This window comes from Ruegeria sp. AF5, assembly GCF_056541905.1.
This window is the reverse complement of the sequence record NZ_JBQFYZ010000009.1, coordinates 57,672-140,866: the sequence shown is the minus strand read 5'-3', so window position 1 is coordinate 140,866 and position 83,195 is coordinate 57,672. Positions and strand designations below refer to the sequence as shown.

The 83,195-nt window shown below is 57.7% G+C and carries 82 protein-coding genes and 1 riboswitch (1 of these 83 only partly in view); of the genes, 42 read left to right on the top strand and 40 right to left on the bottom strand.

Going from position 1 to position 83,195, the window contains the following annotated elements; genetic code table 11:
• Nucleotides 1–302: EF-Tu C-terminal domain-related protein (locus tag ACR0DS_RS14150; protein WP_480616767.1), on the top strand; the 302-nt coding region annotated here is incomplete at its 5' end.
• 247 nt (nucleotides 303–549) lie between these two features.
• On the opposite strand, the gene rpe is transcribed toward ACR0DS_RS14150, so the two are convergent.
• The gene (gene rpe / locus ACR0DS_RS14145; protein ID WP_209505288.1) at nucleotides 550–1,239 is read right to left on the bottom strand and encodes a ribulose-phosphate 3-epimerase; all 690 of its coding nucleotides are present in this window, start codon (nucleotides 1,237–1,239) and stop codon (nucleotides 550–552) included.
• Nucleotides 1,240–1,402: 163 nt separating this feature from the next.
• Here rpe and phnC point away from each other — a divergent pair, with 163 nt between their 5' ends.
• From phnC to phnE (ACR0DS_RS14125), 4 genes are all read left to right on the top strand, one after another.
• Nucleotides 1,403–2,224, top strand: a complete 822-nt coding sequence (gene phnC / locus ACR0DS_RS14140; protein WP_267365713.1) for a phosphonate ABC transporter ATP-binding protein — start codon at nucleotides 1,403–1,405, stop codon at nucleotides 2,222–2,224.
• Nucleotides 2,225–2,291: 67 nt separating this feature from the next.
• Nucleotides 2,292–3,194 carry a phosphonate ABC transporter substrate-binding protein gene (gene phnD, locus ACR0DS_RS14135; protein ID WP_480538665.1) on the top strand — a complete coding sequence of 301 codons (903 nt, stop codon included), beginning with the start codon at nucleotides 2,292–2,294 and terminating at the stop codon, nucleotides 3,192–3,194.
• A 65-nt stretch (nucleotides 3,195–3,259) separates the two neighbouring features.
• Nucleotides 3,260–4,141 carry a phosphonate ABC transporter, permease protein PhnE gene (phnE, locus tag ACR0DS_RS14130; protein WP_480559835.1) on the top strand — a complete coding sequence of 294 codons (882 nt, stop codon included), beginning with the start codon at nucleotides 3,260–3,262 and terminating at the stop codon, nucleotides 4,139–4,141.
• Entirely contained in the window at nucleotides 4,138–5,505 is a 1,368-nt protein-coding gene (gene phnE, locus ACR0DS_RS14125; protein ID WP_480559833.1) for a phosphonate ABC transporter, permease protein PhnE, read from the top strand. Before phnE (ACR0DS_RS14130) ends, phnE (ACR0DS_RS14125) begins: the two co-directional genes overlap by 4 nt.
• Before the next feature lie 200 nt (nucleotides 5,506–5,705).
• On the opposite strand, the gene phnF is transcribed toward phnE (ACR0DS_RS14125), so the two are convergent.
• Nucleotides 5,706–6,416, bottom strand: coding sequence for a phosphonate metabolism transcriptional regulator PhnF (phnF, locus tag ACR0DS_RS14120; RefSeq protein WP_209505298.1), 711 nt, complete (start codon nucleotides 6,414–6,416; stop codon nucleotides 5,706–5,708).
• Between the two features lie 103 nt (nucleotides 6,417–6,519).
• Between phnF and phnG the strand changes: the two genes are divergently transcribed.
• Genes phnG through phnN form a run of 8 tightly spaced genes read left to right on the top strand, consistent with a single transcriptional unit; the run spans nucleotide 6,520 to nucleotide 12,116 of the window.
• Nucleotides 6,520–6,978, top strand: coding sequence for a phosphonate C-P lyase system protein PhnG (gene phnG / locus ACR0DS_RS14115; RefSeq protein WP_480484066.1), 459 nt, complete (start codon nucleotides 6,520–6,522; stop codon nucleotides 6,976–6,978).
• Entirely contained in the window at nucleotides 6,978–7,553 is a 576-nt protein-coding gene (gene phnH / locus ACR0DS_RS14110) for a phosphonate C-P lyase system protein PhnH (protein WP_480559831.1), read from the top strand. The genes phnG and phnH overlap by 1 nt, the downstream gene beginning before the upstream one ends.
• Nucleotides 7,554–7,556: 3 nt before the next feature.
• Nucleotides 7,557–8,648 carry a carbon-phosphorus lyase complex subunit gene (locus ACR0DS_RS14105; protein ID WP_480538658.1) on the top strand — a complete coding sequence of 364 codons (1,092 nt, stop codon included), beginning with the start codon at nucleotides 7,557–7,559 and terminating at the stop codon, nucleotides 8,646–8,648.
• A complete protein-coding gene (locus ACR0DS_RS14100) occupies nucleotides 8,645–9,241 on the top strand; it encodes an HAD family hydrolase (RefSeq protein WP_480484063.1) in 597 nt (198 codons plus the stop codon). Before ACR0DS_RS14105 ends, ACR0DS_RS14100 begins: the two co-directional genes overlap by 4 nt.
• Nucleotides 9,238–10,098: an alpha-D-ribose 1-methylphosphonate 5-phosphate C-P-lyase PhnJ gene (locus ACR0DS_RS14095; protein ID WP_480546268.1), complete on the top strand. Its 861-nt coding sequence runs from the start codon at nucleotides 9,238–9,240 to the stop codon at nucleotides 10,096–10,098. Before ACR0DS_RS14100 ends, ACR0DS_RS14095 begins: the two co-directional genes overlap by 4 nt.
• On the top strand, nucleotides 10,095–10,865 hold the full coding sequence (gene phnK, locus ACR0DS_RS14090) for a phosphonate C-P lyase system protein PhnK (protein WP_480559829.1): 771 nt from the start codon (nucleotides 10,095–10,097) through the stop codon (nucleotides 10,863–10,865). The genes ACR0DS_RS14095 and phnK overlap by 4 nt, the downstream gene beginning before the upstream one ends.
• A 22-nt stretch (nucleotides 10,866–10,887) precedes the next feature.
• On the top strand, nucleotides 10,888–11,571 hold the full coding sequence (gene phnL / locus ACR0DS_RS14085) for a phosphonate C-P lyase system protein PhnL (protein WP_480559827.1): 684 nt from the start codon (nucleotides 10,888–10,890) through the stop codon (nucleotides 11,569–11,571).
• The gene (phnN, locus tag ACR0DS_RS14080; protein WP_480559825.1) at nucleotides 11,568–12,116 is read left to right on the top strand and encodes a phosphonate metabolism protein/1,5-bisphosphokinase (PRPP-forming) PhnN; all 549 of its coding nucleotides are present in this window, start codon (nucleotides 11,568–11,570) and stop codon (nucleotides 12,114–12,116) included. The genes phnL and phnN overlap by 4 nt, the downstream gene beginning before the upstream one ends.
• Here the strand turns inward: phnN and ACR0DS_RS14075 are convergent.
• Nucleotides 12,098–12,781, bottom strand: coding sequence for a DUF1045 domain-containing protein (locus ACR0DS_RS14075; RefSeq protein ID WP_480559823.1), 684 nt, complete (start codon nucleotides 12,779–12,781; stop codon nucleotides 12,098–12,100). The genes phnN and ACR0DS_RS14075 overlap by 19 nt on opposite strands.
• 52 nt (nucleotides 12,782–12,833) lie before the next feature.
• Between ACR0DS_RS14075 and ACR0DS_RS14070 the strand changes: the two genes are divergently transcribed.
• The gene (locus ACR0DS_RS14070; RefSeq protein WP_480559821.1) at nucleotides 12,834–13,976 is read left to right on the top strand and encodes an alpha-D-ribose 1-methylphosphonate 5-triphosphate diphosphatase; all 1,143 of its coding nucleotides are present in this window, start codon (nucleotides 12,834–12,836) and stop codon (nucleotides 13,974–13,976) included.
• On the opposite strand, the gene ACR0DS_RS14065 is transcribed toward ACR0DS_RS14070, so the two are convergent.
• Genes ACR0DS_RS14065 through ACR0DS_RS14035 form a run of 7 tightly spaced genes read right to left on the bottom strand, consistent with a single transcriptional unit; the run spans nucleotide 13,977 to nucleotide 20,470 of the window.
• Complete coding sequence (locus ACR0DS_RS14065; RefSeq protein WP_480559819.1) at nucleotides 13,977–14,453, bottom strand: class I SAM-dependent methyltransferase; 477 nt, start codon at nucleotides 14,451–14,453, stop codon at nucleotides 13,977–13,979.
• Nucleotides 14,454–14,463: 10 nt separating this feature from the next.
• Nucleotides 14,464–15,219, bottom strand: a complete 756-nt coding sequence (locus ACR0DS_RS14060) for a polysaccharide deacetylase family protein (RefSeq protein ID WP_480559817.1) — start codon at nucleotides 15,217–15,219, stop codon at nucleotides 14,464–14,466.
• On the bottom strand, nucleotides 15,216–16,358 hold the full coding sequence (locus ACR0DS_RS14055; protein ID WP_480559815.1) for a glycosyltransferase family protein: 1,143 nt from the start codon (nucleotides 16,356–16,358) through the stop codon (nucleotides 15,216–15,218). Before ACR0DS_RS14055 ends, ACR0DS_RS14060 begins: the two co-directional genes overlap by 4 nt.
• The gene (locus ACR0DS_RS14050) at nucleotides 16,355–16,939 is read right to left on the bottom strand and encodes a histidine phosphatase family protein (protein WP_480559813.1); all 585 of its coding nucleotides are present in this window, start codon (nucleotides 16,937–16,939) and stop codon (nucleotides 16,355–16,357) included. The genes ACR0DS_RS14055 and ACR0DS_RS14050 overlap by 4 nt, the downstream gene beginning before the upstream one ends.
• Complete coding sequence (locus ACR0DS_RS14045; protein ID WP_480559811.1) at nucleotides 16,936–18,012, bottom strand: glycosyltransferase family 4 protein; 1,077 nt, start codon at nucleotides 18,010–18,012, stop codon at nucleotides 16,936–16,938. The genes ACR0DS_RS14050 and ACR0DS_RS14045 overlap by 4 nt, the downstream gene beginning before the upstream one ends.
• Nucleotides 18,012–19,259, bottom strand: a complete 1,248-nt coding sequence (locus tag ACR0DS_RS14040) for a glycosyltransferase family 4 protein (RefSeq protein ID WP_480559809.1) — start codon at nucleotides 19,257–19,259, stop codon at nucleotides 18,012–18,014. The genes ACR0DS_RS14045 and ACR0DS_RS14040 overlap by 1 nt, the downstream gene beginning before the upstream one ends.
• A complete protein-coding gene (locus ACR0DS_RS14035) occupies nucleotides 19,256–20,470 on the bottom strand; it encodes a glycosyltransferase family protein (RefSeq protein ID WP_480559807.1) in 1,215 nt (404 codons plus the stop codon). Before ACR0DS_RS14035 ends, ACR0DS_RS14040 begins: the two co-directional genes overlap by 4 nt.
• Nucleotides 20,471–20,861: 391 nt before the next feature.
• On the opposite strand from ACR0DS_RS14035, the gene ACR0DS_RS14030 reads away from it, so the two are divergent.
• Nucleotides 20,862–23,243 carry a mechanosensitive ion channel domain-containing protein gene (locus ACR0DS_RS14030; RefSeq protein ID WP_480559840.1) on the top strand — a complete coding sequence of 794 codons (2,382 nt, stop codon included), beginning with the start codon at nucleotides 20,862–20,864 and terminating at the stop codon, nucleotides 23,241–23,243.
• Nucleotides 23,244–23,301: 58 nt separating this feature from the next.
• On the opposite strand, the gene ACR0DS_RS14025 is transcribed toward ACR0DS_RS14030, so the two are convergent.
• Genes ACR0DS_RS14025 through ACR0DS_RS14005 form a run of 5 tightly spaced genes read right to left on the bottom strand, consistent with a single transcriptional unit; the run spans nucleotide 23,302 to nucleotide 30,526 of the window.
• The gene (locus ACR0DS_RS14025; RefSeq protein WP_480559805.1) at nucleotides 23,302–24,657 is read right to left on the bottom strand and encodes a CoA transferase; all 1,356 of its coding nucleotides are present in this window, start codon (nucleotides 24,655–24,657) and stop codon (nucleotides 23,302–23,304) included.
• The gene (locus ACR0DS_RS14020) at nucleotides 24,654–25,808 is read right to left on the bottom strand and encodes an ABC transporter permease (RefSeq protein ID WP_480484049.1); all 1,155 of its coding nucleotides are present in this window, start codon (nucleotides 25,806–25,808) and stop codon (nucleotides 24,654–24,656) included. Before ACR0DS_RS14020 ends, ACR0DS_RS14025 begins: the two co-directional genes overlap by 4 nt.
• On the bottom strand, nucleotides 25,805–26,833 hold the full coding sequence (locus ACR0DS_RS14015) for an ABC transporter permease (RefSeq protein ID WP_480484048.1): 1,029 nt from the start codon (nucleotides 26,831–26,833) through the stop codon (nucleotides 25,805–25,807). The genes ACR0DS_RS14020 and ACR0DS_RS14015 overlap by 4 nt, the downstream gene beginning before the upstream one ends.
• 14 nt (nucleotides 26,834–26,847) lie before the next feature.
• Nucleotides 26,848–28,761, bottom strand: a complete 1,914-nt coding sequence (locus ACR0DS_RS14010) for an ABC transporter substrate-binding protein (RefSeq protein WP_267363794.1) — start codon at nucleotides 28,759–28,761, stop codon at nucleotides 26,848–26,850.
• Entirely contained in the window at nucleotides 28,754–30,526 is a 1,773-nt protein-coding gene (locus ACR0DS_RS14005) for an ABC transporter ATP-binding protein (protein ID WP_480488302.1), read from the bottom strand. The genes ACR0DS_RS14010 and ACR0DS_RS14005 overlap by 8 nt, the downstream gene beginning before the upstream one ends.
• A gap of 233 nt (nucleotides 30,527–30,759) precedes the next feature.
• Here ACR0DS_RS14005 and ACR0DS_RS14000 point away from each other — a divergent pair, with 233 nt between their 5' ends.
• The 6 genes from ACR0DS_RS14000 to ACR0DS_RS13975 all read left to right on the top strand — a co-directional run bounded on the left by ACR0DS_RS14000 (nucleotide 30,760) and on the right by ACR0DS_RS13975 (nucleotide 37,936).
• Nucleotides 30,760–31,257, top strand: coding sequence for a class I SAM-dependent methyltransferase (locus ACR0DS_RS14000; RefSeq protein WP_480484045.1), 498 nt, complete (start codon nucleotides 30,760–30,762; stop codon nucleotides 31,255–31,257).
• Between the two features lie 19 nt (nucleotides 31,258–31,276).
• Nucleotides 31,277–31,906, top strand: coding sequence for a glutathione S-transferase family protein (locus ACR0DS_RS13995; protein ID WP_480559803.1), 630 nt, complete (start codon nucleotides 31,277–31,279; stop codon nucleotides 31,904–31,906).
• Between the two features lie 110 nt (nucleotides 31,907–32,016).
• Nucleotides 32,017–34,419 (top strand): GcvT family protein, encoded by a 2,403-nt coding sequence (locus ACR0DS_RS13990; protein ID WP_480559801.1) that lies wholly within the window; start codon nucleotides 32,017–32,019, stop codon nucleotides 34,417–34,419.
• 2 nt (nucleotides 34,420–34,421) lie between these two features.
• Nucleotides 34,422–35,960, top strand: coding sequence for a trimethylamine methyltransferase family protein (locus ACR0DS_RS13985; RefSeq protein WP_480559799.1), 1,539 nt, complete (start codon nucleotides 34,422–34,424; stop codon nucleotides 35,958–35,960).
• Complete coding sequence (locus ACR0DS_RS13980; protein WP_480488296.1) at nucleotides 35,961–36,635, top strand: TetR/AcrR family transcriptional regulator; 675 nt, start codon at nucleotides 35,961–35,963, stop codon at nucleotides 36,633–36,635.
• Entirely contained in the window at nucleotides 36,632–37,936 is a 1,305-nt protein-coding gene (locus ACR0DS_RS13975) for an NAD(P)/FAD-dependent oxidoreductase (RefSeq protein WP_480559797.1), read from the top strand. Before ACR0DS_RS13980 ends, ACR0DS_RS13975 begins: the two co-directional genes overlap by 4 nt.
• A gap of 121 nt (nucleotides 37,937–38,057) precedes the next feature.
• On the opposite strand, the gene ACR0DS_RS13970 is transcribed toward ACR0DS_RS13975, so the two are convergent.
• Nucleotides 38,058–38,420: a DUF3307 domain-containing protein gene (locus ACR0DS_RS13970; RefSeq protein WP_480488349.1), complete on the bottom strand. Its 363-nt coding sequence runs from the start codon at nucleotides 38,418–38,420 to the stop codon at nucleotides 38,058–38,060.
• Nucleotides 38,421–38,607: 187 nt separating this feature from the next.
• On the opposite strand from ACR0DS_RS13970, the gene ACR0DS_RS13965 reads away from it, so the two are divergent.
• A complete protein-coding gene (locus ACR0DS_RS13965; protein ID WP_480559795.1) occupies nucleotides 38,608–41,661 on the top strand; it encodes a cyclic nucleotide-binding domain-containing protein in 3,054 nt (1,017 codons plus the stop codon).
• Between the two features lie 6 nt (nucleotides 41,662–41,667).
• Here ACR0DS_RS13965 and ACR0DS_RS13960 read toward each other — a convergent pair whose 3' ends face one another.
• The 9 genes from ACR0DS_RS13960 to ACR0DS_RS13920 form a co-directional block, all read right to left on the bottom strand.
• Nucleotides 41,668–41,955 (bottom strand): ArsR/SmtB family transcription factor, encoded by a 288-nt coding sequence (locus tag ACR0DS_RS13960; protein WP_480546283.1) that lies wholly within the window; start codon nucleotides 41,953–41,955, stop codon nucleotides 41,668–41,670.
• Nucleotides 41,956–42,066: 111 nt separating this feature from the next.
• Complete coding sequence (locus ACR0DS_RS13955) at nucleotides 42,067–43,299, bottom strand: mandelate racemase/muconate lactonizing enzyme family protein (protein WP_480559793.1); 1,233 nt, start codon at nucleotides 43,297–43,299, stop codon at nucleotides 42,067–42,069.
• 23 nt (nucleotides 43,300–43,322) lie between these two features.
• Nucleotides 43,323–44,417 (bottom strand): Zn-dependent alcohol dehydrogenase, encoded by a 1,095-nt coding sequence (locus ACR0DS_RS13950; RefSeq protein ID WP_480559791.1) that lies wholly within the window; start codon nucleotides 44,415–44,417, stop codon nucleotides 43,323–43,325.
• A gap of 82 nt (nucleotides 44,418–44,499) precedes the next feature.
• Nucleotides 44,500–45,699: a TCR/Tet family MFS transporter gene (locus tag ACR0DS_RS13945; protein ID WP_480559789.1), complete on the bottom strand. Its 1,200-nt coding sequence runs from the start codon at nucleotides 45,697–45,699 to the stop codon at nucleotides 44,500–44,502.
• Between the two features lie 86 nt (nucleotides 45,700–45,785).
• Nucleotides 45,786–46,502 (bottom strand): alpha/beta fold hydrolase, encoded by a 717-nt coding sequence (locus ACR0DS_RS13940; RefSeq protein ID WP_480559787.1) that lies wholly within the window; start codon nucleotides 46,500–46,502, stop codon nucleotides 45,786–45,788.
• Nucleotides 46,503–46,514: 12 nt separating this feature from the next.
• On the bottom strand, nucleotides 46,515–47,303 hold the full coding sequence (pcaD, locus tag ACR0DS_RS13935; RefSeq protein WP_480559785.1) for a 3-oxoadipate enol-lactonase: 789 nt from the start codon (nucleotides 47,301–47,303) through the stop codon (nucleotides 46,515–46,517).
• 60 nt (nucleotides 47,304–47,363) lie between these two features.
• On the bottom strand, nucleotides 47,364–48,338 hold the full coding sequence (locus ACR0DS_RS13930) for a threonine ammonia-lyase (protein ID WP_480559783.1): 975 nt from the start codon (nucleotides 48,336–48,338) through the stop codon (nucleotides 47,364–47,366).
• Nucleotides 48,335–49,165, bottom strand: coding sequence for an alpha/beta fold hydrolase (locus ACR0DS_RS13925; protein WP_480559781.1), 831 nt, complete (start codon nucleotides 49,163–49,165; stop codon nucleotides 48,335–48,337). Before ACR0DS_RS13925 ends, ACR0DS_RS13930 begins: the two co-directional genes overlap by 4 nt.
• Nucleotides 49,165–49,851, bottom strand: a complete 687-nt coding sequence (locus ACR0DS_RS13920) for a haloacid dehalogenase type II (RefSeq protein WP_480559779.1) — start codon at nucleotides 49,849–49,851, stop codon at nucleotides 49,165–49,167. Before ACR0DS_RS13920 ends, ACR0DS_RS13925 begins: the two co-directional genes overlap by 1 nt.
• 126 nt (nucleotides 49,852–49,977) lie before the next feature.
• Here ACR0DS_RS13920 and ACR0DS_RS13915 point away from each other — a divergent pair, with 126 nt between their 5' ends.
• Nucleotides 49,978–50,406 (top strand): FKBP-type peptidyl-prolyl cis-trans isomerase, encoded by a 429-nt coding sequence (locus ACR0DS_RS13915; RefSeq protein ID WP_480559777.1) that lies wholly within the window; start codon nucleotides 49,978–49,980, stop codon nucleotides 50,404–50,406.
• 33 nt (nucleotides 50,407–50,439) lie between these two features.
• On the opposite strand, the gene ACR0DS_RS13910 is transcribed toward ACR0DS_RS13915, so the two are convergent.
• Genes ACR0DS_RS13910 through fabA form a run of 4 tightly spaced genes read right to left on the bottom strand, consistent with a single transcriptional unit; the run spans nucleotide 50,440 to nucleotide 53,245 of the window.
• On the bottom strand, nucleotides 50,440–50,619 hold the full coding sequence (locus tag ACR0DS_RS13910) for a hypothetical protein (protein ID WP_267366102.1): 180 nt from the start codon (nucleotides 50,617–50,619) through the stop codon (nucleotides 50,440–50,442).
• Between the two features lie 58 nt (nucleotides 50,620–50,677).
• On the bottom strand, nucleotides 50,678–51,469 hold the full coding sequence (locus ACR0DS_RS13905; protein WP_267366101.1) for an enoyl-ACP reductase FabI: 792 nt from the start codon (nucleotides 51,467–51,469) through the stop codon (nucleotides 50,678–50,680).
• A 5-nt stretch (nucleotides 51,470–51,474) separates the two neighbouring features.
• Nucleotides 51,475–52,704, bottom strand: a complete 1,230-nt coding sequence (gene fabB / locus ACR0DS_RS13900) for a beta-ketoacyl-ACP synthase I (RefSeq protein WP_480488274.1) — start codon at nucleotides 52,702–52,704, stop codon at nucleotides 51,475–51,477.
• 31 nt (nucleotides 52,705–52,735) lie between these two features.
• Nucleotides 52,736–53,245: a bifunctional 3-hydroxydecanoyl-ACP dehydratase/trans-2-decenoyl-ACP isomerase gene (fabA, locus tag ACR0DS_RS13895; RefSeq protein WP_209505371.1), complete on the bottom strand. Its 510-nt coding sequence runs from the start codon at nucleotides 53,243–53,245 to the stop codon at nucleotides 52,736–52,738.
• 188 nt (nucleotides 53,246–53,433) lie between these two features.
• Between fabA and irrA the strand changes: the two genes are divergently transcribed.
• Entirely contained in the window at nucleotides 53,434–53,850 is a 417-nt protein-coding gene (gene irrA, locus ACR0DS_RS13890) for an iron response transcriptional regulator IrrA (protein ID WP_480484074.1), read from the top strand.
• Here irrA and ACR0DS_RS13885 read toward each other — a convergent pair.
• Complete coding sequence (locus tag ACR0DS_RS13885; protein WP_480538626.1) at nucleotides 53,828–54,751, bottom strand: LysR family transcriptional regulator; 924 nt, start codon at nucleotides 54,749–54,751, stop codon at nucleotides 53,828–53,830. The two genes, irrA and ACR0DS_RS13885, sit on opposite strands and share 23 nt — an antisense overlap.
• 83 nt (nucleotides 54,752–54,834) lie before the next feature.
• On the opposite strand from ACR0DS_RS13885, the gene ACR0DS_RS13880 reads away from it, so the two are divergent.
• Complete coding sequence (locus ACR0DS_RS13880; protein ID WP_480488270.1) at nucleotides 54,835–55,632, top strand: phytanoyl-CoA dioxygenase family protein; 798 nt, start codon at nucleotides 54,835–54,837, stop codon at nucleotides 55,630–55,632.
• Between the two features lie 6 nt (nucleotides 55,633–55,638).
• On the opposite strand, the gene ACR0DS_RS13875 is transcribed toward ACR0DS_RS13880, so the two are convergent.
• Nucleotides 55,639–56,502, bottom strand: a complete 864-nt coding sequence (locus tag ACR0DS_RS13875) for a hypothetical protein (RefSeq protein ID WP_480559776.1) — start codon at nucleotides 56,500–56,502, stop codon at nucleotides 55,639–55,641.
• A gap of 122 nt (nucleotides 56,503–56,624) precedes the next feature.
• On the opposite strand from ACR0DS_RS13875, the gene miaB reads away from it, so the two are divergent.
• From miaB to cmk, 10 genes are all read left to right on the top strand, one after another.
• Nucleotides 56,625–57,944, top strand: a complete 1,320-nt coding sequence (gene miaB, locus ACR0DS_RS13870) for a tRNA (N6-isopentenyl adenosine(37)-C2)-methylthiotransferase MiaB (protein ID WP_480559774.1) — start codon at nucleotides 56,625–56,627, stop codon at nucleotides 57,942–57,944.
• Nucleotides 57,945–57,981: 37 nt separating this feature from the next.
• On the top strand, nucleotides 57,982–58,881 hold the full coding sequence (locus ACR0DS_RS13865) for an outer membrane protein (protein ID WP_480559772.1): 900 nt from the start codon (nucleotides 57,982–57,984) through the stop codon (nucleotides 58,879–58,881).
• 136 nt (nucleotides 58,882–59,017) lie between these two features.
• Nucleotides 59,018–60,040 (top strand): PhoH family protein, encoded by a 1,023-nt coding sequence (locus tag ACR0DS_RS13860; protein ID WP_480507088.1) that lies wholly within the window; start codon nucleotides 59,018–59,020, stop codon nucleotides 60,038–60,040.
• Between the two features lie 36 nt (nucleotides 60,041–60,076).
• The gene (gene ybeY / locus ACR0DS_RS13855; protein WP_480559770.1) at nucleotides 60,077–60,571 is read left to right on the top strand and encodes an rRNA maturation RNase YbeY; all 495 of its coding nucleotides are present in this window, start codon (nucleotides 60,077–60,079) and stop codon (nucleotides 60,569–60,571) included.
• Nucleotides 60,572–60,606: 35 nt separating this feature from the next.
• The gene (locus tag ACR0DS_RS13850; protein ID WP_267366995.1) at nucleotides 60,607–61,494 is read left to right on the top strand and encodes a hemolysin family protein; all 888 of its coding nucleotides are present in this window, start codon (nucleotides 60,607–60,609) and stop codon (nucleotides 61,492–61,494) included.
• Nucleotides 61,491–63,005: an apolipoprotein N-acyltransferase gene (lnt, locus tag ACR0DS_RS13845; RefSeq protein WP_480559768.1), complete on the top strand. Its 1,515-nt coding sequence runs from the start codon at nucleotides 61,491–61,493 to the stop codon at nucleotides 63,003–63,005. Before ACR0DS_RS13850 ends, lnt begins: the two co-directional genes overlap by 4 nt.
• Nucleotides 63,006–63,035: 30 nt before the next feature.
• Nucleotides 63,036–63,084: riboswitch (SAM-SAH riboswitch) on the top strand.
• A 5-nt stretch (nucleotides 63,085–63,089) separates the two neighbouring features.
• The gene (gene metK / locus ACR0DS_RS13840; RefSeq protein ID WP_480484020.1) at nucleotides 63,090–64,271 is read left to right on the top strand and encodes a methionine adenosyltransferase; all 1,182 of its coding nucleotides are present in this window, start codon (nucleotides 63,090–63,092) and stop codon (nucleotides 64,269–64,271) included.
• A 96-nt stretch (nucleotides 64,272–64,367) separates the two neighbouring features.
• On the top strand, nucleotides 64,368–65,078 hold the full coding sequence (gene trmB, locus ACR0DS_RS13835; RefSeq protein ID WP_480559766.1) for a tRNA (guanosine(46)-N7)-methyltransferase TrmB: 711 nt from the start codon (nucleotides 64,368–64,370) through the stop codon (nucleotides 65,076–65,078).
• Nucleotides 65,079–65,146: 68 nt separating this feature from the next.
• Entirely contained in the window at nucleotides 65,147–66,493 is a 1,347-nt protein-coding gene (aroA, locus tag ACR0DS_RS13830; RefSeq protein ID WP_267365452.1) for a 3-phosphoshikimate 1-carboxyvinyltransferase, read from the top strand.
• The gene (gene cmk, locus ACR0DS_RS13825) at nucleotides 66,490–67,107 is read left to right on the top strand and encodes a (d)CMP kinase (protein WP_480559764.1); all 618 of its coding nucleotides are present in this window, start codon (nucleotides 66,490–66,492) and stop codon (nucleotides 67,105–67,107) included. The genes aroA and cmk overlap by 4 nt, the downstream gene beginning before the upstream one ends.
• A 24-nt stretch (nucleotides 67,108–67,131) precedes the next feature.
• On the opposite strand, the gene ACR0DS_RS13820 is transcribed toward cmk, so the two are convergent.
• Nucleotides 67,132–67,608: a YHS domain-containing (seleno)protein gene (locus ACR0DS_RS13820; RefSeq protein ID WP_480473785.1), complete on the bottom strand. Its 477-nt coding sequence runs from the start codon at nucleotides 67,606–67,608 to the stop codon at nucleotides 67,132–67,134.
• A 629-nt stretch (nucleotides 67,609–68,237) separates the two neighbouring features.
• On the opposite strand from ACR0DS_RS13820, the gene rpsA reads away from it, so the two are divergent.
• The 6 genes from rpsA (at nucleotide 68,238) to ACR0DS_RS13790 (ending at nucleotide 75,168) form a co-directional block, all read left to right on the top strand.
• On the top strand, nucleotides 68,238–69,914 hold the full coding sequence (gene rpsA / locus ACR0DS_RS13815) for a 30S ribosomal protein S1 (RefSeq protein WP_480473784.1): 1,677 nt from the start codon (nucleotides 68,238–68,240) through the stop codon (nucleotides 69,912–69,914).
• A gap of 270 nt (nucleotides 69,915–70,184) precedes the next feature.
• Nucleotides 70,185–70,469 carry an integration host factor subunit beta gene (gene ihfB / locus ACR0DS_RS13810; protein ID WP_050603110.1) on the top strand — a complete coding sequence of 95 codons (285 nt, stop codon included), beginning with the start codon at nucleotides 70,185–70,187 and terminating at the stop codon, nucleotides 70,467–70,469.
• Between the two features lie 7 nt (nucleotides 70,470–70,476).
• The gene (locus tag ACR0DS_RS13805; RefSeq protein WP_209505811.1) at nucleotides 70,477–70,827 is read left to right on the top strand and encodes a lipopolysaccharide assembly protein LapA domain-containing protein; all 351 of its coding nucleotides are present in this window, start codon (nucleotides 70,477–70,479) and stop codon (nucleotides 70,825–70,827) included.
• 5 nt (nucleotides 70,828–70,832) lie between these two features.
• Nucleotides 70,833–71,477 carry a phosphoribosylanthranilate isomerase gene (locus tag ACR0DS_RS13800; protein WP_480559762.1) on the top strand — a complete coding sequence of 215 codons (645 nt, stop codon included), beginning with the start codon at nucleotides 70,833–70,835 and terminating at the stop codon, nucleotides 71,475–71,477.
• Nucleotides 71,478–71,575: 98 nt separating this feature from the next.
• Nucleotides 71,576–72,823 (top strand): tryptophan synthase subunit beta, encoded by a 1,248-nt coding sequence (gene trpB, locus ACR0DS_RS13795; protein WP_480559760.1) that lies wholly within the window; start codon nucleotides 71,576–71,578, stop codon nucleotides 72,821–72,823.
• A gap of 689 nt (nucleotides 72,824–73,512) precedes the next feature.
• The gene (locus tag ACR0DS_RS13790; RefSeq protein ID WP_480616765.1) at nucleotides 73,513–75,168 is read left to right on the top strand and encodes an Ig-like domain-containing protein; all 1,656 of its coding nucleotides are present in this window, start codon (nucleotides 73,513–73,515) and stop codon (nucleotides 75,166–75,168) included.
• 27 nt (nucleotides 75,169–75,195) lie between these two features.
• Here ACR0DS_RS13790 and ACR0DS_RS13785 read toward each other — a convergent pair whose 3' ends face one another.
• The 7 genes from ACR0DS_RS13785 to ACR0DS_RS13755 form a co-directional block, all read right to left on the bottom strand.
• Nucleotides 75,196–75,570, bottom strand: a complete 375-nt coding sequence (locus tag ACR0DS_RS13785) for a DUF2237 family protein (protein WP_480488252.1) — start codon at nucleotides 75,568–75,570, stop codon at nucleotides 75,196–75,198.
• A gap of 9 nt (nucleotides 75,571–75,579) precedes the next feature.
• Nucleotides 75,580–76,743 (bottom strand): serine hydrolase domain-containing protein, encoded by a 1,164-nt coding sequence (locus ACR0DS_RS13780; RefSeq protein ID WP_480559756.1) that lies wholly within the window; start codon nucleotides 76,741–76,743, stop codon nucleotides 75,580–75,582.
• Between the two features lie 83 nt (nucleotides 76,744–76,826).
• A complete protein-coding gene (gene pth, locus ACR0DS_RS13775) occupies nucleotides 76,827–77,507 on the bottom strand; it encodes an aminoacyl-tRNA hydrolase (RefSeq protein WP_480559754.1) in 681 nt (226 codons plus the stop codon).
• A 143-nt stretch (nucleotides 77,508–77,650) separates the two neighbouring features.
• Nucleotides 77,651–78,298: a 50S ribosomal protein L25/general stress protein Ctc gene (locus ACR0DS_RS13770; RefSeq protein WP_267366092.1), complete on the bottom strand. Its 648-nt coding sequence runs from the start codon at nucleotides 78,296–78,298 to the stop codon at nucleotides 77,651–77,653.
• A gap of 247 nt (nucleotides 78,299–78,545) precedes the next feature.
• Nucleotides 78,546–79,712, bottom strand: a complete 1,167-nt coding sequence (locus ACR0DS_RS13765) for an alpha-hydroxy acid oxidase (protein WP_480473777.1) — start codon at nucleotides 79,710–79,712, stop codon at nucleotides 78,546–78,548.
• Nucleotides 79,713–79,857: 145 nt separating this feature from the next.
• On the bottom strand, nucleotides 79,858–80,649 hold the full coding sequence (trpA, locus tag ACR0DS_RS13760) for a tryptophan synthase subunit alpha (RefSeq protein ID WP_480559752.1): 792 nt from the start codon (nucleotides 80,647–80,649) through the stop codon (nucleotides 79,858–79,860).
• Nucleotides 80,650–80,750: 101 nt separating this feature from the next.
• The gene (locus ACR0DS_RS13755; protein WP_480559750.1) at nucleotides 80,751–81,239 is read right to left on the bottom strand and encodes an acyloxyacyl hydrolase; all 489 of its coding nucleotides are present in this window, start codon (nucleotides 81,237–81,239) and stop codon (nucleotides 80,751–80,753) included.
• 200 nt (nucleotides 81,240–81,439) lie between these two features.
• Between ACR0DS_RS13755 and ychF the strand changes: the two genes are divergently transcribed.
• Nucleotides 81,440–82,537 (top strand): redox-regulated ATPase YchF, encoded by a 1,098-nt coding sequence (gene ychF / locus ACR0DS_RS13750; RefSeq protein WP_480484005.1) that lies wholly within the window; start codon nucleotides 81,440–81,442, stop codon nucleotides 82,535–82,537.
• Between the two features lie 95 nt (nucleotides 82,538–82,632).
• Here the strand turns inward: ychF and ACR0DS_RS13745 are convergent, their stop codons facing one another.
• On the bottom strand, nucleotides 82,633–83,195 hold the 3' portion of the coding sequence (locus tag ACR0DS_RS13745) for a hypothetical protein (RefSeq protein ID WP_480559747.1). 28 nt of this gene lie beyond the right edge of the window; the window shows 563 of its 591 coding nt (coding positions 29–591); its start codon lies off the right edge, out of view — the gene reads right to left on this strand; the stop codon is at nucleotides 82,633–82,635.

Below are 83,195 nucleotides of genomic sequence, written 5' to 3'. Positions count from 1 at the left end.
AGCCGGGTTCGGTGACACCGCACACCAAGTTCGAAGCCGAAGCCTATATCCTGACCAAGGAAGAAGGCGGCCGTCACACCCCGTTCTTCGCGAACTACCGTCCGCAGTTCTACTTCCGGACCACTGACGTGACCGGCACCGTGACCCTGGCGGAAGGCACCGAGATGGTCATGCCCGGCGACAACGTGTCGTTCGGCGTTGAGCTGATTGCACCGATCGCGATGGAAAACGGCCTGCGCTTTGCGATCCGCGAAGGCGGCCGCACCGTCGGCGCCGGCGTCGTGTCGAAAATCATCGAGTAATCGGTAGGCCGGGCTTCAGCCCGGCACATCGGTGAACAAACAAAGGCCGCTCCATAAGGGGCGGCCTTTTTTAGGCTTTTCTATCGAAGACCGTCGACCTACCCGTAGGCCGGGCTTCAGCCCGGCGCGTCTATGACCCTAATGAAGGCCACGACCAGAACGTCAAGGCAGGGCGCATCCCGACCGACGAATTCAAAGAAGTCTAGCTTTGCGTGAAAAGTAAAATACTCTGTCGAGAGCGGGCGGCTCAGCCCAACCCGCCTTCAGCTGCGGCCCGTACGGCCCGAATATTCTCACCGTAAACCTCGGGCTGATCAACTGATCCGCCTTTGAACACGGCAGACCCGGCCACCAGCACATCAGCCCCCGCTGCGGCAACAAGGGGTGCTGTCTGGGGATCAACTCCGCCGTCGATCTCGATATGCACCGGGCGGTCACCGATCATCTGGCGCAATTTGCGGATCTTGCCGGTCATGTCGATGAACTTCTGGCCGCCAAAGCCGGGGTTCACGGTCATGACGCAGACCAGATCGGTGAGGTCCAGAAGATGCTCGACCGCTTCAGCCGGGGTGCCCGGGTTCAGGGCGACGCCTGCCTTCATGCCTGCGGCGCGGATCGCTTGCAGCGTGCGGTGGGTGTGGGCCCCCGCCTCGACATGCGCGGTCAAAATGTCTGCACCTGCATCAGCGTAGGCCTGGATGTATGGATCGACCGGCGTGATCATCAGGTGCACGTCCATGACCGTCTTTACATGCGGGCGGAAGGCTTTGACGGCTGGCGGGCCAAAGGTCAGGTTCGGGACGAAATGGCCGTCCATTACGTCAACATGGACCCAATCCGCGCCCTGCGCCTCGATGGCCTGAATTTCCTGCCCGAAATTGGCAAAGTCGGCGGACAGAATGGACGGCGCGATCTTGATGGTGCGGTCAAAGCTCATATTGGCCTCGTATCAGCTGAAGAGTCGCGGATGCGTATACCCGTGAGGCGGAGCGATGGATACCCCCCGCGCGTGTCGGGTCGTTACAAAACTTTCACTACGCTGACACATATCCGTTGAACGGCATCTGTAGCAGTCCGCCAACATGAATTGGGGGTGGCACGTGCTGCGTATCAAGAAACTGACCAAACGCTTTGGTGACAATGTTGCCGTGAATGCCGCGACGCTGGATGTGGACAAGCCATGCATGATCGGGATCATCGGACGGTCGGGCGCGGGTAAGTCCACCCTGCTGCGGATGATTAACCGCCTGACGGATGCCAGCGAAGGCGAAATCCTGTTTGAAGGCCGGGACATCACCCAACTGAAAGGCCGTGACAAACGCGCCTGGCAGGCTGATTGCGCGATGATTTTCCAACAGTTCAACCTGGTGCCGCGCATGGATGTGGTTTCGAACGTGCTGCATGGCACGCTCAACCGTCATTCCACGCTGGCCGCTATGTTCAACCTGTTCCCAATGGATGAAATTCACCGTGCCATCGACATTCTGGACCGGTTGGGAATTGCGGAGCACGCTCCGAAACGGGCCGAGGCCTTGTCGGGCGGCCAGCAACAGCGCGTGGCGATTGCGCGGGCGCTGATGCAGGACCCGAGGATTATTCTGGCAGATGAACCAATTGCCTCACTGGACCCGATGAATGCACAGGTTGTGATGCAGGCGCTGCGCCGCATCCACGAAGAAGATGGCCGTACCGTTATCGCCAACCTGCACACACTGGACACTGCACGTCGCTATTGCGACCGCGTGGTTGGGATGCGCGACGGGCGCATCGTGTTCGATGGGCTGCCCGAGCAACTGACCACTGGCGTCGCCCGCGAGATCTATGGTGCCGATGCCAGCTTTTCGGAAGAAGCGACATCAACGGAAATCGAAACGCTCGACGCCACGCGAAAGGCGCTGATGGAAGCAGAAGCAACCATTTGAGCCGTCCCAACCCCTTTCATCGCCCGGCCCGATGAGAGGCCGGGGTTATCAAACTGGAGAGAGACAGATGAAAAAACTGATTGCTGCCTTGGTCGCAACCACAACACTGGCCGCACCGGTCATGGCTGAAGAAATCAGCGAGTTTCGTATCGGCATTCTGGGTGGCGAGAACGCTCAGGACCGGATGAGCAAAAACGAGTGTCTGCGCGAATACACCGAAGAACTTTTGGGCGTTCCGACCAAATTGTTTGCCCCTGCCGACTATAACGGAGTGATACAGGGGCTGCTGGGCGGCACGATTGATGTCGCCTGGCTGGGTGCGTCGGGCTATGCCAAAACCTATCTGAGCGACCCCGAAGCGGTTGAGCCGGTACTGGTCAAGGTGAACACCGATGGCGGTTACGGCTATTACTCGGTTGGTTTTGCACGCAAGGACAGCGGCATCACCTCGCTTGAGGACATGAAGGGCAAGGTTTTTGGCTTTGGTGACCCGAATTCGACCTCGGGTTATCTGATCCCGTCGATCGAGATTCCCCAGGCCACCGGAGCAACCATGGAATCGGGTGACTATTTTGCTGAGGTGAAATTCACCGGCGGTCACGAGCAGACCATCGTTGCGGTGAACAACGGTGACGTTGATGGCGGTGTGACCTGGGCTGATGGTCTCGGCGAGTGGGAAGACGGCTATCAGTCGGGCGCGCTGCGCCGCGCTGTGGATGCTGGTCTGGTCGACATGAACGATCTGGTCGAGATCTGGAAATCGGCACCGATCCCGGAAGGCCCGGTTGTACTGCGCAAGGCTCTGCCCGAGGATGTCAAAGTTCAGGTTACCGAATTGTGGAACACGCTGGATGAAAAAGACCGCGAATGCTTCTATGGTGTGGCTGCGGGTGAAGCCAAGAGCTTTGATCCTATCACGCATGAGGCCTACGAGGTCATCATCGAAGCGCGCAAGCTGAAGTCCAACTAAAACTGAATATCCAATGATCGGGGTCTGGTGATGTACCGGACCCCGTTTTTCTTCAGGAGCATTCCATGACAGACCTTACCGCAGGGTCCTTATCCGTCGATCAGATCCGCAACGACTATACAGCGATGACACGACGCAAGCGGGTCTATGGCGGCATCCTCCTGATCCTGTTCCTGTCGTTGATGGCGGCAGGGTTTCGCACAGCTGACAACCGGAATGCCGGCAGCTTTGTCGATGGTTGGCACCGTATTCTTGATTACCCCACAGAGGTTCTGTCCGAGGCGTGGGAAAAGATTGCTGAAATGCCAGCCAATTTGGTCTCGTTCTTCCCGGCTCTGGTCGAGACAATCAACATCGCGGCGGCGGCGACGCTTGTTGGCACAATTGTCGGGACGTTTCTCGCCCTGATGTCGACACGCGGCATGGCGCTGTGGCCGTCATTTATCCCGCTGTTTCGCCGAATATCAGACATCTGCCGCGCCATTCCCGAGATCGTGATTGCGTTGGTTCTGATCTTCATTCTGGGCGGTGGCCCGGTTCCCGCGATGATCGCTATTGCGATTCACACAGCTGGCGCATTGGGCAAACTGTTTTCCGAAGTGAACGAGAATGCCTCGCTGAAACCGGTGGAAGGGCTGCATTCTGTCGGTGCCAACTGGTCACAGCGGATGTATCTGGGGGTGATCCCGCAGGTCGGGCCGAACTATGTCAGCTATGCGCTGCTGCGGTTCGAGATCAATATCCGTGCCTCGGCCATTCTTGGATTTGTCGGGGCGGGCGGTCTGGGTTACGAGCTGCGCAATGCCATGTCCTGGGGGCAAGGGCGTTATGACGAAGCCGCGGCCATCTTCATTCTTCTGTTCGTTACAATCGTGGTCGTCGACCAGCTGTCTGGCTACCTTCGCGACCGTCTGACCCACGGCTCGGAAAAAGGAGCTTTGGCATGAGCACTTTCGCAACCAATTTGACTGTTGATGACCTCAAAGCCGAAGCAGATCGCTTGTTCAACCGCAAAAGGTTGATGAATTTCGGGTTGCCTGCTCTGGTTTTCGTCTATCTGGTCTATGTCTTCTTTGCTTTTGACGTGTCGGGCCTTGTGGGGCGCGCAAACTGGGCAAATGGCAAGACGCTGGTGGCAGACAGCTATAGCTACAAAACGCATGTCGCGCGGGATAATCGCACCGGTGAAGTGTCTGTCGCCATCGAGGGTGAGCGCAAGGGCGCTTACCCTGAGGGTCAGGCGCCGGAGTGGGTGGCACTGGGCGAGACGACCGTGATCGACCTTGAAAAGGGCCATGTGGTGCGTTTCGGTGCGCAGACGGTGGAATATGACATTCCCGGCTATGGCACCATTCGCGCGACGCCCACGCGTTCGGCCGGTGTACAGGCCGAGTTGCCGGAGGGCGAGGTTCCGGAGTGGATCAATGTCTCTAAAAACCGGCTGTCTGTGACCACGGACGCAGGTCGTTTGACTGTCACCCGCAACCGGTCCGAGGTGTTCCGCTATTTCACGGGGTGGGAATTGTTCTGGTTCACGCTGGACAGTCCTTATTTCGGCAAGTCCTTCCCGGAACTGGCCGGACGCGCGACATCGGGCGAGGCGAGTGCGATCTTTAGTGATTTCTGGACCAACAAGATGTGGCGCCATCAGGATGTGGCCTGGGCCATCTTCGAGACGATGCTGATGGCATTTCTGGGCACGTTTGGCGCGGCGATTGTGGCCCTGCCATTGGCCTTCCTTGCGACGCGCAATTTCAACCGGATGACATCCATCCGCTTTGCGACACGACGTGTATTCGATTTTGTGCGCGGCGTAGACGCGTTGATCTGGACTGTGGTTCTGGCCCGCGCCTTTGGCCCCGGCCCGTTGACCGGTGCGCTTGCCATTCTGGTGACAGACACCGGGACATTCGGCAAGATATTCTCGGAAGCGTTGGAAAACGTGGATCAGAAGCAGATCGAAGGTGTGCAGTCCACGGGTGCGAACGCCCCGCAACGGTATCGGTTCGGCGTTATCCCTCAGGTCACGCCTGTTTTGCTGAGCCAGCTTTTGTACTTTCTCGAATCCAACACCCGCAGTGCGACGGTGATCGGTGCAATCACGGGGGGCGGTATTGGCTTGCTGCTGACGCAGGCAATCATCACGCAGAAAGACTGGGAAGAGGTCGCCTACTACATCATCCTGATCATTCTGATGGTGATGTTGATGGATTGGTTTTCGGGCTGGCTGCGCAGTCGTCTGATCCAGGGCGAGTCGGGTAAAAAGCGCAGACTGCGCACGCCCGACCCCAAACCGTTCCTGTTGCCCTGAACCGGGTTAGGAGTGGCAAGAAAACGGCACGGTTCAGTGCGGCGCAACCGTTTGAAAAAGCGTCACAGAGCTTTTGCACGACCGTTCATCCGATTGCCGGGACAACGCTGGCCCAAAGGCAGTTTATCCGGATTTCGCGCCACGCCCAACGGGATGAGACCCCCGGCAGGAGGTCGACGTCAGGCGGGAGAGGTTGTGGTTTACTCTTCGTTTAGCGTCAGCGTGACACGCTCACCAGCAAAGACGGTTCGACCATATTCGACGGGTGCGCCGTCCGGGTCCACGTTGACACCGATCGAAAACAGCACCGGGGCACCTTCGGACAGTTGCAGGTGAAGGGCTTGCGTTGCTGTCGCACCGCGCGCGGTCAATCGGGTCGAGATGCGGGTGTAGTCCGCGATACCGCTGCGTTGCAGGGCTTTTGTTACTGACTGGGTCTCGGTCAGCGCCTGCAACAGGTTTGGAAAGCGTTCTGCCGGGAAGACGCTTTGAAAAACGGCTATGGGCTGCCCATCCGCCAGCGATAACCCGTCATAGACATGCACCGGGTCCCCTTTGCACAGACCCAATGCTTCGGCTTCGGCTTCATCTGCCGCGCGTGTGGTCAGGGCCAGAATTTTCTTTCCCGGTATCTTGCCGCTGGCCGAGACATTCTTGTGATATCGAACCCTTTTGCCAATCGGATAGTCGGTTGGCCGCGCCGCCACAAAAACGCCCGCACCGCGCCGGGCATGAACCAGACCTTGTTCCGACATGTCAGCCAACGCGCGCCGCACCGTGTGGCGGTTGACACCGTATTTGGCGGCCAGCTGAGCTTCGGTCGGCAGGCGGTCACTGGTTTGATACCGCCCTTCGGCAATGTCCGAGGTCAGGCGCAGGGCGATGCTTTTCCAGATCGGCGTTTTGCTCATGTCACCAAATCTTCACACAGTTGGAGATTGCGTGTTGCGCACACGCGGGTTAATATTTGTCTAGTTGTATAGTTTAGATAGACAACCCGGCCAAGAGGCTTTGATGACAGATCAGACAGAATTCGCGATCGGGGCGCGCAGGGATTGGATGGGTTTGCTGGCCCGTGCACCTGACGACACCCTGATGACCTTGTGGGACGGGATTGAGACCCGCCCGAGCTTTGACTGGCTGCGCCGCCCCGAGGTCGGGAGCGTGATGGTGCGTGGTCGCACCGGCGGCACCGGAGCACCGTTCAATCTGGGCGAAATGACGGTCACGCGCTGTTCTGTGGTGTTGCAGGATGGAACGGTTGGTCACGGTTATGTTCAGGGTAGATCGAAACCCAAGGCCGAAGCCGCAGCATTGATTGATGCGATGATGCAGACCGGGGCAGCGGATGAGGTGCAGGCGCGGCTGCTCGACCCGCTTCAGCAGCAAATGCAGGCGGTCAAAAGCACTCGCGCGGCCAAGGCAGCGGCCACCAAGGTTGAGTTTTTCACGCTTGTTCGGGGGGAAGATTGATGGCCGCGCAAACACAGTTTTCCGGGGGCTTTGAAAACGCACCTGTCGATGCTGCACATGCGTTCCGCGCTGCGATGACCGTCATGGCATGCCCGGGCGACATACGTGTGCTATCGGGCGGCGAACCTCCAGCGCCCCTGTCCGTGGCGGCCGGTACACTGCTGCTGACGCTGTGCGACCCCGAGACCAGGGTTCACCTGGCCGGAGGCACCGATACCGCCGCAATCCGCAATTGGCTGACATTCCACACGGGCGCCCCGCTCGTATCCGCAGCAAAGGCTGATTTTGCCGTTGGCACGTGGGAGGCATTGGGACCGCTTAACGCCTATCGCATCGGAACGCCGGAATACCCGGATCGTTCGGCTACCCTGATTGTGGAATGCGACCGGCTAGAGCAGAGCGGTGCCATTCTGAGCGGCCCCGGCATCAAAAAGACCGCGCGCCTGTCTCTGCCGGGTATCCCGGCGCTTCAGGGGAATGCGATGCTCTATCCTCTGGGGTGCGATTTCTTTTTTACCTGCGGCAACAGGGTTGCGGCCCTGCCACGCAGCACGCAGATCACGTCGGAGGCGTAAGCGATGTATGTTGCTGTCAAAGGGGGTGAAAAAGCCATCGAGAACGCCCACGCCTGGCTGGCCGAAGAACGCCGGGGCGCGACCGATGTGGCAGAACTGAGCCTTGCACAGATCCGCGAACAGCTAAGCCTTGCAGTGAACCGGGTCATGGCGGAAGGCTCGCTATATGACCCCGACCTGGCTGCGCTGGCGATAAAGCAGGCGCGGGGCGATCTGATTGAGGCGATCTTTCTGATCCGCGCCTATCGCACCACGCTGCCGCGTTTTGGCCATTCCAATCCGGTCGAAACAGGTGAGATGGCCTGCGACCGTCGGATTTCGGCCACGTTCAAAGATGCACCCGGTGGGCAGGTTCTGGGGCCGACGTTCGACTATACCCATCGTTTGCTGGATTTCAAACTGGCCGCGGATGGTGATGTCCCGAAAGTTCCGGAAGGTTCAGCGCGGCAAGAACCGACGCCGCATATCACTGAATTCCTGAAAGACGAGGGCCTCATTCAGGACGAGCCGACAAGTGATGACAACCCCGGCGACCTGACGCGCGAACCGATGGAATTCCCCGCCAATCGCCCGTTGCGCCTGCAATCGCTGACACGCGGGGATGAGGGTTTCGTGCTGGGCATGGCTTATTCCACCCAGCGCGGTTACGCACGCAACCACGCGTTTGTGGGTGAATTGCGGATCGGCAAGGTTGCTGTTGAAATGGACATCCCCGAGTTGGGTTTTGCCATAGATATCGGCGAGGTCGAACTGACCGAGTGTGAGACGGTGAACCAGTTCAAGGGTTCAAAAACCGAGCCGCCTCAGTTCACGCGCGGTTATGGTCTGGTCTTTGGTCAATCCGAACGAAAAGCCATCGCGATGGCCTTGGTTGATCGCGCGCTGCGGTGGAAGGAACTGGGCGAAGACAATCTGGGCGCGCCTGCGCAGGATGAAGAATTTGTTCTGAGCCACGCGGACAACATTCAGGCGACCGGTTTTCTCGAACACATCAAGCTGCCGCATTACGTGGATTTTCAGTCCGAGCTTGAACTGGTCCGCAAACTGCGCCGCGAGGCTGACGCGCGGATCACGTCAAAGGAGGCTGCGGAATGAAAGCTGTCGTTTTTGATATCGGCAACGTTTTGATCCAGTGGGATCCGCATTTGGCATGGCTGGATGAGATGGGTAGCCGCGAGGCGGTGGCAGAGTTTCTCACTCGTATCGATTTCCCCGAACGTAATCTGCGGGCCGATGGCGGTGAGGATTTCGCTGATCTGGCTGCTGAACTGGAAGATGCTGACGACCAGCGACGTCTGAGTTCTTATGTTGAGCGCTATGCCATGACCGTCCCACACAAGATCGAGGGAACTTGGCGATTGCTCCATCGTTTGAAAGAACAGGGCACCCCGGTTCATGCGATCACCAACTGGTCAGCGGAAACATGGCCCGTTGGTGTTGGTGTGCATCCTGAGCTGGGCGAGGTCTTTGGCGTGACCGTAGTGTCAGGTCAGGAAAAGCTTTTGAAACCGCAGCCCGAGATTTTCCGTCGGATGTGCGACCGGGCCGATCTTTCCCCTCAGAACTGTATCTTTGTCGATGATAGCCCAAGAAACGTGGATGGAGCCCGCGCCGTTGGCATGGACGCCATACATTTTACCAGCCCTCAGGCCTTTGAAGTAGCCTTAACTGCGCGGGGACTGCTATGAGCGCGTACAACTTTGCATATTTGGACGAACAAACCAAACGGATGATCCGCAGGGCCATCCTGAAGGGCCTGGCTATTCCAGGGTATCAGGTGCCCTTTGCCAGCCGTGAAATGCCGATGCCTTATGGCTGGGGCACCGGAGGGGTGCAGGTCTCGGCCGCGACGCTGACGCCTGAGGATACGCTCAAGGTCATCGATCAGGGTGCGGATGACACGACCAACGCAGTGTCGATCCGCAAGTTCTTTGAAAAGACCGCAGGTGTGGAGACGACCGAGGAAACCGAGAAGGCGACGGTGATCCAGACCCGCCACCGCATCCCCGAGGCGAAGCTGCGCGAAGATCAGATTATCGTTTATCAGGTGCCGATTCCGGAACCTCTGCGCTTCCTCGAGCCGCGTGAGACCGAGACACGCAAGATGCACAGCCTTGAAGAATATGGGCTGATGCATGTGAAGCTATATGAGGATATCAGCCAGCACGGGGCGATCTCGACCGCTTACGCCTATCCGGTGAAAGTGTCTGGCCGCTATGTGATGGACCCGTCCCCGATCCCGAAATTCGACAACCCGAAGCTTGAAATGGATGCAATCCAGCTGTTCGGTGCCGGGCGCGAGCAGCGCATCTACGCAGTGCCGCCACATACCAGGGTCGTGAGCCTCGATTTCGAGGATTACCCGTTCGAGGCCACCAAGGCCGATCATCCCTGTGACCTGTGCGGGGCCGAGGACAGCTATCTGGATGAAGTCATTTTGGATGATGCGGGCAACCGAATGTTTGTCTGTTCGGACACTGATTATTGCCGGTCGCGCCGCGCGGCCGGCCATGTGGGCCGCTTGGCCGAGGAGAACGCAGCATGACCCCCCTGTTGCAGGTCAACGGCATCGAAAAGCTCTATGGTGCGCGGATCGGATGCACGGATGTAACTTTTGATCTCTACCCCAGTGAGGTGATGGGAATTGTCGGCGAAAGTGGCTCGGGCAAGTCGACCCTGCTGAATTGTTTGGCGGGTCATCTGGTGCCCGATGCGGGGCAGGTGATCTTTGACACGCGCGCGAACGGACCGGTGGATACGGTGACCATGTCGGAGCCCGAACGCCGGATGTTGAGCCGTACCGACTGGGCCTTTGTGCATCAGCATGCACGTGACGGGCTGCGGATGTCAGTTAGTGCCGGAGGCAATATTGGTGAACGGCTGATGGCCGTGGGCGAGCGCCACTATGGTGACATCCGAGACAAGGCCATTGACTGGCTGGGCCGGGTCGAGATCGAGGCGGCGCGCGTTGATGACCGGCCCACCGCGTTTTCGGGCGGGATGCAGCAACGTTTGCAGATCGCCCGTAATCTGGTGACTGGCCCGCGACTGGTGTTCATGGACGAACCGACCGGGGGGCTGGATGTCTCGGTTCAGGCGCGATTACTGGACCTCTTGCGCGGCTTGGTGCGTGAAATGGGGCTGAGCGCGATCATCGTGACCCATGATCTTGCTGTGGTGCGCCTGTTGGCCGACCGGTTGATGGTGATGAAGGATGGTCATGTGGTTGAGGCCGGGCTGACCGATCAGGTGCTGGATGATCCCCAACACGCCTATACGCAACTGCTAGTGTCCAGCGTTCTGCAGGTTTGAGTATTTGGGAAAAGGTGAAGCAATGATTGAACTGATCAATGTGAGCAAAAGCTTTACCCTGCACAATCAGGGCGGTGCTGTTATCCCGGTGATGGAAGGCGCGTCGTTGAGGGTTGAACCGGGTGAGTGCGTTGCTTTGACCGGGGCGTCTGGTGCGGGCAAGTCCACGCTGATGCGCGTGATTTATGGCAACTACCTGGCGGCCTCTGGTCAGGTGCTGGTTGGAGGTCTGGACGTGGCAAAAGCCGAGCCGCGCCAGATCTTGACCCTCCGCCGGGAAACGCTGGGCTATGTCAGTCAATTCCTGCGGGTCGTGCCGCGTGTGCCGACGCTGGACGTTGTGGCAGAGCCTTTGCTGGCCGTGGGTTGCGACAGAATTGAGGCGCTGGAGAAATCAGCCGGGTTGCTGAAGCGGCTGAACATTCCTGAGCGCTTGTGGACCCTGAGCCCTACAACCTTTTCGGGTGGCGAACAGCAGCGGGTGAACATTGCACGTGGCTTTGCCCATGACTACCCGGCGATGTTGTTGGACGAACCGACGGCAAGTCTGGATGCGCAGAACCGCGAAACCGTGTTGTCGCTGATTGAAGAGGCAAAAGGGCGTGGCGCGGCGATTGTCGGGATATTCCACGACCTTGATGCACGTGAGAGTGTCTGTGACCGCGAAGTCAATGTCGCTGACTTCACACCGGAACTGGCGGCATGACACTTGCCCCTGTCATAGCGATTGTTGGCCCTTCGGGCGTTGGCAAGGACAGTGTCATGGAAGCGTTGGAGGCACAGGCACCTGGCGTCCGGCGCGTGCGGAGGGTGATCACCCGCCCCGCAGGCGAACAAGGCGAGGATTTTGACCGGGTTTCGGTTGCAGAGTTCCAGCAGATGGAACAGGCAGGCGCTTTTGCGCTGAGCTGGCCTGCGCATGGTCTGTTCTATGGTATCCCGGACGAGATTTTGCGACAGCGTCAGGGGGCGAATGCGGTTCTGGTCAATCTTTCCCGCAGCGTTCTTTTGCAGGCGCAGAAGGTGTTTGGAGATCTGATCGTGATCTCTCTGACAGCAGATGCCGGGATTTTGGCGAGGCGCCTGTCCGCGCGGGGACGGGAAAGCGCAGAAGAGCAGGCGCGGCGGTTGTGTCGCGCCAACGCGGAGTTGCCGGATGGTCTGAACCGGGTCATCGAAGTCGACAATTCCGGCACGCTGGAAGACACGGTCGCCGAAATCCTGCGCCGTCTTCAACCGGAAAGCGCGTAGCGATGGATCAGGTGAAACCTCCCATCTTCCGTCTCGCCCACCAGGGCAAGATCAGTGATCTGGAAGGGCTGTGGCAGCAAAGGGCTCAGATGGGTTTGCAGTGCTTCTTGGGTTGCCCTGAGGGTTGGTTTGTCCAGTTTGCCGCTGAGCGTGATGTGAAATCGAAACGCGTCCAGCACGTAGGGATAGCCCCATTGGATCAGATTGTCGTCCTGTTCGGGGGTCAGCCCGGCGGTGCGGCGGCGCGTCAGTTCGGCCTGAGTGGCAGGTGCGCGAAACCGATCGAGGTCGCGAACACAGGCCGCGGCCAGCGCATTCAGCGCCTGCGTTTCACCCAGCGGGCACAGGGCCAGAAACCGGCCAAGGCGGGCAATTTCCAGACCATCGAGTGTGACAGGCTGCCGAGTTGCAGCCAGCGCAATGCACGCCTGATGCAATGCGTCAAAGGTCAGGCCATCGCGCAACCGGAACGGCGGTTTCAGGGTCGCGTGCAGCCCGTATTTGCGCGGCACCTCAGTGACGGAGGCAATGTCGATGCCACCCATGATCGGATGCGCGACCTGCATTCCTTTTGCCATGTCCCAGCCCAGCCAACTGGTCGCAAATTTCGTCCAGGCCGCCCCGGCGGGTGGCGCAAAATAGATCGCGTATCGCGTGAATGTCACATTGGCCTCCTATTAAGTGGCCTTCCAATACCTCAGATTGCGTGAAGTTCAGATGACAGAAGACTTGATCCTTGCCAATGCCACGCTTGTGTTGCCGAATGAAACCGTGACCGGTTGTGTTCGAATTGCGGGTGACACTATCATCGAAATCGACACCGGGCGTGCAGTTCCCGCTGGTGCGATAGATTGCGAAGGCGACTATGTCAGCCCGGGTCTTGTCGAGTTGCACACGGATAATCTTGAACGCCATATTCAGCCGCGCCCCAACGTGCATTGGCCCCATGCTGCCGCCATTTTGGCCCACGACGCGGAACTGGCCAGCGTGGGGATCACAAGTGTGTTCGATGCGATGCGGGTTGGTTCGATCCCTTCCGGCGCCGGACGGTACAGAAAATATGCCCGCGGCCTGTCGCGGGAGTTGTGGGATCTGCGCGAGCAGGATGCGCTTAAGATCAGCCATTTCCTGCATTTGCGGGCAGAGGTCTGTTCTGAGACACTGATCGAGGAACTGGACGAGTTTGGACCCGAGGACAGGGTTGGTCTTGTGTCCATCATGGATCACACCCCCGGCCAGCGTCAGTTTCGCGACATGGGCAAGTTGCAATCCTATCTGAAGGGCAAATATGCCATGGACGATGATACGTTCTTTCAGCATGTAGCCCAGCTGAAAGGCCTTCGGGATCGCAACGGTGATGTGCACGAGGTCGAAACCGTCAAAGCCGCGCGCCGATTTGGAGCCGTTCTTGCCAGTCATGACGATACGACCGAAGATCAGGTGAAGGTCTCGGCGGGTCACGGCATTCGGCTGGCTGAGTTCCCCACAACGGTTGAGGCCGCAAGAGCGTGCCATGATCGCGGCATCAAGGTCATGATGGGTGCGCCAAACGTTGTTCGCGGAGGCTCTCATTCCGGGAATGTTGCAGCCCGAGAATTGGCCGAGCTTGGGCATCTGGACGTAATGTCCTCGGATTACGTGCCGTCGGCCTTGTTATTGTCTGCGGTCATGCTGGGTGAAATGTGGGGCGATATGGCGCGTGGGATGAAGACCGTCACATTGGCCCCGGCGCAGGCCGCCGGGCTTGGGGATCGTGGCGAGTTGCGCGCCAATGCCCGCGCCGATGTTATCCGTTTCCGGATGCGCGCAGGTGTGCCAGCCCTCACCTCGGTTTGGGCGCGCGGTCGCCGTGTAGCGTAATCAGGCCGTATAGAACAGGTAACGGTCCGGTGCGATCGTCTCGGGCCCTTTGATCTGGTTGAAGCCGACAAGGGGCTGGCCGGAAATCAACAACCCACCGGGCTGCATGACTTGCGCGATCAACGGGCTGAGGCGTGCGGCTTCGGCCACATCTTCGTGTTTGATGCCGCGTCCGAAATCATAATGCGCCAATGCGAACCTGTGCCCCTCGGCCATCAGCCTCTGCAGCATGGGTTCAGCTTCGCCTTGCAGGAAATCTTCGGCCGGTGGCGTGCTGTCAGGATGGCATTGCAGCACACGATCCATCACCCAGATCCGGCGGTTCGGCAGGATCTCTCGCAGGTGGTCATAGGTGCGACCATTGCCTAGCCCCATATCCAGCACGTCGCCAGTTTGGTCACTGATCTGTTCGGCTGCCCAGTTCAGCCCGTCGCGCTGAGCCGTCAATCGGCGCAGCATGGAATCCAGTCGGCTCATGACGATGTCCTCATTCTTTCTTTGGTGCGACCCAGGGTGTGGCAGGACCGTCCAGCAGATGTTTCAGCAGCGCCTCGGTAAAGGCCCAGATGTCCTGATCATGGACCAGGTGATGGGTCAATACTCCAAAAGGCTCGGCGTTGTCTGCGCGGCCTTCGCGCCTGTCCCGCAGGAGGTTGACTGTCTGCGCGATCAGGCGGTCCGGAGAGATCAGACTGCGTGAACCCCGCCAGTCAATCGGGTCAAGATGTGTGTTGACCTGCTCAAGCCCCGCAGCCGCCATTTCCGTTCTGCGGGGCGTTGCCGTGGAAAGAATGCGGTATCCCAGTGACGGAAGGTGTTCGATGACTTCTGGTGCAATGCGGTTCCACGGAGGGACAAACATCGGCCGCAGGGCGTTGCCGAACAAGGCGTCAAGGCATGACAATCCTGCCGCAGCATCCGCAACAACCTCGTCCAGCGGACGGTTGAGACGAAACTCGGCTTTCTTCTCACTGGCAGGCGCATGGTTCTTGTGGGACCACCCGTGGACCACAGGGATGAGAGTTTCGCCGCGCGCAACATAGTCAGCCAGCGCAGGGGTTGCCGCATGGGGAATGACGGCCAGATGTACCGGCAGGCCCAACTGTGCGGCCAGACCGGACAGGCGATCCAACCGCGATGTCGGAGCGATCGCGTCATCGTCTCGCCACCACAGCGGAAGCGACAGGCCCGCTGCACGCCAATGGGTCAGCTCGACCTCAAGTGGGTGCCAGTCCGGGTTCATTTACGCCGCTCCAGCAGGTGCTTGGCGATCTCCACCGTTTGGGCCGCGCCATCAAATCCAAAATCCTGCTGTGCGCGGGGTCCATCTGAAATGACACGCTCTACGGCCTGCGCCAATGCTTGCCCGCTCAGGGTTCGGCTGAGAAGCACCTCGATGGCTGGCAAACTCGACAGGCTTTGCCCACGCAGCCCCTGTTCAACCTCTTTGCCATCATCGAACGGGACAAAAACAGCGGGTGTTTCGCTTTGCAGAATATCCATGGCGGTGTTGTAGCCGCACATGCTGACCGATGCAGCCGCATGGGGCAGCATCTGGCGAAAATCCGGGCGCACGGGTTCCAGAATTGCCGAGGTTCCATCAGCCATTTGGGACAGCTCGTCTATTCTCGCCTTGGCATCCGTCCCGCCGACCAGCAGGCGCCAGCACCTGTTGGGCATCTGGCGGGCGGCCTCGATGGCCGCGCGAAAGATCGGTTGGCCCACAGAACCACCGCCTGCACTGACAAGGATTTCGCCCTGTCCAACGGCCTCGGGATGCGGTTGGGGCAGTTCTGGCGCTACAAAGCCGGTATAATGCAACCGTTCCGCCAATCGGTCCGACACCGGCCAACTGACCGAAAGCGGTGTGACACTTTCTGTCGAGTGAACAAGAATGCCGTCATAACAGCGGGTGACGATATCTTCTGTACGCTGGGCCTTGGCAGGTTTGGAAGGTGGGGCCAAAATATCGCGGATCGATCCCAGGATGACCGGAGGCTGAGGCAGGGCCCGTGCCGCATTCAGGGCCGCGTCGAATTCCGCTGCCAGAGACCGGCGACCAAAGGGGTAAAGCTCGGTTATCAGAATTTGCGGCTGAAAGCTGTTTACCGCCTGCACGATGGCTGTCACACGTGCGCGCCGATAATCCGCGTCAGCCTCGGCACCGCTTTCAGTCAGAAACCGGGTGAAATTGGTTCCATCTGATCTGAGCGGTGGCAAACCGAACAGGGTTAGCCCGCTGCTGTCCAGTTGAGGCGCAGGCATCCCGCCTGAGACGACCATGACTTGGTGGCCGTTATCCCGGAACGCCCGGCCCAACGTCAGGGCCCGGCTCAGATGCCCTGTTCCCAAAAGGTGCGTGACAACGATCATTACCTTCATGGCATCGGCCCATGTTTGATCAGGCGAACGGGGTCCGGGTCTGCGGTCATTGTGTCCATATCAACGATATACAGCCGATTGCGCTTGATCTTGAAGGGGGCGGGACCATCAAAATCCCAACCCCACGCCTGGGCGAGAATGACCCGCATGATGCCAATATGGCAGACCGCGACTGTATCCTGTCGCAGTCCGGACACCCAGGGGCGCAGCCTGGTCCAAACCTCGGCAGGGCTTTCACCGTGAGGCGGGCGAAATTCCCAGCTCCAGTCTTCGATATGGCGATACCCGCTGGTTTCATCGGCGATCAGGTCGACACCTCGAAGCCCCTCCCAGTCGCCCCAATTCATTTCAATCAGCGCGTCCGAGGTTTTCGTTGCGCGCCCAGACACGATCCGCGCCGTTTCACTGGCGCGCAGCAACGGGCTGGACCAGATATCAGCGGCGGCCCATGGGTCAGGCAAGCGATACCCGGCCAGTTCAGACCGCGCGTCGTCATCCAATGGAATATCACTGCGCCCCTGAATGCGCCCTGCGCGGTTCCAGTGGGTATGCCCGTGGCGAAGCAGTGCAAGACGGGTCATGATACATCCTTCAACAAGGGCCGTAGATGCGCCCACAATCGCTCGGTCGCCTGAGGCATAAGATGGCGCCGTGCCACATAGCTGCGCGCATTCGCCCCAAGCGCACGGCGCTGCGCGGTATCCTCCAGCAGGTTTTGCATGTGATCAGCAAGCCCTTTGGCCCCAGCATCAACCGATGGGTAAACCGCAGGTGCCAGCACATCCCGAACTCCGGGGCGGTCCTGTGCGATCACGGGCAGGCCTGTCGCCTGCGCCTCGAGATAGACCATCCCATAGGCTTCGTTCACGCCCGGCCAGACAAGCAGGGATGCGTGTTGGTAGATTTTCTGCAAGGCCGCCCGGTCGAGCTGGCCCAGAAAGTGCACCCGGCTTCCGAACGGCACCATCAACGCTTCAACATCCGGCCGCGCCGGACCGTCCCCCGCGATGTTCAGGTTCCAGTCACATGTCAGGTGCGAAAGGGCTTCGGCCAAAATCCGGTAGGACGCCAGCTTGTCCCCATGCCGCATCATTCCGACAGTCAGCATGGGGCCGTCCCCGGTCGTTGCCACAGGCAACACGGCTTCAGGCAGAAATGGCGGCAATTCAACCAGTGCCTGCTTGCCAAAACGGTCCCGTTCCAACGTAATCAGGTCATTGGCTGTGTGGTAGAAAATGATATCCGCTGCATCACACGCCTGATGCGCCGCTTGGGCAAAATCGGCCCACGGCCCGTTCAGCCTGCTTGATGCGCGCGTGCTTTCCAGTTGCACATATGGGATGCCGCGCGCCTGGCAGACCTTGGGGCCCAGCAAGTCGGGTGCTTTGTAGTAATTGTGATAAGTCACCCACAGATCTGTATCAAAGGGCAATTCGGCGCTCAGCCGCTGCGCTTCAATCTCAGCCGCGCGAACAAGGGTTCGCTGTAGGTCCCGGTCCCCGTTCTTGTCGTAGACGCGCAGGTCCGAAGCCAGTTCGACCTTATTCCCCTGCGCCGCCAAGGCCAGCATCAGGTTTCGCGCCATTTCGCGGTCGCCCGAGGGTTTCTGGCTGTCGGGGGATTTCATTGGCGCATAAAACGCAACCCGCGCCATTACGCGTCTTCCATGCTCAGGGTTTTCAGCCGTGCCGACAGCCGTGCAATACCAGGGTCCATTCGAAAATCTGCAATCAGACGGTCAAAGGCTGCACGCGCCATAGTTGCTGCCGTTTCCGGATCAGCGGCCAGTGCTGAAATGGCCGAAGCCAATGCAGCCGGGTCGTCATCAGACAACACGCCATGCGTTCCGGATTGGATGAACTCCGGTATGGCCGAAACCGGTGTCGACAGGATCGGCAATAGCTGCGATGCGGCCTCCATCAACACGTTTGGCAATCCGTCACGATCCCCATCCGCAGCAATCCGGCTGGGCAAGACAAACAGGTCGGCCCTGCGCATGGCATCGATCACCTCTGGCTGATCGCACGCTCCCCTCCAGGTGATGCGGTCCGTGATACCAGCAGCGCGCGCCTGCGCCCGTAGCGTGTCCCCAAGACCCCCGCCGCCAATGTGGGTCCAATGCCAGTTCAGGTTTTCCGGCAGCAGTGTGAAGGCCGCAATAAGACGGTCAAAGCCCTTCTTTTCAACCAGTCGTCCAACGGAAATCATGTGAAACGGATCGCCAGCGGCGCGTATCCTGCGTTTTGGCGGTTCGGGGAAGCGCGACAGGTCCAGACCGTGATAGATAAGCTCCACGCGGTTGGGGTCATCAGCTAGGCTGCGCAGGTGTTCCGCGCCGATTGCCGTGCAGGTGGCCCCGAAAGCGGCCCCATACGTTGCGGCCTGCAGCTTTTCACGCTTTTCCCAATCCGGTGAGGTCCAGATATCCTTGGCATGGGCAGAAAAGCTCCATGGCAGACCGCGCATGATGGCCGCATATCGGGCGACCGACGAGGGGGTGTGCATGAAATGGGCATAGAGCCCCTGCGTCTGGGCGGGTAACTCGGCGGCCAGAACACATGCTTGCCCGAACCGGCGGATGCGGTTCGGCGTCGGGTCGCGGCGCAGGTCGTGCCGCCAGATCTTGTAGGCTTCGGCATAGCCGGGCAGGGCTTGGGCGGCAGCGCGGGCCGCCCACACCCGCTGTGGCTCTTCATGCAGGTATTCTGGCAGATAGCGAACCTGCCCCGAGAAGCGGTCGTGCAAAGGGTGACGTTTGGTGTCGGTTGGATGGCGCAGGGACCAGATGTCAAATCGGTGCCCGGCTTCCTGCAAGGCAACAAGTTCCTGCGCGATAAATGTTTCGGACAGTCGCGGCCAGCCTTTGACCACAACCGCCAGATTGGGAGAGGCCGAGTTCATCCAGTGGCTCGTTTCTGTTCCCGTGTCAGCAGGCTGTCAATGCGGTCGGTGACATAGTCCAAACCATCCAGCAATCCGCTTTGGATGGCCTGCGACGGCACTGATTGGTGCGGCAGGTTGCGGATGGCACGGATCATTGCGTCAGGTGTCAGGCTGTCGCGTTGTTCGTCCAGCATCTTGACCAGCCCCAGCTCTTCTGCGCGTGAGGCCCGTATCCACTGTTCCAGACGGGGTGTGGTGCGTGGAACGATGACGGCCCGTTTGTCAAAGGACAGGACCTCGCAAAACGTGTTGTAGCCGCCCATGCAGACCACGCCTTCGGCCCCGGCAAACAACGTTTCGATCTGCGATTCAAATCCAACCGCGGTTACACGACCATTCAATGCGGCAACCCGTGCTTCGAATTCATTCCTCAATTCACCCGACAGGAATGGGCCATAGACCAGCACGGCACGCGGCGACAGGTCTGGGTCTTTCTCGTAGGCGGACAAGACGAGGTTGACCAACGCCTTGCCATCGCCCCCGCCGCCGGGTGTGATCAGGATATAGGGTTGCTGAGGCGGTTCCCCGACCGGGCCGAGATCTCGGCGCAGATATCCCGTCCAGTGAATGCGGGATCGCGCTGACGCGCTTAGCGGCAAGCCTTTCGTCGGGTCATAGATCGACTGTGATCCATAAACCCAAATCTCATGATAGAACCGCTCGGTCGCTTCGATGGCTTCTTTGCGCGCCCACTCGGCAGCCAGTACTTCGGGTTCGTCCAGCACATCACGCAGACCCAGAACCAGTTTCGTTCCGCAATGGCGTTCAAGGTATTTCAGTGTCGGCACCAGCTCACCCCGGAACCCTGTCGGTTCCTTGTCGACGACCAACACGTCGGGGTCGAATTGCTGAACCGCAGTCTGGATCAATCCCGCGCGCAATTCGGTTACTTCGTCGATACCCATTCCGATTGTACGCGCGGCATACGATCCGTCCGCGCGCTTGGTCACGCCGGGCAGGCGCACATGGTCAACGCGGCGGGGAAAGGTAAAACGGCCTGCCACGGGCGAACCCGTCAGGATCAGCGCCGAGGCGCTTGGGTCCGCCTGCGTGATTGCCGCAGCCAAGGCGCGGGACCGGCGCAAATGCCCCAGACCGAACGTGTCGTGGCTGTAAAACAGGATACGCGGCGCGCGGTCCGGTTTAGAATTGGTTGTGCCAAGGCTCATAGTGTTGCCCGTCTTCTTGATCCCAGAGCGAAATCCGCGCGTTCGCAAGCGTTACTGTATATTTCAATCCCACGCTTGCCAAAGGCGGATTTGCGCACTTGCAAATGTTTCAAGCATTGCGATTTGGCAACAGCGTATTGACTGTTTCGCGACATATCGCACCACCGCCAGACAAGATCGCCTAATGAGAACGATGAAGACAATCGAGGCCGACCAGAAACCTTTGCTTGGTCATATTCAATTATTGAAAGATTGAAAACACCTGCGCTCATCAGAGTGCGCCAAGAACACGTCCAAACACGATATTGAGACGGTTCGATGCGAGTATTTGAACTGCTTGAAACGCTTCTGTAATCTGACCAATATCGGCAAAAACTGGATGCACGACCCAATGCGAAATAACTTTCTGGCCGCATTTTTTTTGGCGTTTTGGGCCATTTTCCTGAGCAATTCCACTGGTGCATTGGCGCAGTCATCCTTGATTCCCGGATATCCTTCAGGGTCGGGCAGTTCGTCCGAGGCCGACAAGGAAAGTGATCTGGCCGCTGCAATCCGCGCGGCCAGCAATGCGGGCGCAAGTGTCATTGTCATCGACAGTGCCGGTCAGGTTGTGACAACGGCAGGCGGAAAGGATGCAGGTTCGGGGGGCGCAGACAGCGATTCGAGCAACCCGATGGGTGACGGTTCGCAACTGATGAAGGCGCAAGAGCGGTTCTCGAAGTTCCGTGAGTCGATGCAATCGAGGCTCGAGGCGCTGCCCTATTCTATTTTTGAAGTACAATACATCCTGCGCCAGACCAGCCCGGATGGCCGAATCCAGACCTATGTCGAGGTGTTGGGCTGGAATATCCTGTTCCTGTTACTTGGGCGGTGGCTGTCGATCGAGATATACGGGAAGCGGTTCGCGCGCCGGTGGGTGGTGGCGCGGATCAAGGACGAACCACAGGGGTATCGGGAAAAGATGCCGTTCCTGCTGTTCCGGTTCCTGATGGGGATTGGAGCCACGGTCTTTGCCATGATCATGGCTTTGATCGTCGGGTATCTGATCTTTGGCGAGGCCGAGGATATCTCGGTCCAGTTCACGATCACGGCAATCTTTACGGCTTTTTTCCTGTCGCGCACGGTGTCGGACCTCTGGCGCATGGTCCTGTCACCTTATCTGAGCCAATATCGATTACCGCCCTTTTCGGACAAGAATGCGCGCAGGCTGTATATTTGGGCGTCCGTGCTGGCGACCTATGACATTTCGGTCGTTCTGTTTTCTACCTGGGTCGCGGATTTTGGACTGAACTACAACGTCTACGCCATGGTGTATGGCGGTCTGACAATGCTGGGCGCGCTGGGCAACATACTAATGATCCTGTTCAACGCCCGTGCAATCTCGAACGCGATCCGGGGTGGGCGGGCATCCGAACAGGTGTCTTGGCTGCTGCGGTTTGTGTCATTTGGCTGGGCGCCGGCATTGATCATCTATGTCGTGTTCAGCTGGTTCCGTCTGGCTGTTGATCTGGCGCTGGAGCATCCGACACCGCTGCCGTTGATTGCAAGCAGCTATCTGATCTTCATGTCCGTGGTCGTGGCCTATGGTGCAATGAACTATCTGCTGGAGCGATATTTCGACCGCTCGCGCATGATTAGCGAAATAAACGGGGAAGCCGCGGCAGCGGATGAAGGCGCCGGAGCGGCGGATATACCCGAGGCTGAACAGCCGAAGCAGCATCTTCTGACTTATGAAGACCTGGCCCGCCGGGTAGCCGGAATTCTGGCTTTCGTGCTCGGGGCTTATGCGCTTGTCGTGATATGGTACCCGAACGCGGACTGGAGCGAGGATCTGCCGGTAGAACGTGCGCTGGATGTGATGGTCGTCCTGTTTATCGGGTACATCCTGTTTCATTTCTTTCGGATCTGGATCGACAGCAAGATCGCTGAAGAATCCGACGATGGCACCGAGGTTGAACTGGGCGACGAAGGCGGGGAAGGCGGGCAAAGCCGTCTGGCAACGCTGTTGCCACTTTTCCGGGGCGCAATTCTGGCTGTTGTCGTGGTCACGATCGTACTAATTGTCCTGATGGAACTGGGTATCAATGTCAGCCCGTTGTTTGCGGGTGCCGGTGTGGTTGGTTTGGCCGTGGGGTTCGGGTCACAAACGCTGGTGCGCGACATTTTTTCCGGCGCATTCTTCCTGCTGGATGATGCGTTCCGGAAAGGGGAATATATCGACATTGGGGATGTGAAAGGGACGGTCGAGAAAATCTCGGTCAGGTCCATGCAACTGCGTCACCATCTGGGTGCGCTGAACACCATTCCCTTTGGCGAGATCAAAGTGCTGACCAACTACTCGCGCGATTGGGTGATCATGAAGCTGCCGCTGCGCGTGACCTATGACACCGATGTCGAGAAGGTTCGTAAATTGATCAAGAAACTGGGTCAGGAGTTGTTGGCCGATCCCGTAATCGGAGACAATTTCATCCAACCGCTGAAGTCACAGGGCGTGATCGAGATGCAGGATTCAGCGATGATCATCCGGGTCAAGTTCATGACGAAACCCGGCGACCAGTGGCTGGTTCGCAAAAAGGTCTATCAGGACATTCGCGAGCTGTTCGCGCGAGAGGGGATCAAGTTTGCGCATCGCGAGGTCACTGTAAGATTGGCAGATGGCAAAGAGGCGGAAGACCTGACGCAAAAACAGCGTGAGGCCGTGACAGGGGCTGTTCAGGCCGCAATTGACGAGGACTATCTGGACGATATCGGGCCGGATGGCGACGACCGGTAGAGAGTCCCGCCGCCGCCTTGTGTTGAGTCTCGGATGAGGTGCCCCCGAAAGCGTGAGGTCAGTTGGAAACGAAGGGCCAGACCGGGTCAGATGTGCCCAGTTTCGACGCCGGTAAATCCCATTGCAGCACAGTTTCACCGAGACTGAGGGCTGATCTGAGGCGGTGCCCTGGTCCCCAGCCCGAAACCTCTGTCGCAGGGGAGTAATCCGTGGGCGTCGGAATAATGGTCTCTGCCTCGACGTCGTCTTTGCCGAGAACCGCCAAAAGCTCGGCGGTGCGGGCAAGGGACAGATGCGCATGCATGATGGAATTGCCCGACGCGGCCTCGGCCAATGCGGAAAGGACGGCGGCTGCCATCAGGTAGCCGGTTGCGTGGTCCAAAGCCTGAACCGGCAATGGCGTCGGTTTGTCGGCGTCAGCCCACTCCATGCCCGCATGCGCAATTCCCGCGCTCATCTGGACAAGACTGTCAAACCCGCGCCGGGTCGACCAGGGGCCTTGCCAGCCATAGGCATTCAGCGTCACCTCGACCCTGTTCGGTGCCAGTTCATCGCGCTTGGCGCGGGTCAGGCCAAGTGCGTCCAAAGCGCCGGGCCGGTACCCATGAACGAATACATCCGCTTGGGGCAGAAGTTCTTGCAGCCTTTCCATGTCGTTGGTCGATTTTAGATCGAGATAAGCACAGTGTTTGCCTAGTGAAATGTCAGGGATCACGCCGGGTTCGTCCCAACCGGGCGGATCGATCCGCAAAACCTCGGCCCCGAAACCGGCCAATGTGCGTGTCGATACCGGACCTGCCAGAACGCGCGTCAGGTCAAGAACCCGCAACCCGGCAAGAGGTCTTGCAGGGGTTGCCTGCGGCCTCTCGCGTAGCTTGACGTACCGGGGGCCTTGCCAACCAATCAACGGATCGCGCGATACAGCGCGGCCCTGCGGATGTTCAAGCCACTCGGTCCGGCTGCGCATGGCAGCGGCCACACCGCCTTCGGCCACAATATCGGTTTCCAAATCGGATATGGCCCGGGTTCTGACGGCTTTTGTCACAGCTTCACGCTCTGGCGGGGTGCCAAGAACCTTCATCGCTGCCGCGCGATGGCGCGGCAGGTTGGTGTGCAGCCTGATCCAGCCATCTGACGCCCTGTAATCCCCCGCGACCGAATCCCACAGGTTTGGCATTTCCCAGCCGTCGGGCTTGAAGGAATAGCCGAACCACAACGATGCCAGCCGATGGTCGACGGCGATCTCGGGGGCTTTCTGGGTCAGGTTCAGCGCCTGCAAAAGCCGGGCCATTTCCTGCCCAACGGCTGCAAAGCTGGCCGTCGCCAGTTCGGAAACGGCAAAAGCACTTGGCAGAGCGCCAGTGCCGATCCTGCGATATCGTTCGGCGGCGGGAAGGGTGGCAAGAAGGCTCATTGCTGATACGGGTCCAGACTGTCGCGCAATCCGTCACCTAGAAAGTTAAAGGCCAGTACGATCACGATAATCGGCAGCATCGGGATTGCCGTCCAGGGGTAGATCTCGATCGATGCGAGGTTCTGCGCGTCATTCAGCATCACACCCCAACTGACCGCTGGTGCACGAAGGCCCAGGCCAAGAAAGCTCAGCGCGGTTTCCCCAAGGATCATTGCCGGGATCGACAGGGTGGCTGATGCAATCAAATGAGACATGAAATTCGGCAACAAGTGCTTACGGATCACCCGGCCCGAGCTTGCGCCCATCATTTCTGCGGCGCGTACGTATTCTTCCTCGCGCAGTGACAGGAACTTGGCACGGACCGAACGCGCCAGCCCGGGCCAGTCGAGGATGCCGAGGATGATCGAAATGATGAAGAATACGGCAACCGGGCTCCAGTTCGATGGCACGGCGGCAGACAGTGCCAGCCACAGCGGCAGTTCCGGCAGTGAACGCAGGATTTCGATGACCCGGTTGATGACCCAGTCAATGCGCCCCCCGAAATAACCCGCCATCGAACCGAACAGGATACCCAGAAAGAATGACACCGAAATACCGATCAGCCCCACGGTCAGCGACAGCTGCGCCCCATAGAGGATGCGGCTGAAGATATCGCGACCCAGCCTGTCGGACCCCCAGAGGAACAAGGTGGCACCATCCGGCGCGCAGAAAAGATGCCTGTCTGTCTTGATAAGACCCGCAAGTCGATATTCGGACCCTTCACAGAAGAACCGGATCGGGCGCGGGTCGTCAGTGTCAGGGACGAACTTCCACTGGAAGGTTTCCAGATCCGCCTCGGCGACGATTGGAAAAACATGAGGGCCAATAAAGGCGCCTTCGTAAAACCAGTTCACAGATTGCGGTGGCGCATACAGATGCTCTCCGTTCCGGTCATTCGGGCCATACGGCGCGATGAAACCGGCAAATGGGAGCATCAGGTAGCACATTAGCAGGAAAATGCCCGAGATCAGACCCAGCTTATGCGTGCGGAACTTGCGCCAGACCAACACCCAGTTGGGGGCATCCAGATCGGCGCGTTCCAGTTGCTGTATCGACGCCTGCGGATCAAACGGCGCGTCATCGACGTAGCGGTTGTCAGGAGTATCGGTCATGCTTCGCGCCCCTCATATCGTATGCGGGGATCCAGCATCACCAGCAGAATATCCGAGATCATCGTGCCGATAAGCGTCAGCAGCGCGACAAACATCAGGATAAACGCGGACAGGAATTGGTCCTGCGTTTTCAGTGCTGTCAGCAAAGTCGGCCCGATGGTTTGCAAGCCCAGAACGACTGACACCAGAACCGATCCCGACACCATAGATGGCAGAAGGTTACCGATATCCGCAACGAACGGGTTGAATGCCACGCGCAACGGATATTTCGCCAGCATCCGCGATGGGGCCATACCCTTGGCAATGGCTGTTTCCACATAAGGCTTACCCAGTTCATCGAGCATATTTGCCCGCAGGCGCTGCATCATAGCCGATGCGCCCGAGGTTCCGATAACAAAAGTCGGAACGATCAGGTGGATGAGAATGGATTTCATCTTGTCCCAACTCAGCGGCTGACCTTCGAATTGCGGGTCCATCAGGCCGCCGATAGGCAGGTTGAAATACCGATGCCCGTAGTAGAACAGGATCAGGGCCAGCAGGAAGTTTGGGGTCGCCAACCCCAGATAACCCACAAAGGCCGAGGTATAATCAATCCATGTCCGTGATCGCGCCGCTGCAATAACACCTAATGGAAGGGCAACGGCATATACAAACAGGATGGCGGCCAGATTGACGACGACCGTCAGCCAAAGCGTGTCGCCCACAATTTCAGATACAGGCCGGTCAAATTCAAATGACCAGCCGTAATTGCCTTGGATCAGACCGGAAAATCCGTGCGGTCCCGGCCAGAAGCCCACCCAGATCAGGTACTGTTCCCACATGGGGCGATCCAGAGCGTACTCGGCGCGCAGAAACTCGGCCTTGGCGACACCTGCTGACTGACCCGAAGCCTGAAGTTCGGCAATCTGGTTGCTCAGGTAATCACCGGGCGGCAGGTTGATGATTATGAAAATCAAGACCGAGACTACCAACAATGTCAGCAGCATCGTGAAAAAGCGATACACCGCATAGCGCAGCATGACCATTTAGCTGCTCCTGCTTAGTCGGCGAAAAAGAACTCGTCCGGGCGGTGAACGCCGAAATGCGCACCGGGCTCCCATGCCCACATGGCCTGTTCCGGCACATTGCGCAGACGGTTCGACACGACAATCGGTTGGGGTGCTCCGTTCAGGATACCGATGGCAAAAAGCTGGTCGGCGTGGATTCTCAGCATCTCAGTCCAGACTTCCTTGCGTTCGTCATCGGTAGTTGCGACCTCCCAGTCATGGGCCAGTTGCATCAGGCGTTCTGCCTCGGGCATGTCGGGGGCTTCCCCGGCTTCACCACCTGTCTGATAAAACTGGCCCCATTTCGGCCAGGCCAGGAAGACCTGATCGGTTGGTGCCAGGTACGCCGGTGACGTGTGCGCTTGCGGGATGCCGTCATCCCATCCATACCAGACCGATGCCATCGAGTTGCCGGCAAACACCCGGTTGCGCAGGATATCGCGATCCAACGGGCGCATGACCAGCTTGACCCCGATCTCGCGCCAGGTGTCAGTAACGATCTGAAGGGCGTTTTCAACCTCTTGCCGCTCGCCGGCGGTTTCGATCACCAGCTCCATTGGGCGCCCGTCCGGTAGCAGGCGGATACCGTTCTTGTCGCGCTGGGTCAGGCCGACCTCATCCAACAATGCATTGGCCTGGCCGACATCGTAACCGGCCCATGCGGTGGCATTCTTTTCATCGTAAAAGGGCGAGGCAGGCAGAACCGACATTGCGCCGGGATGCGCAAGCTTGAAATACAAAGCCTGGTTGATTGTCTCGCGGTCGATGGCAAGGGACAGGGCGCGCCGCACACGGACGTCACGCAACACGTCGCGCCAGACGTCATCCTCGAAATTGAGGTTCGGATAAATCGCGATTTGCGACGCAACGCCGGTTTTCCATAGCAATGTCTTGTAGCCGCCTTGCGCCTCGCCTTTTTTCAGGATCGAAGCGTCGCGGAAATCCAGACCCCGGCCTTGCAGGTCGCTTTCCCCTGCATTGGTTTTGGCAGCGACCAGACCGGGGGCAACGATCTCCATCTCGACCACATCGATATAGGGCAGCTGAACCCCTTTGCTGTCGATGCGGTGGTAATAGGGGTTACGTACGAAATTGTGGCGGATTTTCTTGCCGGAACTTGCATTCAGCCAGGGTTGCAACGTGGGCAATTCGTGATTGTCGAACTTGTACAGGTTGTCGAGCTTGTTGTGCAGCGCGGCCCAGCTTTTGACGCGGGCATCGTCGACCAGAAAGGCAAGTTCCTCGGGGTCGGCATATTTCTCGTGATATCGTTTCAGGAAAGCTGCTGGGCGATAAATAAAGGGCGGTCTTGCCTGAGCCAGCGATTGTAGAAAACCCGGGTTAGGGTCCTCCCATTCGAAAATCACAGTGGTTTCATCCGGGAAGGTAACGGTGGGTGATTTGCCTTCGACTATCAGAAAATCCGGCGGGCCTGACGGGCTGAGCAATTTGTTGTTGGCAACGTCTTCCCACCAATAGCGGAAATCTTCCGACGTAAACGGAGAACCGTCTGACCATTTGTGCCCTTCGCGCAGTTTCAGGGTGAACTTGCGGCCGTCTTCGTTTTCAAACGACGCCAGCAAATCGGGGATAATCTCATAGTTCTGGTCAAAACCGACCAGCCGGGCATAGCCATAGACAACCATCTGGCGGATATCTTTGGACCGCGTGATCATGGTGCGCAGGGTGCCGCCCTGTTTGCCGAACTCGCGACCCTTTGCTGCCAGATCTACAATCAGCGGGTCCGCTGGCAGGCGCTCCTGAACGGGTGGCAGATTGCCCGCTTCTACTTCCGCGTTCCAGAACGCGCTTTCCTGCGGCGTCGGAATTGTCTCTGCCGTGGCGGGCAGCATCCCGATGAGCGCCAGCGAAGCGGCCAGGATCAGGGGGCGAGTGGTCTTAAACATGGCAACGTACCTTATGGCCCGGTTCCAATTCCACCAATGAGGGTATCACGGTGTCCGAGAAACGAAAGGCTTCATCCCAACTGTCCGGCGCGCCGGCGCCCAAGGAAACCACTTGCAGGTCGATCGGGCGATTGATGTCGGGTTCGGGTTGAGCGGCAATCAGCGCTTTGGTGTAGGGGTGGCGCGGATTGTAGAAAAGAGTTTCGGGGGGTGCTTGCTCGACGATCAGGCCGCGACGCATCACGGCAACTTCGTCGGCGATCCGCGCGACCACAGCCAGATCGTGCGAGATGAACAGATAGGACAGGTTCAGGCTGTCCTGTAGATTTTCCAGCAGGGTCAGAATCTGCTCTTGTACAGATACGTCCAGCGCCGAGGTGGGTTCGTCACACACGATGAGCTGTGGATCGAGCATCATGGCGCGGGCTATCGACAGACGTTGCCGCTGGCCCCCCGAAAAGGCGTGTGGATAGCGTTTCAGCATGTCGGCTGTCAGGCCGACGCGCTGCAACATCTCGGCGGCCTTGTCGCGCTGCTCGGCCGTTGTTCCGATACGGTGAATTTCCAGCGGCTCGGTCATCGCGTCCTGAATGCGCATCCGCGGGCTGAGCGAGCTGTAGGGATCCTGAAACACCATCTGCGCATTGCGCTGAAACGCCGTGCGCTGGGCGCGGGTCATGTTGTGCACTGTGATGGGATCGGCATTCGGCACGGTGCGAAACAGGACTTCTCCGCCGGGATCGGGCAGTTCTGCACCCAATGCAATCCGCGCGGCTGTTGTTTTACCTGATCCGCTTTCACCGACAATGGCCAGCGTCTTGCCGCGTGCCAAATTCAGATCTACCCCTTTGCACGCATAGATTTCCTTGTCGGCCTGCCACCCTTTGCTGGACCGCATCGTGTAGGTTTTGGAGACACCCTTCATCTGAAGGATCAGATCGTCGTCCGGCATCGGTATACCCACAGCATCCTGATCTGGAATTTCCGGTGCAGCATCAAACAGTTGTTTGGTATATGGATGTGCGGGGGAGGTCAGGATTGGTGCGGCCGAGCCAGCCTCCATGATGCGGCCCTTGTGCATGACCACAACCTGTTCGGCCATGTTGGCGACCACGCCCAGATCATGGGTCACCAGAATAAGCGCCATGCCGGTCTCGCGCTGCAATTCCTTGATCAGCCCCAGAACCTGCGCCTGAGTGGTCACATCCAGCGCGGTGGTTGGCTCATCCGCGATCAGCAACTCGGGTTTGGATACCATGGCCATCGCAATCATGGCGCGTTGGCGCATTCCGCCCGACAGTTCGAACGGGTAGGAGTCATAGGCGCGCTGCGGATCTGGAAAGCCCACGCGCTCGAACTGCGTCAGGACCTTTTTGCGCGCCTCAGACTCAGATAGCCCGCGATGCAGCCACAGGACTTCACTGACCTGATTCCCAATCTTGTGCAGAGGTGACAGCGATCGCATAGGTTCCTGAAAGATCATCGAAACGCGATTGCCACGAATGCCGCGCATTTCTCGCTCGCTGACCGCTGTCAGGTTACATGTGCCCTTGGAATCATTCAAAGTTATAGTGCCGCTGCGTATCTGCGCCGTTCGCGGCAGAATCCGCAAGACGGCCCGGCACGTGATGGTTTTACCCGATCCCGATTCACCGACCAGCGCCAAGGTTTCTCCTGGTTTGACATCGAAATTCACATCCGTGACCACTGAACTTCCCGCACCAAAGCCGATGCTGAGGTCTCTGACAGACAACAACGCTCTCATGCAGGTTTTCCAACCGTTTGGCCGCTTGGTGACATCGGTCGTTTCAACTCCCCGTGATTTTTTCGTCAGTGTCGCGCGGTTCCGCCTGTCTAGTCAAACCCGTTCTTGGGCTGAAATGTCGCGAAAATGTGAAACTTTGGGCTTCGTCGCTACACAAAGTCTTGAGAATTTGTCATCTAAGGCGGCGTCGGGGGCACCTATGCTTTCGATTGGTATCAAGGAGATATTTGCCAGTGTCCGAGAATCAAAGTCGTCTGGACTTGTTTATCGATCGTATGGTGTCGCAGCGCGCCTGCCTGGATCACGCGATTGCGCAAACGGCAGGCATGGCTGGCCCGGTGTTTGAACTGGGTCTGGGCAATGGGCGCACCTATCATCATCTTGTGCAGCATATCGATGGACGCCCTGTCTTTGTGTTCGAACGCGCGGTGGCTTCGCACCCTGATTCAACCCCGCCCGAGGATCGGGTGATCTTGGGGGATGTGCGCGAGACGCTGCCAGCGGCGGTCGACAGGTTTGGACCGACAGCAAGCCTCATTCATGCAGACCTTGGGGGGCATAATCGCGAAAAGAACGACATCTTTGCGCGGCTTGTTTCCCCGTTGATCGAGCCCTTGCTGGCATCGGGTGGATTAATGGTATCAAGTGACCGGATGTATTTCGAGGCGCTGGAGGAAATGCCGTTGCCCGAGGGTGCCGTCGAAGGGCGCTGTTTCATCTATCGGCGCTGACCAGAGAGAAGGGGCCCGCATGATATTCTACGATTGCTCTACGGCCCCAAACCCGCGCCGTGCCCGCATGTTTATCGCGGAAAAAGGGTTGGACATCGAAACGCACGAAATCTCGATTGCTGAGGGCGCGCAGTTGAGCACTGAGTTTCGTGCGGTGAACCCCCGGGCCACAGTCCCGGTTCTGGTAACGGATGAAGGCGCAGTCCTGACCGAAAATCTTGGCATCGCCGCGTATCTTGAAGCGCGTTTCCCCGAGCCGTCCTTAATGGGCCGTACCGCTGATGAAAAAGGGTTGGTCTTGATGTGGAACGCAATTGCCGAGCAGCAGGGTGGTGCGCCCATCGCTGAGGCTTTGCGCAACAGCCACCCGGCGTTCAAAGACCGTGCCATTCCCGGCACGGTAAATCATGCGCAGATCCCCGAACTGGCGCAGCGTGGGCGCGAGCGGGTTGCGTCGTTTTTTGAACTGCTGGAGGCGCGGCTGAAGCAAAGCGCGTATGTTGCGGGCGATGAATTCACTCTGGCGGATATATCCACTTTTGTTTTTGTCGATTTCGCGCGCGTCATTAAGATGCGGATACCGGACGGCAATACGAACACGCAGGTTTGGTTTGAAAGCGTGAAAACCCGCCCAAGCGCCCAGCTTTAAGTTTGCAAAGCATTCGGCAGAGTTCTCGCATTCCGTACTGTACATAAATGTCTAGACAGAACTGAACAGTGCCACTAGCGTCTTCCCAGATTCTGTTCAGGGAGGTCGGGATGAAATCCCAATATCGCGTAGTGGTCATTGGAGGGGGCGTCGTTGGTGCTTCGGTTCTGTATCATCTGGCCAAATTCGGCTGGTCGGATGTGGTCATGCTGGAGAGGCGGCGGCTGGCATCGGGATCGTCCTGGCATGCAGCGGGCGGTATCCATGCCCTGAACGCGGATCCAAACATGGCCTCGTTGCAGGCCTACACAATTGACCTGCTGAGTGAGATCGAAAAAGAATCGGGCCAGAATATCGGTTTGCACATGACCGGTGGTCTGACGCTGGCCGGTACGCCTGAACGCTGGGAGTGGTTGCAGGCTAATTACCGCATCTTCCAGTCCATCGGCATTGATGATTGCGAGCTGCTGACCCCGCAAGAGGCACAGAGACGCTGCCCGATCATGTCAACCGACGGTGTTTTGGGCGCGATGTGGGCGGATCGCGAAGGGTATATCGATACGACAGGCACTGTTCAGGCTTATGCGACTGCGGCCAGAAATCGCGGTGCCGAATATTTCGAGGAAACCAAGGTCGAAGAGCTGATCCAGACAGATGATGGTTGGCAGGTTGTGACCGATAAGGGCACGATCACCTGTGAACATGTGGTCAACGCGGCCGGGCTCTGGGCCAAGCAGGTTGGGCGTATGGCCGGGGTAGAGTTGCCAGTCTCACCGTTGAAGCACCACTATCTGATCACAGACACTGTGCCCGAAGTGGCGCAGGCGGATTTCGAGATGCCGATGACTGTGGACCTAGAAGGATTCACCTATATGCGGCAGGACCAGAAGGGCGTACTGGTGGGGATCTACGAGGTCGATCACGAACACTGGGCGATGGATGGCGCGCCGTGGAACTATGGCGAGGAACTGTTTCAGGAACAGCTTGACCGGATCGAGAACGAACTGACATTGGGCTTTGAGCGGTATCCGTCAATCCAGAACGTGGGCATCAAGACATGGGTCAATGGTGCGTTCACGTTCTCGCCGGACGGTAACCCGCTGGTCGGTCCGGTTCCGGGCAAGCGCGGCTATTGGACCGCCTGCGCGGTGATGGCCGGGTTCCTGCAAGGTGGTGGCGTTGGCAAAACACTGGCCGAATGGATGATCCATGGTGAGCCCGAAGCGGACGCCTGGCCGATGGATGTGGCGCGCTATGGTGATTTCGCACAGAACAAGCGGTATATCCGTGAAACCACTGGCCAGTTCTATTCGCGCCGCTTTGTGATGACCTACTCGAACGAGCAATTGCCTGCGGGTCGCCCGCTGAAGATGGCTCCGGCGCATGACGCGATGACCGAGGCCGGATGCAAATGGGGTGTCAGCTGGGATCTGGAGGTGCCGCTGTATTTCGCGCTCAAAGGGTTCGAGGAAACGCCAACGCTCAAACGTTCGAACGCGCACGACATCGTGGCCGCTGAATGCAGGACCATCCGTGAGGGCGTGGGCCTGATGGATATCACGGGTTTTTCCCGCTTTGAGGTTTCGGGCCCAAATGCCAAAGCGTGGCTGGATAACGTTATGGCATCGAAACTGCCCGCCCCGGGTCGTGCCAAACTGGCGCCGATGCTGGGCGAGGACGGGCGGCTCAAAGGCGATCTGACCGTGTTGAACTGGGGCGATGGCACCTGGTGGATCATGGGCAGCTATTACCTGCGCGCCTGGCATATGCGATGGTTCAACGATCATATGACGGATGGGGTCACTGTCCGCGACCTGGGAGAGGAGTATTGCGGGTTCGCCGTGGTCGGACCAAAATCGCAGGCGGTGGTCGAAAAATTGGCCGAACAGGATATCTCGGGTCTGAAATTCATGGGCTGCGGTGATTTCGACATCGGTCTCGTCCGTGCCCGCGTGGCTCGTATGTCGGTGACCGGCGAAAAAGGGTATGAAATCAACTGCCGCTATGGCGATCACATCAAGCTGCGCCGCATTTTGCTGGAAGCCGGTGCAGAAGAGGGTATCCGCGAGTGCGGTTTCAATGCGATGCTATCAACCCGGCTTGAGAAAAGCTTTGGCATCTGGTCGGCAGAGTTCACGCAGGCTTACACACCCGGCATGACCGGCATGGATCGCTGGATCGACTGGGACAAGGATTTCATCGGCAAGAAGGCCGCTCTGGCCGAACGGGATGGCAATGGCCCGGCGCAGGTGCAGGTGACACTGGAAATCGATGCGTTGGACGCCGATGCCAGCGGGTTTGAGCCGGTCTGGGCCAATGGTGAACGCGTGGGATTTGTGACCTCAGGCGGTTACGGGCACTATACCGGCAAGTCGTTGGCAATGGCCTTGATTGAGGTTGACAAGGTGGACCCGGGTACGGAACTGTCTGTCCATGTCGTAGGGGTGGAATGTCCGGCGCGGGTAATTGCACCGTCGCCCTACGACCCTCAGGGCAAAGCGATGCGGGGCTGATCATGACGGCTCCGGACCGACGACGCCGAAGGCGAGGGGGCGCGGCTGCCCCGCAGCCCAGCCGCGATGTGAACTATCGCCAGCTCAGGAACCCTTTCCCTTTGATGGAGGTGTTCCCGGCTTACCAGATTGCGGACATGCACGAGGCAGCGTTGCGTACGCTCGAGGAGTTGGGTGTAAAGACCCTGCTTCCCGAGGCGCGCAAGCTGTTCAAGCAGGGTGGCGCGCGTGTGGATGAAGGCAGTGAAATGGTCTTTATCGGGCGCGAGATGGTTGAGGCTGCCGTTGCCTCGGCCCCCAAATCTATCGCTTGTCGCGCCGGTTCGCGGCATCGGGATTTCACTCTGGAACTGGGTTCGCTGGTTTTTCAACCGGGGGCAGGCGCGCCGAACGCAACCGATCTTGAGCGTGGCCGTCGCCCGGCGACCAGTCAGGATTATCTGGAGTTTCTAAAGCTCACCCATCATTTCGATGTGTTCCAGATGATCTCGCCTCAGGTTGAACCTCAGGACGTACCGACGCATCTGCGCCACTACTTCACGACACAGGCGCAGATGGAACTGACGGACAAGTACCCGTTCTTCTTCTCGCGCGGCACGCCGCAAGTCATGGATTGCTTTGAGATGCTGTCCACGGCGCGCGGTCTGTCGGATGATGAGTTTCGGGGCAATGCGCATTGTTACACGATCATCAACACAAACAGCCCGCGCACGTTGGATATTCCCATGGCGCAAGGGCTGATCGACTTTGCGCGCCACGGTCAGATGTCGATCATCACTCCGTTCACTCTGATGGGGGCGATGGCGCCGATCACCGTGGCCGGGGCAATCACCCTGTCCCATGCCGAGGCGCTTGCCGCGCTGACCTTGACGCAGCTGGCCAGACCGGGCGCTCCGGTCTGTTATGGCACGTTCACCAGCAATGTGGACATGAAATCCGGCGCACCTGCATTCGGGACGCCCTCGCATTTTCAGGCGTCACTTGCCGCAGGCCAACTGGCGCGTCACCTTGGCCTGCCCTGGCGGTCGGCGGCAGGGTCGGCGTCAAACAGCAACGACGTACAGGCGGCGAATGAAAACCAGTTTGGCCTCTGGGGTTGCCTGATGGCCGGCGCGACTGTGATCATTCATTCAGCGGGCTGGCTGGAAGGGGGATTGACCGTATCCTTCGAAAAGCTGGTCTGTGATGCCGAGGTGCTGAACATGGTGGCCGAGCTTTGCGCAGGCGCGCAGGCGGGGCCTGCCGAGATCGGCTTTGATAACGCTTTAAGTGAGGTCGCGCCCGGCGGTCATTTCTTTGCCTGCCCCCAGACGATGGAGCGCTACACCACCGAGTTCTATCAACCGCATGTCCATGACTACGCCAATTTCGGCACATGGACCGAGCGAGGATCGACGGATGCCAACCAACGTGCAACGGGGGTTTGGCAGGGTATCCTGAACGATTTCAAGGCCCCCGCCATAGACAATGATCGTTTTGGTGCCTTGCAGGACTTTATCGCACGCCGCACCGCAGAGGGCGGGGCGCCACCGGAGAGTTGAATGAACAACAAACCTATCCTTCACCGCGACGATCCCGAAGCCGAGCCCCTGATCGGCAATATCAAGGTGACCCGCGACGACTGGCTGAACGTGGCGATGGACGTGCTGATTTCGGACGGGGTGGACCAGATCAAGGTTCTTAACCTGGCCGAGCGGATGGCCGTGTCACGCTCATCCTTCTACTGGTACTTCAAGTCCAGACAGGAACTTTTGGATGCACTGCTGGCGCGGTGGCAGGCGACCAATACGGTTGCGCTTGTAAAACAGGCCGAAGCACCAGCCGACACGATAACGGGCGCGGTCTGCAACGTGCATCGTTGTGTGGTCAATACGGATTTGTTTGACACCGCGTTGGATTTTGCCGTGCGCGACTGGGCGCGTAAATCGGGCAAAGTACGCCGTGCGCTGGACCAGTCAGACACTCGGCGACTTGAAGCTTTGCACGCGATGTTCGCCAGATACGGCTATTCCGAGATTGAGTCCGAAACACGTGCGCGCGTGCTGTATTACATGCAGATCGGATATGACCTTGCACAATTGAACGAACCCTTCGAGACGCGGATCTCGATGGTGCCGAATTACCTATACGCCTTTACGGGCGTCGAACCGAAACCCGAAGAAGTTGAAGAATTCAGCGCATATTCCCGGCGCTACTGGAAAGGAGACCCGACATGAGTCAACCAGACGCAATCATCATCGGTACCGGCGTGATCGGCGCGGCCATCGCGTTCGAAATGTCCAAGGCGGGTTGGAAAACCCTGTCTCTGGATCGCAACGCACAGGTTGGACACGGTTCAACCGCCGGGTCCTGCGCGATCATCCGGATGCATTATTCCACCTTCGATGGAACGGCGTTTGCCTGGGAAGGCTATCATTACTGGCGCGACTGGGCTGACTATCTTGGACTGCCGGAGGGGGCCAATCTGGCTCAGTTCAGGGAAACCGGCTGCCTGGTTATGAAGACCGAGGCGAACGGGATGCTGGAAAAGCACATGCGCAATTCATCAGAACTGGATTGCCCGTTCGAAGAATGGTCGGGGGAAAAAGTGGTTGAACGCCTGCCGGTTTATTCGCTGGACAGCTTTGCCCCGGCACGCCGTTTGGATGATCCGGAATTCGGCCAGCCCAACGGGCGAAAGATGTCGGGTGGAGTGTACTGGCCTCAGGCGGGGTACGTCACCGACCCGGCCTTGTCGGCGCAAAACCTGATGGATGCTGCCAAACAGCACGGAGCCGAGGTTCGCACCAGTGCCGAAGTAACCGAGATCCTGACCGAGGATGGACGTGTTTCCGGTGTAAAACTTGCCTCAGGCGAAGAAATCCGCGCAAGGGTTGTCGTGAACGTGGCCGGGCCGGGCTCGGCTATCATCAATGGGATGGCAGGCGTTCTGGATGACATGACCATCAAAACCCGCCCCCTGCGGCAAGAGGTCGTACATGTCCCTGCCCCGGAAGGGTTCGACTTTGAAAACGACGGAACCATCGTCTCGGACAGCGACATTGCCTGCTATTGCCGCCCGGAACACGGCAATCACATCCTTGTGGGATCAGAGGATCCGGAGTGTGATCCGCATCAATGGTGCGAGGATGACGTCACCTACAACCGCGAATTCACGGATCAATGGACCACACAGGCCATGCGATATGCGCAGCGCGTGCCTTCCCTTGGCATCCCATCGAAAACGCGTGGTGTGGTTGACCTTTACGATGCCTCAACCGACTGGATTCCGATCTATGACAAATCCAGCCTGCCGGGGTTTTACATGGCCTGCGGATCCAGCGGGAACCAGTATAAGAATGCACCGATTGCGGGTAAGATGATGGCAGCCCTGATCGCATATTGCGAAGGCGGAGCGGATCACGACGCGGAACCGCTGCAATTCGAACTGCCTTATATCAAACGGACCATCAACGTGGGCTTTTACTCACGCAAGCGCCCGATCAATGAGGAAAGCAGTTTTTCGGTTCTGGGCTAGTCGGGTTTTGGCATCGATCAAAGTCGAGCGGGGCAGGTTAACAGCTTGCCTCGCTATGACCGGCCGAAGGATAGGCGCATAGCTTCCGGGCTGCGCATCGGACGGCATATCCTGGTTCGAGCTACGTTGCCGCGAAAGTCACCCAGGCCCAGACCATCGCCACATAGGTCAGGTTGTGCAGGCACTGGTCTAACCCAGCCGCACGCCAGAACGCGGCCTGCGTCGGCTCAAGCTGTTTCTTGTCTGAATAGCTAGCTTTCAAGAAATCGATATTGAAATGAATGACCCATTCAAGCAGTCCGACAATCAGGATGAACAATACCGGAGCGCCAAACGCGGCAAACACGATAACAGAGCCCGCAACATGTACTGCTGCGTGCTGCGCGCGTCCCAAGTGAAAATACTCGCCTCGGCCAGAGAGCATTTTCGGTGTCTGGAGGTAGTAGTCAGCGAACATGTGCTTGACCTGAAAAAGGCAAAGCATAAGTAACACCGCGCCAATACTGGCAGTCAAAAGAACCCTCCCGATATCGTTCAAAACTGACTTTAGGCAATAACACGGCCATGCGTAAATGAACTAGTTCACATAAGATAAAGAAAATTCTCGGGTGGGAAAAAATTTGCATAACGTGTCAGTATGGCAGTAAATTCAAACCGTTGAATCCGGGTGCGTGGCATCCGGGCCGCGTTATCAGCCAGCAGTAGGGGCAGGTTCCATAGAACGCACGATTTTCCGCTTTATCTGGAAATACTCCAAACGCGATCAGCTGATCCTGCTGGCTGTGACGGCGACGTTGTTTCCGCTGCTCTATCTTACGCTGGAGTTGCCCAAGCGTATCATCAACGACGCAATCGGTTCGACAACGGCCGAAGTGGATGTCTGGGGCTATACGCTTTCACAGACGAATTTCCTGATCATCTTGTGCTTTGCTTTCCTTGCTGCCGTGTTGGCGCACGGGCTGATGAAAATGCGCATCAACACCATGAAGGGTGTGCTGAGCGAACGCATGCTGCGACGGTTTCGGTATCAGCTGGTCAGCCGCGCGCTTCTTTTTCCGCAACCCTATTTCGAACGGGTCAGCCAGGGCGAAATGGTCTCGATGATCACAGCTGAGAGCGAACCGATGGGTGGGCTGATGGGCGATGCGATCAGCCAGCCGGTTCTGCAAGCCGGTCAGATGATTACCATCCTTTCTTTCCTGTTCTTGCAAAGCTTTTGGTTCGGGCTGGCCGCTGTCGCCCTGATCCCGGTGCAGGCCTGGTTAATCCCTAAATTGCAGCGTCAGATCAACCTGTTGAACAAGAAACGTATTCAGGAAGTTCGGGCGTTGGCTGCCCAGATCGGCGAAAACGCGGCAGGTGCGTCAACCCTCCGCAGCAATGGCGGCTGGCGCTATCGCCGGGCTATGATCTCCGATCAATTGGGGCGGCTTTTTGCGATCCGCTTTGATATTTACCAGAAGAAGTTCTTTATGAAGTTCATAAACAACTTCATCTCGCAGCTGACACCATTCATGTTCTACCTGATCGGTGGCCTTCTGGTGTTGCAGGGCTCGGTTTCTTTGGGGGCGTTGGTTGCGGCGCTGGCGGCGTACAAGGATCTGAGCTCACCCTGGAAAGAGCTGCTGACCTATTACAACCAAACTCAGGACATGTCGTTGCGCTGGGATATCGTCGTTGACCGTTTCGATCCGGCCGGACTGAAGGACGAAGCGCTGTTCGAGGGCGAACCAGCAGAGCGCCCCCACCTCAGCGGCGATATAGAGCTAAAGCACGTCTCGGTTCGCGACATGGACGGCAATCAGGTGCTGGATGATCTGAATCTGACTTTCCCCGGCGGCAAAACGATTGGTATCGCCGCACCCAGCGAAGAGGACCGTCGCGCCATGGGGGAGTTACTGACTCGCGAGATTTTACCCGCTGCCGGCACGGTTCAGGTGGGGGATCTGAATCTGGCAGACCTGCATCAGGGCGTGGTGGCCGCACGTATCGGGTATGCCACATCCCGCCCGGTCATGTTTCAGGGAACGTTGGGTGACAACGTGATGATGCCGATGCGGTTCAAACCCTTGGCTGAATCCACAGATGACCCAGATTTTGCCGAGACCTTGCGGGCTGGAAACAGCATGGATCCGTTCAGGGTGGAATGGCTTGACCCGGCGCTGGCCGGGTTTGAAGACGCGACGGCGTTGCGCGATTGGTGGTTGCAACTGATTGATGGAATGGGGTCCGGGGCTGCCCTGTTCCGGCGTGGTGCTGAACAGAGCTTTGTTGCGACCGAACACTGCGAACTGGCAAAGAAACTGGTCGAGCTGCGCCCGCTTGTGCGGCAGGCGGTCCATGACGCGGGTCTTGAGCAGCAGGCGCTGATTTTCGACCGGAATGCTTACAACCCGGCGCTGCCTGTTGCAGAAAACCTGCTTTTTGCGACGCCTCGCGTGCCGGTGACGCAGGCTTTGCTTGCCCGGCAGAAGGTTTTCCTCATGCAGTTGCGAGAGTTGGGACTGGATGAGACGTTGATCGCCCTGACGCGTGACGTGATCGAGATGCTGCGCCAGATCTTCGGGTTCGACGGAACCGACCATCCGTTGTTCCGCAAGCTGGGTCTTGATGCAAAGACCTATGAGGCAGCTGTGGAGCTGGTTGAACAGACCCGCAAAGAGGGAACGTCAGGGCTGGATGACGAACAGCTGGCCAGTATGTTGGCCGTGCCTTTCGTCGTCTCGGCTGAACAGATTGGCCCGGCGTTCACGGATGAGCTGAAGGACCGCATTCTGGAACTGAGGCAGAGTCATTCGGACAAGCTGTTGGAAAGTCTCAAGGACGCTTTTGTTCCGCTGGACCCGGAAGATTTCGCGCCTGGATTGACGGTCATGGAAAACGCGCTGTTCGGCAAGGTCAGCCAGATTGGTGGCGCGCGATCGGATGAGGCCCGCAAGGTCATTGTGGACGTGTTGGAGGAGAACGGCGCGCGTCCTTTGGTGGTCGAGCTGATTTATGACATTCCGGTTGCTTTGGGTGGGCAGAGCCTTCCGGCGGTTTTTGCCGAACCGCTGGCGTTTACCCGCGCGACAATCAAGAAGCCGGATATCCTGATCCTGGAGCAGGCATTGGCCAGTTACGACATGAAAACGCAGGTGTCGGTCTACAAGAAGCTGCGCGAGTTGTTGCCGGATGCCACGGTGTTCTACCTCAATGACCAGTTCGAAAACCCGGACGTATTCGACATGTTCGTGGAAATCCGGCAAGGTCGTGTCGTCTCGGACGGAGGACCGGTAGACGTGGGAAAGGACAGCGCATCTTCAGCAGATCTGGCGCGGAAACTTCGCGCGCTGGAGCAGACCCCCTTGTTTTCGGGGCTGGACCGGCGGCAATTGCGCCTTCTGGCTTTTGGCGCACAATGGTTCGATGCCAAGCCCGGTCAGGTGGTTTTCCTGAAAGATGATCAGCCGACCGACGGCGCGTATGTGGTGCTGGAGGGTGAAGCCGGCTTGTACCTGCCGCAGGAAGATGGCCCCGACCAGTTGATCACCACCGTGGGGCCGGGCGCATTGGTGGGTGAGCTTGGTCTGATCCGCAAAGAACCACGCGCGCTGAGCATGGTGGCCGAAACAAACCTATCCTGTCTTCGGATCGGTGAGGAAGAGTTCCTGGCCGTTGTGGAAAACGATGCGGCAACCGCGTTCAAGCTGATGCAGGTGATCGCCGGTTACGTGTCCAATTAGGAGCGATCAGTTGGCAGGTTCGCAAAACAGATCGTACAGCAGACCGATCATCTGCGCTGCATTCCCATCGCGCAGCGAATAATAGATCGTTTTGCCATCTCTTCGGGTGGTGACAAATCCTTCCTCCCGCAGACGGGCCAACATTTGGCTGACGGCGGCTTGCCGCAATTGAAGCAAATCCTCAAGCTGGCCTACCGATTTCTCACCACTCCCGAGGTGGCACAGGATCATCAGGCGCCCTTCATGCGCCAGTGTCTTGAGAAATGCAGCCGCGCGGGCTGCATTTTCTTTCATTTCAGATGGTGTGTCCGAGGTGTGTGCCTGAGGTTCGGTTTCTAGGAGTGTCACGTTTTGACCGTTGTTCCGTTAATCTTGGGTTAATATGCCTCAAACACGTCTATGTTGTCACCCCTCGGTTGCAGGGGCACCGCCCTGAAAAGCATTGCCGTTAACGTAATCGCAGGGCTCCTCCTGCATTTGCAGATGCAAACCACGACCTTCATACGGGTGCGCGCGGGCCAGGTCTTCGTCGACATCGATCCCAAGTCCTGGACCGGTCGGAGCGATCACAAAGCCGTCCTCTACCTGAATGGACCCTTTGATCAGCTGATTGTGGAACGGTGTTTCAATGGTTTCCAGCAGCAGCAGGTTCGGGATCGACGCGGCCAAGTGGATATTGGCGGCCCATTCCACCGGACCCGCATAAAGATGCGGCGCCATCTGAGCGTTAAATATCTCTGCTATGGCGGCGACTTTCTTCATCTCCCAGATTCCGCCGGCACGCCCCAGCGCCGGTTGCAGGATTTCCGCAGCCCCGGCGCGCAGAACGGCTCCGAACTCGGCCTTGGTTGTCATGCGCTCTCCGGTGGCGATGGGGATACGGACGTTGCGGGCGACACGGGCCATGTCTTCGATCATATCGGGTGGCGTGGGTTCTTCGAACCATAGGGGTTGGTACGGTTCCAGTGCCTGCCCCAGCCGGATGGCCCCGGCCGTGTTGAACTGCCCGTGTGTGCCAAACAGCAGGTCAGCCTTGTCCCCTACCGCTTCGCGAATTGCCTTGCAAAAGGCGACGGACATGGAAATGTCACTCATCGCGGGCATGTGGCCGCCACGGATTGTATAAGGGCCCGCCGGGTCGAATTTCACCGCGGTATAGCCGCGCCGCACCATTTCGGCAGCTGTTTCACCCGCTTGTTCGGGAGAGGTCCAGAAGTCGGTCAGATTGTGATGCGGCAAAGGGTAGAGGTAAGTGTAGGAGCGAATTCGTTCGTTCACCTTGCCACCCAACAGCGCATAAACCGGACGGTCGCGATCCTTGCCCAGAATATCCCAGCAGGCGATCTCTAACCCCGAGAATGCACCCATCACCGTCAGGTCGGGGCGCTGCGTGAAACCGCTGGAATAGGCGCGACGGAACATAAGTTCGATGTTTTCGGGGTTCTCGCCCAGCATGTGCCGTTCGAACACATCCCGAATGACGTGGCGCATCGCCTCGGGTCCGACGGACGTGGCATAGCATTCGCCCCAACCGGTGATGCCGGTGTCAGTCGTCAGTTTAACCAATATCCAGTATCGCCCCCCCCAACCCGGAGCGGGTGGGGCGGTGACGATGATGTCGAGATCCTGCAGTTTCATCTCAGTTCCTCCGAGCCGGGGGATCAGGTTCTGTCGAACAGGATCACGTTGCGCTTGGCAGATCCGGTTTTGGTATCGGCAATGGCCTCGTTGATCTGGTCCAGCGACCAGCGGCCCGAGATCAACTCGTCCAGCTTCAACCGACCCTGTTCATAAAGGTCAATCATCCAGGGGATGTCCCGCTGAATAACCACATCACCCATTTTCGAGCCGACAACACCCTGCCCCAGGGCTGCCAGAACAACCGGTTCATAGCTGGCCATGCCACCCGAATGCGGCATTCCGATCATGATGGCCTTACCGCCGCGGCCAAGATAGCGAGGGGCCTGATCATAGGCGGCGATTGCGCCGACCGTAATCAGAACCGCATCGGCCCCGCGCCCGCCAAGGGCTTTGAACGCTGCTTTCCAGGGCTCTTTCAGGCTGGCCAATACGCCATGGGTCGCGCCGAATTCCTTTGCGATTTCCAGTTTTTCTTCTGTCATGTCCACGGCCACGATCCGTCGTGCACCGGCGATCCGTGCGCCCTGAATGGCGTTCAGGCCAACACCACCCGCGCCGATGACCACGACATCCTGACCCGGACGCAAATTGGCGGCGTTAACCGCTGCACCGACCCCGGTGATCACCCCGCAAGACAGAAGGCTGGCCAGGTCTTTGGGCAGGCTTTCGGGTATCCTGACGATCTGCCGATGGCTCACCACGACCTTTTCGGCAAAAGCACCGCAGGCCATGGCCTGCTCCAGCGGGCCGCCCTCAGCCGTTTTCAGCGGGCCTTTGACAGTGTCGTACGGTGTTTCGCAATTTGTCGGATGCCCTCCGGCGCAGGTGGGGCAGGATCCACACGCGCGGATCAGCGTCACAACCACAGGTTCGCCAATCCTGAAATCCCCGGCGGCCTCTCCAACTGCCGAGATCACACCTGCGGCTTCGTGGCCGTAAACGGCGGGCAGGAAGCCTCCCCAGGCACCCTCGGCATAGGATATGTCTGAATGGCAGATGGCCACTGCATCCAGCGTCACTTCGACTTCGCCCGTGCCGGGGGGTGCTAGCTGAACCTCTTCGATAACCAGGGGTTCGCCGAATGCCCGGCAGACTGCGGCTTTGATTGTTTGCATGTTTTCCCTCATTTCCGTTGGGCCCACGGTGGCGTGGGAAAGGATTGATCGCAAGGCAGAAACCGTCATGTGTGTGTCGTTGTTAAGCCACGACAGGCGGGGACCGGCGAAACAACACAAACCCGGCCAGCATCAGCGCCAGCGCCAGCAGGAACGGAGCACCCGGCAAGTACAGCGGTGTGTCAGGGCGAATGAATTGCGCAAATACGCTGGTCATGACCAAGGGCGAAATGACCATCGAAAGCGCGTGGAGCGCGGTCAGCACGCCCTGCAACTCTCCCTGTCGCGAATCCGGTGTCGCTTTGGACATCATTGCCTGAAGTGCCGGTGTGGTGATTGCCCCGATTGCGGTGATTGGGATGAACAAAAGCGCAATGAACCCGTTGGTCAGAAAGGCCAGAATTGCGAAACTAAGAATTTCAAAACCCATCCCGTAGATAATGGCACCCCGCTCGCCGCACAATCGGATTGCGGGGCGGATCAGACCGCCTTGCACAACGGCCATGCCGATTCCATAGACGCCCAGTGACAGGCCGATCATCTGAGGGGACCAGCCGAACCGCTCGGTGGTGAAAAAGGACCAGATAGCGGGGTAGACGTAGATTGAGACCGAATACAGAAAGTAGACCCACAGCATAGGCCGGATACCGGGCAGTGCAGCAATGGCGCGCAGCGAATTCACCGGGTTGGCGCGGCGCAAGTTGAAGGCGCGCCGGGTCTTGTCGGTCACGGTTTCAGGCATCACGAAACAGCCTACGGCAAAGATCAGTGCCACCAGTCCTGCCGCAGCCCAGAACGGGGCACGGGTTCCATATTCGCTGAGCAACCCGCCGATCACCGGGCCAAGGACAAAACCCACGCCAAAGGCCGCACCCAACAGGCCAAAGTTCGCGGCCTTGTCCTTGGGATCGGAGATATCCGCCATGAACGCGGCAGCGGTGGAATGTGTGGCTGCGGTTATACCGCCGACAATACGACCGGCCAGCAACAGCCAGATACTGCCGGCCACGGCCATGACCATATAATCAAGCGTCATGACGAACAGCGACACCAACAGTACAGCTCTGCGACCATAGGCGTCGGACAGGTTTCCAAGGATTGGACCAAAGACGAACTGCATCGCCGCAAAAGCCGTACTCAGCACTCCACCCCAAATAGCGGCATTGGCAAGCGAGTTGCCCTGCACGTCTACAATCAGTTGCGGCATGATTGGCATCACCAGACCAATGCCCATTGCGTCGATCATGACGATGCTGAGGATGAAGAGTGATGGCAGGCGCATGGGACTCGGGCAGGTGATCTGTTCGGGGCACCCTAGGCACAGTCACCGAATGTGGGAAGACAGAGTTTTACGTACAATCTGCTGTATCACCCGAATTTGCTTGCCAATTCGCTTAGCAATCCGGCCAGTTCCTGTGGATGCGAGAAAAACGGAGAATGCGAACTGTCGATGGTTCGTCGGAGTTCCTTGGGGATGAACGCGCACATGTCCGCCTGATACTCCGTGGGGATTGTTTGGTCATCCGTGGTGCGGATATAGGCCTTGGGTACTTCGTTGAAATTCGTGCCGACCGGCAGTGGTGTTTCCTGGGGGAGAATGGCCTGTGGGCACAGGCGCGCATAGGCGTAAGGCAGAATATCGTCCGGACAATCGTGATAGAACAGCCTGGGAATGGCATCTACCGACACGGTGTAAGACAGACCGTCTGCGGATTTTTCCACTGCGTGAGCAATGGTTTGCCGTGGCCCGCGCCTGCGCATATCTGCCAGCGAAAGCCCATCGTGAGGCACGTAGGCGCACAGAAAGATCAGGGCGCGCATGGCGTCCGGCCGAGCCTCGGCTGCGGCGCTGATCGGATAGCCGCCCCACGAGTGACCCACGACAATCGTATCGGGCGTGCAGGCGCTCAGAACGGCATCGCGGCAAGTGTCCAGTGTAACCTCGGACACCGGCGTTGGATCCGCACCATGGCTGGGCATGTCGATGGCCCGGGCAGAGTGTCCCAAAGCCTCAAGCGCAGGGATCAGATCGCGCCAGCACCAGGCTCCGTGGCAAGAGCCGTGGACCAACAGGAAAGACGCCATTGCTGTTCTCCTTCAGATATGCCCGATATCGGTCAGAAACCGGGTTAGGATTGCTGCGTATTCTGCGGGTTTCTCGACACAGGGCAAATGGCCAGTTCTGCGGATCAGTTCGAACCGCGATCCGGGGATCAGGTCAACAGTTTCGCGCACCAGATCGGGCGGGGTCGAGCCGTCCGCGCTTCCGGCGATGCCAAGTGTAGGCAGGCGCAGGCCGCTTGTGGGTGTATAGAAGTCGGTCCCGGCGATGGCAGCGCAACAGCCCAGATACCCGTCAAGCGGTTGGCTGATCATCATGTCGCGCCATGGCAGGTGGTCTTGCGCCGCGCGGAAATCACGAGAAAACCAGCGTTCCATCGTGGCGTCTGCCAGCGCTTCGATCCCACCGCGACGCACTGCGTCGATCCGATCCTGCCAGACTGCGGGTGTGGCGATTTTGGCAGCTGTGTTCGACAGAACCAGCGCACGTATCTGATCCATACGTTTGACGGCCAGCCCCTGTGCAATCATGCCGCCAATGGACAGGCCGACAAAAACGCAGTCGCGAACCTTCAGGTGATCCAGCAGCGCCTCGGCATCGCGGATCAGGGCGCCCATAGAGTAAGGCGCCGGTGGAACCGAGGATTGCCCATGTCCGCGTTTGTCATACCGGATGATGCGCAACCCCTTGGGCAAGTGCGGTAACACGGCGTCCCACAGGTGCAGGTTTGTTCCCAATGAGTTGGCAAAAACCAGTGGCGCGCCATCCGCCGCACCATCGACACGATAATTCAGTTTCACGTCGCCCAGATCAGCGATCATCATGACTCAGGTCCTTGCAGCCCCGGCTTTCCAGGTGCAACTTGCACAGGTTTGGGGTGCCTGTCAGGTCAGGAATTCCAACGCCCTGGAAAAAATATCCGGATCGACATTACCGCCCGAAGTGACCACGATCACGTCGTCGCCCTCGATCTCGTCACCCCGGAACAGGGCCGAGGCCAATGCAACTGCGCCGCCGGGCTCCAGCACGATCTTAAGGCGCAGGAAAGCAAGTGCCATGGCGCGCAGCGCCTCGTCTTCGGTGACCGAAATACCGGGCCCGCAAAGACGGTTGAGGATGGGAAAGGTGATGTCGCCGGGTTGCGGTGTCAGGATGGCATCGCAAATATTGCCTGATGCCACGTTGTTGTTCTGAATCCGTCCCGTTGCCAATGATCGTTTTACGTCATCGAACCCTTCCGGTTCGCACGGGCGCACCCTTAGGTCGGGGGCGTGTTTTTCAAGTGCCAGCGCAATGCCAGAGGTGAGGCCGCCACCACCACAACAGACCAGAACATCCGCCTGAGAAACCCCAAGTTCCGCTGCCTGTCTGGCGATTTCCAAGCCGGTGGTACCTTGCCCGGCAATCACCTGAGGCTCGTCATATGGCCGGATCAGGGTTAGCCCGCGTTCGGCGGCGATGGTTTCCCCGATCTCTTCGCGGCTCTCGTTTGCGCGGTCGTAAAGAACAACTTCACCCCCAAGCGCGCGGGTGTTTTCGATTTTCAGGTGCGGCGCGTCCGACGGCATGACTATGACCGAAGCAATACCATGTTTCGCCGCCGCCATCGCAACGCCCTGCGCGTGGTTGCCCGAGGAATAGGCAATCACGCCGCGCTGGCGTATGTCTTCGTCCAGCGCGGATATGGCAGACCAAGCCCCCCGAAACTTGAAACTGCCCGTATGTTGCAGGCATTCCGGCTTGACCCAAATCAGGCGCCCGGCGATCGCGTCAAGAAATGGCGACGACAGAATTGGTGTCTCGCGGACATGTCCCTTAAGCCGTTTGGCCGCAGCTTCGATCATTTCAATTGTGCTCATGCAGCGTTCTTCAATACCTTTTTGATGACATCCAGAGATTGAGGCTCATTCAGGAACGGAACATGCCCGCGATCCGGGACTTCGGCCGAGATCAGACCGGGATGCCGCCGATGCATCTCAGCCAGGGTTTCGGCGCTCAGAACGTCCGAGTTCGCGCCCCTGATCGCGCCGCAGGGAATGCTGCGCAGCGCTTCAAAAAACAACCAATAATTGGGTATGGCACCGCTCGCGGCCTGTTCCAGAAGCGCCTTGCGCAGGGCCGGATCATAGCGCAGCGCCAGCCTGTCCCCTTGTTGTTTGTATTGAATTTCGGCCTGTTTGCGCCAGATCTCCAGCGGAACTCCGGGGAATTGCGGTTCCATCACATGTTTCAGGGCAGCAGCAGCTTCGTCATAGGTTTTCGCGGCGGGTTGTGCGCCCACGTAGGCCATGATCTTGGCGATGCCTGACGTCTCGATGACCGGCCCCACATCGTTCAGAATCACACCGGCCAAACGTTCGGGGTGGCTTGCCGCCAACGCCATGGCAATCAGCCCGCCCCGCGAGGTGCCCAGAATGACCGCTTTTTCGATGCCCAGAATATCCAGCAGTTCAATCGCGTCATGGGATTCACGAAAGACGTTGTAATTCATGAAATCGGGGTCGTAGTCCGAGCGACCGCGCCCCCTGTAATCCATAGCAATCATGCGCGGCTCAGTGGCATGTGGTGCAAAATACGAGAAATCCCGGCTGTTTCTGGTCAATCCGGCCAGACACAAAAGCGGCGTGCCCGATCCATGGTCTTCGAAATAGATGCGCTTGCCGTCCGAAGTCGTGAAGTCCGGCATCAAAGACCAGCCAGTTTGGGAATGGTGGTCAAGTCAGACAGTACATGCGCTGGCGTCCACGGCAGCCGGTCCATTGGTTCCCCAATCCGATTGACCCAGGCGGTGACAAAACCATAACCGCTGGCCCCTGCGGCATCCCAGCCGTTTGAACTGACGAACAAGACCTCGTCACGGGCGCAGTCAAACCTGTTCTGAACCAGATCATAAACACGGGAATGGGGCTTGAAGACCCCAACGCTTTCGACCGACAGCACGTCATCAAGCACATCGCCGATCCCGGCGGATTGAACAGCGCTGTCCAGCATGGGTGGTGATCCGTTGGACAGGATGGCAGTCTGCATCCCGCCATCCTTGAGGGCTTTCAGCATCGCAGGAACTTCGGGATAGGCCTGCAACTCCCAATATAGATCCAGCAGGCGTTGGCGCAGTTCAGGGTTGCCCTGAAGGCCGGCAGCTTCCAGCGCCCAGTCCAGCCCGTCCTGCGTGACATCCCAGAAATCCGCATGGGCATCCGCCACAGCACGCAGCCATGTGTATTGCAATTGCTTCAGGCGCCAATGCCCCGCGACTTCGGGCCATTTGTCTTTCAGGGCTTCGAACCCCGGCTCGCCTGCCGCCTGCCGGGCGGCGGCCGCTACGTCAAACAGCGTTCCGTAGGCGTCGAACACGCAGGTCGTGATTGCCATATGACCCTCCTCTGATTGCGCGCAGGTTGGCACAACGCGAAAGGGGGGGGAAGGGCCAAGGGTTTACAACTTTGTGTCAACCTCTAGGGTTGGCCGCTTAACCCCTAAAAACGGCCGGAGGCCACTATGACCGAAATCAAGCAAGGTGACACGGTTCGCATCCATTACACAGGGACATTGTTGGATGGCAAAGTCTTTGACAGTTCGGATGGGCGCGATCCGTTGGAGTTCGTGGTAGGATCGGGCCAGATCATTCCCGGTCTGGACAGTGCCATGCCCGGTTTGTCCGCAGGTGACAAGAAACGGGTCGAGATTGCCTGTACCGACGCCTACGGCCCGATCAACCCTGCGATGCGTCAGGAAATCCCCCGCGAGGGTATTCCCGAGGATATTCCGCTGGATCCGGGCACTCAACTGCAGATGCAGACACCAGACAGTCAGGCCGTACCTGTGACAGTTGTGGACGCCAACGAAGCGATTGTGACCCTGGATGGAAACCATCCGTTGGCCGGTCAGGATCTGGTGTTTGAGATTGAAGTCGTCTCGATCAATTGAGACATAGTTCGGGTTGGAACGCCCGCCCGGGCTTCAGCCGATCAAAGCTTCAACAGCTGCGCGCACCTGTGGCTGGGTGAAAAAGACAAACACCAGCAGCAATGATGTCAGCGCGAGCAGCAGCACTCTGGCCCGCTGGCTGAGGAAACCGGACTTTTTCCGGCTTTGCACTGATCGTGCGTTGTTTGCAATGATTTGATCTAGCTTGCTCATACCGAAGTCCTGCCGCCCAAAGATGGTGAAATCTTGGCGGCGGCAGGGAAAGATATGGTCACATGAAATCGGGTTGCGGCATGCCCAGTACGTGGAAACCCCCATCAACGCGGATGATTTCGCCAGACGTGCAGGCTCCCGCATCAGATGTCAGGTAAACTGCGGTCCCGCCAACAGCTTCCAGAGTGGCATTCGAACGCATCGGCGCATTCTGATCGCAGAACTTATATGTCCTGCGCGCCCCGCCAATGGCGGCACCGGCAAGGGTTTTCATCGGTCCCGGTGAGATTGCGTTCACGCGGATACCATCCGGGCCAAGGTCATTGGCCAGATAACGGGTCGCCGATTCCAGCGCCGCCTTGGCAACACCCATGACGTTGTAGTTCGGTACCACCCGGTTTGATCCCTGATAAGTCAGCGTCAGCAGCGAGCCCCCATTGTCCTTCATCATCGGATAGGCGCGGCGTGCCACCTCGATAAAGGAATAGGCCGACACGTCCATCGAGTGTTTGAAGTTCGCCCGCGTGGTATTCAGAAACCGGCCTGTCAGCTCGGATTTATCCGAATACGCAATGGCATGAACAACAAAGTCGATGGTGGGCCAACGCTGGGCCAGTTCACCAAAGGCACGATCCAGTGACTCGTCGTCGGTCACATCGGCATCCACCATGAAATCGCTGCCAAGGCTTTGAGCGAGAGGTTCCAGCCGTTTGCCGAAAGCCTCGCCCTGATAGGTGAAGGCCAGTTCTGCGCCTGCCTCGTGCATGGCCTTGGCAATGCCCCACGCGATTGAGCGGTCATTGGCCACGCCCATGATCAGGCCGCGCTTACCTTTGAGAAGATCCGACATCACTTTCACCCGTTATACTTAGACAGAATCATGGACCCGTTGGTGCCGCCAAAGCCGAAGCTGTTGGTCATGACACTGTCCAGTCCTGCGTTTTCAACCACTTCAGTTGCAATTTCACCGGGCAGGATGCCTTGGGCGAGTGTGTCGACATTGATCGACGGCGTAATGAAATCATTGTCCAGCATGAGTAGGCAGAAGATCGCCTCAAGCGCTCCTGCCGCGCCTTGCGCGTGGCCAGTCATTGATTTGGTCGAGGAAATCGGTGGCACGTTACCTTCACCGAAGATTCGGCGCACAGCCTCTACTTCACCCACGTCACCGACAGGTGTCGAGGTCCCATGTGCGTTGATATAGCCAACTTTGCGACCTTCGGGCAGTGTGTCCAGCGCCAGCCGCATTGCGCGCTCGCCGCCTTCACCCGAAGGGGCCACCATGTCGTGGCCATCCGAGGTAGCAGCATAGCCGGTGACTTCGGCATAAATCTTTGCGCCGCGGGCCAGAGCGTGCTCCAACTCCTCCAGAACGAGGATGCCGCCGCCACCGGAAATCACAAACCCGTCACGGTTTTCGTCAAACGCGCGCGAGGCTTTCTCGGGCGCGTCGTTATATTTTGACGACATCGCGCCCATTGCATCGAACAGGCACGAAAGTGTCCAGTCCAGTTCCTCGCCGCCGCCAGCGAACATGACGTCCTGCTTGCCCAGCATGATCTGTTCGGCCGCGTTGCCGATGCAATGTAGCGAGGTCGAGCAGGCCGAGGTGATCGAATAGTTGATACCCTTGATCTTGAATGCGGTCGCCAGGTTTGCCGAGATTGTCGAGCACATGCATTTCGGCACTGCGAACGGACCGATCCGCTTGGTCGCGCCTGTCTTCAGAACGGTCTGATGCGCCGTCAGCATCGCGCTTGTCGACGGGCCGCCAGAGCCCGCAACCAGTCCGGTGCGGGGATTAACGATCTGGTCTTCGGTCAGCCCGGAATCGGCAATCGCCTGGCTCATGGCGATATGTGCATAGGCGGCCCCGGGACCCATGAATCGCAGGGTACGTTTGTCCACGTGTTCAGCCACGTCAATCTTGAGCGTACCCGCGATCTGACTGCGAAACCCGTGTTCCACCATCTGTTCGCTGGCTTCGATCCCGGATTTACCAGCTTTAAGCGAGGCCAGAACCTCTTGGGCATTATTCCCGATCGAAGACACTACCCCCAGACCGGTGACGACTACTCGACGCATGTGCGCACTCCTTATTTCGGGTCGGTCAGGCTCAGGCCTCGGACAGAACGACCTTCATATCTTTGACATCATAGATCATCTCGCCATCGGCTTCGACGATTCCATCTGCCACACCCATGGTCAGGCGACGTGTCTGAATCGCTTTTTTGAAATCGATTTTATACGTTAGCATCTTGCGGTCGGGACGAACCATACCGGTCAGTTTCACTTCGCCCACGCCGACAGCCATGCCGCGCCCTTGCCAGCCACGCCAACCCAGGTTGAAACCGGTCAGCTGCCATAGACCGTCAAGGCCCAGGCAGCCCGGCATAATTGGGTTGCCGGGAAAATGGCAGTCAAAGAACCAAAGGTCAGGGGTGATATCGAACTCGGCCAGCACATGGCCCTTACCGTGCAGGCCACCGTCTTCCGAGATGTCGGTAATCCGGTCCATCATCAGCATTGGCGGGGCGGGCAATTGTGCATTGCCGGGGCCAAATAATTCGCCGCGGGCGCATTTCAGCAGATCGTCTTTGTCAAAACTGCTTGGGAACTGGGCCATTCTTGCCGCCTCTCCTGCCGTGGGTCCGTTCGTTATATCTGGCCTCGTCTAGCACCCGTTTGCAAGGTCCTGCAAGAGCAGCGGCTACATCATGTTGTGTATGCCGCGTTCTTTGCGAATGAATTTCATTTGAAATTGCCAACCATGCGCTCCTATATATAATGGAAGTGACTATGGGTATTGGATCAATGACACCGCAGAGCGGCGAAATAGCAACGGGTTGGCTGGTGAACGCCGGCCTGCGTCCGACGCGTCAGCGTGTGGCGTTGGCTGAGCTTCTGGTGGGCGATGGCCGCCATCGTCACGTCACCGCCGAGAGCCTGTTTGAATCGGCCAAGGAGAATGGTGACGCTGTGTCACTGGCGACGGTATACAATACCCTGCGCGCGTTTTGCGACGCTGGTGTTCTGCAGGAAATTACTGTGGACGGGTCAAAAAGCTATTTCGACACGAACACGCATGACCACCCTCATTTTTATTGGGAAGACGAGGCGCGCCTTAGTGATGCGCCGTCTGACCAATTGGTGATCCAACGCCTGCCTGAAGCGCCCGAGGGGGTCGAGATTGCCTCGGTCGACGTTGTCATTCGCCTGCGCAAAAAGTAGCGCCAATACCGCCTTTCAAACTCGCCAACAACAAACGTTCAACCTGATCAATGGTCGCGTCAGCTGGCCCTGTTCCGTGGCGCGCAAGAACAACGGACTCAGTTGCGTCCTGATCGCTGATCGGAACACTGACAAGACGTTTATTGTCATAACTGACCGGGTTGAGCGGGCTGGTATAGCTGATCCCGATCCCTTCGCCATGGGCGGCAAGACTGCGCTGAATCTCAATCGATGCCGCCCTATGCGCGACAGTCGGGTGCAGACCGTTGCGCCGAAAGAGGCTGAGGATGTGTTGTGCCGACCAGCCTTCTGTCGACAGGATCAACGGATGAGCGGCCAAGTCAGCCAGCGAGACTGTGCCCGCTGTCGCCAACGGATGATCCGGGGGCATAAGGGCCTTTGGCCGACTGTCGAACAGTTTTGCTCGTGTAAACCCCGCGTCCATTGTCAGCTCGTAAGTGATTGCAACATCGATCTGGCCATCAATCAATCTGTTCAACAGCCCTTCGAAGGAGGCGGCAAAATAAGTGATAGCGATGTTTGGAAAAGCATCGCGCAAATGGTGCAGGGCGGGTGCCAGCAGGAAGGGCGCGAGGTCCGTAAAACACCCCAGTCTTAGATGTGTCGTGCCCGGCGACGGAGTTTCAGATGACTCGATTTGGGCTGCGTCTTTCAGCAGGGTCTCGGCCTGATCGATGAATTTTCGCCCCTGAGGTGTCAGCGCCATGGCCGAACCTCGGCGGCGGATAAACAGCGGGTATCCCAAATGTGCCTCGACACGCGTCAGGGCCGTGGACAGTGCTGGTTGTGAAACATTCAGGTATTGTGCGGCTGCTGACAGGCTGCCGTGGCGCCCGACCGCGCAAACATATTCGTACTGACGCAGTGAAATGTATAACATGAAATTAATTATAACTTCGAAAGATATGATTTGAACAGAACACTCCTTCTACGCAAAAGATTGAAAAACGAATGGAGACCCGGATGCCTCACCCGCTTGTTACCCAAGAGATGATCACAACGTATCAGGATGATGGCGTCGTTCTGATCAAAGGGCTGTTTGCAGACTATGTGGATCAACTGCGGAAGGGTGTGGCCGCGAATATGGCAGAGCCTGGCCCGTATGCATCAGAAAACAAGAAAGAGGGTCAAACGGGTCTGTTCTTTGACGATTACTGCAACTGGACCCGCATTCCACAGTTCCGCGAGGCGATCGAAAACTCGCCCGCGGCCGAGGTCGCAGCGGACCTGATGCAGTCGAAAAGCGTGCAGGTGTTTCACGACCACGTATTGGTAAAAGAACCCGGGACATCCATGGCCACGCCCTGGCATCAGGATGGCCCATATTACTTCGTTGAAGGTCAGCAAACCATCAGCTTCTGGTCTCCGCTGGATCCGGTCAGGCAGGCGACGTTGCGCTGTGTCGCAGGCTCTCACCGGTGGGAGAAAGAGGTGCTGCCAACCCGCTGGGTTTCCGAGGAAGGTTTTTTCCCCGATGAAGGGCAGTACATCCCCGTGCCGGACCCGGATGCCGAGGGCATGAAAGTCGTTGAATTCGAAATGGACCCCGGTGACGCCGTTGCCTTCAATTATCGCACCCTTCACGGTGCGCGGGGTAACCACTCGGATAGCCGTCGCCGCGCCTTTTCTCTCCGGCTGGTCGGCGATGACGCACGGTATGTAGAGCGTCCAGGCAGAACCTCTCCACCTTTTCCCGGCCATGGCATGACACCGGGGCAGCGTCTTCGTGAAGACTGGTTTCCGGTCCTGTTTGAGCGCTGAGGCGCTTCAGAACCATTGGCCTGATTCGATCAGACCCAGATCCAGCAGCTGCCGCGAGTGCCATTCAAAAGGCACGGAGTTGCGCCAGCTAAAATTTGGAATGTCAAAAGTCGACCCGGCATTTGTTTTGAGCGCCTTCGCAGCGCGGAAGGAACAAATAGCTGCGGTCATGTTGTGATGCCAAGGGCAAGAGTAGGTATTGTATTCCGGCTCATTGAACGTGTGGTCGGATTTCAGGATCAGGCCCTTTTGCGCCTTGAACAGGGCGATGCGGTCGATGCGACGGCGTTCATAGGGAATGTGATCCTCGAACCGCCAGCGCAAGCCACCTGACAGGTCAACCTGCCGGTCCAGCGGTTGGCCGTCAGGGTCGTGGCGTGATTGGGCATAGTAACCCGTTTTGTCGAACAAAGCCTGTTCGGGGGCGACACCGTTGGGAAAAGCGGTCAGGTCCTCGGCATAAAGGTCGATGACGTAGCTCAGCATCGCATTGCGGCGTTCTTCGCTGTGAAAGGCCAGCATCTCAGCAATGCTGCGCGTTTCGCAAAACGGAAAGAACAGGTATTCGGCGTTGTAGCAGTAGTACATCCAGATGCCGGGCGCGGCCTGAATTATTCTGTTCAGGGTATCGAAAACCACCGTTCGGGGAACGCATTTCAAGGTGACCCGATGCACCCGGTCGGTCAACGCGGGCTCCAGTCGGAACTCCTGAGGCATGAAGGCGACAACGGATTTGAACCCAAGCTTCAAATGGTGATGCAGAGTACTTTCCAACTCGACCTCGTCCTCGGCAAAGACCATCGCAACGGGGCCTTGCGCCATTGCGGGCTGCCCCTCTTTCAGGAAATGGTTTAGGGAATCGTATTGCATCGGCTTTTTTCAATTTTGTCTTGCTGGAAAGTTCCGCCAAATTCGGGTAATTGCGCCCGCATTGCAAGCGGCGTTCGAAGCATATAGACGACGCCGGTCCAGCGAATGCAAAGGCCCGTCTTATGTCCGAACCGAAGAAGCTGTTTATCAAGACCTATGGCTGTCAGATGAATGTCTATGACAGCGAACGCATGTCCGAGGCGCTGGGCGGGCTGGGCTATGTTGAAACCCAGACACCTGATGATGCGGATATGATTCTGCTGAACACCTGCCACATCCGTGAGAAAGCGGCAGAGAAAGTGTATTCCGAACTTGGGCGCTTCAAGGGCCTGAAGGCCGAGAAGCCTGATCTGAAAATCGGCGTGGCGGGCTGTGTCGCTCAGGCGGAAGGCGAAGAGATCATGCGCCGCCAGCCTCTGGTTGATCTGGTGGTCGGCCCGCAAAGCTATCACCGCCTACCCGAGATGGAGGCAAAGACCCGAGCGGGTGAAAAGGCGTTGGACACGGATTTCCCCGAAGAGGATAAGTTCGAAAAACTGAAAAACCGCCCCAAGGCCAAGCGTGGCCCGACGGCGTTTCTGACTGTTCAGGAGGGCTGCGATAAATTCTGCGCCTTCTGCGTGGTTCCTTATACACGCGGTGCTGAAGTCAGCCGCCCAGCGGATCGCATAATTCGCGAAGCCCATGATCTGGTCGAGCGCGGGGTGCGGGAGATCACGTTGCTGGGCCAAAATGTCAACGCCTATCACGGTGCCGGGGCGAATGGTGACATGACGCTTGCTGGTTTGATCTGGGAACTGAACAAGGTCGACGGGCTGGAACGTATCCGCTTTACCACCTCGCACCCGAACGACATGGCCGACGATCTGATCGAGGCACATGGCACCTGTGACAAGCTGATGCCCTATCTGCACCTGCCGGTTCAGTCGGGTTCGGACCGTATCCTCAAGCGGATGAACCGCAGCCACACGGCAGAAAGCTACCTACGGCTGGTCGAACGCATTCGTGCGGCGCGGCCTGATATCGTGATGTCGGGGGACTTCATCGTTGGTTTCCCCGAAGAAACCGAAGATGATTTTCAGGCCACGATGGATTTGGTCGAAGAGGTCAAATACGGCTACGCCTATTCCTTCAAATACTCCACACGTCCAGGAACCCCGGCGGCTGAACGGGCTCAGGTCGATCCGGCAGCGGCAGATGAACGGTTGCAGCGGCTTCAGGCTTTGATCACGCGCCATCAGCGGGAGATTCAGGACGGTATGGTTGGACGCACTGTTCGCGTTCTTTTTGAAAAACCGGGTCGCTTGTCCGGGCAGATGGTTGGAAAGTCTGAATATCTGCATTCGGTGCACGTAAAAGGACCAGAGATCGCCACGGGTGACTTGAGAGAGGTCCGGATCACTGCGTCGGGGGCGAATTCTCTGGCGGGCGAGTTGCTGTAGATCGGTGCAAACACCTCCCGGACACCATAGTTGGTGTTTGTTTCCAAAATTTACCCTTGATTTATTGCTTAGAACTATGCTCCGAGAGGAGCCATGGTTTTTTGGGCGCAAGGATCTGCGTCTACAAATCGGCGATATGCCGGTCCCGGAAAACGGGATGAGGGAGGTACGAGTGTCGACTATCAAGAGCTTTGGGAGCCTGAGCAGGTTGAGAACACTGACGTTAACTGCCGCTGTTACACTGATTGCCGGCGCATCCGTTGCCGGTGATTTGAAAGGTGACATAAGCGATCCGGAAGTGGTCAGCCCGAAAAGATTCAGCAGCGATGTCCGCGCTTTTTACCTGGGACTTACCGGCGGTTATGGCTCTGGCGGGGACGATCGGTTTGGCCTGACAACACCCGGCGGACAGTTTGATATCGGTGATCAGGATTTATCCGGAACATTCGGGGGTCTCCGGGGCGGCTGGCGTGGTGTCTTACCAGCTTCAGGTGGGCGCGACTACGTCTATGGCTTTGAAGTCGGGTATGAATTCGGATCCCTGGACGACACTGTCAGCAGGCGGATCGGCGGCGTCAATGTGCAAGGCGGAACAGAGATATCGGATGTTCTGGCAGTCCGATTTCGCAATGGTCTGACAAACCGCAGCGGACGAATTCTGTATTTCTTCAGTGTCGGATATCTATGGGGCGATGTGGAAACAACCAACAGCTTGGCATTGGGCCCGACGGTTCAGAATTTCTCGGCGTCAGATCGGCGGAACGGTTATTCGGCAAGCATAGGGGCCGAGCACAAGTTGTCCGACAACTGGTCGATTACGGGCGAATATGAATATGTCCAATTCCAATCAAAAAACGTCCAGTTCAGTTCTGGCTTTTCCACAAAGTCCACACCAAAATACAGCGGTTTGAGATTCGGGCTGAACTATACCTTCTGATGTTCGCCCAATCGGCAACCGATCACCGTTAAATCGGCTGTTATGACATCTCAGCGTTTATTTTTGAAACTGTGGCTTGCGCCTACCAAGATTTGTTGTCTACGCTCGGAGTGAACAGCCAAGACAGGAGAGCGGATTGGCCATCGGTGCCCTGACCCCACCGCAAGATGAAATGCCCCAACACGAGGCGTTCGTAGAATTTCCAGACAACCGATTGCTGATTGACCTGTGCGGTGAATATGACCGCAATCTGGCCGAGATCGAAACCAAGCTTTCGGTCCAGATTGTACGTCGCGGCAATCAGTTGGTTGTTATGGGCGATGATGATGCTCAGAAACAGGCAGTTGAAGTGCTTCAATCGCTGTATACACGGCTTGAAGGTGGGCGCGAGGTTGAGGCCGCAGACGTCGATCGCGAGTTGCGGATGGGTGTTTCGGAGCAGGGAACTGGAAGCCGCGATGGCGATCAGCTTGAGATGTTCAAGGGCGGTTCTGTCGAGATCAAGACCCGCAAGAAGCTGGTTGAGCCGCGCACCGACGCCCAGAAAGCCTATGTCCAGTCACTGTTCAAGAATGAGCTGGCCTTTGGAATTGGCCCGGCGGGGACGGGTAAGACCTATCTGGCGGTGGCGGTCGGTGTTTCGATGTTCATCGGCGGACATGTGGACCGAATCATCCTGAGCCGTCCGGCGGTCGAGGCGGGCGAGAAACTGGGCTATCTGCCAGGCGACATGAAGGACAAGGTCGACCCTTACATGCAGCCGCTTTATGACGCGCTGAACGATTTTCTGCCCGGAAAACAGTTGGCCAAGCTGATCGAAGAGAAACGAATCGAAATCGCTCCGCTGGCCTTTATGCGCGGTCGTACGCTGGCCAACGCATTTGTGGTTCTGGATGAAGCGCAAAACGCCACCACGATGCAGATGAAGATGTTCCTGACCCGTCTGGGCGAAGGAAGCCGCATGGTCATAACTGGCGACCGGTCACAGGTCGATTTGCCGCGTGGCGTTCAATCGGGCCTGGCGGACGCTGAGAGGTTGTTGAAAACGATCCCGAATATCAGCTTCAACTACTTCACTTCGAAAGACGTGGTGCGTCACCCGCTTGTCGCTGCGATCATCGAGGCGTATGAGGCCGATGCGGGCCGTGAAACCACGTGAGCACATAGCCCGCTAACGAGGCTGTTGCGCGGTAAGATGACCCTGGATCTCATTTTCGAGGACGAAAGGTGGCAAGATCTTGAGGTCTTGTCACAAAAGGCGATTAACGCCGTTCTGACCCATTGCGGTTTGGCCCCGGAGCTGTGCGAAGTCAGTATTCTGGGGTGCAACGATGCGCGGATTTCGGAACTGAACGCAGAATTTCGCGGCAAACCGACGCCCACCAATGTGCTGAGCTGGCCTGCGGAAGACCTAGCTCCGGACGAGCCAGGGCAATCACCACGCCTGCCAGAGCCGGACATTACCGGCGAGATTGTTCTGGGCGATGTTGCGATTTCCTATGACACTTGTGCCCGCGAGGCGGCCGAGGCCAACAAGGCAATGAGTGACCATGTGACCCATTTGCTTGTTCACGGAACGTTGCATTTGCTGGGTTATGATCACATTCGTGACCCCGATGCCACCTTGATGGAAGAGATTGAGGTCAAGATACTTGGCAAATTGGGTATTGATGACCCATATAAGGTATAATGTGGGTTCAAGACCCGATCAGTTGGAACAAGGTAATGGGCGAAATAGAAGGCAGTTCTAGGGCGGCGCAAAGCGCGCAACCTCAGGACAGCAGTACTGAAACGGAAGAGAAAACCGGTCTGTTTTCTCGAATCCTCGAAGTGTTTTCGAGCGATGATACTCAACCGGACCAGACGGTGAACGGGCAAAACGCGGCTGTGGCGCAGCCACGCGGGATGATTAACCTGCGCCGGATGCGCGTTGAGGATGTTGCCATCCCTACCGCTGAAATCGTCTCGGTACCTTCGACGATCACAAAAGATGAACTGGCGGACGTTTTCCGAAGCAGTGGTATGTCGAGGATTCCAGTCTATGAGGGAACCTTGGATACACCGCTTGGTTTTGTTCACCTCAAGGATTTTGCTCTGACCCACGGTTTCAACGGTGGGGGTAAAAAGTTTGATCTGACCTCTATGCTGCGGACGCTATTGTTCGTGCCGCCATCCATGCCAATCGGCGTCTTGTTGACCAAGATGCAAACCGAGCGGCGTCACATGGCATTGGTGATTGATGAATATGGCGGCGTTGATGGTCTGCTGACGATCGAAGACCTGATCGAGCAGGTCGTGGGTGAAATCGCTGACGAGCACGATGCGGATGAAGACCAGCTTTGGGTGCAGGAAAAGCCCGGATGCTATGTGGTACAGGCACGTGTGCCGCTCGAAGATTTCGAGGCCGAGATTGGCCGGTCTCTGACCAGTCATGAAGACGTCGACGAAGAGGAAATCGATACTCTGGGCGGGCTTGTCTTTATGCTCTCCGGCCGCGTTCCGGCGCGGGGTGAGGTTGTCATTCACCCAGAGGGCCCGGAATTCGAAGTGATCGAAGCCGATCCACGCCGAATCAAACGGCTGCGCGTCATGCTGCCGGACGTTGCTGCATGACCCCAGTAAGGGGCTGGCCATTATCGTTGAGATTGTTGGTCGCTGCCACCCTTGGCGGGGCAGGCGCGTTTGGTCAGGCGCCTCATCTGTATTGGGGCGCAACCGTTTTGGCTCTGGTCCTGATTGTGCCGATTTTCCTTGCCAGCGAAACCCGAGGCCGGGCGGCATGGGTCGGCTGGGCCTTCGCGACCGGCTATTTTGCCCATGCCCTTGGCTGGATCATTGAGCCGTTTCAGGTGGATGCTGAACGACATGCCTGGATGGCCCCGTTTGCGTTAGTATTCTTGGCGGGCGGACTGGCCTTGTTCTGGGCTGCCGCCTTTGGCCTGTCGCGCAATATTGGTGCCACGCCCATTCGTCAGGGCATATTACTGGTTGCAGTCTTGTCCCTGGCAGAGGTGGCGCGTGGATATGTGATGACCGGCTTTCCATGGGCTGGCGTCGCGCAGATCTGGGTGGATACACCGGTGGCTCAGGTGCTGTCTCTGGTTGGGCCATATGGGTTGAACGCGCTGACCTTTGCCGCAACGTTACCAATTGGCGCGGCATTGGTGCAGGATAAACCCTTGAACGGTTTGGTGCGGACCCTGGGTTGTACCGGCGTGATGGCAGCGATGGCGATTGCCTACGGGTTGACGCGACCCGTCGTTCAGGACGGTTCACATCTGGTTCGCGTGGTCCAGCCGAATGCCCCTCAGCACCAAAAATGGGATCCGGCATATGCGCCTTTGTTTTTCGCGCGTCAGGTTGAATATACCGCAGCCTTTCCCAGACCCGACCTGATTGTCTGGCCCGAGACCGCAGTTCCAGCTTGGTTAGGTAGCGCACAACCGTTTCTGTCAACTGTTGCGGATGCCGCGCAGGGTGTGCCGGTGATATTGGGGATTCAGCGCGCAGAAGGCCCGAGAATCTTCAACTCGCTGGTCTATCTGGATGAAACCGGGCGTCAGGCAGGGTTGTATGACAAACACCATCTGGCGCCTTTCGGTGAATACGTCCCCTTGGGTGACCTGATGGGGCGTTTCGGGGTCAGTGGCTTGGCAGCCACAACCGGGCACGGGTTCAGCGCGGGGCCGGGCCCCGCCCTGTTGGACCTCGGCAAGCTTGGAAGCGCATTGCCCCTGATTTGCTACGAAGCCATTTTCCCGCAAGATGTGAATGGTGCGCCGGGCCGGGCTGACTTCTTATTGCAGATCACAAATGACGCGTGGTTTGGTACGCGGTCGGGACCGTTTCAACACCTGGTGCAAGCCCGGATGAGGGCAATTGAGCAGGGCTTGCCGATGATACGTTCGGCCAATACCGGTGTATCGGCCATAATTGACCCATTGGGTCGGGTGACTGCGTCGTTGGCTCTGGGTGAGGCAGGATATGTGGACGCCGCGTTGCCGCAACCACACCGTCGCACGACTTATGCACGTATCGGGGACAGTCCGATCGTTGTTGTCTTACTGTTTATTCTGGCGATGGCGCTGTTTGGTACTCGCGGCAACCGGGCAATTAGAGATTGACCCCAACTTTGGGCAAGCGTATGCGTCTGTGGTCTGCCACAACGGCTTCCTGGCGTGGCGGAGAAACCTTAATGGAGCACATTTATGTCCCGACAGAACTATACTTTTACTTCGGAATCCGTTTCTGAAGGGCACCCGGATAAGGTCTGTGACCGTATCTCGGATGCTGTCCTTGATGCATTTCTAAACGAAGAGCCTGAGGCGCGCGTGGCCTGCGAAACCTTTGCCACGACCAACCGCATCGTTATCGGTGGCGAAGTTGGTCTGTCGGACAAGGACAAACTGCATGACTACATGAGCCGCATCGACGAAATTGCGCGCGAGTGCGTGAAAGACATCGGATATGAGCAGGACAAGTTCCACCACGAAACAGTCGAGGTGACGAACCTTCTGCACGAACAATCCGCCCATATCGCGCAGGGCGTGGATGCCGCGGACAACAAGGACGAAGGCGCTGGCGACCAGGGCATCATGTTTGGCTTTGCCACAACAGAAACGCCTGCGCTTATGCCTGCGCCGATCCAGTATTCGCACGCAATCCTGCGGCGTCTGGCCGAAGTGCGCAAGAACGGCACCGAGCCTGCACTGGGGCCGGATGCGAAATCTCAGTTGTCCGTCGTTTATCAAGACGGCAAACCAGTCGGCGTCAGCTCGATCGTTCTGTCGACGCAGCATCTGGATGAGGCGCTGACGTCGGATGACATCCGCGCCATCGTTGAACCCTATATCCGTGAAACTCTGCCCGAAGGCTGGCTGTCGGCTGATACCGAATGGCACGTCAACCCGACCGGCAAATTCGTTATTGGCGGACCGGATGGCGACGCGGGTCTGACCGGTCGTAAGATCATCGTGGATACCTATGGTGGCGCGGCCCCGCATGGTGGCGGTGCTTTCTCGGGCAAAGATCCGACCAAGGTTGACCGTTCGGCGGCCTATGCCGCGCGCTACCTGGCGAAAAACGTCGTAGCCGCCGGTATGGCCGAGCGCTGCACCATTCAGTTGAGCTATGCCATTGGCGTATCGAAGCCGCTGTCGATCTATGCAGACACGCATGGCACGGGTCAGGTTGCAGATGCGGCGATCGAAAAAGCAGTTGGCCAGATCATGGATCTGACACCCCGCGGTATTCGTCAGCACCTTCAGCTGAACAAGCCGATCTACCAGCGTACAGCGGCTTACGGGCACTTTGGTCGCGAACCGGATGCGGATGGCGGTTTTAGCTGGGAACGCACTGATCTGGTCGACGCACTGAAATCAGCAGTTTGATCTGAAAAATCCAAAGCGCGCCTTCAGGGGCGCGCTTTTTCTTTGGGGCGGTGCACGCTCTTGCAACGTACTCCGCTGCGCAGTATGGCCACCGCCATGAGCACCGAGACCCCACAACGCCCGCGCAGAAACTTTTATGGCCGTTTCAAGGGCAAGACCCTAAAGCCCAGTCAAAAGACCTATCTGAACGAAGATCTGGCTGAATTGTCACCCGGCGCTGTGGACTGGGACATTAACCCTGAACGCAAGCCGCTGGACCTGGATGGCCTGTTCGGCGGTAAGCCGGTCTGGTTGGAAGTCGGCTTTGGCGGTGGTGAGCATCTGGTGCACCAGGCGCAAAACAATCCTGACATTGGCATCATCGGGGCCGAGCCTTACATCAACGGTGTTGCCATGCTGCTGGGCAAAATCCGTCAGGCAGGTGTTGAAAACCTCGCCGTGCACCCCGGAGATGCGCGTGATCTGTTCGACGTGCTGCCAGAGGTCAGCGTTTCGCGCGCGTTCCTTCTCTATCCCGATCCATGGCCCAAAACGCGGCATCATCGCCGTCGGTTTGTAACCCAGGAACATCTTGAGCCATTCGCAAAGGTGCTGAAACCCGGGGCGATCTTCCGGGTTGCTACTGACATTCCCGATTACGTGCGTCAGACATTGGAAGAGGTTCCGCGCGCCGGGTTTGAATGGCTGGCCGAACGCCCTTCGGACTGGCGCGAACCGTGGAACGACTGGATCTCTACGCGATACGAGCAGAAGGCGCTACGCGAGGGTCGGACACCTCACTACCTGACCTTCCGACGCAAAGGCTGATTGCCGCTGGACCAACGGGCGTCAATTCGCTAATCGGCTTGAGCACTGATAGCGCAAAAGGAGCCCTCATGTCCGGACACGGCACGCCCATCCCGATGACCTCGCATCCCTGCGGCCCGCTGACCGGCATGGCAGAGGTGCCCGGCGATAAGTCGATTTCGCACCGGTCGCTGATCCTTGGCGCAATGGCCGTGGGTGAAACCCGGATTTCGGGCTTGCTGGAGGGCGAAGACGTTCTGGATACCGCCAAGGCGATGCGTGCCTTCGGTGCCGAGGTCACAGATCACGGAAACGGGGAATGGACAGTGCACGGCGTGGGTGTCGGTGGCTTCGCCGAACCGGGTCAGGTGATCGACTGTGGCAACTCGGGAACCGGTGTGCGGCTGATCATGGGGGCGATGGCGACCTCTCCGATCACTGCGACATTTACTGGTGATGCCAGCCTGAACAAACGCCCCATGGCGCGTGTTACAGACCCTCTGGCCCTGTTTGGGGCAGAATCGGTTGGGCGGTCCGGCGGGCGCTTGCCGATGACCATCGTTGGCGCGGCGGACCCGACCCCTGTGCGATACGAAGTTCCTGTGCCGTCGGCGCAGGTGAAATCTGCCGTTCTGCTGGCGGGTCTGAATGCTCCCGGAAAGACCGTTGTGATCGAGAAAGAGGCCACGCGTGACCATTCCGAACGGATGCTGGCTGGATTTGGTGCCGAGATCACCGTCGAGGATACCGACGAGGGCCGAGTTATCACTTTGACCGGTCGCCCGGAACTGAAGCCGCAGGTCATCGCTGTACCGCGCGATCCGTCCAGTGCGGCTTTTCCGGTTTGCGCGGCGTTGATCACACCTGGATCCGATGTTTTGGTGCCTGGGATCGGTTTGAACCCCACACGCGCGGGCCTCTTTACGACCTTGCGCGAGATGGGCGCTGATCTGACCTATGAAAACGAACGCGAAGAGGGAGGCGAACCAGTCGCCGATTTGCGCGCCAAATACTCGCCCAACATGAAAGGCATCGACGTTCCTTCCGAGCGTGCCGCCTCAATGATCGATGAATACCCGGTTCTGTCGGTAGTGGCTGCAAATGCCACAGGCACAACGATGATGGGTGGCGTGAAAGAGCTGCGCGTGAAGGAAAGCGACCGGATTGACGCCATGGCCCGTGGCCTGCGCGCCAACGGGGTGACTGTTGCCGAAGGTGACGATTGGTGGTCGGTTGAAGGGCTGGGCATCGGCAACGTTCCGGGTGGAGGCACCTGCGAAAGCTTTCTGGATCACCGCATCGCCATGTCGTTCATGGTGATGGGTATGGGTGCACAGAGCCCCGTGAGTGTGGATGACGGCGGCCCGATCGCGACGTCGTTCCCGATCTTTGAACCACTGATGGAGTCGCTGGGTGCAAAGGTAGAGCGCACTTGAGTTTCACGGTTGCCATTGACGGACCAGCGGCTGCGGGCAAGGGCACGATATCAAAGGCCGTGGCGGCGCATTTCGGGTTTGCTCATCTGGACACGGGTTTGCTGTATCGCGCTGTCGGAAGGCGTACGCTTGAGGGGGAAAGCGCGATTGAAGCCGCGCAGTCTCTGACTGCAGAGGAGCTTGAGAAGGGCGACCTGCGCACCGCCGACGTTGCGCAGGCAGCTTCCAAAGTGGCGGTTCTTCCGGAAGTTCGTGCGGCCTTGGTCAATTTTCAGCGCGCTTTTTCCCGCAGGGCAGGTGGGGCCGTTCTGGACGGTCGTGATATCGGCACGGTGATTTGTCCGAATGCCGAAGTGAAGCTGTTTGTAACAGCCAGTGCTGAAGTGCGCGCCGAGCGACGCTTCCTGGAGCTAAGTGCAAAAGGCGCTGACGTAACCCGTGAACAGGTTCTGGCAGATGTCAGAGAACGGGATGCGCGAGATGCTGAGCGCAGCATCGCTCCGATGAAACCCGCTGAGGATGCCGTGCGGTTGGACACCACCGATTTGAGTATCGAGGCGGCGTTGGCCAAAGCCCTTGAGGTGATCAACGCAAAACTGCCCGCGACGCGTTAACGCCGCAGGCAAACGGGGCAGGTCTTACAGCTCGCCCACGGCGACGGTTTTGATATTCGCCCATTGGTCATCCGCCGTCTTTGCGGTGGCGACAACGTCCTTCAAAAAGGCTGCCCGGGTTTCCGCGTTCAGGAACAGAAACAGTTTTCCGTCTGCGACAAGGTATTGATCCGGGTCACCGTCAAACTTCTTGCCGACCGATACGCCGAATGAACAGAAGCCACCATGCTGCGGCAGGTATGCAGCAGGGTTTGCCTCGAACGCTTCACGGTTCGCGGCGGACGTGAAATAATAGGAGGCTCCGTCATAAGTTGACGAATGAGTGGCGAAGCCTTCGACCGGGTTGCCATCATTGACCAATGCAACCAGATCAACGCCATGTGCGGCCAGTGGCGCACCAGCGGCTGAAATGCCGTTGGACACGTTGATTTCGTCAGCGGCAAAGGCCGGGGTGGACAGGGCAATTGCAGTCGCCATGGCGGCAAAGATGAGAGATTTCATAATATTTTCCTTTTGGTTCTGGTTTCTGGTCGACCTCTTTGTCGACCGATAAAGCTAAATTAGGGAAAGGATACGGAACGTTTAATCTCAGATACGTCACCAAATCTTGCAGATCGTACAAACAGTCGAATGGTTGGCGTTCACTCTCCAATTCTCCACCATCCATCCTGTGACGCAGGAAGCCGGGCGCCGCGTGACGCGCGAAAAGTTGAGACATATCACCTTTGCGTTGCATGCTGAGGCTTAGCCGCGTGGTTCGGTTCCCGGTACCAGGATTCCTTCGGGCAAGAACCTGCCGCGGACCATGCAGACTTTTTCAGTCAGAACCTGCTATCATTCAGGTTGCCATCTTGCATTGGGGATCAGCGCTAGGCAGGAGTTCCTGCGCGCGCTGCCGCGCACCATAGGCTTTGCACTTGCACCGGTTCAAGATTCAGCCTATACGCGCGCTGTCGATACAAGGGCGGTCAACGTCCGGATGACGTTTCTGAGCAGGGCCGGGTTACCTCGGCCCTTTGTGTTTGTTTGCTCGGGGCGCACCGGATCACGCCTGAAGACGTCATGAAACAAGACCGGCGGAGACAACCGCTCGGCCAGCAAAAACGTACTGTAAAGGAAATGAACGCCACATGGCTAACACATCCATGGAGGAATTCGAAGCCCTCCTGAACGAAAGCTTCGAAATGGACACGCCCGAAGAGGGTTCTGTTGTCAAAGGCAAGATCCTGGCGATTGAAGCCGGTCAAGCCATCATCGACGTCGGCTATAAAATGGAAGGCCGCGTTGATCTGAAAGAATTCGCAAATCCCGGCGAAGCCCCTGAAATCGCTGTCGGCGACGAGGTCGAAGTTTACCTGCGTGCCGCAGAAAACGCCCGTGGCGAAGCCGTCATCTCGCGCGAGATGGCCCGCCGCGAAGAGGCATGGGATCGTCTGGAAAAAGCATACGCCGACGACCAGCGTGTCGATGGTGCAATCTTTGGCCGCGTCAAAGGTGGCTTCACCGTCGATCTGGGTGGCGCAGTTGCGTTCCTGCCCGGTTCGCAGGTTGACGTACGCCCCGTACGCGACGCAGGCCCGCTGATGGGTCTGAAGCAGCCGTTCCAGATTCTGAAAATGGACCGCCGCCGTGGCAACATCGTTGTGTCGCGCCGCGCAATCCTGGAAGAATCGCGTGCCGAACAGCGCGCCGAAGTCATCGGCAACCTGACCGAAGGTCAGAACGTCGAGGGCGTGGTCAAGAACATCACCGAATACGGCGCATTCGTTGACCTGGGCGGCGTAGATGGCCTGCTGCACGTCACTGACATGGCATGGCGTCGTGTGAACCACCCGTCCGAGATCCTGACGATCGGTGAAACCATCAAGGTTCAGGTCATCAAGATCAACAAAGACACCCACCGCATCAGCCTGGGCATGAAGCAGCTTCAGGAAGATCCGTGGGATCTGGTTGCTGCCAAGTACCCTCTGGGCTCGGTTCATCAGGGTCGCGTCACCAACATCACCGACTACGGCGCATTCGTCGAACTGGAAGCCGGTGTCGAAGGTCTGGTGCACGTGTCCGAGATGTCCTGGACCAAGAAAAACGTCCACCCCGGCAAGATCGTCTCGACCAGCCAGGAAGTCGACGTCATGGTTCTGGAAATCGACGGTGCCAAGCGCCGCGTGTCTCTGGGCCTGAAGCAGACTCAGCGCAACCCATGGGAAGTGTTTGCAGAAACCCACCCCGAGGGCACCGAAGTCGAAGGCGAAGTCAAGAACATCACCGAATTTGGTCTGTTCATTGGCCTCGAGGGCGACATCGACGGCATGGTTCACCTGTCGGACCTGTCCTGGGACGAGCGTGGCGAGGATGCGATCCAGAACTACCGCAAAGGCGACATGGTTTCGGCCGTTGTCTCGGAAGTGGATGTCGAGAAAGAGCGTATCTCGTTGTCGATCAAAGCTCTGGGTGGTGACAAGTTCGCAGAAGCCGTTGGCGGCGTGAAGCGTGGCTCGGTCATCACTGTCGAAGTGACCGCAATCGAAGATGGCGGCATCGAGGTCGAGTACGAAGGCATGAAGTCGTTCATCCGCCGTTCCGATCTGTCGCGTGACCGTTCCGAACAGCGCCCCGAGCGTTTCTCGGTCGGTGACAAGGTTGATGTCCGCGTAACCAATGTCGACAGCAAGACCCGCCGTCTGGGTCTGTCGATCAAGGCGCGCGAGATCGCAGAAGAGAAAGAAGCCGTGGAACAGTACGGTTCTTCCGACTCGGGCGCGTCGCTGGGCGACATTCTGGGCGCAGCGCTGAAGTCGGGCGACTAAGCCCGGGGCGCATCCCAAGTATGATTTACGGCCTCGCATGGAAGTGCGGGGCCGTTTTTGTTGCGAATCAACGTGTTCCAAACACGCTGCTTAAACTCGATAATGTTCGCGCTTGAAGTGTGTAAATCGGCCTGTCGGGCAAAATTTCGCGTGAGAATATGGCAAAATAAAGCCTCAACACGCAGAGTATCCGTTCCCCCGTTCTGGGTTTTTTCCTATACTGTCAAAACAGTAGACCTGTCACACCGGCTGCCTGGGAGGGTATCACGAATGATCCGTTCAGAACTGATTCAGAAAATCGCTGACGAAAACCCGCATCTCTATCAGCGTGATGTCGAGCGGATTGTGAACACCGTGTTCGAAGAAGTCACCGATGCCATGGCGCGCGGCGACCGGGTCGAGCTGCGCGGCTTTGGTGCCTTTTCGGTGAAAAAGCGGGATGCCCGCGTTGGGCGCAACCCCCGTACCGGTGAAACCGTTCAGGTCGAAGAAAAATGTGTACCATTTTTCAAAACTGGTAAGTTGCTCAGGGATCGTTTGAACGGTAAAGCCTGACCTCATGATGCGTTACCTTCGATATGCTTTTCTTGGGACTCTCGGGATCGTTCTGATTTCCGTTTCCCTGGCAAATGTTCAGTCTGTAGAACTGAAACTGATGCCCGATGCTCTGGCCGAGCTTCTGGGCTTTAACGTCAGTACCTCTTTACCGCTTTTTCTGGTCGTTCTCGGTGGCGTTGTCGCCGGTTTGATCATCGGTTTCATGTGGGAATGGCTGCGGGAACATAAACACCGCCGCGATGCGACCGTGAAAAAGGGCGAGGTCCGCAAGCTTGAACGTGAGGTCAAGAAGCTCAAGAAAAAGCAGAACGAGGGTAAGGATGATATTCTGGCCCTGCTCGACGAGGCCAGCTGAGGCTTATGTCGACCGTTGTGTCCGTCAAGATCTGCGGTTTGACCGCCCCAGAACATGTGCGCGCTGCGGTTGAAGCTGGCGCGCGCTATGTCGGGTTCAACTTCTTTCCCAAATCGCCCCGTTACGCACCGATACCGCAAGCCGCGGCGTTGGCCGCCGAAGTACCAGTCGGCGTCGCCAAGGTCGCTCTGGCCGTGAATTTCTCGGACGCGCAGCTTGATGAGATTGTCGCGGGGGTTCCGCTGGATATGTTGCAGCTTCACGGCGGAGAGAGCCCCGAGCGTGTGGCAGAGATCAAGCAGCGCTATGGCCTGCCCGTCATCAAGGCGATCGGTGTTGCCGAGGCCGAGGATTTGGCTGCGATTGATCTGTATTCCGAAGTTGCAGACCAGCTTCTGATCGATGCAAAGCCGCCGAAGAATTCGGAACTTCCCGGCGGCAACGGTCTTCCTTTTGACTGGCGGCTGCTGGCAGGTCGAAAATATTGGCGCAGGCCGTGGATGTTGTCCGGTGGTCTGAACCCAGACAATGTCGCTGAGGCGATCCGCATGACGGGTGCGCGGCAAGTCGATGTGGCGTCGGGTGTTGAAAGCGCGCCGGGCGTAAAGGACGCTGGACTGATACAGGCATTTATCGACGCGACACGCTGATTTTGTTTGCCGCTGCCAGGGGGCGACATGGTGCGTTTTGCCATGGCAAATCCCGCGACGACCACCTATGAAAGTCAGGTACGACGAGGGAGACACCCATGGCCAACGATCTTTTCAATTCCTTCATGTCCGGCCCTGACGAGCAAGGGCGCTTTGGCATATTCGGCGGGCGTTTTGTCAGCGAAACGCTGATGCCGCTGATCCTGTCACTGGAAGAGGAATACAACAAAGCCAAGGATGATCCGACCTTCTGGGCCGAGATGGATGATCTGTGGGCCAACTATGTGGGCCGCCCCTCACCTCTGTATTTCGCGGAACGCCTGACCGAGCATCTGGGCGGGGCGAAGATCTATCTGAAACGCGATGAGCTGAACCACACCGGCGCACACAAGATCAACAACGTGCTGGGCCAGATCATTCTGGCGCGCCGCATGGGCAAGACCCGGATCATTGCCGAGACCGGGGCAGGGCAGCACGGTGTGGCCACAGCCACGGTCTGTGCGAAATTTGGTTTGAAATGCATCGTTTATATGGGTGCCCACGACGTGCAACGTCAGGCGCCGAACGTGTTTCGTATGCGCTTGCTTGGGGCCGAAGTGATCCCGGTCACTTCGGGTCGCGGTACGCTGAAGGACGCGATGAATGACGCGCTGCGTGACTGGGTGACCAATGTGCGCGATACGTTCTACTGCATCGGCACAGTGGCCGGTCCGCACCCATACCCGGCGATGGTGCGTGATTTCCAGTCGATCATCGGCAAGGAAGCCAAAGAGCAGATGATGAAGGCCGAAGGCCGTCTGCCGGATACGATCATTGCGGCTATCGGCGGTGGCTCGAACGCGATGGGCCTGTTCTATCCTTTCCTTGATGACAAGGACGTCAATATCATCGGCGTTGAAGCCGGCGGTAAAGGTGTAAACGAAAAGATGGAGCATTGTGCCTCGCTGACAGGCGGTCGTCCGGGCGTTCTGCATGGCAACCGCACCTATCTGTTGCAGGATGATGACGGGCAGATTCTGGAAGGCTACTCGATCTCGGCCGGTCTGGACTATCCGGGTATCGGGCCCGAACATTCCTGGTTGCATGAGGTTGGTCGCGCGACTTACGTCTCGATTACCGACAAGGAAGCGCTTGAGGCATTCCAGCTGTGCTGTGCCACAGAGGGTATCATTCCGGCGCTGGAACCCAGCCACGCTCTGGCGCATGTCATGAAGATCGCGCCCGAGTTGCCCAAGGACCACCTGATCTGCATGAACATGTGTGGACGCGGTGACAAGGATGTTCAGACCGTCGCAAAATACCTGAACTTCGATATGTCTGACACCGAGGGTCGCACTGTCGGTTGATTTCGAACCGGAGCCACATGCCCCGGTTTACAGTCTCGATCAATCAAGCTGCCGGGAAAACCCGTCGGTCCACCCGTGATTGTAGCGCCGGTCCGAAATGGTCTTCGGATCTAATTGCTGTTTTGCGGAGCGCAGATGGATTGTTGCTCCTACCCGGCGTGTCATCCGGTTTTGTCATCGTATGCTCGCCGTCGCAAGCGATCCTTTTGGACCCGCCGGAGCCCGGCCAAAGAATCGCCCACAAGCGATATCGCCCTGTTCCACTTGCGCCCGAAGGTTTCCAAATGGTGGTCAGTGCGGCAAGTGGAGCCACACTGTTGTAAAATTGCTGAAATTTCAGCGATTATGTCCCTTCTGTCTTTGCAGACGAGTTTCCAGCGTAGCCTGCCTCAGGTTTCTTTCTCCGCGCGACGACACTGTAAATATTGGGTGTTTCAAGCCGTTTGAGATTGGGTCCAGGTCAAAACCCGGTTGTTCCAACAACACGACGTGTCCCGCACGCCCCAGTTGATTCCTGCCGCGTTCTATACAGCGTCTTCCAATTGAATTAACTTCTCATTAACCGGCGATTTGCGGTCGGTTCTGGGGATGTCTCTGCGAAGATGGGGCAAGGATGACGCTGCTTGGGATGCGATTTTAACCCCAGGCACTCTGGTGTTTGGCACCCACGCGGTGCTGTAGGAGGTAATATGGTTTGGTCCGCAATTACGAGGCTGTCGTGCCTGGGTTTTTTGGTTTCCGCGCTTTTGATGGGAAGCGTCAAAGAGGGTCTGGCGTTTGGCAACCCTTCGTTTCCGTCCCAGACAGTCGCAACACCCAACGGCGGGCAGATTTTCTTTTCTAATCTACAAGGCACTGCGACAGCGTTCATGTCGTTGGGCGGCTCGGGAGAAGGCCCGGGAGGATCGTTCTATTTCAACAATGGTGTTTTGACTCAACCTGCTATTACGCCAGCAGGATTGGCCAATCTTGGATATATTGGCGCGACTATACTCAGCCAGAACGGAGCGGACTCAACTTACGCCGCTGATGGCTATCTTGGGGTCATGTTCACCGCGCGCGAAACCGTGGGAGGGCCGCTTTACCTTTATGAGATCGCGCTGTCGGGTGTCACGAATACCCAGATTATCAACACGCGGACGCTGGCCGACACGACGCAGCCGACTGCCTCAATCGGTGCACTGACAACAATCGGCAACGGAACGTTCCAAGCGGTGATCACACTTAGTGAACCCAGCACAGATTTCACGGTGGGCGACTTGTCGGTCACCAATGCGTCCGCCACCCTGACTGGGTCCGGAACCAATTATGTCGCAACGCTGACTGCGCAAAGTAACGGTACAATTGAGCTGTTTATTCCCGCAGGCGTTTTTTCGGATGCCGCCGGGAACCTGAACCTTGCGTCCAACAGGGTCAGCACACAACAGGGTGTAACGGACACACAGCGACTGGTGCAGGCCTTTCAGAACGCCCGGGCCAACAGCCTCGTGACCAATCAGCCAGAGCTGACGCAGTTTCTTCAGCAATCAGGATCAGGTGCGCTGGACTCGTCGGTGACGCAGGGATCGGGGTATCTGAAATTTGCAAGTGATCCAACCCAACCGGTCTGGTTCAATCTGTCCGGGAACTGGAGCTCGCAAAACGATTACGACAGTTCTTATGCCTTGGCCGTGGTGGGGGCGCATGGCTGGGTGAACTCGAACCTTCTGATCGGCGCCATGCTGCAGATCGACTATGCCGAAACCGAAAACGGCCCGGCCAGCGTGGATGGCACAGGGTGGCTGGTCGGACCTTATGTCGTCGCCAAACTGCCCAGCCAGCCGGTGTTTTTCGAAGGGCGCGTTCTGTACGGTCAGGCTGATAACGATATTTCTCCACTGGGCACCTATACCGACAGTTTCGATAGTGAACGCTGGCTGATCCAGTCGCGCGTAACCGGAGAGTTCAAGCGCGGTGACCTGACGCTTATGCCGCTGCTGGATGTTAGCTATGCCAGCGACGATCAGGAGGCTTATACCGATAGTCTGGGCAACCTGATCCCACAGCAGGATTTCAGCCTGACCACTGCACGGCTGGGTATGGATTTCAGTCACCCAATCCAGGTGTCGCGTGGTCAGATGATGCTGACCGGTGGTTTGTCTGGTATCTGGAGCACAACATCTGGCACAGGCACTGTTCCTGGCGTGACACCGATAGGGGATACCGCCCGCGCTCGCGCTGATCTGGGTTTTGACTATCGGCTGGAGAACAACAGCCTTCTGGCTGCAAACCTGTTCTACGACGGTATCGGCGAAAGTGGTTTTGAAAACTACAGTGTCAGCCTGATCTGGCAAATGGCATTCTGAATCAGCCGTGCGCCCCTTATGGGGCCTTCAGGTCTTTGCCTTATTTTGAAGCAAAATGTCGAGTGGTACGATCTCAAGCGCGCGTTGATGTGTCGCCTCCAGATGAACCTGCGGTGCACATCCTTCGTCATGAGCTTGCAAAAACCGGCTGGCGCATAAACACCAGCTGTCGCCGGGGTGAAGGCCTGGAAAGTCGAATTCGGGTCGTGCCGTGCTCAGATCATTGCCGACATATTTTGAGAATGCCAGAAACTCGGCCGTCATCACGGCGCAGACGGTATGACTGCCCTGATCCTCGGGGCAGGTATTGCAGGCGCCATCCCGGAAAAACCCTGTCAAAGGGTCGCGAGAGCAAGGGGCCAGAACGCCACCCAGTACATTGATACTGTCTTGTTTCTGCATAAAGACATCTTACAGACTTTCCGCAATCTTGCGGAACATTTCGATGTTCAGGTCATTTACACCCGGTTCACGGAACAGCCTGTCTGCACCGGTGGACACAATCAGAACACCCCTGGGCTGGTTGAAATAGATGTATTGCCCATAGACGCCACGGGCCAGAAACTCTCCTTCATGCGCGCCGCGGGGAATCCACCATTGATACCCGTACCCGATCTCTCCTTGTGCGGTCGGTGCGCTGGGTTGGGTGGCTTCGAAAATCCATTCGGCAGGAACCAGTTGTTTTCCATTCGCGATGCCGTCCTGCAGGATCATTTGTCCGAACCGGGCGAAATCACGTGTGGTAAAGTTAAGGCCCCCCAAAACAAATGCGACCCCTGCACCATCAGTGATGTAGTATCCGTCCCGCTCCAGCCCCAAAGGTTGAAGGATCTTTTCCGTCAGAAGGTCCGCCACGTTCCGCCCGGTCGCACCGCGTATAACCATGCCCAGAACATGGGTGTCGATCGACACGTATTGCCAGGTTTCACCCGGCGTCGCAAAGCTGTCTTGCAGCGAGGCTGCGAAATCGTCCAGCTCACCACCCAGGGCAACCACACGCCCCATCCGATTGATGTCGGAATTTGGGTCGAGGTAATCTTCATCAAACGTCACGCCGCTTGCCATGTTCAGCACGTTGCGGATCGACGCGGTTTCATACGCGCTGTCTTTCAGTTTTGGCGCATATTTGACGACCGGGTCATCCAACGACCCGATTGCCCCCTCTTGCAGCAGGATACCGAAAAGCGCCGAAAGATAGCTTTTGGCGACCGACCAGGAAATCCTCCGGTCATCCGGCCCGGTGCCAAGATAATATTCCTCGAACCTGACTTTGCCGTTCTGCATAACCAGCAACGACGTGACCGCGCGTTCATCGATCCAACTGTCGGTTCCCTCCGGCAGCTCGAACCCTTCGCCATAAGGCAGGTCCCAGGTTGGCGCGTCGCCACGCGGCAGGTTCACGGTCAGAAAAGCCTCTTCCATGTGCGAGAAATTGTGAACGATCTTCTCTTCCGAAAATAACGAGTTCACGGCCAAAAGGCGCTGAAACTCTTCGCGCTTCCACAGCCCGACGGCAGTGGCGGCCAGAACCAGCGCCAGTACGATGCGCAGCACCCACTTCAAGATGGATTTCATCGCATTGCCTCCCTAGTTGAGCGGTATTGGAACGCGGGAGATCACATTCCGCAACCTCTACGTAACGGAAAGAGGCAGAGGTGCTACTTGAATTTGTCCAAAAGCTTCTGCATCGCCGACCGGTTGTCGCCCGCGGCGTCGGGTGCGGCTGTTGAAGCTGTGTCGGCTTTTGGTGCGGCGGTCTTTGATGATCGCGGCGGGGCAGTGCGCAATGCAACTGCATTCATGAACTTGCCGCCCTCGTCCTGAGCCAGATAAGCAGCCCCGTCCGAGACACCCCGAAGAACGTCGTCCAGCCAGCTGGTTTCGGATTTCGCAAAATCACTGAGCACGTACCCCGAAACCATTTCCTTGCGGCCCGGATGCCCGATCCCAAGGCGTACACGGTCATAGGCCGCCCCGATATGCTCATGGATCGAGCGCAGACCGTTATGCCCGGCGTGCCCGCCCCCTGCCTTGACGCGCAATTTGCCCGGGGCAAGGTCCAATTCGTCATGAAATACAACAACGTCAGTGGATTCCAGCTTGTAAAACCGCATCGCCTCACCCACGGATTGACCCGAACGGTTCATGTAGGTCTGCGGTTTCAACAGCAGGACTTTCTCGGTGCCAAGCCGACCTTCCGAAATCTCGGCCTGAAACTTCGATTTCCAGGGACCAAACCCGTGATCTTCTGCGATCCGGTCCAGGGCCATGAACCCGATATTGTGCCGGTTCCGGGCATATTTCTGGCCCGGGTTTCCCAATCCAACAAACAGCTTCATGTTTCCGTTTTGCCTCTGTAGCTCCAAAGCCATTTCATGCCCGGAAATCGTCAGGAAATCCAGTCAGGCCTGATTATTGGACCCGCAAAAAAAAACGGGGCTCACCCGAGCCCCGCTTCAAAGTCGGAAACATTGTTCCAGACTTATTCTTCTTCTTTTCCGACAACTTCGACTTCATCGGCTGCAACTTCACCATCTTCATCGTCGTCGCTGGTGGACAGACCAGTCGGCGCCGAGATGTTGGCAATCACAAAGTCACGGTCGATGGTTGGCTTGGTGCCCTCAGGCAGTTCAACCGACGAAATGGTCACAACGTCATTGATGTTCAGACCGGTCAGATCAACGGTGATCTTTTCAGGAATGTCACCGGCGGTGCACATCAGTTCGACTTCCGGGCGGACAACGGTCAGAACGCCACCCTTTTTGATGCCAGGGGCCGCACCTTCATTGATGAACTCAACGGGGATGAACAACGCGATCTTGGTGGTCCGGCGCAGGCGCATCAAGTCCAGATGGGTCGGCAGGTCTTTGACGACATCACGCTGAACGTCGCGGCAGATGACGCGGACGTCATCGTGGCCTTCAACTTTCAGGTTCCACAAGGTCGACTTGAACCGGCCCGCTTTCAGGCGCTTGAACAAGACGTTGAACGGGATCTGGATTGGCAACGGTTCTTTGTCGCCACCAAATACGATGCCCGGAACCATGCCGTCGCGGCGTGCTTGACGAGCGGCGCCCTTGCCTGTCCCCGTCCGTTCCAGAGCTACGAGATCAGGAATCTCACCAGCCATGATATATTCTCCAATGTTAGGGCGGGCATCCTCCAAGGCTGTATACCCGCGTGAAGCCGCGTCCTTAGCTTGATTCACCCGATTTGGAAAGAGGTATTTCTTGCCGTGCCGTTCGGCTGGGTTCTATCGCCTGTCCTGGAGTATTATCGGGTGGACGATTGAAGGATCCCCAGCTTCATCTGGCCAAAAATATCCTGGGGGAGGCGCCCGGAACGGGCGTCGGGGGCAGAGCCCCCTGATTGACCGGTTACGCTTGCCAGCGACCCCCGAAGTTTTCAGGTATCAGCAGATTGTGACGCCCCAACGCAGCCACATTTTTCTCACCACAAAGCGCCATTGTCGTATCAAGCTCCCTCTGGATCAGCTCAAGCGCCGTGGTGACACCTTTCTGACCCATGGCACCCAGACCATACACAAACGCGCGGCCAACATAGGTCCCTTTTGCCCCAAGCGCCAAGGCTTTGAGCACGTCTTGCCCGGACCGGATGCCGCTGTCCAGATGCACCTCGATATCGCCACCGACCGCATCCATGATCTCGGGCAGGACACGAATTGAGCTTAGCGCGCCGTCAAGTTGACGCCCACCATGGTTTGACACGACAATCGCATCGGCACCCAGCTTGGCGGCCATCCTTGCGTCCTCCGCATCAAGGATGCCCTTGAGGATCACTTTCCCGCCCCATTGCTCCATCAGTTTTTCAACCTTGGACCAGTCCAGGCTGGGGTCGAACTGTTCTGCGGTCCAGGCCCCCAATGACGATGCGTCCGAAATACCATGCACATGCCCCACGATGTTGCCGAACTCGCGACGCTGGGCCCGCAGCATTTCAATGCCCCAGGCCCATTTGGTCATCAGGTTGGCGATGGTTTTTGCCGTCAGTTTGGGCGGGGCCGACAGACCGTTTTTCAGGTCCTTGTGCCGTTGGCCCAGAATTTGCAGGTCGAGCGTGATCACCAGTGCGGAACATCTGGCATCTTTTGCCCGCTGGATCAGGCGGTTGATGTAGTCCGTGTCTTTCATTGTATAAAGCTGGAACCAGAATGGCTTGTCGGTATACCCGGCCACATCTTCGATCGAGTTGATGGACATGGTGGACAGCGTAAAGGGTACACCAAATTCTTCGGCGGCTTTGGCGGCCTTCATCTCTCCGTCTGCATGTTGCATCCCCGTCAACCCGACCGGGGCAAGCGCCACGGGCATTGAAACGTCTTCGCCAATCATTTGCGAAGATGTCGACCGACCGGACATGTCGACCGCAACCCTTTGGCGAAGGCGTATTTTTTCAAAATCGGTCGTGTTTTCGCGAAAAGTCTGTTCTGTCCAGCTGCCGCTTTCGGCGTAGTCATAGAACATACGGGGCACGCGGCGTTCATATATGCGTTTGAGGTCTTCGATATTGGTGATCACAGGCATGAAAACAGGGCTCCGTGTACATTGGTTAGTTTTCTTTACCAATTCATTCCCAAGGCTGCAATGTCTTGGCGTCACAGTGAAGGGTCACAAAAAACCCGCCGCGGTATCCGCGACGGGTCACAATTCTCGTATGTTGGCTGCGAAATCAGGCGCTGTGCGCGCCATCCGAAAGAGATTTTACAAAGGTCAGCACGTCGGTCACAGGTTTACCAGCGCCGATCTGGCTGACGATCGCTGACCCGACCACCGCGCCGTCCGACACCGAGGCAATATTGCGCGATTTCTCGGGCGTGTTGATCCCGAACCCCACGATTACCGGCAGATCGGTCGCGGCCTTGATGCGGGCAACCTCGGGGCCAACATCGGTTGCTTCTGCCTCGGCTGCGCCAGTGATCCCGGTGATCGAGACATAATAAACAAAGCCCGAAGTGTTTTGCAGAACACGTGGCAGGCGTTTGTCATCCGTGGTCGGGGTCGCCAGGCGAATAAAATTCAGACCCGCCGCTTGCGCGGGCAGGCAGAGTTCTGCGTCCTCCTCGGGGGGAAGGTCCACCACGATCAACCCGTCAATACCAGCTGCTTTTGCATCGGCCAGAAACGCATCGACACCCCGGCTGTAGATCGGGTTGTAATACCCCATCAGGACAATGGGGGTTGTATCGTCCGTTTCCCGAAAGGTTCGTGCCAGATCCAATGTGCGTTGCAAGGTCATGCCCTGCTCAAGCGCACGTTGGCCCGCGGCCTGAATTGTCGGGCCGTCGGCCATCGGGTCAGTAAAGGGCAAGCCCAGCTCGATAACATCCACGCCAGCACCAGGCAGGCCTTTGACCACTTCAAGCGAAATGTCATAGTCGGGATCTCCGGCCATGACATAGGCGACAAAGGCTTTTTTTCCTTCGGCTTTCAGGGCGGCGAACTTGGCGTCGATACGGGTCATCGGATGTCCTTGCACTCGGGTTTCGACCTGATGTGCAGAAACTTTGACCGAAAATCAATCCCGCCCAGACAGGAATGGATCAGAAGCCCAGATGATATGGATCAGAAGCCCAGATGATAGCGTACCAGCAGGGCATTCACGCCCGGGTTCTCGTCATTGGTACTGGCGTTGGATTTATGGGTTAGCGCGACAGACACGCTGTTGCCATTGTTCAGGTTATAGCCAAGTCCCAAAAGGCTGCGAATCTGGAAATCGCCCCCAAGATCATTCAGGTCGTTGCTGGCATTATAGTAGCCGGGCATAACACTGCCTTCCAAAAACCAGCGATCACTCAGCGCATACTGCCCGATCAAACCCGCGCCGATATGCGTGTCACCATCTTCATTTACAGTTAGGGCCGCACCCCAACCGGCGCGAAACCGCGTCGCCTGATGAAATGGCGTGTGGTGGTATTCGATCGAGATCAGACCCTGATCTTCGGATGTGTCTTCAGAATAGTCCGCGTATCCGGCACCAAAAACAACGGTTTGGGCCTGGGCTGACGCGCAGGCCGTTGCCGCCAGTACGGTTGCAAGAAAAAAGTGTTTCATCTGTGTCCGCCAACAAAAAGTGATCGTGCGCTATTAACTGGTATTCGTAGCCGTCGTTTTTCAATTTCGGCAAGAACACAATTTTCAAACGATTTTGTGATGTGGCGAAATGGACTCGGCAAAGGTGCCGCCAGCAATCCCTTGCGCATTCAGGCGGACCTGCATAGAAGCTGCGATCGTATTCTATGCAGGAGGCCGTGATGGGCTTTAAAATGGGAATCGTGGGTCTGCCGAATGTCGGCAAGTCGACCCTGTTCAATGCGCTGACCAAAACCGCTGCTGCGCAGGCCGCGAACTTCCCGTTCTGCACCATTGAGCCCAATGTCGGGGATGTTGCGGTTCCCGACGCCCGCCTCGACAGGCTGGCAGCGATTGCGTCCTCAAAACAGATCATCCCCACGCGGATGACTTTTGTGGATATCGCGGGTCTGGTGAAAGGCGCGTCAAAGGGCGAAGGGCTGGGCAACCAGTTTCTGGCGAATATTCGCGAAACGGATGCGATTGCCCATGTGCTGCGCTGTTTCGAAGACGGTGACGTGACACATGTCGACGGGCGTGTTGATCCGGTTGCGGACGCTGAAACGATCGAAACCGAACTGATGCTGGCCGATTTGGAAAGCATCGAAAAGCGCCGGGCCAATCTGGTGCGCAAGCTGAAGGGCAACGACAAAGAGGCGCAACAGCAAGATCGCCTGTTGGCCGAGGCGCAGGCCATGCTGGAAAACGGCAAGCCCGCACGTCTGGTCGAAGTCAGAGACGAGGACGCCAAGGCATGGAAGATGTTGCAACTGCTGACAACCAAACCGGTTCTCTACGTCTGCAACGTGTCCGAGGAAGACGCCGCACAAGGCAACGAATTCTCTGCCCGCGTGGCCGAAATGGCCGCCGCGCAGGGCAATGCCCATGTCATCATCAGCGCCAAGATCGAAGAAGAGATCAGCCTGCTGGATGAGGACGAAGCCCAGATGTTCCTTGAGGAGATGGGTCTGGAAGAGCCCGGCCTCGACCGTCTGATCCGCGCAGGTTACGATCTGCTGAAGCTGGAAACCTATTTCACCGTCGGCCCGAAAGAGGCCCGCGCCTGGACCATCCGCACCGGCACCGCTGCACCGCAAGCAGCAGGTGTGATCCATGGCGATTTCGAAAAGGGTTTTATCCGCGCCGAGACCATCGCCTTTGACGACTATGTCGCTGCCAATGGTGAGCAGGGCGCGAAAGAGGCGGGTAAGATGCGGGCAGAGGGTAAGGGCTATATCGTCAAGGACGGCGACGTGATGCATTTCTTGTTTAATACGTGATTCACGGTCTTATTTGTGGATGGTTGTTTGAAGTGTTTTGAGGTGGGCGCTGTAACGTCTGCGGCGTCGCACCAATTGCCATTCGTAATTTGGTATCATCCTCTAACTGGATACCCACAGAGTGTTTCGCCGAAGCTTTTGAAGGGGAAAAAGCGGAACTCTTCGTAGCCAATGCTGTGTTTTGCTTCGTCTGAATTTGGATGATAACGGAAGGCACCAAGGTATTTCATATCCTTGAAAAAGATTGAAGCAGGTGGGGCGACACCAGCGGTTGGCCCTACTTCATTACAACTCCAATCATCATTGCGCAGTCGTGCGTCCACTTCTTCCTGATGGTTGAAGATGCGGACGCTTGGCCCATCTAAAATCTTCATCATCCATACACTGTTCACTACGATAACAGTGCCGTCATCGTGCAGGTATAAATTAACCTCGCGGCCCAAATCGGCCACGAGCCATTCGTAGGCGCAAGAGAAGGGGGTGTCGTCACACATGACCAAGCGGCGTTCATACTCAGTAAAGAGTGATCGAAAAAGCGTGGGAACCTGCACGCGTACAGTCAAGCCGTCAGGGAACTCAAATGCATGCTTGTAGGGCTCATCTGCAGCCGCTGCTCGTAAGTTGACGGTTATAGAAACAGTGAAGATAAAGCAAAAAA

What these genes read in the sequence shown, in the direction of transcription:
- rpe (WP_209505288.1), bottom strand. Translation starts at nt 1,239, where the DNA reads ATGAGCTTTGACCGCACCATCAAGATCGCGCCGTCCATTCTGTCCGCC.
- phnD (WP_480538665.1), top strand. Translation starts at nt 2,292, where the DNA reads ATGAAAAAACTGATTGCTGCCTTGGTCGCAACCACAACACTGGCCGCA.
- phnE (WP_480559835.1), top strand. Translation starts at nt 3,260, where the DNA reads ATGACAGACCTTACCGCAGGGTCCTTATCCGTCGATCAGATCCGCAAC.
- phnE (WP_480559833.1), top strand. Translation starts at nt 4,138, where the DNA reads ATGAGCACTTTCGCAACCAATTTGACTGTTGATGACCTCAAAGCCGAA.
- phnF (WP_209505298.1), bottom strand. Translation starts at nt 6,416, where the DNA reads ATGAGCAAAACGCCGATCTGGAAAAGCATCGCCCTGCGCCTGACCTCG.
- phnG (WP_480484066.1), top strand. Translation starts at nt 6,520, where the DNA reads ATGACAGATCAGACAGAATTCGCGATCGGGGCGCGCAGGGATTGGATG.
- phnH (WP_480559831.1), top strand. Translation starts at nt 6,978, where the DNA reads ATGGCCGCGCAAACACAGTTTTCCGGGGGCTTTGAAAACGCACCTGTC.
- ACR0DS_RS14105 (WP_480538658.1), top strand. Translation starts at nt 7,557, where the DNA reads ATGTATGTTGCTGTCAAAGGGGGTGAAAAAGCCATCGAGAACGCCCAC.
- ACR0DS_RS14100 (WP_480484063.1), top strand. Translation starts at nt 8,645, where the DNA reads ATGAAAGCTGTCGTTTTTGATATCGGCAACGTTTTGATCCAGTGGGAT.
- ACR0DS_RS14095 (WP_480546268.1), top strand. Translation starts at nt 9,238, where the DNA reads ATGAGCGCGTACAACTTTGCATATTTGGACGAACAAACCAAACGGATG.
- phnK (WP_480559829.1), top strand. Translation starts at nt 10,095, where the DNA reads ATGACCCCCCTGTTGCAGGTCAACGGCATCGAAAAGCTCTATGGTGCG.
- phnL (WP_480559827.1), top strand. Translation starts at nt 10,888, where the DNA reads ATGATTGAACTGATCAATGTGAGCAAAAGCTTTACCCTGCACAATCAG.
- phnN (WP_480559825.1), top strand. Translation starts at nt 11,568, where the DNA reads ATGACACTTGCCCCTGTCATAGCGATTGTTGGCCCTTCGGGCGTTGGC.
- ACR0DS_RS14070 (WP_480559821.1), top strand. Translation starts at nt 12,834, where the DNA reads ATGACAGAAGACTTGATCCTTGCCAATGCCACGCTTGTGTTGCCGAAT.
- ACR0DS_RS14065 (WP_480559819.1), bottom strand. Translation starts at nt 14,453, where the DNA reads ATGAGCCGACTGGATTCCATGCTGCGCCGATTGACGGCTCAGCGCGAC.
- ACR0DS_RS14060 (WP_480559817.1), bottom strand. Translation starts at nt 15,219, where the DNA reads ATGAACCCGGACTGGCACCCACTTGAGGTCGAGCTGACCCATTGGCGT.
- ACR0DS_RS14055 (WP_480559815.1), bottom strand. Translation starts at nt 16,358, where the DNA reads ATGAAGGTAATGATCGTTGTCACGCACCTTTTGGGAACAGGGCATCTG.
- ACR0DS_RS14050 (WP_480559813.1), bottom strand. Translation starts at nt 16,939, where the DNA reads ATGACCCGTCTTGCACTGCTTCGCCACGGGCATACCCACTGGAACCGC.
- ACR0DS_RS14045 (WP_480559811.1), bottom strand. Translation starts at nt 18,012, where the DNA reads ATGGCGCGGGTTGCGTTTTATGCGCCAATGAAATCCCCCGACAGCCAG.
- ACR0DS_RS14040 (WP_480559809.1), bottom strand. Translation starts at nt 19,259, where the DNA reads ATGAACTCGGCCTCTCCCAATCTGGCGGTTGTGGTCAAAGGCTGGCCG.
- ACR0DS_RS14035 (WP_480559807.1), bottom strand. Translation starts at nt 20,470, where the DNA reads ATGAGCCTTGGCACAACCAATTCTAAACCGGACCGCGCGCCGCGTATC.
- ACR0DS_RS14030 (WP_480559840.1), top strand. Translation starts at nt 20,862, where the DNA reads ATGCGAAATAACTTTCTGGCCGCATTTTTTTTGGCGTTTTGGGCCATT.
- ACR0DS_RS14025 (WP_480559805.1), bottom strand. Translation starts at nt 24,657, where the DNA reads ATGAGCCTTCTTGCCACCCTTCCCGCCGCCGAACGATATCGCAGGATC.
- ACR0DS_RS14020 (WP_480484049.1), bottom strand. Translation starts at nt 25,808, where the DNA reads ATGACCGATACTCCTGACAACCGCTACGTCGATGACGCGCCGTTTGAT.
- ACR0DS_RS14015 (WP_480484048.1), bottom strand. Translation starts at nt 26,833, where the DNA reads ATGGTCATGCTGCGCTATGCGGTGTATCGCTTTTTCACGATGCTGCTG.
- ACR0DS_RS14010 (WP_267363794.1), bottom strand. Translation starts at nt 28,761, where the DNA reads ATGTTTAAGACCACTCGCCCCCTGATCCTGGCCGCTTCGCTGGCGCTC.
- ACR0DS_RS14005 (WP_480488302.1), bottom strand. Translation starts at nt 30,526, where the DNA reads ATGAGAGCGTTGTTGTCTGTCAGAGACCTCAGCATCGGCTTTGGTGCG.
- ACR0DS_RS13995 (WP_480559803.1), top strand. Translation starts at nt 31,277, where the DNA reads ATGATATTCTACGATTGCTCTACGGCCCCAAACCCGCGCCGTGCCCGC.
- ACR0DS_RS13990 (WP_480559801.1), top strand. Translation starts at nt 32,017, where the DNA reads ATGAAATCCCAATATCGCGTAGTGGTCATTGGAGGGGGCGTCGTTGGT.
- ACR0DS_RS13985 (WP_480559799.1), top strand. Translation starts at nt 34,422, where the DNA reads ATGACGGCTCCGGACCGACGACGCCGAAGGCGAGGGGGCGCGGCTGCC.
- ACR0DS_RS13980 (WP_480488296.1), top strand. Translation starts at nt 35,961, where the DNA reads ATGAACAACAAACCTATCCTTCACCGCGACGATCCCGAAGCCGAGCCC.
- ACR0DS_RS13975 (WP_480559797.1), top strand. Translation starts at nt 36,632, where the DNA reads ATGAGTCAACCAGACGCAATCATCATCGGTACCGGCGTGATCGGCGCG.
- ACR0DS_RS13970 (WP_480488349.1), bottom strand. Translation starts at nt 38,420, where the DNA reads ATGCTTTGCCTTTTTCAGGTCAAGCACATGTTCGCTGACTACTACCTC.
- ACR0DS_RS13960 (WP_480546283.1), bottom strand. Translation starts at nt 41,955, where the DNA reads ATGAAAGAAAATGCAGCCCGCGCGGCTGCATTTCTCAAGACACTGGCG.
- ACR0DS_RS13955 (WP_480559793.1), bottom strand. Translation starts at nt 43,299, where the DNA reads ATGAAACTGCAGGATCTCGACATCATCGTCACCGCCCCACCCGCTCCG.
- ACR0DS_RS13950 (WP_480559791.1), bottom strand. Translation starts at nt 44,417, where the DNA reads ATGCAAACAATCAAAGCCGCAGTCTGCCGGGCATTCGGCGAACCCCTG.
- ACR0DS_RS13945 (WP_480559789.1), bottom strand. Translation starts at nt 45,699, where the DNA reads ATGCGCCTGCCATCACTCTTCATCCTCAGCATCGTCATGATCGACGCA.
- ACR0DS_RS13940 (WP_480559787.1), bottom strand. Translation starts at nt 46,502, where the DNA reads ATGGCGTCTTTCCTGTTGGTCCACGGCTCTTGCCACGGAGCCTGGTGC.
- pcaD (WP_480559785.1), bottom strand. Translation starts at nt 47,303, where the DNA reads ATGATGATCGCTGATCTGGGCGACGTGAAACTGAATTATCGTGTCGAT.
- ACR0DS_RS13930 (WP_480559783.1), bottom strand. Translation starts at nt 48,338, where the DNA reads ATGAGCACAATTGAAATGATCGAAGCTGCGGCCAAACGGCTTAAGGGA.
- ACR0DS_RS13925 (WP_480559781.1), bottom strand. Translation starts at nt 49,165, where the DNA reads ATGCCGGACTTCACGACTTCGGACGGCAAGCGCATCTATTTCGAAGAC.
- ACR0DS_RS13920 (WP_480559779.1), bottom strand. Translation starts at nt 49,851, where the DNA reads ATGGCAATCACGACCTGCGTGTTCGACGCCTACGGAACGCTGTTTGAC.
- ACR0DS_RS13915 (WP_480559777.1), top strand. Translation starts at nt 49,978, where the DNA reads ATGACCGAAATCAAGCAAGGTGACACGGTTCGCATCCATTACACAGGG.
- ACR0DS_RS13910 (WP_267366102.1), bottom strand. Translation starts at nt 50,619, where the DNA reads ATGAGCAAGCTAGATCAAATCATTGCAAACAACGCACGATCAGTGCAA.
- ACR0DS_RS13905 (WP_267366101.1), bottom strand. Translation starts at nt 51,469, where the DNA reads ATGTCGGATCTTCTCAAAGGTAAGCGCGGCCTGATCATGGGCGTGGCC.
- fabB (WP_480488274.1), bottom strand. Translation starts at nt 52,704, where the DNA reads ATGCGTCGAGTAGTCGTCACCGGTCTGGGGGTAGTGTCTTCGATCGGG.
- fabA (WP_209505371.1), bottom strand. Translation starts at nt 53,245, where the DNA reads ATGGCCCAGTTCCCAAGCAGTTTTGACAAAGACGATCTGCTGAAATGC.
- irrA (WP_480484074.1), top strand. Translation starts at nt 53,434, where the DNA reads ATGACACCGCAGAGCGGCGAAATAGCAACGGGTTGGCTGGTGAACGCC.
- ACR0DS_RS13885 (WP_480538626.1), bottom strand. Translation starts at nt 54,751, where the DNA reads ATGTTATACATTTCACTGCGTCAGTACGAATATGTTTGCGCGGTCGGG.
- ACR0DS_RS13880 (WP_480488270.1), top strand. Translation starts at nt 54,835, where the DNA reads ATGCCTCACCCGCTTGTTACCCAAGAGATGATCACAACGTATCAGGAT.
- ACR0DS_RS13875 (WP_480559776.1), bottom strand. Translation starts at nt 56,502, where the DNA reads ATGCAATACGATTCCCTAAACCATTTCCTGAAAGAGGGGCAGCCCGCA.
- miaB (WP_480559774.1), top strand. Translation starts at nt 56,625, where the DNA reads ATGTCCGAACCGAAGAAGCTGTTTATCAAGACCTATGGCTGTCAGATG.
- ybeY (WP_480559770.1), top strand. Translation starts at nt 60,077, where the DNA reads ATGACCCTGGATCTCATTTTCGAGGACGAAAGGTGGCAAGATCTTGAG.
- ACR0DS_RS13850 (WP_267366995.1), top strand. Translation starts at nt 60,607, where the DNA reads ATGGGCGAAATAGAAGGCAGTTCTAGGGCGGCGCAAAGCGCGCAACCT.
- lnt (WP_480559768.1), top strand. Translation starts at nt 61,491, where the DNA reads ATGACCCCAGTAAGGGGCTGGCCATTATCGTTGAGATTGTTGGTCGCT.
- metK (WP_480484020.1), top strand. Translation starts at nt 63,090, where the DNA reads ATGTCCCGACAGAACTATACTTTTACTTCGGAATCCGTTTCTGAAGGG.
- trmB (WP_480559766.1), top strand. Translation starts at nt 64,368, where the DNA reads ATGAGCACCGAGACCCCACAACGCCCGCGCAGAAACTTTTATGGCCGT.
- aroA (WP_267365452.1), top strand. Translation starts at nt 65,147, where the DNA reads ATGTCCGGACACGGCACGCCCATCCCGATGACCTCGCATCCCTGCGGC.
- ACR0DS_RS13820 (WP_480473785.1), bottom strand. Translation starts at nt 67,608, where the DNA reads ATGAAATCTCTCATCTTTGCCGCCATGGCGACTGCAATTGCCCTGTCC.
- rpsA (WP_480473784.1), top strand. Translation starts at nt 68,238, where the DNA reads ATGGCTAACACATCCATGGAGGAATTCGAAGCCCTCCTGAACGAAAGC.
- ihfB (WP_050603110.1), top strand. Translation starts at nt 70,185, where the DNA reads ATGATCCGTTCAGAACTGATTCAGAAAATCGCTGACGAAAACCCGCAT.
- ACR0DS_RS13805 (WP_209505811.1), top strand. Translation starts at nt 70,477, where the DNA reads ATGCGTTACCTTCGATATGCTTTTCTTGGGACTCTCGGGATCGTTCTG.
- ACR0DS_RS13800 (WP_480559762.1), top strand. Translation starts at nt 70,833, where the DNA reads ATGTCGACCGTTGTGTCCGTCAAGATCTGCGGTTTGACCGCCCCAGAA.
- trpB (WP_480559760.1), top strand. Translation starts at nt 71,576, where the DNA reads ATGGCCAACGATCTTTTCAATTCCTTCATGTCCGGCCCTGACGAGCAA.
- ACR0DS_RS13790 (WP_480616765.1), top strand. Translation starts at nt 73,513, where the DNA reads ATGGTTTGGTCCGCAATTACGAGGCTGTCGTGCCTGGGTTTTTTGGTT.
- ACR0DS_RS13785 (WP_480488252.1), bottom strand. Translation starts at nt 75,570, where the DNA reads ATGCAGAAACAAGACAGTATCAATGTACTGGGTGGCGTTCTGGCCCCT.
- ACR0DS_RS13780 (WP_480559756.1), bottom strand. Translation starts at nt 76,743, where the DNA reads ATGAAATCCATCTTGAAGTGGGTGCTGCGCATCGTACTGGCGCTGGTT.
- pth (WP_480559754.1), bottom strand. Translation starts at nt 77,507, where the DNA reads ATGAAGCTGTTTGTTGGATTGGGAAACCCGGGCCAGAAATATGCCCGG.
- ACR0DS_RS13770 (WP_267366092.1), bottom strand. Translation starts at nt 78,298, where the DNA reads ATGGCTGGTGAGATTCCTGATCTCGTAGCTCTGGAACGGACGGGGACA.
- ACR0DS_RS13765 (WP_480473777.1), bottom strand. Translation starts at nt 79,712, where the DNA reads ATGCCTGTGATCACCAATATCGAAGACCTCAAACGCATATATGAACGC.
- trpA (WP_480559752.1), bottom strand. Translation starts at nt 80,649, where the DNA reads ATGACCCGTATCGACGCCAAGTTCGCCGCCCTGAAAGCCGAAGGAAAA.
- ACR0DS_RS13755 (WP_480559750.1), bottom strand. Translation starts at nt 81,239, where the DNA reads ATGAAACACTTTTTTCTTGCAACCGTACTGGCGGCAACGGCCTGCGCG.
- ychF (WP_480484005.1), top strand. Translation starts at nt 81,440, where the DNA reads ATGGGCTTTAAAATGGGAATCGTGGGTCTGCCGAATGTCGGCAAGTCG.